Origin of the sequence: Roseobacter sp. MED193 (assembly GCF_000152965.1) — a bacterium.
Classification (GTDB): domain Bacteria; phylum Pseudomonadota; class Alphaproteobacteria; order Rhodobacterales; family Rhodobacteraceae; genus Pseudophaeobacter.
The window spans coordinates 1,381,386-1,496,728 of record NZ_CH902583.1 but is presented as its reverse complement, the minus strand read 5'-3'; the positions used below and the strand labels follow the sequence as shown (position 1 = coordinate 1,496,728).

The window sequence follows — 115,343 nt, the reverse complement described above, 5'->3', positions numbered from 1 at the left end:
GCGTGTTGCCAGTGCCTCTGATCGTAAGTTGAAGAAATCAAAAGATGGGCTGCCCGTTCTGGAGTTTGCCGAAAACCCGGATATTCTGAAAACGGTGTCCCGGATGACTGAGGGCCGCCCCCCCCTGGTGGTTGGATTTGCGGCTGAGACCAATGAGGTGGTGGAAAACGCCACGGCCAAACGTCTGCGCAAGGGCTGTGACTGGATCGTGGCAAACGATGTTTCGCCAGCGACGGGCATTATGGGCGGGCAGGAGAATGCCGTGATCTTGATTTCGGATCAAGGCGCAGAAGAATGGCCACGAATGGGCAAAGCAGAGGTTGCGACCCGGCTTGCGGCGCGCATTGCAACAGCTTTGAAGGGGGCGCACTGAGACTGAGGGGGGCGTTCTACCAGCCCCGTCCATGCCCAGAAGGCCCATGTAAGACTTCCCCAAAACTTCCAGACCAATGAATGAGGCACGAATGGTTGAGATCAAGATGATCCATGACGCAGGCGCGGATCCAAGCCTGCCCCTGCCAGCCTATGAAACTGCCGGAGCTGCCGGAGCAGACCTTCGCGCCAATCTGCCGGATCGGAGCAGTCTGACACTGGTGCCCGGTGCGCGTGCCCTGGTGCCGACGGGGCTGCGACTGGACATTCCCCAGGGCTATGAGGTGCAGATCCGTCCGCGTTCAGGGCTTGCATTGAAACACGGGATTACCCTGCCCAACAGTCCTGGCACCATCGACAGCGATTATCGCGGCCCGCTCGGGGTGATTGTGATGAATGCCGGAGAAGCTGATTTTACCATAAAACATGGCGATCGGATTGCCCAGATGGTGGTCGCTCCGGTGCTGCAGGCGCAATTCACCCTGGTTGGGGCGCTGTCGGAGACCGAGCGTGGCAGTGGCGGTTTTGGCTCCACTGGGGTTGGCTGATGTTCAGGATACTGTTTCTCGCAGCGCTGATCTGGTGGGGTGGTCGCTTCATCCATTTACCGCGGCCTCTGCGTTTGGTTCTGTTGGGGCTGTTGTTTCTGGCAGTCTTGATTTTGCAATTGATCCTGCCCGAGGGCCATGCTCTGCGCGAGGCCACCGGAGGATCACCCGCCCCTTGGCTGCTGCTTGGCGGTCTTGGTGCCTTGGCTGCGGGCTACGGCTGGATTATCTCCCAGCTTAAGCTGCGCGCGCAATTGAAAGGCAGTCCTCGTCCTATGTCACAGACCCCCTCCCTGTTTTCAGACACTGAGTTAAACCGCTATGCCCGTCATATCGTATTGCGAGAGCTGGGCGGGCCGGGCCAGAAGAAGTTGAAACAGGCTAAGGTGCTGGTGATCGGCGCCGGGGGGCTGGGAGCACCCGCCCTGCAGTATCTGGCTGCTGCCGGTGTCGGCACCATCGGTGTGATTGACGACGACGTGGTTGAAAACGCCAACCTGCAGCGGCAGGTGATCCACCGCGATCAGGACATTGGCATGCCCAAAGTGTTCTCTGCCGAGGCCGCCATGCGGGCGCAAAACCCCTATGTTGAGGTGCGCTCCTTCAACCGCCGCCTGACGGCGGAGATTGCCGAAGACCTGTTTGCCGATTTTGACCTGATCCTGGATGGAACCGATAATTTCGAGACCCGTTATCTGGTCAATGCTACCGCGGTGAAACTGGGCAAGCCACTGATCTCTGGTGCCTTGTCGCAGTGGGAAGGCCAGCTGAGCCTGTTTCACCCCAAATCCGGCAGCCCCTGCTATCAGTGTATCTTCCCTGAGGCTCCAGCGGCGGGGCTTGCGCCCTCCTGTTCCGAGGCCGGGGTTGTTGGCCCGCTGCCAGGAGTTGTTGGTGCAATGATGGCGGTTGAGGCGATTAAGGCGCTGACCGGCGCCGGCGCCACCCTGCAGGGGGAGATGCTAATCTATGACGCGCTTTATGGTGAAAGCCGCAAGATCCGGCTCACCCAACGTGCGGATTGCCCAGTCTGTGGCGCAGGCTGATCCCGGTTTCGTGCCTGCCTCTTCTCCAGCGCCTGAGTACACCACAACGGTGCGCCTGGGTGCTGGCGCCGCGCGCGCTCAGCGCGCGGCTGGGCCCAACAGTCAGGCGGCATCTTGGATGCAGCCGGTGCTGGCGGGAGCCCCACCTTTGGCTGCAGTTCTGCGCTGATTCTTGCCCTGAAATGTTGCCCGAGCCGCTGCTTGATTGCCCCTGCTGCGCATCATCGCTACCCTTTCCTCAAAGGAGAACGCTTCCATGACAAATCCCCTCTTGGCCCATTGGGACACCGCTTTTGAAATTGCCCCGTTTGACCAGATCAAGGACAGTGATTTTGCCCCTGCGCTGGATCAGGCACTGGCAGAGCATCAGGCAAGAATAGGCGAAATCGCAGAGAACCCGGCCCCGGCAACATTTGCCAATGTGATCGAGGCACTGGAGACACCAGTCCCGGCCTTGGAGCAGGTCTTGTCGGTGTTTTTCGCGGTGGCTGGCGCAGACAGCAATCCAGAAAGGGAGGCGCTGCAGCGGCAGTTCTCTCCAAAACTGGCAGCGCATTTTTCCAGCATTACAGCGAATAAGGCGCTTTATGCCCGGATTAAACAGGTTTGGGATCAGCGTGACAGGCTGGACCTCACGGCTGAGCAACAGCGGGTCTTGATGCTGACACATCGCGGCTTTCTGCGCGGGGGCGCGGCGCTGGAAGGTGAGGCTGACACCCGTATGCAGGAGATCAAGGGGCGGCTGGCCACACTGGGCACCGAATTCACCCAGAACCTTTTGGCAGATGAGCGGGACTGGTACATGGAGCTGAGCGAGGAGGACCTTGAGGGCTTGCCCGGTTTTGTGGTTGATGCCGCACAAGCCGCTGGGCAGGAGAAAGGTACTGCTGGCCCCGTTGTGACCCTGTCACGCTCGATCATTACGCCATTTCTGCAATTCTCCCCCCGCCGGGATCTGCGCCAAAAGGCATTTTCAGCCTTCACAGCCCGTGGCGCCAACGGAGGGGAGACGGACAATCGCGCCATCGCCGCGGAGATCCTTTCCCTGCGTGCCGAACGGGCGGCGCTCTTGGGCTATGACAGCTTTGCTGACTACAAGCTGGAAACCGAAATGGCCAAGACCCCCGCGGCTGTGCGGGGCCTGTTGATGGATGTTTGGCAGCCTGCCGTGGACCGGGCAAATGCCGATGCCGACATACTGGCGCAGATGATGCATGAGGACGGCATCAACGGCGATTTGGAGCCTTGGGATTGGCGCTACTATGCAGAAAAGCGCCGCAAGGTAGAACATGATCTCGATGAAGCAGAGCTGAAGCCCTATCTGCAGTTGGATCGCATGATCGAGGCCAGCTTTGCCTGCGCCAACCGTCTGTTCGGCTTGGACTTCACGCCCCTTGAAGTGCCACTTTATCATGAGGATTGCCGCGCCTGGGAGGTCACGCGAGAGGGCAAGCATCTGGCTGTCTTTATTGGTGACTATTTCGCCCGTGGCTCGAAACGGTCAGGTGCTTGGTGCTCGGCCATGCGGGCGCAGGCTAATTTCCCCAAACCAACCAGCCCCATTGTTATCAATGTCTGTAACTTTGCTAAAGGTGCACCTGCGCTGTTGTCCTGGGACGATGCCCGCACCCTGTTCCACGAGTTTGGCCATGCGTTGCACCAGATGTTGTCGAATGTGAGTTACGAGAGTATTTCCGGCACCTCGGTGGCGCGTGATTTTGTGGAACTGCCCAGCCAACTCTATGAACATTGGCTGGAAGTGCCCGAGATCCTGAGCGAATTTGCCACCCATGCCGAAACTGGCGCGCCGATGCCGCCGGAGTTGTTGCGCAAGGTGCTTGGGGCTTCGACCTTTGATATGGGGTTCCAGACCGTTGAATATGTGGCCTCGGCACTGGTTGATCTGGCTTTCCACGAGGGGGAGGCCCCTGAGGATGTAATGGCCAAACAGGCGGAGGTTCTAGCGCAGATCGGCATGCCCTCTGCCATCAAAATGCGCCATGCCACGCCGCAGTTTGCCCATGTCTTTTCTGGAGATGGCTATTCTTCGGGCTATTACAGCTACATGTGGTCAGAGGTTATGGATGCGGATGCTTTTGCCGCCTTTGAGGAGGCAGGTGGTGCCTTTGATCCTGAGCGCGCCGCTGCCTTGGAGCGTTACATCCTATCAACGGGCGGATCCGTGGATCCTGCAGAGCTCTATTGCGCGTTTCGGGGGCGGCTCCCTGGGGTGGAGGCCCTGCTGAAAGGGCGTGGATTGGCGGCTGAGTAAGGTTCTGTCTGTAAGCCGGGGCGGGGGCTCTGCCCCCGGTCTGCGACCTCCCCCGGAATATTTTTGGAAAGGTGATAACGAGGCTGGGGGCCCGGTTCTAGTATCCCAGATCCCGGTTGACTTGATTTAGCAAGGGCAAGCCCGTCTCGCTGCGTTGAATGTTTTTGGCGATCATTTGTGCGGCTGTCAGTGGGCGAGTTTCGGCGGCGATGTGAGGCGTAACCGTGACCTGCGGGTGGTCCCAAAACGGGTGTTCCTGCGGCAAGGGTTCCTGGCGAAAGACATCCAGGGTAGCATGAGCGATCTGTTGTGTGTTGAGGGCGTTTAACAGGGCTGTGTCGTCAATCAGGGGGCCGCGACCTGGATTTATGATGCGTGCGCCTTTGGGCATCATAGCCAGGGTTTCAGCATTTAGGGTGTTTTCTGTTGCTGGTGTGTCCGGCAGCAATAGGACCAGTATCTGGGCCTGTTGCAGGGCGTGCTGCAACCCATCACGGCCATGCGCGCAGGTGACTGTGGCAAGAGATTTGGCGGAGCGTGACCAGCCGGTGACTGGAAAGCCCAGCTGGGCCAGGGCTGTGGCACAGGCAGCACCGAGTGCACCGAGACCGAGCACGGTGACAGGTCGCTCCTGTGCCAGAGGCGGCACTACTGGATCCCAGCGGTCCTGGGTTGCAAGGCTGCGGTCGATGTCCAAATGATAGCGCAACACATGGCCTGTGACCCATTCCACCATACCCGCCGTCAGGCCCGGGTCCACCATCCGGCAGAGCGGTTGTGTAAGGGTCGTGTTTCCGGTGATTTTCTCAACCCCGGCCCAGAGGCTGAGGACAGCCTTGCAAGAGGTGTAGGGGGTGAAATCCTGTAGCTCAGAATTGGGGGCGTAGATCACATAGTCAACCTCTGCCGCCGGGTGGTCCTGGCGCAGATCTACCTGTATCCCTGCCTTTGCAAAGGCGGCTCTGAGCGGCGTCTGGTAGGTTTCCCAGCGTTCCGGGCGGGCGGCAAACTGAACCTTGATCATGTGGCGAATACTCCGGCCATGTCTTTGAAGCCTTTGATTTCAATCGGGTTACCGGCGGGGTCATGGAAGAACATGGTGCTTTGCTCACCGGGCTCATCGGCAAAACGTGTCACCGGTGCCAGGGTGAAGTCAAGCCCAGCAGCGGTGAGGCGATCCGCCAGCGTTTGCCAGTCGTCCTGCGGCAGGATGACGCCAAGATGGGGCATGGGGACCATATGGTCGCCGACCTTGCCGGTGTTGCTTGTGGCAAAGACCGGCCCCAAGTGCAGCGAAATCTGGTGACCAAAGAAGTTGAAATCGACCCAGGTCTCTGTGCTGCGCCCCTCGGTGCAGCCCAAGAGGCCGCCGTAAAAGGCGCGGGCCTTGTCGAGGTCATCTACATGGTAGGCGAGGTGAAAAATGCTCATGTCTGGGGCTCCTGATTGCGTTCGCCTTGATCTACGCGAAGATGAAAGAAAGCCCTAGCTTGCTTTACTGTGTTCAGACATAAGTTTTTCTCATGGATCTAAGATTTGTCTCTAGTTTGCTTTCGGTCATCGATGAGGGATCATTGGCGGCAGCAGCCCGGGTTGCTGGCATTACGCCTTCGGCTGTGGCACAGCGGATTGCGGCATTGGAGGCCCTGTTGGGAGTGCGGCTTTTGGTGCGCGCTGGGCGGGTGATGCAGCCAACGCCGGACTGTCGGACCCTGTTGCCTGGGTTGCGGCAGCTGTTATCCGATGAGGCGGCGCTAAGGGGGCTGTTGCAGGCGGATGGCTTGCAGGGGGAATTGCGGTTGGGGGCCATTTCCACTGTGATTGGCGATCACGCCAAGGATTTGGTCGCGGGGCTACGGCAGGCGGCGCCACAGGTAGAGCTGAAATTGATACCCGGGGCGTCAAGTGCATTATTCGCCGAGTTTGAAGCCGGGAACCTCGATGCGGCGATAATGGTGCAGCCTGGGTTTATGCTACCTAAGACCATGCAGTTTACGCCCGTTTTACGGCAGGAGATTGGGTGGCTATTGCCCAAAGCTGGGGCTGATGAGGGACTGCCGGTTATACTTTACAGTCGCGAGGCCTGGGGCGGCGCTGCCTGCTGGCAGGCCTTGGTAGCGCAGGAAAAAAGCCCAAGAATTATGGCGGAGATGGACGCGCTGGAGAGCATTGCGATGCTGGTGCAGGACGGTTTGGGCCGGTCAGTGCTGCCCAGGTGGAGCTCACTTGATCGCTATGCCCCAAATGCGCGCTTTGTGCCTATTGCCGGGCTTTACCGCGACCTTGGCCTGTTGAGCTGGAGCCGGGACCGGGGGCGGCCTGTTTTCAAATTGTTGCAGGAGATTTTGCAGGGGAGCCGCTTGCCCACCAGGGGCAAGGACTAGCGCGGACGGTGAATATTAGCGCTTTGCACCAGGCCAAAGGCCGCCAGCAGCACCAGCATTGCAGATCCCCCATAAGAGACCAATGGCAGCGGCACGCCGACCACCGGGGCCAGCCCCATAACCATCGACATATTCACGGCAAAGAACAAAAAGAAGGTAATGGCAACACCGAGGCTCACCAGGGAAGAAAAGCGATCCTTGGCGGCCAATGCCGTGGCGACGCAGAACACGATAATCAACACATAGAGCGTGAGCAGTGTGAGCCCGCCGATAAAACCAAACTCCTCGGCCAGAGTGGTGAAGATGAAGTCAGTGTGTTTTTCTGGCAGGAAATTCAGCCGTGATTGTGTGCCCTGCATATACCCGCGTCCCGACCAGCCGCCGGAGCCCAACGCAATTTTTGACTGGGTGATGTGATAACCCGCCCCAAGCGGGTCTTGAGAGGGGTCCAGAAAGGTATCAATACGGCGATACTGATAGTTCTCCAGCAACTGCCAGCTGTTGCCTCGGCTTTTAAAAACGGCAGCGACCAGCCCAAGCCCTGCTGCGATCACAGCGGCAAAATAGGCCCAGTGAACCCCCGCCAAAAACATCTCACCGCCGCCGGCCGCCATCAGCAGGATTGAGGTGCCGAGATCAGGATGGCGCAAGACCAGAACGGTTGGAACCAGGATCATCAGCACTGGGATCAAGACCCAGGTTGGGCGCGAGCTGCGTTCAGGCGGCAGCCAATCATAATAGGCAGCAAGTAACATCACTGAGGTGATCTTCATCAGCTCCGACGGCTGCAATCGCATAAAACCCAGATCGATCCATCGCTGTGCCCCCATACCAACGGTACCAAAGAACTCAACTGCCAAGAGCAAGACAACGGAGGTGAGATAGGCCAGAATCGATATGTTGCGCCAGAACCAAATTGGGATCAGCGCCACCACCAACATCACGCCCATACCCAGCAGGAAACGTTTGAACTGGGGCTCGGCCCAGGGGGAAAAGGATCCGCCCGCAACCGAGTAAAGCATCAAGAAGCCAACCCCTGCAACGGAGGCCAGCAATAGCGTCAGCGGCCAGTTGAGATAGAGAATTTTGCGCAGGCCTGTGGGGGTCGATTTTGCATTATACTCAAGATAGCTCATGCGCGGTCACTGTCCGGGTTTTCGGCGCGTTTGATCCGTTCGCGCTCGAGCCGTTCCTGTTGGGCCTTGATACGCTGGCGGTCACCCTTGGGGTAGGCCTCCAGCGGGGGCGTGCCATCATAGAGCGCCTGCAACATCACATCGCGGGCAATTGGAGCCGCTGCTGTCGAGCCGCCTCCGCCATGTTCGACGATCACAGAGACCGCGAATTTGGGGTCGTCATAAGGGGCAAAGCAGACGTAGAGCGCATGGTCACGGCGTTCCCATGGCAGGTCCTTGTTGCTGATCACCCCTGCGGCGCGTTCAGCGGCGGTGATGTTGCGCACCTGGCTGGTACCGCTCTTGCCCGCCATACGCATACCATCGGCGATAATGCGCGAGCGATAGCCCGTTCCGCGACGGTCATTGCTGACCGAATACATGCCCCGGCGCACCATGCGCAGGTGGTTTTCGTTCAGCCCCAGGCTGTCCCCTGCGCCAGAGGGTTGTTCTACCCCGTCAATCGACTTGATAAGCCGGGGGGAAAGCGCGCGTCCGGTGGCCAGTCTTGCCGTCATCACCGCCAATTGCAGCGGTGAGGCCAGCATAAAGCCCTGACCAATCGAAGCATTGACGGTATCGCCCACCAGCCAATCCTGGCCTTTGACCCGTGACTTCCATTCCCGGTTCGGCGCCAAGCCGCTGGCAACCGCAGACATTGGCAGGTCATGGCGTGTTCCCAGTCCCAGGCGTTTTGCCATGGCGGAAATCTTGTCGATTCCGACTTTGATGGCCAGATCGTAATAATAGACGTCGCAGGATTGTTTCAGCGCGGTGTTGAGATCGACATGGCCGTGGCCGCCGCGTTTCCAGCAGTGGAACTTGCGGCCAGAGACTTCCATGTGACCCGGGCAATATACGGTATCTTCCGGTCCGACCAAATCCTCTTCCAGCGCCGCCAGCGAAACCACCATTTTGAAGGTGGAACCGGGCGGATAGGTGCCCTGCACGGTTTTGTTGGCCAGCGGGCGATAGGGGTCGTCGGTCAGCATCCGGTAATCCGCCACCGAGATGCCGCGCACAAATTGGTTGGGGTCAAAACTCGGGGCTGAGGCAATGGCACGCAGATCGCCGTTTTCGCAGTCCATCACCACCACCGCGGCACTTTCTGAGCCCAGTCGTGCCTGTGCGTAGTTTTGCAAAGCAGCGTCGACGGTCAGCTGCATGTCAGCGCCGGCCTGGCCTTCCTTACGATCCAACTCGCGCATCACCCGACCGCCAGCATTGACCTCGATCCGTTTGGCCCCGGCGGTGCCACGCAGGATATCTTCGCGCTTGGCCTCGAACCCTACTTTACCGATCTGAAAGCGCGGAATGCGCAGGATCGGATCCGGCGCGTCCAGCTTGCTGAGATCATAGTCTGACACTGGGCCGACATAGCCCACCACATGGGCAAAATCGTCCAGCTGCGGATAGATCCGGGTCAGGCCAACTTCGGGTGTGATGCCGGGCAGGGCTGGGGCGTTCACCGCCACTTTGGAGATATCCTCCCAATTCAACTGATCTGCGAGGGTGATCGGTAGAAAAGGACGGCCACGACGTATTTCGGTGCGGGCACGTTCGATGTCTTCAGGCGGAAGGTCGATCAGCTCAGAGAGCTTGGCAATCACCTGTTCCACATCCCCCGCATCTTCTGGCACGATGATAATCCGGTAGGAGGGGGAGTTATGCGCCAAAGTACGCCCATTGCGGTCAAAGATCTCTCCTCGCTCTGGGGCCAGCAGGCGGATATTAATACGGTTCTCTTCGGCCAACAGACGGAACTGATCTGCTTGGTCAATCTGCAAATAGCGCATCCGAGCGGCCAATGCGCCGACAAAGCCCAGTTGCAATCCGCCTAGCAACAGCGCGCGGCGGCTCAGCTTGCGGTGGGCTGCTTCTTGATCTTTTGGAGAGCGTCTCATTTTCGGGCTTCCAGAATTTCAGCTTCGGCGGCAGAGAGTTTGCGCACGCCCAACAGGCCTTGGCTGAACAGGACCACCAAAGGATAGGTGGCAATTGTGGCAAACATTTCAATTCCAGACAAGCTCAACGGGGCCCGCGGAATGCCAAAGATGGAGAGCGTCAGGCGGTTCACTATCGTGATTGCAGTGATCACCAAGGTAACGGAGAGCCATTCCGCCGCAAAGGTCATTTCGTGCTGTGGTTGCGCGCGCGACCGCAGGAATTCGCAACCAAGGACCACCAGCAGTGTGAGCAAACCTGGGGGACGGTGAAATAACAGGTCTGCCATCAACATAACGAGGATGATAAGGGAGACCGGCACATAGTCAGGACGGCGCAGCGACCAGGCCATTGCCAGGCACATGATCAGATCTGGTGGCGCCCAACTGCGGGCTTGGGTATCCAGTGGCAGCAGATGAAAGAAGATGGTTGCAAAGGCCAGCGCCGCAAAACTTGCCCGCATGAGCTGAATCTTGCCGGGGGTGACCTCAGCCATTTCCAGCTCCATCGGCGCCTGTGTTCTGGGGGGAATTGTCCGGGCTGCCTAGTTCCAGGTTCCCAGGGCGCGATCTCGGGGTCGTGGCACCTGGGGCCGGGACGATAAGCCCGCCCGGGTCATGGATCGCCTGGGTGCCGTGGTGGCGCAGCACTCGCAGGAACTCCAGGCGCTCGTAATCGGCAGATAGGCGCACACGCATGCGGCCACTGCGGTCTTGGGTGGCTTGGCCCACCAGCAGCCCTGCAGGAAAGACATCGCCATCGCCAGAGGTAATGACCCGGTCGCCGGGGCGCACCAGATCCGCGTTCTCCAAAAATGTGAGCAGCGGCGCCGTGCTGTTGTCGCCGGTGACCAGCGCCGTCTGGCCTGAGGGTTGGATGGTCACGGGAACCGCACTGGCAGCATCTGTCAGCAACACCACCCGTGCCGTATTGCGGCCAGTGCCGGAAATCCGCCCAACCAGGCCGATGCCATCCATGGTGGCCCAGCCATCCTGAATACCGTCGCGGGCGCCGACGTTCAAAATCACCGACTGGCGAAACGGCGATCCGCTGTCAGCCATGACCACGCCGGTAATAAATGTGAGTTTTGGATCAAGCCGCACGTTGTTCAGGTCCAGCAACCGGGCGTTTTCCTGTTCCAGCTGCAGCGCAGCCTCTTTCCACGCGCGCATCTGGCGCAGCTCGGACCGCAGCTCGCGGTTTTGCTCGGCCAGGCGTTGGTAACTTTGGAAGTCGCGAAACAGGTTGACCACGCCAGTCACGGGCACCATGGCCCAGTCCATATTGGGAACCACCGCGTCGATCAATTGGGCGCGGAAGCGTTCCACCCGGGGGCTGTCGATCCGCCAGACCAGAAACAGCGCAGCCAAACAAATACAGGCCACGACCACCAGAAGGCGGCGCAGTGGCGTTGTATAGTCTTCGCGCTGGGAGCGGTCTTTGGCCAAGGGGCTCCTTTCCGACGCCAGTCAAAGCCGCCTTTGCAAAGGCTGGGCGGCCCTGCAGGCTTAGCTATCGTAATCGATGGCGTGGCGCAGCTGCTTTTCGAATTCCAGCGCCTTGCCGGTGCCAAGGGCCACACAGTTCAGGCATTCATCAGCAATCGAGACGGCCAGCCCGGTCTGTTCGCGCAGGGCAAGATCCAGATCCCCCAAAAGCGCGCCACCACCGGTGAGCATCACACCGCGATCCACGATGTCAGCTGCCAGATCCGGGGGCGTGGTTTCCAGCGCGGTCATCACCGCTTCGCAGATCTGCTGCACGGGCTCCGCCAGTGCCTCAGCCACCTGAGCCTGGCTGATTTCGATTTCTTTGGGGACACCGTTCAGAAGGTCGCGGCCACGGATCTGCATCGACTGGCCGCGGCCATCGTCGGGCATCCGGGCGGTGCCGATGGAGGTCTTGATACGTTCGGCGGTAGCCTCACCGATCAGCAGGTTCTGCTGGCGACGCAGGTAAGAAATGATCGCCTCATCCATACGGTCGCCACCAACACGCACTGAGCGGGCGTAAACGATGTCACCCAGTGACAGAACCGCCACCTCGGTGGTCCCACCGCCGATATCAACAACCATGTTGCCAGTGGGGTCGGTAATGGGCATGCCCGCGCCAATGGCGGCCGCGATGGGTTCCGCGATCAGACCGGCACGTCCGGCCCCTGCCGAAAGCACCGATGTGCGGATCGCGCGTTTTTCAACCGGAGTGGCGCCATGGGGCACACAGACGATGATCTTTGGTTTGCGCGAAAAAGGGGAGCGTTTGTGCACCTTGCGGATGAAATGCTTGATCATCTCTTCGGCGGTGTCAAAATCGGCAATCACCCCCTCGCGCATGGGGCGGATCGCCTGAATGCTGCCCGGCGTCCGGCCCAGCATCAACTTGGCATCTTCGCCAACAGCCAGCACTTTTTTCACACCGTCTTTGATGTGATAAGCGACCACAGAGGGTTCTGACAGGATCACGCCGCGGCCTTTGACATAGACCAGCGTATTTGCGGTGCCGAGGTCGATGGCCATGTCCGTGGTGAACAAGCCGCCAAGATTTCCGAATAGCGCCATGAAATATGTGATCCTATTGAACTGCAAAGAGGGGCGACTCCGCACGGGCCGCAGATCAAGGTCTTATACCAGCGCAGCCCTGCCGTGAAAGGGCGTTTTAAGGTCAACTAGCGCCTTTTCGCCGGCCCGGGCAATATTCTGTGCATCGGACTTGTACTTTGGTTGCAATGGCACCACCGCATAGGTGCGATCTGTGCAGATTCTTATGGGCTGCTTTGAGGTTCCGTATGGAGCAAATTCAGGCTAAAGCCGTGATATGCTTTCCTATCAACATATCTATCACGCCGGAAATCTGGCCGATGTGCAAAAACATGCGCTGCTTGCGGTGATTCTGTCCTATCTCACCCGTAAGGATAAGCCGATCAGCTATATCGAAACCCATGCCGGGCGGGGGCTTTATCATCTGGACGCTCCGGAGGCTGTGAAAACCGGTGAAGCCGCTGCAGGGATTGACCGCATTCTGGGCGAGGGCATGCTGCCCGAGCAGCACCCCCTCCGGCAGGCGCTCGTGGTCTGCCAGGCGACCCATGGGGATATGGCCTATCCCGGCTCGCCCTTGATTGCCTCGACACTGCTACGCCCCCAGGACAGTCTGCATTTTGCCGAACTGCATCCTGGCGAACATGCGGCCCTACGTCAGGCCCTGCCACGGGGACGGGCCAAGGTACATCTGCAGGACGGATTTGAACTGGCACTTTCTCTGGCCCCCCCAACGCCGCGGCGCGGGGTGTTGCTGATTGACCCGAGCTATGAAGTCAAAAGCGATTATGGCCGTATTCCCGGCATTATCGCTAATCTGCATCGCAAATGGAATGTCGGGGTGATTGCCCTGTGGTATCCAATCCTCAAGGATGGGGCGCATGGAGCGATGCTTCGGGCGCTGGAAAACCAGAACCTACCTGGCGCGCTGCGCCATGAGGTGCGGTTTCCGCCCGCCCGGGAAGGGCACCGGATGATCGGCTCCGGCATGTTTGTGGTCAATACCCCCTTTGGCACCGAGGCCGAATGCGCGCGGCTGGACAGGTTGTTTGCGGCCCTGTCCTAGGTAGGGTGCTGAACTGCGCGCACTAGATCGCGCGCGTCAGGCTCTGCCGCGCGCGATCTCTGAGGTCGGAACTTATGGTCTGGCCTCAGGTGACGTCTTTGTAGGAGATCTCACGCGTGTCAGCGCCTTCACCGACCCGGTCGCGCCGTACGATCACCCGGTTCAGCGCATTGATATAGGCCTTGGCCGAGGCCACAACCGTATCCGTATTGGCGCTTTCTCCAGTGGCAATGATACCGTCTTCCTCGAGCCGCACGGAAACCGTGGCCTGGGCATCGGTGCCTTCGGTCACAGCGTTCACCTGATAGAGTTGCAGCCGGGCGGTGTTTGGGTAGAGCTTGCGGATCGCCTTGAAGGTTGCATCAACCGGGCCATCTCCGCTTTCTACTGCCGTCAGATCCTGGCCGTCAATTTCCATCTCAACGGTGGCCTCAGCCGGACCGCCGGTGCCACAGATCACCTTCATCGAGACCAGCTGCAGGTGGTCGTTTTCTGCATCCTCCCCCGAGCGCATCAGCGCTACGATATCATCGTCAAAGACTTCCTTTTTACGGTCGGCCAGTTCTTTGAAACGGACAAACAGATCCTTGAGCTGGTTGTCACCCACGTCAAAGCCCAGGGTCGAGAGTTTGTCACGCAATGCAGCCCGGCCTGAGTGCTTGCCCAGCGGCAGCGAGGTGCCCGAGAGGCCCACGTCCTCCGGGCGCATGATTTCAAAGGTCTCTTTGTTCTTCAGCATGCCGTCCTGATGGATGCCGCTTTCATGGGCAAAGGCGTTCTTGCCGACGATGGCCTTGTTGGGCTGCACCGAGAAGCCGGAAACCGTCGAGACCCGACGCGAGATATGCATGATCTTTTGGGTGTCGATACCGGTTTTCCAAGGCATGATGTCATTGCGCACTTTCAGCGCCATAACCACTTCTTCCAGGGCTGTATTGCCGGCACGTTCGCCCAGACCGTTGATGGTGCATTCGATCTGACGCGCGCCGCCTGCAACCGCGGCCAGCGAGTTGGCCGTCGCCATGCCGAGGTCATTGTGGCAATGGGTGGCAAAGATCACCTCATCCGCGCCGGGTACGGTCTCGATCAAGCGCTTGATCAGATCGGCGCTCTCAACTGGGGCTGTATAGCCGACAGTATCGGGGATGTTGATCGTTGTGGCACCGGCCTTAATGGCGATTTCGATCACCCGGCACAGATAGTCCCATTCGGTGCGGGTGGCATCCATTGGCGACCACTGTACATTGTCCACCAGATTGCGGGCATGGCTGACGGTCTCGTGGATCTTGTCGGCCATTTCGTCCATGGTCAGATTTGGAATGGCGCGGTGCAGGGCGGAGGTGCCGATAAAGGTGTGAATGCGGGGTTTTGCCGATTTGCGCACAGCCTCGGCGCACCGGTCGATGTCTTTGAAATTGGCGCGGGCAAGGCCACAGATCACCGAGTTCTTTGACCGTTCCGCGATTTGGCTCACCGCTTTGAAATCGCCCTCAGACGCGATCGGGAAACCCGCCTCGATAATGTCGACGCCCATATCATCCAGCAACTCGGCAATCTCGAGCTTTTCGTCATGGGTCATCGTCGCGCCAGGGCTTTGCTCGCCATCACGCAGAGTGGTGTCGAAGATCAGTACGCGATCTTTGTCAATCGAATTGGTCATGTCTGTAGCTTTCTGAATTCTGTCCTAGGTCCATTATGTGGCGCGAATACCGATCTCCTCTGAGCGGACGCGCCGAATGGCACGCTCAGAGGCGGGCTAGGAGCAGTAGGGCACGCAGCGACGCACCGCGAAGGGCGGTGTCGATCATGGGGATATCTGCGCAAACTGTCATGGGGTGATTTATACAGGGCGAAATACGAATGGGAAGAGGGAATTTCACAGCTCGGGGCAATCGTGGCCTCCAATTGCCGCACAACATTTATGTCTTGCTGCGTCGCCCGGCGTTGCCACAATCCGCAGGGAGCTTTGCGCCCGAACAGGCGCCCTTTGTGGGGGTCAAACTGGGATGAGATCCCGACAGAAAGGCGCCTGAGGAAGAGCCAGAGGTTCAGTTGCTGTTTGTAGAGGCCTCGCCATCTTCGGCGGTTTCTTCGGAGGGGGCGGCGGCTGTCCCATCAGCGGCGGGCGGCGCGCCATTGGTCCATTCTCCGCTGACGGTTTGGCCGCCAGTATAGGTCATAGTGCCTGGGCCCTGTCGTTTGCCGTTGACAAAGCTACCCACATAAATGTCGCCATTGGCATAGGTTGCGGTGCCTTCCCCGGTGATCTTACCCTCGGTCCAATCCCCCTCGTAGCTGAAACCGCTGGTCATTTCGATCTTGCCCTTGCCGTGGCGCTGGCTGTTTACAAAGCTGCCGACGTAGATTGAGCCATCCGCATAGGTGACGCGGGCCTCGCCATGGCGCTGACCGTCCTGCCAGCCCCCTTCATAGCGATAGCCGCTGGCGTCACTCATGACCCCCTGGCCGTGGTTGCGCGCATTTTGAAAAGCCCCGGTATAGGTCACCCCATTGGGGTAGGTGGCCGTACCACTGCCTTCGATAACCCCTGCAATCCAGTCGCCCTCATAAGTGGAGCCATCCGGATAGGTGATCTTGCCAGTCCCGTGGGAGAGATCGTCCTGGAACTGTCCAACATAGACAGAGCCATCGGGATAGGTGACGCTGCCATTGCCCTCGATCTGGCCCGCCAGCCAGTCGCCAGTATAGGTATAGCCATCGGTCTTGGTAAAGGTGCCGGTGCCATGGCGCAGATCGTCTTGAAACATGCCCTCATAGGTGTCGCCATTGGCATGGACCTGGGTGCCAATGCCCTGGCGCCGCCCCTGATCCAGCGGACCCGTATAAATGTCACCGTTTGGCTGCGTCAGTTTGCCATTGCCGTGCATCTGGTTGTTGGCCCAATCGCCTTCATAGATGAGCCCATCGGGCATTTTGAGCGTGCCTTTGCCATGCAACAGACCATCGGCGATATCCCCCTGATAGAGAGCACCGTCAGGATAGGTGATGGTGGCGCTGCCTTCTTTGCGGCCCTCGATCCAATCGCCGTTGTATTCGTAGCCGCCAGGGTTTTGCATTACCCCTTTGCCCTGATGCTGCCCCTGGACGAAGCCACCTTCATAGCGCACGCCATTGGCATAGACTGCGACGCCCTGGCCGTTGATGATCCCAGCCATCCATTCGCCCTCATAGGTGCCGCCATCTGAAAGGGTGATTTTGCCCAGACCTTCGGGTTTACCCTTGGCAAATTCTCCCTCATAGACCGACCCATTGGGGAAGCGCGCGACGCCCTGACCGAGGATTTCCCCATCCACCCATTCGCCCGAATACTCATAGCCATTGGGCAGGCGATAGGTGCCGGTGCCATGTTGTAGCCCGCCCCGAAAAGTGCCCTCATAGACGCCGCCGATTTCATCCTCGCTGGTGATGACTGTGCCATCCTGCGCCAAGGCAGGGTTCCCGGCGGCGCTGGCCAGGGTCAAAAAAGAGAGTATCGCAAGCGTTCTGCTATAACCGGTCATAAAAACCTCTGTCTAACCCGTGGCTGGTTCGCGCCAGCTCGGGAATTGCTTTTGCCAATGGGTTACTTCTGGACGACTTGCTGGGAAACTAAGCGAGCAAACAGCTTGTCGCAATGTCTTTTGCGCTCGCCCCTTTTCCTTGGCTGCTGATCTGATAAACGACTAGCAACATGTTTTGCAAAGGGCTTGTGCAAGATGGCTGATCGTTTCCGGGTGACACTGGCGCAAATGAACCCCACTGTTGGGGATCTTGCGGGCAATGCTGCAAAGGCCCGCACGGCCTGGGCTGAAGGTCGCGCTGCCAGCGCGGATCTGGTGGCACTGCCAGAGATGTTCCTGACGGGATATAACACCCAGGATCTGGTGATGAAGCCGGTGTTCCAGCAGGCTGCCATGGCCGCGGCTGAGCAATTGGCGCTGGATTGTGCAGATGGTCCTGCCTTGGCAATCGGCTGTCCTTGGGCCGAAGGCGGCAAGCTCTACAATGCCTATCTGATCCTCAAGGATGGCAAGATCGCCTCGCGCTGCTTAAAGCACCACCTGCCCAATGAAACCGTCTTTGACGAGGTGCGTATCTTTGATGCGGGGCCCCTGGGCGGGCCCTATGCCGTTGGCGATACCCGCATTGGCTCGCCCATTTGTGAGGACGGCTGGCATGAGGATGTAGCAGAGACCCTGGAAGAGACCGGCGCTGAGTTCCTGCTGATTCCCAATGGCTCGCCCTATTATCGCAACAAGATGGAGGTGCGTCAGAATCACATGGTGGCCCGCGCGGTCGAGACCGGCCTGCCGGTAATCTACCTTAACCTGGTAGGGGGGCAGGACGATCAGGTCTTTGATGGCGGCACCTTTGTGTTGAACCCGAATGGTGCCTTGGCACTACAAATGCCGGTGTTTGACGAGGCGGTCACGCAATTGGACCTGCACCGCACCCCCGAAGGCTGGCGCGCTGTTGAGGGCGACAAGGCGCATCTGCCGGATGTATGGGAGCAGGACTACCGGACCATGGTCGAATCCTTGCGCGACTATATGGGTAAGACCGGGTTCAAGAAGGCGCTGCTTGGACTGTCTGGTGGGGTGGATTCCGCCATCGTTGCCGCCATCGCTGTGGATGCTATCGGGGCCGAGAATGTGCGCTGTGTCATGCTGCCTTCGGAATACACCAGCCGGGAATCGCTGGACGATGCAGAGGCCGTGGCCGAGGCGCTGGGCGTGCATTACGACTATGTGCCAATTGCCGAAGGCCGTGATGCCATCACCAATACCTTGGCACCGCTGTTTAACGGGCGCGAAGAGGACCTGACTGAGGAAAACATCCAGTCTCGTCTGCGCGGGTTGTTGTTGATGGCAATGTCGAACAAGTTTGGCGAGATGCTGCTGACCACAGGCAATAAATCCGAAGTGGCCGTTGGCTATGCCACCATCTATGGCGATATGAATGGCGGCTACAATCCAATCAAGGATCTGTACAAAACCCGGGTGTTTGAGACCTGCCGCTGGCGCAATGCCAACCATCGCCCCTGGATGATGGGCCCGGCGGGTGAGGTGATCCGCCCCAATGTCATCGACAAACCCCCCTCGGCGGAACTGCGCGACGACCAGAAAGACAGCGACAGCCTGCCAGATTACCCGGAACTGGACGCAATTCTGGAGATTTTAGTTGATCAGGAGGGCTCGGTTGCGGATTGCGTTGCCAAAGGTTTCGCACGCGAAACAGTCAAGCGGGTGGAGCATCTGATTTATATCAGCGAATACAAACGCTTTCAGTCCGCCCCCGGCGCACGGCTGTCTCCACGGGCATTCTGGCTTGATCGACGCTATCCTATTGTCAATCGTTTTCGTGATTCCTCTTAACTATTAAACTGAGACCAGGCTGCGCAACCTTGGCATTTTGCCGTCAGGATTTGCCTGATTTCAAACGATTTAGAAGAAAACAACAGTGCTGAGAGCCCAGACCATGCGTCCGAAAAATCACATTATGTTCCCTAGCCGAAGGGGGGCTGTTTTGTCCTCTGGACCCAAAGCCCTCAGCGCGGCATAGACCATCCTATGCCTGGACCAAAGCTGCCTCATTTCCAAGCCGATCTTGCCCTGCCCAAACGCGTCGACGCGGTTGTTATTGGCGGCGGGATTATTGGTGCCTCAACAGCCCTTGAACTCGCGGAACGCGGCCATTCCGTGCTGCTGTGTGAAAAGGGGCAGATTGCGGGCGAACAGAGCTCTCGTAACTGGGGCTGGGTGCGTATTTCGCAGCGCGACCCGCGTGAGTTGCCGCTGATGGCTGAGGCCATGAAAATCTGGGAGGGGCTGGAGGCGCGCACGGGCCATCCCACCGGGTATAAGCGCTCTGGCATTCTTTATACCGCGGAACGTGGCCGTGAAGAGGCCAAGCTGGAAACCTGGGCACCGCATCTGGCGGCGATGGATCTGCCCGGACAAATGCTGCGTGGCGACCTGCTAAAGCAGGTTATGCCGGGCTACCAGGGCAAGGTGATCTCAGGCTTCTATACCCCGCAGGACGGGCGGGCCGAGCCGCAACTGGCAACCCATGCCATTGCCCGGGCAGCCCAGGCAGCCGGAGCCAAGGTAATGACGGAATGCGCCGTGCGGGCGGTCGAGACCGAAGCGGGGCGTGTGAGCAGCGTGATCACCGAGCGTGGCCGCGTGGCCTGTTCCGCAGTTGTGGTCGCAGGCGGCGCCTGGTCACGGCTGTTTCTGGGCAACGCTGGCATCTCTTTGCCGCAGCTCAAGGTCTTGAATTCTGTTCTGCGGACATCGGCTGTTCAGGACGGGCCGGAAACCGCGATTTGGAGCAATGACTTCTCGCTGCGCAAGCGGCTGGATGGTGGCTATACCATTGCCAATGGAACGGAAAATATCGTCGATATTGTCCCCGACACTCTGCGTTTGGGACTGAAATTCCTTCCCAGTTATCTGCAGGAATGGCGCTCGCTTCAACTGCGATTGACTGGATCGGGGCGCTGGCGGGAAGAGGCGGCGCAGGATCGCCGTTGGGCCCCACAGCAGACCACCCCATTTGAAAACACCCGGTTGCTGGATCCGGCGCCCTCGCAAAAGGCGATCAAACAGGGCTGGGAGGCCGCGCAGAAAGCCTTTCCTGCGCTGCAGGGGGCTGATGTGGTGCAGAGCTGGGGTGGGATGATCGATGTCACCCCAGATGCGGTGCCAGTGATCTCACAGGTGAATGATCTGCCGGGGCTGTTTGTCTCGACAGGATATAGCGGACATGGGTTTGGGATTGGGCCAGCAGCGGGGCGTTTGACAGCAGATCTGGTCACTGGGGATGCACCCGTGGTCGATCCTTATGAATTCCGCTTGTCACGGTTTTGGAAAAAATAAACGAGGATCTGCCACGGCATTTGCGGGGCAGATCCATTCGTTTTTTGAGTTTTGTTTGGGTTCATCCCATCATCTGATAACTGACTGGGACAAAACGGAAACCGGAGCCGCGAGTCTCTACGTAGCCGGCGGCAGGGAAGGGCATATGGTAGCCAATCATCGGCGTGCGGGTGCTGGCCAACATATCAAGGACCTTTCGGCGCGAGGCCGTGGCGGCTGATTTGTCCATGTCAAATTTCACTTCCCAATCTGGATGGGCAAAGGACCAGACATAGTGATTGGCCAGATCCGCAGTCAGCATTAGTTGTTGCCCACCGCTGTCGAGCATATAGCCCATGTGGCCGGGAGTATGGCCAAAGCTGGCCACGGCGCTGATCCCGGAAGCAACCGAACCGCCATCTTCCAGAAATGAGAGCTTTTCAGCAAAGGGCGTCACTTTCTTGGCCATCAGATCGCCAATCCGGTTGCCTTCCCCCTGTGCAGCCCAGAAATCGAACTCCTGACGCCCGGTGAGATAGCGGGCATTGGAAAAGGTTTCAGCCCCCTCGGTGGTCATGCCGCCGATGTGGTCGGGGTGCATATGGGTCAGCACAACCACGTCGATATCCTGTGGCGTCATCCCAACCTCGGCCAAGGCCATTTGAATGCCGCCCTGACCAAGGCCAGTATCAAACAGGATTTTTTCCTGGCCGGTGTCAACAAGTGTTGGGGTGAAAAAGAACTGTGCCATATCGGCGGGAATGAAATTCTGCGCCGAGGTCGCGGCGAACTCAGCGTCACTGGCACCACCGCCAAAAATTGGCTTGGGGTTCTCAACGGGGCGGCTTCCGTCCAGCAGTGTTGTGACGGTGAAGTCACCAAGCTTGAAACTGCGGCTGTGGGAGGCAGGCGCCTTGGCCATTTCGGCGCTGGTGCTGGCACTGACGCTGCGTGCTGTCGCGGCAAGGGGCAGGGCAGCTGCGGCGGTTAGGGCGGTTCGGCGGGAGAATTTAACGGTCATGGGTCGTCCTCTCTGCAGGGGTGCGAAAATTTGGATTGCACCTGTTGCGGCGCTTTCCACAGGTTGCTTGGCAGGTCTGCGTCTTGATCGTCGGCTGTGAGACTAGCGCGGCAGAGCACAAATCAAAGAGGTTTGAAGTGCCGTTCACGCAACTGTGTGCCAAAGTCTGGTCTGTCCGATCAGGTGGCGGTCTGATCCCGGTTGTGTATCGAAAGAAGGCGCGGATTGCTCTTATTTTAGGCGCGGATTGCACCGGAGATATCGCGGGTGGAGGCGGCAAAAACTGGACAAAGCCAGCCCCATGTGAGATGGGCAAGGCAACAGGAGATATCTGATGACCACCACTCGTTTTGCCCCGTCGCCCACTGGATATATCCATGTCGGCAATCTGCGCACCGCGCTGATGAACTTTCTGATCGCCCGCAAAGCTGGCGGCGAGTTTATTCTGCGCATCGATGACACCGACCCTGAGCGCTCGAAAGAAGAATATGTCGATGCGATCAAACAGGATCTGGAATGGCTTGGCCTGACCTGGGACCGGGTTGAGCGTCAGTCCAGCCGGTTGGAGCGTTACGTGGCCGCCGCCGATGAACTGCGCAGCATTGACCGGTTTTATGAGGCCTTTGAAACCCCGACCGAGCTGGATCTGAAACGCAAGAAGCAACTCAATATGGGCAAGCCGCCGGTCTATGATCGCGCCGCCCTGGCCCTGTCGGAAGGTGAAAAATCCGCCCTGCGCGCGGAACGCGGCGATGGTGTCTGGCGCTTTAAGCTGGATCAAGAGCGCATCGAGTGGAACGACGGCGTGCTGGGCGATATCTCGATTGACGCGGCCTCGGTGTCTGACCCAGTACTGATCCGTGGCGATGGGCAGTTTCTTTATACGCTGGCCTCTGTGGTGGATGACACCGAGATGGGCGTCACCCATGTTGTGCGGGGCTCCGACCACGTGACCAATACCGCAACCCAGATCCAGATCATCAAGGCGCTGGGCGGTACTGTGCCGGAATTTGCTCATCACTCACTGCTCACGGGCCCGCAGGGCGAGGCGTTGTCGAAACGGCTTGGCACCCTGGCGCTGCGTGATCTGCGCGAGGCGGGCGTGCAGCCCATGGCGCTGCTGAGCCTGATGGCCCGGTTGGGGTCCTCCGACCCGGTGGAAATCCGGTCTGAAATGTCTGAGTTGATCGAGGGCTTTGACATCAACCGATTTGGCGCCGCGCCGACCAAATTTGACGTGGAAGATCTTTATCCGCTCACTGCCCGTTATCTGCAGTCGCTGACGTTGGAGCAGGTTAAATCGCATGTGGAGGCCCTGGGTGTACCGGCGCAGAAGCAAGAGGCCTTTTGGGCCATGGCCAAGGAAAACATCACCACGCTAAAAGATCTGCAGGGCTGGTGGGATCTGTGCCAGAACGGTGCTGCGCCGCTTATTGCGGATGAGGATGCGGAGTTCATTGCCGAGGCGATGAAACTGCTACCAGAAGGCCCCTATGATGATGACAGTTGGAAGAGCTGGACCGCCGCGGTGAAAGAGGCGACAGGTCGCAAGGGCAAGGGGCTATTCATGCCGCTGCGCAAGGCGGTTACGGGGCGCGAACGTGGACCAGACATGAGTGCGCTTTTGGCGCTGATGTCAGTTGTTCAGGCACGTGGCTAACGGGGTGACAGAGGCGAATGACCGGGAAGGCGGCCCCAATACGGGTCGCCTTTTTTGTCAAGACCCCGCCTGGTAAAGGAGGAGCTCCCGCCTGTTCGGCCCCATTCAAAGAATGGGACGACACAGTTGGGCCGGGCGCCGTGCGATGCCCGGCGCGGCGGGATCTGGCCTTGCAACTTTTCGGCGCTCAAACCGGGCGCTCGTGCATGATTTCTACGCTAAGTTGCCTCAGATGGTGGTCGACCAATTGGCTTTCCGTCCGGGAGAGCTGCTGGTGCCGAGGATAGCGCGGATCCTGTCTGTCGTTCAGAATTGGCGCCTGCCAGCCCTTGGTGCTGGCAAAGAAGTCCTCGACACCCGCCTCACCAAAAACCTGTAGATGGCCCTGCACCACCACATCCAGATAGCTCAGCAGGATGGGGTGACACTGGCTGCCCTGGTTTTGGGCTTCCGCCGGCACGGCGTAGAGCGAAATCTCGGGGCAGCCTGGAAGGGCGTGGCGGATCTGGTGGTCGGCTGGCAGGCGGTCGTAGGCGAACTCGCGCTTGTCCAGCGCGTCCCAGTCGCCATCGGGCACGGCTGCGATCAGCCCATCAATCTGCACTTCCGGTGCGGGTTCGACCGTCAAAAAGGCCACGTCCCGCAGGGCAGTATGACACCAACGGCGTTGCCATCCTCTGAGCCGAGCGGGCTGGGCGTCGAGGTAGTCATGGGTGGCGGTATTTACCAGGCTGCCATAGCCAAAGAAATAGGGCGGGAGGGGCGTCATTTGATCGTCATTCCATTTTTGCGGCCAGGCTAATTGATGTATGTCAAACCGCTTTTTGTGGGGCTGTGCAATAAGCTCTTAGCTGAAAGTAGCGGGAGCCAGAACTATGCGCATTACAAAAAGGACCAATATTGCCGTCCGTCTGCTGATGTATTGTGCGGCAAACGCGGATCGTTTGGTCACCAAATCTGAAATCGCCGAATGCTGCAATATTTCAGAGAATCATTTGGCGCAGGTGATCAACCAGTTGAGCCAGCTGGGCTATCTACACACTCAGCGCGGGCGCAATGGCGGCATGGCCCTGGGGCGTCGCCCGGAGGAGATCCAGATCGGCAACGTGTTTCGTGATGTGGAAGGCGCCCTGCCAATGGTGGAGTGTTTTGCCGATGCAGATAACACCTGCCCGCTTGCCAGCGCCTGCCGGTTGAAAGTGGCGCTGTCAGACGCTGCGCAGGCCTTCTATGCCTCGCTGGATGACATCACGCTGGAAGCATTGGTCTGCGACAACCACGACTTAATGCGGATCCTGCAGCCTGTGGCCTGCGCCGGGGCGGGCGCTGCAACGGCCGCCGCAGGCTGATTGCTGCGCCAAGAGTTTGCTGCGAATGCGTCGCGGGCTTAGACCTTTGCAAAAGCCCAGGCCCGTTCTGGGCTGGGGTTTACCATTTTCTAGGTTCACCAGCCGAACCGGATCACGGCATCAAACAGGGGCAGAGTCCCTATTCACGGGCGCGCAGAATACGGGCGGGCCGCGCGGCCAATGGGCGCCAGGCAAAGATCAACCCCGCCAGGAGTGTGGTCGCAATACCGCCAGCAACCACTGCTAACGCATTGGGCCAGATCACCACATAGGTGGTCTCAAAGACGTAGAGATTCACGGCCCAAGCTCCGGTAACACCGGCCAGCAGGGCAACACCCCCTGCGCCGGCCCCCAGAATGATCGACCGCAAGGCAAAGCTCAGCAGGATTTTGCGCCGTGAGGCTCCAAGGGTTTTGAGCAAGGCCGCCTCGTAACGGCGGGCGGGTTCTCCGGCGGCGGCAGTGCCCAGCAAGACCAGAAACCCGGTCATCAGGGTGGCTGCTGCGCCATAGCTGGTGGCAGCCGCCAACTGGCGCAAAATGTCCGAGACCCGGTCAATGGCATCGCGCACCCGGATGGCGGTTATATTGGGCATTGCCTGGGCCAAATCGCGAAGGATCTGCGCTTCTGAACTCGCTTCGGCGTAGACCGTGGCAATAAAGCTATGGGGCGCGCCGGCCAAAGCGGCCTCATTGAGGGTCAAGACAAAGCCCATGCCCGCCGTGGAAAAATCGACATTGCGAAAACTGGTGATCTCGGCCTGAATATCCCGGCCCAGCACGTTGAGCGTGATGGTGTCGCCCAGGGAAAGCCCCAGTTCCTCGGCCTCTTCGGCGGCAAAGCTGACCTGCGGTGGCCCGGTATAATCCTCGGGCCACCAGCTGCCCGCCACGACCTCGGTGCCCTTGGGCTGTGCGGCGGCATAGGTGACGCCGCGATCTCCGCGCACCACCCAGTGATCCCCTGCGACCTCCTGCGAAGGAATACCATTGATTTTGGTAATGACAGCGCGCAGCATTGGCGCACTTTCTACCTTGCTCACAGCCGGGTCGCCCTCGACGCGGGCCAGAAAGGTGGGCATCTGGTCGCGCTGGATGTCGACAAAGAAATAGGAGGGGGCAACATCGGGCAGATTGCCCGCGATGGCGCGGCGCATATTGCCGTCGATCTGACCAATGGCGGCCAGAACCGTGAGCCCCAGCCCCAGCGCCAGTACCGCAGGCACGGCCCCATCGCGCGAGGTGCCAATGGCGGCAAGCGCCCAGCGCAATGCAGGGCGACCGCGGGTGATATGGGATCCACGCCGTGCCAGCCAGCCAAGTCCAAGCGCGGCGATGAGCAACACCAAGAGCGCGCCCATCAACCCGCCAGCCGTCCAGAGCGTCAGCTCAGCCGCGCCGGAGAACCAGGCGGCAGAGCCCACAAGCAGGGCGAGCGCCAAGGCGGTGGCCAGAATGTAGCGCAGGGCTGGCAAGCGGCTTACCTCGCCCAAAGCGCCGCGAAACAGCGAGGCGGCGCGGATGCGCTCGGCCCGGGCCAGGGGCCACAGCGCAAAGATAAAGGCGGTGAGAAAACCATAAAGCGCGGCCTCGATGAGGGTGGCGGGGTAAATAGCAAAAAGGGCCGGGAAGGGCAGCTGTGCGGCAATCATCGGTCCCAAAAGGATCGGCCCAAGCCCGCCCAGGACCAGCCCGATGCTGACCCCCAGTAGGGTGAGCGCGCCAATCTGTAGGAAATAGGTGAGGAAGATCACCCGGCGCTCAGCCCCAAGTGTGCGCAGGGTGGCGATGGTTTCGGTCTTGGTGGCCAAATAGGCACGCACAGCGGCAGAGACACCTACGCCGCCCACCGCAAGGCCAGAGAGGCCAACCAGCACCAGGAAGCCGCCCAGACGTTCCACAAAGGTGGCTATGCCGGGGGCGCCATTGCGGGCATCACGCCATCGCATCCCATTGTCTTCAAACTGGGCGCGGGCCTCGGACTGAAGCGCGTCCAGATCGGTCTCTGGTGGCAGGATCAGGCGGTATTTGGTGGAAAAGAGCGACCCCGGTGCCAACAGGCCAGAGCCCTCCAGCGCGGGCAGGGCGACCAAGGTGCGCGGCCCCAGCGCAAAACCAGAGGCCGCTGCGTCAGGCTCGGTCTTGATGGTGGCCATGAGCACAAAATCGCGGGTGCCAAAGCGCACCTTATCGCCAGGCTCCAGCCCCAGTCGGTCGGCCAGAACAGGCATCATGGCGACGCCAGGTAGGCCGCCGTCGCCGGTGAGCGCCTGTTCCAGCGGGATGTCGGGCTGCAGGGTCAAGGTGCCCGCCAACGGATAGGCGGTGTCTACCGCCTTGACTTGCGTCAGGGCGCGTTCGTCACCCAGGGTTGCCATTGAACGGAACTCGACCACTTCTGAGACCGACACGGCCTTTTCAGCCATCCAAGCGCGTTCTTCGTCGTTGGCGAACCGGTAGGTGAAGGTGAGTTCAGCGTCACCGCCCAACAGGCTGGCGCCCTCCTGAGTCAGGCCGGCCTCGATTGAGGCCCGGATCGAGCCAATGGCCGCGATGACCGCCACGCCAAGGGCCAGGCAGGCGAGAAAAATGCGAAATCCTTTGACGCCGCTGCGCAATTCACGCAGGGCAAAACGCCAGGCAAGTCGGAGCGATGAGGCGGGGCCGCGGGACTGTCCCGTCATTCCGCCGCCTCGGTTGCGACTGCGGGATCTGCAAGTTGCCCATCGCGTAGGCGTATGACGCGATCACAGCGTTTCGCCAGTTCCGGGGCGTGGGTGACCATGATCAGGGTCGCGCCATAGCGATCGCGCAAACCAAAGAGCAAATCCATCACGGCGGCACCATTGGCCTCGTCCAGATTGCCGGTAGGCTCATCCGCCAACAGGATTGCCGGGCGGGGTGCCAGTGCACGGGCGAGGGCAACCCGCTGTTGCTCGCCGCCAGACAATTGTGCCGGGAAATGGCCAGATCGGTGGCCTAGCCCTACGGCCTCCAATTCAGCCTGCGCCACCTCAAAGGCGTCACTCCGACCGGACAGTTCCAGCGGGGTGGCGACATTTTCCAGGGCGGTCATGGTGGGGATCAGGTGGAAGCTTTGGAAGACGACGCCCATGTGATTGCGGCGAAACCGTGCCAGAGCGTCCTCATCCATGGCCGTCAGATCCTGCCCCAGCGCGGCAATATGCCCGCCCGTTGCCAGTTCCAACCCACCCATCAGCATCAACAGTGAGGATTTGCCAGACCCTGAGGGACCAATCAGGCCCAGGGTCTCCCCCTGAGAGACATCCAGTGAGATATCCTGCAAAATTCGTACCGGTCCGGTATTGCCATTCAGTGTCAAAGACGCATCTTTAAGATGAAGAACGGGTTTTTCTGTTTCTGTCATGAAGCTGCGCCTGTTTTAAATACTGTATCGGATATGGAGCATTTACCGCGATGCACAAGGTTTTGGCCCTGTTTGGGATGATTTTTTTCGTAACCTACGCCTCTGATACGCGCGCAGAAGATCTGCGGATCACTGCCTTTGGAGATAGTCTGGTGCAGGGGTACGGATTAACCCAGGGCGACGGGCTGGTCCCGCAATTGCAACGCTGGCTGGATGCTCAGGAGGTCGCTGTCACCCTGAGCAATGCGGGGGTTTCTGGTGATACCACCGCTGGCGGTGCTGCCCGGATAGACTGGACGCTGGCGGATCAGCCACAGGGGTTGATTGTGCTGTTGGGCGGCAATGATTTGCTACGTGGTCTGGCGCCAGACCAAGCCCGCGAGAATCTGCGTCAGATCCTGCTGGCGGCCCAGGCCGGCGATGTCGAAGTCTTGCTGATCGGCATGCGCGCCCCTGGCAATTTTGGCCCCGAGTACAAAGCGAGCTTTGACAGAATCTATTCCGATCTGGCGCAGGAGTTTGACGCGCTCTTACATCCAGATGCCTTTGCTGGAATTCGCGCTCTTGTCGGCAGCGATCCGGCGGCGGCGCAGGAGTATATGCAGGCGGATAACATTCACCCCAATGCCAAGGGCGTCGCGCTGAATGTCGCGGCTCTTGGACCGGTGGTGCAGGAGCTGGCGGCCCGGATCTCAGCAACGGATCGCGACAGCTAGGCGCCTGCATGCAAAAGCGGCCCCGTATTGGGGGCCGCCAGAATGGGTGATTTCGGGCAGCTTAAAGCAGCGCGAGATCGACAGCAGATTCTCGACCATCACGGCCGGGCTGCATTTCGTAGCTCACTTTTTGGTTATCTGCGAGGCCAGTCAGACCGGACCGCTCAACTGCAGAAATGTGAACAAATACATCGCTGCCGCCATTGTCAGGGGCAATAAAGCCGAAGCCTTTTGTGGTGTTGAACCATTTGACGGTGCCAGTTGCCATCGTCTCTTCTCCTAGTTTCTTCTCACGCGCTCTGCCCGCAACATGCGGCAGTATGGCTCGCTCATTCTGGGGTAATCCACCCATCAGGGACCAATAGCACCCCTTTTATGACCTCGCGATGACAGCATTGGACAGAAGAAGCCCCCAATCAAGAAAAATTCGCTCAGCCCGCGCTGTCCTGCTGGCAAGCGTTGCATCAGGCGCGCGAATTGCGCTCCCAAAGGGAGTATCGCCTGCCAGATAGCCTTTTACAGGGCACTTTGCCCCTCTCAGGCCTAGTAATGCGGAGCGCCATATCCCTGCTAGCCATATCCCTGCTAAAGGACTGTGACCTTGGTGCCGATAGGGACGCGCTCATAAAGGTCGGTCACATGCTCGTTCAACATGCGGATGCAGCCGTTGGAGGCAGAGGAGCCAATTGTTTCTGGCTGGGTGGTGCCATGGATGCGAAAATAGGTATCCACCCCGTTCTGATAGAGGTAAAGCGCCCGCGCACCCAGGGGATTATCCGGCCCGCCAGGCTGTACATAGCTATTGCCTGCAAAACGCCCATAGCTGCGTGGGCTGCGTTCAATCATTTCCTGGGTTGGCCGCCAGCTGGGCCATTCGCGTTTGCGCTGAATGATGGCGCTGCCGGTGAATTCTAGCCCTGCTTTGCCGACACCAACGCCATAGCGAATTGCCTTACGCTGTTCGGTCACAAAATAGAGGTAGTAGGACCGGGGCAGGATCAGGATTTCTCCAGGCAGAAACTGTTTCTTGATCCTTACAAACTGTGGTGTCGGGTCAAACACCGGAGCATCCTTGGCCAGGGCTGGGCTTGCAAGGGGGAGGTTAGAAAGCGACACTGCCGACAAAGCAGCCAGTGCAGAGGTGGAAAACGCGCGGCGAGAAACCATCTGAGCCTCACATGTTGGAACAGGTTTACGCCAGTCTGCGTGTCGCAACCGATAGGGTCAAGCCTTCTGTAGATCTGCGCACTTGTAGATACTCAGCTTGGGCTTATATCGCTTGTAAACAATGGTGTGGAGAGCTGTGGATGGCGCAACAGATGAATATGAAGACCTTGACCTGTCTTGCTTGCGCTCAGCTAAACCGGGTGCCAGAGGACAGGCTGATGTCGGGGGCGAAATGTGGCAGCTGCGGAGCGGCATTGGTACCCAAACAGCCCATGGATGTGGATCCAGCGGTCCTGCAAAAGGCGGCGCAGAATGATGATTTACCTTTGGTGGTGGATTTCTGGGCGCCCTGGTGCGGCCCCTGCAAGATGATGGGCCCTGAATATGCCAAGGCGTCTAAGAAACTGGCGGGGCAGGCGCGCCTGGTCAAACTGGACACCCAGCGCCATCAGTCCACGGGCGGGCGGTATCGCATCAAGGGGATCCCAACCCTCGTGGCTTTTGAGCGAGGCAAAGAGAAAAAGCGTCAAGCAGGGGCCCTGCGCGAAGGGCAGATCGTCGCCTGGGTCAAGGCCCGCTAGGCTCCGCCCTGCGCAAGCTTCGGCTGCCACTCTCGATCGAAGGCGCTACTTTTTGTAGGGTGTGGTCTCTGTCGTGCAGACTGCTGTAACCGAGGAGACAAGGGGATTTTGGAAATACTGATCATCTATTTCACGGCTTTCCTCATCTCGGGACCGAGGCAGGCCGCGCAGCAATAAAATCGCGAAGATCACAGCTGTGTAGAGGCCAGCAGCCAGCGGATAAATGAACAAAACCATCCAGATTGGAAGCGCGAGGAAGAGTATAGCTGCACTCGTGGAAATGAGAGCCAAAAAGGCCCCTGTGACGGCGCTTGCCCAAATCAATTCATATCCTCCTACCCCTGTGGTTAAAGGTTAGGCAAGAATGTTGAATTTAACTAGTTTTAATTGTGATAGGCCCACCTATCCCAGAGGATAGGTGGGCCTATACTAAAGGATAGGAGCGTTGAGGCTTGATCCGGTTAACGTGGTCAGGCGCTGGCCGTTGCCTGCTCTTCCAGAGAGGGCGATTTGGACGCCAGGCCACTGCGCAGCACCAGAACTGTGATCGACAGTGCGGCAAACAGTACCCCAGTTGTGGAATAGAGCAGCAAGCTCTGCCAGACATGCAGGTCAAACAGCGCAAAACCGGTAATGGCAGACAAGAGCCCAAAGACTGAGCCAAACACGATACTCACAAAAGCCATAATTGTTCTCCCTCGGCGAGGCCACTCCTAGAACTTAGCGCGGCATCGTCGTCCCAATACAGAGGCAAATGGTTAAGATTTTGTTTAAACCTTGTGCGTTTTGAGGCGAGGAGGGAGAGGCCCAGATTCAAGTCGCCGAAAAACAAGGGAAAAATAGTTGGCCCAATGGTGGCTGATTGGGATTATTTTGAAACCAGCGCCTGACCGTCGCGGGGCTTAGGCATCCTGCCACGGCCCTGTTGCAGCACATGGGCGAGCTCATGCACCAGCAGATTGTTGTCCTTGGCGCTGGCCGGGCGGGCCAGATAAAGGTCATTGCCGATGGTGAATGCCTTGGCCCGCAGCTCTTTGCACAGGTCCTTGGCATTGCCGCCGATATGCACCTTCACCTTGGAAAGCTTGCTGCCAAAATGCGCCTCCAGCCCCTTGCGCAGATCGCTGGGCAGTTTTTTGCCCTTGGTGCCCTCGGGTTCGCTGGTCAGTTTGCGGCGCTTGGCCTTTCTTCCCTTGGTCGCCTCGACCTTGGCGGCAATTTCTTCGGCGGAGATTGGCATTGGGGAGCCCTTTCAAACCAGAGGACAGGGAAACAAACAGATGATGGGTTATGCCAAGCCTAGCGCAGGTAGGGCAAAAGGCAAACTGCAAGGGTGCGTGGGGGGGAGAACGAGCGCCATGCGGCCTTGCCTCCGGCGGGAATATTTTTAGAAAGATGATAGGCTATCCCTTTGCGCTGCCGCTTACAGAGGTCAGGACGGGTGCAACCCTTCACATGTAGCGGCGGCTTTGGGAGGTGACAGGTGCGGGCTTGTCCCTGGGCCGTCGGGCCCGCGCCTGACCTTCCCCCCGTGGAGTTAACACTGGTTCCCGCAGGGACAAACAGTGTGGGGCACTGTTTGAAGTGTGGACGGGCGGAGCCCTTCGCTGGCGCAGGCTGCTTTGGAAGGTGACAGTTGCTGGCTTGCCCCTGGGCCGCCAGGCCCGCGCCTGACCTTCCCCACGGGAAGGCGCTTTGCACCTCCCCAAGGTCAGGCGCGGGCCTTGTATAGCGCAGCCTGCGTTGGCAAACATGGATGCACCCAAAACAGTCTAGAAAAGTTTTCAAGTGGCGGGTTCAAGCAGTTGTTTCAACCTGCTATGCAGAACTCTTCCGAATGGTTTTCAATGTACTTTGTCATTTGGAGTGCTAGCCTGGGCACAAAGGTTTCGGCCTCCAGACGTTGCCCAGCTTCCGAGCGCTGCATTGCTTCTTTCATCTCGATTTTGGCGCGCCTCATTGCTGAGCGAAAGGCGCTATTGCGCGCATCCCCCGGGACCGTATCCAGATGGCTCAGAATTGGGGCAATATCCTTAGTCACGCGCTCCACATCGTCAGCTAGTTCGTTTTGGTTGAGCTTCCTTAGGCCGGATACAACGTCAGCTGACATGAAACCTGCATTTCCCATGAATTGCAGGAAGCCTCCGTTCAAGATTTGGGCGCGAAAGTACTCCAAGCTGAAGAAGATCATCTGCCCTTCGGTCATAAGCCCTTTGGAAACCAGTTCTTCTAGGGTGCCCAGTTTGAAGGCTTCCAGCGCAGCCCAGACTTCTTCTGAGGCATATTCCCCAAGAAGCCTGTCGTAGTAATCTTCGATCTTCAGGTCAGGGTCAGTTTCGGGAGACAGAAAATCTGCCTCCCTGACTGTTGGTTTCGGCAGGATCAATCTATTGCCTGTCAATAGCCGGTTGAGCCATTTCACCGCACAAACTTCTTGTGCTTCAGGCGCTTGGGCTCCAGCGCGTCGGCACCGAGGCGGCGCTTCTTGTCTTCCTCGTAGTCCTCAAAGTTGCCCTCGAACCACTCCACATGGGCGTCGCCTTCAAAGGCCAGCATATGGGTACAGATCCGGTCGAGGAAGAAACGGTCGTGGGAGATCACCACGGCGCAGCCGGCAAAATCTACCAGCGCGTCTTCGAGGGCGCGCAGGGTTTCCACGTCCAGATCGTTGGTTGGTTCATCGAGCAAGAGCACATTGCCGCCCTCTTTCAGCAGACGCGCCATGTGGACACGGTTGCGTTCCCCACCGGACAAGAGATTCAGCGGTTTTTGCTGATCGCCACCTTTGAAGTTGAACGAGGAGCAATAGGCGCGGGAGTTCACCTGGGCGTCGCCCAGTTCGATGATTTCAGCGCCACCAGAGATGGCCTCCCAGACGGTTTCATTGTCTTTCAGGTCATCGCGCGACTGGTCCACATAGGAAAGCTTGACCGTGTCGCCATAGGAAACCGAGCCGCTGTCGGGCTGTTCCTGGCCGGTCAGCATGCGGAACAGGGTGGATTTACCCGCGCCGTTGGGGCCGATCACGCCGACAATGCCGCCGGGGGGAAGATCAAAGGACAGGTTCTCGACCAGTTGCTTGTCGCCGTAGTGTTTCGAGATGCCTTCGACCTCGATCACCTTGTTGCCCAGGCGCGGACCATTGGGGATGACAATCTGGGCGCGGGTGAGCTTTTCGCGTTCGGACTGTTCCGCGAGATCGTTATAAGCGTTGATCCGGGCCTTGGATTTGGCCTGACGGGCCTTGGCCCCCTGGCGCATCCAATCGAGTTCGCGCTGCAGGGTCTGCTGCTTGGACTTGTCCTCGCGAGCCTCTTGTTCCAGGCGCTTGGCTTTTTGTTCCAGCCAGGCAGAGTAGTTGCCCTCATAAGGAATGCCCTTGCCGCGGTCGAGTTCCAGGATCCAGCTGGTGATGTCATCCAGGAAGTAACGGTCGTGGGTGACGCAGAGGATGGTGCCTTCGTAATCAATGAGGTGCTGTTGCAGCCAGGCGATGGTTTCTGCATCCAGGTGGTTGGTCGGTTCATCGAGCAGCAGCATATCTGGCGCTTCGAGCAGCAGTTTGCACAGGGCGACCCGGCGTTTTTCACCGCCCGACAGATTGGCGATCTCGGCGTCATCGGGGGGGCAGCGCAGGGCCTCCATCGAGATGTCGATCTGGCTGTCCAGATCCCAGAGGTTTTCCGCATCGATGCTGTCTTGCAGCGCGGTCATCTCTTCCATTAGCTCGTCGGTATAGTTTTCGGCCATTTCCACCGCGATCTGATTGAAGCGGTCGACCTTGTCTTTCTTTTCCTTGACGCCGAGCATGACGTTTTCACGCACGGTGAGGCTCTCGTCCAGTTTTGGCTCCTGCGGTAGGTAACCAACCTTGGCACCTTCGGCGGCCCAGGCTTCGCCGGTGAAATCCTTGTCGAGACCGGCCATGATTTTCATCAGGGTCGATTTACCGGCACCGTTTACGCCGACAACACCGATTTTTACACCGGGCAGGAAGGACAGGTGAATGTTTTCAAAGCATTTCTTACCACCGGGGTAGGTCTTGGAGACACCCTGCATGTGGTAGACGTATTGATAGGCGGCCATGTGACTGCTCCATGATGGGGGAATGCGTGCTGGAGGGTGTGATAGCGGATGGGGCGACCCGGGGCAATCGCGGATGCAGATTTGCGGTTGTCATTTGTGTGCGGGAGCGCAGGTCTTGTTCAGCCCTCATAGATTGTCTAGAGGTTATGCTCTGTTGGGAATTTTCACCAGCATGTGTTTGGTCAAAGACTTTTTCTGGGGCCCTTTCTGTACTGAAATACAACAGAATTTGGATATTTGGGAGAAGAGAAAATGCGTTGGTTTGTTGCTCTAGTTTTGATTTACGCTGGCTCGGCGGCTGCGCAGAGTATCAACTATGAAACTGAGGGGAATTTGGCCCCAACCCACCGGGTGGGCTGCGTGCCTCTAGGCGAGGCGGAAAATGCATGGTCCCCTGCTGATTTGGCGCAGGGGGTACTTGCCTGTTTTAAATCTCGCCAAGACGATGCGGCGGTTGATCTGTTGATACTCATGAACGCGCGTGGAATATTCGATCAGGCCAGAGTGGCGGATCGTACTGCACATCAAGGCTTGCAGGTTTTGTCCTCGCAGATAGGGCAAGCCGCTGGACGCAAATGGGAACCCCGAATGCAAAGCGCGTTTCAACGGTTTGGTGGAGCGGGGTCTGAACGGCATAAGGCAATGTGTCGCTTTTTACGCAGCTCAGGTCCGCCAAGCCATTCGCCGCGATATATGATTCAGCACGGAATGAGAGCTGTCCTTGGCCAGCAGGGAGATGGATTGGTCGAGGGTTTCTCACCAGATGACGAATGGCGTAGTGTTCTCAGCGGCTATGCGAATTGCTCTGGGCAGTAAACAATGTTTGGGGGCGCCATTTGGATCAGGGTTCTAACTGCAATGGGTGCTCTTATTGGCTGCGGTACCGAAGCTTGGCTTCCACATGATTGCCTTCCTTCAGGAATAATTGCATCAAGCAACGAATGAGGCAGGGGTTTCCATATCTGCGCCCCGGTATGAGTGTGGGTTTGCTGGGCGGGTCGTTTGATCCGGCCCACCAAGGACATGTGCAGATAAGCCGGGCGGCCTTGCAGCGGTTCAACTTGGATTGCCTCTGGTGGCTGGTCTCACCGGGCAATCCACTGAAGAGCCGCGCGCCTGCCAGTATGGAACGACGCATTGCGACGGCGCAAAGGCTGATGGATCATCCAAAGGTGCAGATCAGCGATATCGAGGCACGTTTGGGCACCCGCTACACGGCCGAAACCCTGCGGGCATTGCGGCGCCTTTACCCTCAGGTGCGCTTCACCTGGCTGATGGGGGCGGATAATCTGGCGCATTTCCACCACTGGAAGGATTGGCAGCAGATTATCGAGACCGTGCCGATTGGCGTGCTCGCGCGCCCCGGCGACCGGATCTCTGCGCGCTTGTCGCCTGCGGCGCTAATCTATCGTGGCCAAATGCTCAAGGACAGCCAGAGCCAGGCTCTGGCCCGGTCTCAGGCCCCGGCCTGGTGTTTCGTCAATGTGCCGATGATCTCTGTCAGTTCCACCGCCATCCGTGCAACAGGGGGCTGGTCCGCAGCCACTGAGCCCGGCGTTGCCCTCCCGAAACAGCCTTGAGCTTTGAAGGGGTGCGGTGTTTGCATGGCGCTAAACCGCTCTTAAAAGCTGACCCATTATGAGCCAATTGCTGCCTTTTTACCGACCTTTTACTCTGCCAGACTAGGCTCACCCACAGCACCTTTTCCGATGGTGCGCGCCCCTTTGGGGAAGATTTTTGCAGTGATTTTGCCGCAGATGAGGTATGAGCTATGGCGTTACCATCAAATTTGGACTTCATTTGCCGTTTAGCAGCAATTTTATTAGATATTGACTGACATGTTATCGAGACGCTTTTTTCTTTCTTCCGCTGTGGCGGCCCTGGCTGCGCCGGCCGCCCTGGCCAATGCGCCTAAGACCTCCCTGCGCCCTCTGGGCCGTGGGGCCAGTGGGCTGAGAGCGCAGGGAGGGGCGGCACAGGTTAATCCCACGCGGAGCCTAAAGGCGCTGTTGGCGCGTTCCGGGCTTTCCGGTCAGGTGGCCTGTGCAGTGGCCGAGGTCAAAACCGGCCAGGAACTTGAATCCCATGGGGGCGAAGAGGCCCTACCACCTGCCAGCGTCGCAAAGGCGCTGACGGCGCTTTATGCGCTGGACAGCCTGGGGGCAAACTACAGATTCACCACGCGGGTTCTTGCGGCTGGAACGGTGTCAGGCGGGGTTCTGAAGGGGGATCTGATCCTCGCAGGTGGCGGCGATCCTATGTTGAACACCGATCATTTGGCCCAGCTGGCTGCGGCGCTGAAAAAGGCCGGGATCCGTGAGGTTCGGGGCGCCTTTAAGGTCTGGGATGGAGCGCTGCCACAGGTGCAGACAATCGATAAGGGACAACCCGATCATGTGGGCTATAGCCCGGCCGTGGCAGGGATTGCCCTGAATTTCAACCGGGTGCATTTTGAATGGAAGCGGGCTGGGAATAGCTGGAGCATCAACATGGATGCTCGCACCACGAAATACCGCCCCGAAGTCAGCATGGCACGGATGAAAGTCGCCAATCGCGCCCTGCCGGTCTATACCTATGCGGATCGCAATGGGGCCGACAGCTGGACTGTGGCCTCCCAGGCGCTGGGCAAGGGCGGATCGCGCTGGCTGCCGGTGCGTCGTCCAGCAGACTATGCTGGAGATGTGTTTCGCACCATGGCGCGGGCTCATGGGATCAAGCTTAAGGCGGCCAAGCGGATCTCTTCGCTACCTACCGCCACTGTGATCGCTCAACATCACAGCCCGCCCTTGGATATGATGCTCAAGGCGATGTTGAAGTTCTCCAACAATCTGATGGCGGAGATGATCGGGATGACAGCCACGGCAAAACGCGGCAAGCGCCCTAAGGGGCTCAAGGAGTCTGCTGCAGAAATGTCGCGCTGGGTTCGGGCCAAATATGGGGTCAATGCGGTCAAAATGGTCGATCACTCTGGCCTGGGAGAGGCCTCCCGCGTGGCCCCCCGCGCCATGCTCAAAGTTCTGGTGGCCGCCTATAAGGCAGGCAACCTCAAGTCCTTGCTCAAGAGTTTTCCGATGCGCGACGCCAATGGCCGGGTGCTGAAGAACCATCCCATCAAGGTGGCGGCCAAAACCGGCACCCTGAACTTTGTGTCTGGGCTTGGTGGCTTTCTCACCACCTCCAGCGGCACTGTTTTGGCCTTTACGATCTTTGCCGCGGATACCAAGGCCCGTGCGCGTATCAGCCGGGCAGAACGTGAACGCCCCCAGGGGGCACGCAGTTGGAACAAAAAGGCTAAGCGGTTGCAGCAGCAGCTGATTGAGCGCTGGGGACAAAGCTACGGCACCTAGCGCCCTGCCTCAGGATGAGTTTGAGACGGGGCGCGGCTGTTTCCGTGCCTATTGTGCGGGTTTCACATCGACAAATGTCTCGTGATAGCAGGCGCCATCTTCGATATCTGTCCGGATATCCGCAGGGATCAGCGCATTGACGGTGAAACCCGTCTGCGATGTGCCACGCCAGGTACCTTTGGGGGAATAGAGCACGCCGGGACGGGTTGCCGCGGTGATTTTCAGTTGCAAGGTGACCGCGCCACGTGCATTCCAGACCGAGACAATTGCACCATCCTGTAAGCCGCGCGCCTTTGCATCATCGGGGTGCATTTCCAGGATTTCCGGCCCCGTGGAGGCCGGGTCACTGCCAAAGGTGGCGTTGGTCCGTTTGGAGGAGCTGGGCGTGATCAGCGTCAGGGGAAGGTCCTGCGGTGCCGGATCATAGCGTGGTACGCCAAAGCCATAGCGGGCCTCATACTCCGCGCTGAACAGCTCGATCCGTCCCGAGGCTGTGGCAGGGCTGACGTTCTTGCACATCACGAGCGGTTCCCCATCCGGGGCCATCATCTCGATGGCGCGATCCAGAGGGATCTCGCTGGGAGGTTTGCCCTGTAGCTGCGGATGGCTAGCGTCAATGGCCTCATCCATCAGCTGGGTGTCACTGGCCTGAAAAATCGCATCCGTATAGCCGAAGCGTGCGGCAAGGCGACGGAAAATCTCGGTGTTGGGCAGGCTTTCACCAACACAGGGGATCACCGGAGCCGCCCGTTGCAGGTAGTTTTGACCGTAGGCGCCGTAGATGTCGTTGAATTCAAAATGCGAGGCTGCTGGCAGGATGACGTCGCAATAGGCCATGCTGTCGGTCATCACCACATCGCAGCCCGCAATGAACAGATCCTCTCGCATCAGCGCTCGCATCAGATTGGCCTGATCCGGGTGGGTCGCCACCGGATTGTGGTTGTAGATCATTGTAGCCTTGATCGGGATCTCCAGACTGTTGTCCTGCAGGACATTGCCCAGATCCACGATGTTGAATGTCCGGGTACCGGGCTTGATCAGGTGATCGCCATGCAGGCGCGCCTGAGTTTTGGGGGTGGCACTGCCGGATTTTGCCATCACACCAGCGCCCGGACGCCCGTGATGCCCCAGCAGAGCAGGTAGCGCCATGCCGGCCCGCAGCGCTGAGCCACCCGAGCGTCCACGCTCAATCCCGTTACCAAAGGCGCATGCCATGGTCTTGGCCGCCACCATCACATCGGCGAGGGCGTGAAAATCTGCGGCGCTTATGCTGCAAATCTCGACGACTTGAGCCGGTTCATACTGCCGGGCCTGCGCCATATAGGGATCAAAGCCCGCTACCCATTGCGCGATGAAGGCCTCCTCCAGAGCGCCACGGCGCTCCAGCTCAGCCGCTAGCCCCATCGCCAAAACAACATCGGTGCCGGGTTTGATCTGCAGATACATGTCGCACTGCTCGGCAATCTTGATCCGTTTGGGGTCAATCACCACCAATTTGCCCCCGCGCGTCCGCAGCTTTTTCAGCAGCGGTGCCAGATGCAGGTTTGAGACGGTGACATTGTTACCCCAGACCAGCACCAGATCGGAGTGTTCGATCTGCACCGGTGGCATGCCGGGGGCACTGCCAAACAGGCTGGCATAGGCGCCGCCACGCACCCCGCCGCAGAGCGGACCCCGATTGAGCATGCTGGCTCCCATCTGGTAAAAGAACCGTCGATCCATCGACCCCCCTGCCAGCTCCCCATGAGGCCCGGCATAGTTGAAGGGCAGTACGGATTGGGGGCCGTGGGCCTCAATCGCCTGGGTGAAACCTGCATGCACCATATCCAGCGCCGCGTCCCAGCTGATCTGTTCAAATTGGCCAGAGCCACGCGGGCCAACGCGTTTCAGGGGATGGGTTAGGCGGGCCTGCCCGTGTACAAACTCGGGGTAGTAGCGCGCCACCTTATTGCAGATCACATTGGCTGTGTAAGGATTGGCAGTGGATCCCTTCACCGATACAACTGCGTCGCCCTGCACCTGGACGGCGAGACTACAGGTGTCTGGACAGTCCAGTGGGCAGACGGAGGGCAGGGTTTGGATATCGAGTGGCTTGTTCATGGCTGGCTCCAAAGGCGGTGTCGGAGCCTGTCTAGGAGAAAGTGGTCCAGTTCAGAAGTGCCAAAGCTGAAGAATTTGACCAGACCAATTTTTCACGGTAAGATCGTCAAGCAGGCATCTAGTGGAAGTGTGAAACACACCTGAACTGGTCTGCCCACCCCCACCTCATGCCCTGAACCCCGAAATCTGAGACGAACGCAGGGCTTTTTAGATGTGAGATATTTCAATGAAGACTCCCAGACTGCCCTTGGAAGGTTCCTGCCTTTGTGGAATGGTTCGTGTCAGCCTTTCCGCATCGCCCCTTCTGACCCTGGCGTGCCATTGTCGCGGCTGCCAGAAACTATGCGCCAGCGATTATTCCCTGACCGCCATGTTCCCGGCAGACAGTTTTTCTATCACCGGAGACGTGGCGAGAGGCGGGCTGCGTAGCAAAGGCCGAGAACACTTCTATTGCCACTCTTGTCTGGGATTTGTCTATTCCCGTATCGCCGGAGCGGATGAGCGCATTAACCTGCGGATTTCCGTGCTCGATGATGCCGCCGCACTGCCACCCTTTGTTGAGGTGATGACAGATGAAAAGCAGGACTGGGCTGAAGTTTCTGTCGCCCATAGCTATTGTCGGTTTCCAGAGACTGCCGAGGACCTACAGCGGTTGATGGCGCAGTATTCCAAAGGCTGGCCGTAGCCTGTTTTGCCAATAGGCTAAATTGAGACAGGCTCCGGGAGAGGTCAGACCATGTGGCGTGCGCGGGCTCCGCGCTCAATAGCGGCGGCGTGCAGCCGGTCAATGTTGAGCTCATAGCGCACCTCAGCAAGGAACTCGAGCTCGGTTTCTGCCAATTTGCCATCGGCAGCCGCCACATCGCAGGCCAGAGCATAGGCCGTTTCATACAGGCGTTCTGGCAGGTCGTCGCGGATCAGGCCAAACAACGCCTCCAGCCCGTCTTCCTGTTCAAAAAGATCCAGAACCGTGTTTGAAATCCGCGTCATGCGGTCGATATCATAATCGGCAAAGACCGGCAGCATGTTGACGGCGGACTGGATCTTGATCAGCTCGGCCGTGCGGATGTTTTCGTCCGAGGCAGAGACCGCCACCATCAGAGCCACAAGGCAGTCCTGCTGAGACATGGATTGGGCGTTTTGCTCGGGCATGGGAGATCCTTTTTGCACGGTATTTCAAGCCCAAGGATAGGCCGGGCCAGAGACGGGTTCAACTCCCGCCTCTGGCCTAATGATGTGAAACGGATGTAAACTGGCGGGAAACGGCCTGATCTCGCGTGGATTTAGCCTCGTGCCTCGGTGGTTGCAGAAAATCGATAGGTGATCTGCTCGAAACTGGCCTCAGCAAAGCCATATGTGAACCGCAGCCCATCAGGGCCGGCCTGAGTGTCATGTTCCGCATTGGCGGGGACATAGATCGCGACGCCCGGACGGATTTCATGCGGGGTGCCATCAATGGTGACCACGCCCGAGCCTTCGAGGCCAAGATAGAATTCCGGCGGATCGTGGCGGTGGGGCAGCAGGCGACCATGGGGTTCGAACTCGGCAATGCCCAGCACCATTTCGCGCGACTTTTCCGAGCAGCTGTTGATCAGGGTGCGCCAGCGCACTTCGCCATAGGCGGCATCCGTGCCACCTGACAGCGGAACCTGCGCTGCATCCACCACCAGCAGAGTGTCCTGGGGGGCGTGCGGCAGGTTGGAAGCCTGATGAAACTGCTCTGTCTCGCCAAGATCAGTGGCAAGTGTTGTCATATCGGGTGCAAAATCCAGGGTTGTTTCCTGCTGCATGGTCTGGGCCTCCTTGAGGTCGGTGTGAGTGGATCGCGGGGCTGCGGCTCAATCTCAGATAAGGGGCTTTTTGTGTTTCGCTCAATGCGCTAAAACTGCATCATAATATACGATGAGGTTATGTTATATGGAGCGTCTTCCTAGCTTTTCGGGGCTCACAGCCTTCTATGCGGCGGCACGCCATGGTACACTGACGGCGGCCGCCGAAGAGCTGAATGTTTCGCAACCGGCAGTTTCGCGTCGGATCGCGACTCTGGAGGCAGATCTGGGCTGTAATTTGTTTGATCGCAGCCACAAGCCTGCCCGGATGACCCAAGCAGGTAAGGATCTATTGCAGGCTTTACACAGTGGCTTTGGCCAAATCGAAGACGCGGTGTCCCAAATCAGAAAAGCGGCGCGAACTCGGGTTGTGACGGTCACGGCGCCTGCTGGATTTGTTGGTTTCTGGCTGATTCCGCGCTTGGGGGAATTGGAGCAGGCCTTTCCCGAGGTGACGATTCGTATCATAAGCCAGGAGTATGGGGAAGCGGTACGTCCGGGGGACCTGACCGTTCGTTTCGGTATGCCTGGTACTGGTGGCGAGCCAGAGGCACGCCTTCTTAGCGATGAGGTCTATGCTGCGGCCAGTCCGCTTTATCTGTCGCGTCTTGCCATGACGGCACAGGACTATGATTTCTCCCGCATGACATTTCTGACCATGGAAGCGGCCCGCAGCCAGTGGCATGACTGGCCCAGCTGGTTCAAATCCGCAGGTCAGCTAATGCCGCGTGGGGCGCGGGTGTTGGACTTCAACTCATACGCTATGTTGGTGAATGCCGGCCTGGCCGGGCAGGGGGTTTTTCTTGCCTGGGGTGGGATTTTGGATAGTTTCACCGAGACTGGCGCCCTGTTGCGATTGCAGGCGCCAACCACCACATCGGCGCGCGGCTATTTTGCCGGGCTGCGGGATGGGGCTGCGGCGCGGCAGGATGTGCGGCAAATTCTGGATTGGATCGTCGAAAAGGCGCATTTTCCCGGTTGAAACCTGCCTGTGGTGGGGCTCTGTTCATTGACTCATACTGCATCTGCACCATAGACCGGGCCGACCCGCTGCATGGGGCAGCGGCACAGGACTATGCGGCCACAGGGGCCGCTGATGGAGAACAGCAATGTCTGATTTGCGCGACACCGCTCTCAAGAGCAAAGCTTGGCCGTTTGAAGAAGCCCGTCGGGTGCTCAAACGCTATGCCAAGGGCGCGCCAGAGAAGGGCTATGTCCTGTTTGAAACCGGCTATGGTCCCTCGGGCCTGCCGCATATCGGCACCTTTGGCGAAGTGGCCCGGACCACCATGATCAAAAACGCCTTTGAGGTGATCAGTGACATTCCAACCAAGCTCATCTGTTTTTCCGATGATCTGGACGGGATGCGCAAGGTGCCGGGCAATGTGCCCGATGCCGAGAGCCTGACGCCGCATCTGCAAAAGCCACTGACCTCGGTGCCGGATCCCTTTGGTACCCATGAGAGTTTTGGCCATCACAACAATGCCATGCTGCGCCGTTTCCTGGACACCTTTGGCTTTGAGTATGATTTTTACTCGGCCAAGGAATTCTATGAGAGCGGCCAGTTTGACGAAGTGCTGAAACGCGCCGTCGATAAATACGATGATGTCATGGCGATCATGCTGAAGTCTCTGCGCGAAGAGCGCCGCCAGACCTATTCGATCTTTCTGCCGATCCACCCGGAAACCGGCCGGGTGCTCTATGTGCCGATGAAAAAGGTCTGCGCCGAAACCTATACGGTGACTTTTGACGACGAAGACGGCAAGGAATGGACACTGCCCGTCACCGGCGGCAATGTGAAGCTGCAGTGGAAGCCGGACTTTGGGGCCCGTTGGGCGGCGCTGGGCGTCGATTTTGAGATGTACGGCAAGGATCACAGCACCAATACCCCGATCTATGATGGCATCTGCCGGGTGCTGGGCCAGCGGGCGCCAGAGCATTTCACCTATGAATTGTTCCTGGATGCCAATGGGCAGAAGATCTCCAAAACCTCTGGCAACGGCATTTCGATTGACGAGTGGCTGACCTATGCCAGCGCAGAGAGCCTGTCCTATTTCATGTATCAAAAGCCCAAGACCGCCAAGCGGATGCATTTTGATGTGATCCCCAAAGCGGTGGATGAATACCATCAGCAGTTGCGAGCCTATGCGACCCAGGACCAGAAGGCCCAGCTCAACAACCCGGTCTGGCATATCCATGCAGGCCAGGTGCCAGAGTCGGATATGGTGGTGCCGTTCTCGATGTTGTTGAACCTGGCCTCTGCCTCCAGCGCTGAGGACAAGGAAACCATGTGGGGCTTCATCAATAAATACGCCCCTGATGCCACGCCCGAAAGCAATCCAACCATGGATCAGGCCGCAGGTTTTGCGGTGGCCTATTTCAATGACAAGGTAAAACCAACCAAGGTCTTCCGTGCGCCCAGTGACCAAGAGCGTGTGGCCCTGCAGGATCTGGCGGATGCCTTGAAATCGGCAGAGGCTGCGCTGGCGGCGATTGCCAAGAAAAACGAAACTCTTGGTAAGGATGACCCCCTGCCAGTGGCCGATTTCGCGGATGAGGAATTCCTGCAATCGGTGGTCTTTGCCATCGGCAAGATCCACGGGTTTGAGCCGCTGCGCGATTGGTTTACCGCCATTTATGAGGTGCTGTTGGGCGCCTCGCAGGGTCCCCGTTTTGGTGGCTTTATCGCGCTCTACGGCGTCGACGAGACTGTGGCGCTGATCGAGCGCGCCCTCGCCGACTAAGGCCACATTTGATTACGGTTTCAAGAATTGGGAGCGCCCTCCGGGCGCTCTCTTTTTTGTTTAGGAGAGGTATTTCAGCTCAAGGTCCCACCCAAGCAAAGCTTTGAAGTCTGCCCCGCGCCTGATCTGAGGTCCTGGCAGGGAGCGCATCTGCTTCCCAAGCAAAATAGCCGTATCCCCGCCTTGGTGGCGGGGGCCCTCGGCGATTTGGCCCGGGGCAGCTGCCTATCCCTGCCGGGCGGTCCTCAGGCGAGGGACAGGCTCCGAAGCAAAGCCAAAATGGATGGGGGTACCGGGACGGCGCGCGCCTTGATTGCGTGGTTTTAAGTCCAGATCTCTAGCTCTTGGCGGCGCCGTGCATGGACGCTGTTGGAAAGGGTTTTGGGATGAACAAAGTGATTACTGCGGGTCTGGAATTGATGCCACCGGAGTTCGAGGCGGGGTTGGATGTCTGGTCAAGCGGCGATGGCACGCCTGGATCGGACACATATGACGGCGCGGCCAATGCGGCTATTGTGGTGGCCGATGCTGATTTTGCCGGCTGTCTTGAGTTGCAGAAACTGCAGGCCACTCAAAAGCTGCGCTATATGGGGAAAACGCCGCTGTTGCCGGGCTGTTACTTGCATGTAAAGGCGCGGATTAAGGCGGTAAGTGGTGCTTTGCCTACGGTGCGGATTGCGGGCTGGGCAGGCAATAGCAGTGAAGCCCATGTCGCAGGTGTGATCGAGGTGGGGAGCAGCACCACGCTGACCTCCTATGGGACGGTGGTTGAGGTCAGCGCCATTGTCGGCACCGGCAGTCGTACCGGCGTCGACATGCCCTGGGGGTTGGAGGCCACCTATGGTCACTTTGGACTGGATCTGATTGGCCCGAATGGCGGCGTGGTTCGTATTGACGGCATCGAGGTCACCGATCTGACCAGCGCCTTCCTGCGCGATATGGTAAGCGTGGTGGATGTCACGGATTTTGGCGCCATCGGGGACGATGTTACGGATAACACAGCAGCCTTTGAGGCCGCGGATGCGGCGGCTGCGGGACGGCAGATCCTTGTCCCTGCGGGTCAGTATTTTTTGGCGCAGACCGTGTCGTTGAATAATCCGGTGTTTTTCGAGGGCAGTTTGCGGATGCCGGTCGATAGGATGCTCTTGCTGCGCAAAAACTTTGATTTCCCCTCTTACGCGGCCGCCTTTGGCAATGAGGAGGAGGGGTTTAAGAAAGCCTTTCAGGCGCTGTTGAACTCATCAGATCATGATTCACTGGATCTGGCTGGGCGGATGGTGACGGTGACTGCGCCGATTGATATGCAGGCTGCGGTGCCCAACCGCAGCTCCTATTCGACCCGGCGTGTAATCCGAAATGGCCAACTTTCAGCCTCTGGTGGCGCGGCCTGGGATACGCAGGTATGGAGCGAGCAGGCCACCTATGATCCCAATGATCCGCGCAAGTTGAAGGCGGTCAGCAATATCGCCAATATCCCCGTTGGGGCCCTGGTCGAGGGCAGCGGCGTTGGCCGCGAGATCTATGTCCGCAGCAAGAATACCGGCGCGGGTGAGATCACCCTGAATGCGCCGCTCTATGATGCAGCAGGCACTCAGGTCTTTACCTTCAAGGATTTTAAATATCTGCTGGATTTCAGTGGCTTTAGCGCCCTGAGCAAGTTTGGCATGACCGAGGTGGAAATCCAGTGCAACTCCCACTGCTCAGCGCTGCGCCTGCCCTCGGCAGGGACGGTGTTTAGCCTGGATCACTGCTTTATCTCGCGGCCTAAGGACCGAGGGATTACCTCGATCGGTTCGGGCTGTCAGGGCATTTTGGTGGACAATTGCCAGTTCCTGTCCGCAGAGGAAGCTGAGACTGTGCCAAACCGCAGCAGCGTCGGAATTAACGTCAATGCCAATGACGCTAAGCTGCGCAACAACCGGGTGACCAAATTCCGCCATTTTGCCCTGCTGGCTGGGGCGAATAACACCATCACCGGCAACCATTTTTTCCAAGGTGACAGTATTGCAGGTGGCGTGCGCACGGCAGGGTTGATCATGGCTTCGACCTATTGCGCCAGCACCATTTCGGACAATTACGTGGACAATTGTTTTATCGAGTGGACCAACGAGCAAGATCCAACCCCGGATTTCTCGACTGGTTTTTCCTTTAGCGCGCTGTCGATCACTGACAATGTGTTCCTGTCCAGCGATGTGGCACCCTGGTTTAGCTATGTGGTGATCAAGCCATATGGGACAGGGCATTTCCTGAATGGAGTAAGCATTTCGGGCAACAAATTTCGCTCGATCAATGGCAATATCGACCGAGCCGATCGGGTTGATACCAGCTTTTCGGATCTGGACTTTAGCCGCAGTAAATCGGTGTTCTTTGAGGGGAATACCTTTCACGGTATTTCCACCGCGGTGGCCAGTCCGCTGCGGATTCGTCATGAGCAGGCCACGGTTGCCACAAGTTGGACGGTCGCTACCGATGGGGCAATGCCGTTTCAGGGGCGGGCGCGGGCGGTGGATGCGGTCGTCGCCATTGGGCCGATGCGAAACTCCAGCGGAACCTATCGCTACCCGCGTCCCTGGGTGCAGTTGGAACAGGGGAGCAACAAGAATGAGGTCCGCTTGAACTGGGGCGAAGCTCTGCGTGGTGAAGTGCAGGTGGTGGTTCGGGTCGATAAGTAGATCTGCGGTTAACTGGGCAGGGCGAGGTCGTTGGAGGTGAGGTTAAAGGCTTTGCCAAAGCCGCCGTTCAGATGGCTTTGGTGCACCGAAAACCGGACAAAAGAGAAATCCGCAAACCCGATGTAGAGTTTGGATTTTGGATGGCTGCGCAGATAATGCGCGGCCAGTTCTTTATGGGCCTCGCTTTGATTGTCGAGAAACTGCGCCCGGCCCACAAGGCTGAGCCTCGGATGGGTAAGCGGGTCCCCTTTGGGGCCTGGTTCCCCGACGAGCAAGGAGCAGGCTGGATTTGTCGCTAAATTCTGGCTGTGCTGGGCAAGACCAGACATCAGGCTGATCGGCTGACCTGCGGGGCAAAGCCCAAAGGCGATGCGGGTGACCAAGGGGGCGCCAGAGGGATCAATGGTCGCAAGGGCGGCAAAGCGGGCCTGCGCCAACAGGGTCCGCGCTAGGGCACGAGCATCGTCATCAGTGGGGCGAATGGGGTTTGTCATCAGGCTACTCTGGGTCAGAAATGTCGGGGGAAGATCTGGCGAGGGCGATGCATCAGAAGCGGTGCCACAGGGCTATCTTGACGCCAAAACTTTGGGTGTTTTCATGCCGATATTCAAGGCCAAAGATAAGATCACTGTTTTCCAGGATCGGCTTTCCTGCGCCGGACAGCTTTGAGAGATTGATGCGCAGGGAGGGGATAATCGCGTAGTTGAAATCCGTCTCGGGGCCAAAGGAGGTTTCAACCTGCAACAGTGGCGAGACCCGGCGGTTGCCGTTCAGCCCAAAGTTGGCGTTGAGTTTCCACAGTGGGTGGGGGGTGTCGCCACGTTTTTCGTAGACCAGATCTAGGTTACCCCAAAGAGTGCCGGGATTTGTCGCCTTGCTGTGTCCGATTGACAGGGTGAACCGGTACATCGGGTGCCATTGCAGGTTGGTGTGATTGCCACCAAGGGCGAGTTCAACAGCGATTTTACTAGTGTCTGCGCCCTGGCGCAGAGGCAGACGGGCAAAGACCATCACATGGCCCGATTGGCGGGTGGATTGGCTCTGTTGATGGTTTAGGTCGACTCCCAGATCAAAACGGGGTGAAATGCCAAAATCACGATAATAGCCAAATTCATTCACCAGCCCTTGATCGGTTTTGCGTAGGTTGAAGCTGGTGGAGGAAAACCCCGTGTCCACAGGATGTTTCCAGGCGCCGGCGCTGGCCGCCAATGGCAGTGTCGCAGCGCAAAGCGCCAGGGCGAGATGTCCTGGGTAAGACATGGGCTTATTGGTGCGGCGAAAGTGGCATGCGCTCTTTTTACGTGTGAAACCTGCCTCAGGAAACTCCGGCGATAAAAACGAGTGCGTTTTTTGTGGCAATCATCGTAGGCTCGTCACACTCAGCGAAATAGCCAGGGAGAAGCCAATGCCTAAAATCACCGAAGCTGCTGACATTCAGACGGTCATTACGACCTTTGAAATGACCCCAGGAACCTGCCAGGATCTATTGGATGCGCTCAAAGACGCCTATGGCGCCTATATCTCGAAACAACCCGGATTTATTTCGGCAGGGCTGCATGTGAATGATGCCCAAACCCGGATTGCCAATTATTCGCAATGGCGTCGGCGCGAAGATTTTCTGGCGATGTTACGCTATGCTGAAATGCGTGAGCGCAATCGCAAGATCAACGAACTGTGCCGCAGTTTCGAACCGGTGATGTATGAGGTCTCAGCAACCTTTGAGAGTATCTGACAGGACAACAGGCGCAAGACCACAAAACGGGACGTCCCTGATATGGATCAAGGTGGCCTGGATGATCTAGGTACATTCTGCCTCTAGGCGAACAGCCAAGGAGGCATCTCATGTATCACAATATTCTCGTGCCCATTTCGTTTGATCCAGATCGCGATGTATCGGCACCGCTCAAACTGGCCCAGCTTTTGGCGACGCCTGAAGCCAAGATTACTCTGCTGCACGTGGTCGAACAGGTTCCGGCCTATGCTATTTCCTACATGTCGGCTGACTATATGGCTGAGACCCGAAAGGCGCTGGAGACAGAACTGGCAGCCCTCGCTAAGACCCTGCCAAATGATGCCAGCAGTATCGTGATAGAGGGACATTCGGGGCGTTCTATCTTGGATTGGGCAGAGGCAAACAAGCCAGATCTGGTGATCATCTCTTCCCACCGTCCGGGTATGCAGGATCTTTTGTTGGGTTCGACCGCCAGTCAGGTGGTGCGCCATGCGGCCTGCGCGGTGCATGTCGTCCGGTGAGCGCAGGCCCAGCATGAGGGCCACCTGGGCGCTGTGCCGGGGGCCCTTGAAAGAATTCTTCCTTTGACTGACAGTCTCATTGCGCCAGAAACCACGGCGCAATGAGACTGTTCTTCGTGGTTCAGGCCTTTTGTAGAAATCCGGTGATCAGCGTTGCCGCAAAACGGATCACACCGCCAGGTAACAGGGCGGACCGCAACAAAACCTTGTTGGAGTTAATGGCCTGAGCGATGCGGGTATAGTGTTCTTGCTTGTTTGCGGGGGAGCGCAACAAAACGGTTTCCGCTTTGGCCATGGCCTGTACCGCCGCGCGGTTTACCTTTGGAATGGCGGCGGGTTTCACCGGGGTATAGGTCTCTAGGGCGCGGCGGCGTGTGGGCTGGGTGCTGTCGCGATTCTGTGCCACCACCGCTGCGAGGCTGCGTTCAACCTGTTCCAGCGCGCCTTTGGCTTCGGAATAGGCTCCATTTCCCTCCAGTTGGTTTGCCGCACGCTTATAGACCCAGCGGTAGCAATCGCAGCGGTAGGCGGCGGGTTGTCGGCTGCATCGGTCCCCCCCGCGTGACAATGTCTTTACGATGGATCGAGTGGTCGCGTTGCTTAACCCGTAAGAGGCCCCGGTGCTGCCACCGGCATCGCCGCCAGCAAAGGCAGGGCCGGGCGACTGTGCGAGGGAAAATAAGGCGACCAGGGGGGTCGTGACGGCAATTTGCTTAACAATGCTCATAAAAACTCTCCTCATTATGGGAGAAGGCTAACAGGAAAGCCGATTGAAGCAAGGGCTGCCAGCGTACCCTCATCCGTTCATTTCAGGGGGCTGACACGACAACATTGCCGACTTTGCGCCTGGTCTCCACATAGCGATGCGCGGCGATTAGATCCGCCAAGGTGTAGCTGCGATCCATGAGTGGTGTCAAAACCCTGCTGCGCGTGAGTATCAGGACCTGTGCCAACAGTTCTCGCAACTCACCCATGGGCTGCATACCTGCCGCAGAAAACTGCGCTTTGCCTCTGCTCAAGAGCCCGGTAGCCAGCGCAGCACAAAGCAATTTTCCACTCAGGACCGGACAGATATAGCGCCCAGTTGCCGACAGATTACGTCGCAACCGACCATAGGAGGATAGGCCCAGTGTGTCATAGATCACGTCATAGGTTTGGGCTGTGCCTGCGATATCTGTGCAGGTGTAGTCGATCACATGCTGGGCCCCCAAATTGGAGACTGCCGCTGTGCTGCGGGTGCGATTGCTGGTCGACTATCTGCACGCCGCTTTGCAGGAAAGACGCGCCGATTTCATCGGGCGCTGATCTGTGCCTAGGGTGGCAGGTCTGTTGCGGTTCCCAAACTGACGTGGGGTTCCCCCAATAGGGTGGCGTCTGGCCTTGACCCAAAGATGTGAATCATTGTTCATTACTTAAAATGAATTTGGATTCATACCTTGGCCTACAGAGAGACAAAAAAGACTCGTAAGCACAAAGAACGGGTTCACAATCAGATTCTAAGCGTGGCCCGTGTGGCTGTGGCTGAGGGTGGTTTTGCAGCTGTGCAGATGTCCTCGGTTGCAGCTGCAGCGGGGTTGGCGACCGGCACGCTGTATCGTCACTTTCCATCAAAAGCTGAACTGTTGGCCGAAGTCTTTCGCCGTGTCACCAAGCGTGAAGTTCAGGTGATGACAGCAATTGCAGACACTGACGGGGCCGCCCCGTCGCGACTGGGGGATGCGGTGGAGGTCTTTGCCCGGCGTGCCCTGCAATCGCCGGTCCTGGCCTATGCCTTGATCTTTGAGCCGGTTGATACCTTAGTTGATGCCGAGCGCTTGGCCTTCCGTAGATCCTATGCGGTTGTTTTGGGGCGCATCATTGATGACGGCATCAAGAGCGGTGCCTTTCCGGCGCAAAACACGGCGGTTGTCGCCAATTGCATTGTCGGAGCCCTGGCCGAAGCCTTGATTGGGCCCTTGGCAGATAGAACCCTAACCACCCGCAGCGAGACAGAGGTCGAGATAGAGGCGATTGTGACATTTTGTCTGAACGCCGTTTCAGGACAGCAAAAAGGAACAGCGCGATGACCATTCGTAACCCACTGGCGGCATTACCAACGCATGAGGTTATCAATACACCGCCCCATATGGGGGATCAGGATCTATGGAGCTCGGATCTGCCCCTGCGCGAAGCGATCCAACGTGAAGGCGCCGATTGGGCGGCGCCAAAGCTGGCGGATTTTGGCAAAAAGGCGGGGCGCGCAGAGGTTCTGGAGCAGGCGGATCAGGCCAATCGCTATAGCCCGGAAGTGAAACCCTTTGACCGCTACGGTATGCGGGTCAATCAGGTCAGCTTTCACCCTGCCTATCATGCACTTCAGGAGTTGGCGGTCGCGAACGGGTTATCGAATTTTGCCTGGAACAACCCCAAAGCGGGCGGTCATGTGACCCACGCGGCCATGAACTATATGATGAACCAGATTGAGGGGGGCGTGCTGTGTCCTATCGCCATGACCTATGCCGCTATTCCAACCCTCAAAGCCAGCCCCGCGTTAGCCCAGGAATGGCTGCCAAAACTGCTCTCTACTGAATATGACAAACGGGACATTCCGCTGAGCGAAAAAAACGGCGCTCAGATGGGGATGTTTATGACCGAAAAACAAGGCGGTTCTGACGTGCGCGCCAATAGCACGCGTGCGGTGCGCGATGGAGAAGGCTATCGCCTGACAGGCCACAAGTTTTTCTGCTCGGCGCCGATGTCGGATGCCTTTTTGACCCTTGCCTATACCGATGAAGGGCTGTCTTGCTTCTTGATGCCGCGGTTTACTCCCGACGGGCAGCGCAATGGTTTGTTTCTGCAGCGGCTCAAGGATAAGCTGGGCAACAAGTCAAATGCCTCCAGCGAGATGGAGCTTAACCAGACCTGGGGCCTGCGGGTTGGAGCGGAAGGAAAGGGCGTCAAAACCATCATTGAAATGGTTCAAGGCACCCGGTTTTATTGTGCCTTTGGCTCTGCGGCCTTGATGCGGCAGGGGCTGGTCCAGGCGCTTCATCATACCTCTCATCGTTCCGCTTTTCAGAAACTGCTGATAGATCAGCCGCTGATGCAGAATGTTCTGGCGGATTTGGCTTTGGAGTCTGAGGCGGCTACGGCACTGAGCCTGCGCCTTGGTCGGGCCATCGATGAGGGCGAAGCCGGCGATAAGGATGCTGCGGCCTTAGCACGGATTGGCACGGCGATCGGCAAATACTGGATTTGTAAACGTGCGCCCAATCATACCTATGAGGCGATGGAGTGCCATGGCGGACCCGGATATGTCGAAGAAAGCATCATGCCACGCCTCTACCGCGAAGCGCCGGTGAACTCGATCTGGGAAGGGTCGGGCAATGTGATCTGTCTGGATGTGCTGCGGGCCCTGCAGCGTGATCCTGAGGCCGGCGCAGCCTTCTTGAGCGAAGTGGAAACGGCAAAAGGGGGCAATGCCCTGTTCGACAAATCCCTGGATGCCTTGAAACAGGCCCTTGCAGATCCAAGTGATTTTCAACTGCGGGCGCGCCGATTGACAGAACATATGGCGCTCATCTGGCAGGCCGCACTGTTGGTGCGGTTTGCTCCGGCCTGTGTCTCTGACGCATTTTGCGCCACGCGCCTGGGGGCTGCTTGGTCTGGCAGCTATGGAACCCTGCCCAATGGCGTTGACTGCCGGGCCATCATTCAACGGGCCAGAGGCGCCAGATGACGCCGTTACCGGGTAAAGGGTGCCCCCTCCCAGTTTCGGCAGCAATTGGTCGCCATTTCACCTCTGTTCTGGCTGTGTTACGCTCTACCGGGCGAGGATAGAACCGGGAGAGAACAGAGAGTGAGCGGCGTTTTGGAACGGTTCCGGTGGCTGGCGATTTTGTTAGCGGTTCTCTGGCTGATTGAGGTCGCAAACCTGATCACAGGCTATGCGCTGAGCGACGGACTGGGCCTGCGTCCCCGCTCCTTCAGTGGCTTATGGGGTATCCTCTTTATGCCTCTTTTGCACGGCTCTGTCAGTCACGCCGTGGCCAATACCGCTCCCCTGGTCGTACTTGGTGCGCTTTTGGCGGTCACAGCGCAGCAGCTGGTGTTTAAGGCCTCAATCGGAATCGTGGTACTTGGTGGGGTGGGGGTGTGGTTGTTTGGAGCAACGGCGATTCATGTCGGCGCCTCTGGGCTGATCTTTGGCTGGTTCGGTTTTCTGGTGACACGGGGGGTGATGGAACGACAGCCCGTGCCCCTTTTGGTGGCCATTGGCGTGGTTCTCTTTTATGGCACGATGATCTGGGGGGTGTTGCCCGGGCAGCCCGGTGTCAGTTGGGAAGCGCATTTCTTTGGCTGTGGGGCAGGCGTTTTTGTCGCCTATGCCCTCAGCAACAGATCCCAGATCTGAGCCTTATCTTTTTTGCGTCTTTTGATTGTGCTGAAGTTAGGCCGATTTTGGCCGTGGCCAAGGCATAGCCCCATGCGATCTTCTAGATAGATTCAATCCATTCGAACTGAGCACGGGTCACTCCAGGACGCGGCAATAGACTGGGCATGGGGCTATGCGTGAGCAGTTTTCAGTTCCACTATATAAAATTTGGCATAGTATTTGATCGTCGTTTCTTGGAAATCGAAGAGTTTTTAACGGGTGTGCAAGTGATGTTGGCCTAACCAATGGGTGGTATGATATTTAGTCAGTGACTTGGAGCAGGTTATGCGAGGTATTTTTGAGCGGCTGCGGGGAGTGTTCAGTATATCTGACGACAACCCCGACCTAGCCATTGCTCAAATCGACAGATTTTCACGGCAAATTCCCCTCATGTACACTATGGTGGTCGTGAATACCCTGGCGCTGGCCTATGACTTTATGGATCAGGCCCCGGCCTGGCTCAGCATTTATATTCCTGTTTTTCTTGTCTCCATTTCGGTGCTCAGAACGCTTTCGTATTGGCGGGCTGGAAAGCAGGAGATTTCTGGCGAAGTCGCCAGAAAAAAGCTTCGACAAACAATTGTTCTGGCGGGTGTTTTAGGATCAATCTTTGCACTGTGGGCCCTGGCCCTGTTTGGATATGGCGACGTCTATTCACAGGGGCATGTTGCATTTTTTTCGGGTGTGACAAGCCTGGGCATTATGGTGTGTTTGATGCACCTGCGGATTGCAGCAATTGTTCTTGGAGTGACGGTCATTGGGCCTACATCACTCTTTCTCATCTACGCCGGGAGCCAGGAATTCCTTTCTGTCGGACTGAACCTTGTGATCGTTACAGTGGCCATTCTCTATGTTCTGTCCAATCATTCAGAGAGTTTTGTGGATCTGATTTCCAATCAAATTGCCCTGAAGAAGGCCGCATTTGAGGCCAACGAGCTGGGCAAGGAGAACGAAAGGCTCGCAAACCTGGATAGTCTGACTGACCTGCCCAATCGGCGCCGGTTTCTGGCAGAGTTGGAGGAAAGGATTGTCGGTGCCGCTGAGGGTAATAGAAGTTTTGCGGTTGGCACCTTGGATCTGGATGGTTTTAAGCCGATCAATGACATTTACGGGCATGTTGCGGGTGACAATCTGTTGGTAAAGGTCGGCGAGCGCCTGTCTCAAATTAGCAGTGATCTCTTTGTGGCGCGACTGGGCGGCGATGAGTTTGGTATTATCTTTGAAGGGGAGCTATCTGACAGCGAGCTTCGGGCGCTGGGGAACAGAATCTGTGAGACGGTAGAAGAACCATTTGAATTTGAGAACTTCATAGCGAATGTCGGGGGCACCTGCGGTATCGCCAAATACCCAGAGGCAGGAACAACGGCGAAGCTTCTTTTTGAGCATTCAGACTATGTTCTTTATGTTGCCAAGGAACGCCAAAAAGGAAAGGCAGTTCTGTTTTCCGAGCAACATCAAGATGAGATAAACGAGACGACCGGTATTATGAGAGAGCTGCAAAAAGCAAACCTCGATGAGGAGTTTTTTGTCGCGTACCAGTTTGTTGTGGATAGCGATACAGGTCTCCCGGTGGGCGCCGAAGCGCTGGCACGCTGGGCCAGCCCCGTTCTTGGCAATGTCCCGCCTACGGATTTCATCAAGAACGCGGAGAAAACTGGCGTCGTCAGCAAGTTGACAGAAACGCTGCTCCGCAAAACCCTATCCGAAGTCTCCAAATGGCCAGGCAACCTGTTTGTCTCGTTCAATCTATCGGCGCATGATATTGGCTCGCCACAGAATATTCTCCGACTCTCTGAAATAGTGCGCAGGTCTGGTTTCCCGCCGGAGAGGTTGACGTTTGAGATTACCGAAACGGCCTTGTTGCGGGACCTCGGCAGAGCAAATGAAACCCTTAAACTTCTGAAAAGTCTGGGGTCCAAAGTGGCTCTTGATGATTTTGGAACCGGCTACTCCAGTTTGAGCTACGTTCAGAACCTGCCAATTGATAAGCTGAAGATCGACCGCAGTTTTCTTGTCGATATGGAAGAGTGTTCCACGTCACAGGCTGTGATCAAGACCATACTGGATCTTTGCGATAACTTGGATCTTGATTGCATTGTGGAAGGCGTTGAGCGCCAGGGGCAGTTGGAGCTACTTCGGGGCATCGGAAACATGAAGGTTCAAGGCTATTTGTTCAGTAAGCCCCTGATGAGTGGCGACGCGCTGACCTATCTACAATTGCTTCCAAGCGCAGAAGGGGAAGGCCCAAGGCGTTCCGCTATGCGCTCATAGGGAATCAGAAAGCTGGTTGCCGTGGCTGAGCGCAAGTCAACTAGGGCGGCATGGTGGGTCAATCCTAATGCGGCCCAAAATGCGGGATCACTGCCGCGCAATCCCTTGGGTTGTAATTTTTGGCTGATGAAAGCACCGAAAATGTAATCCAAGCGGCATCAAACTGAGAAATGTACTCTTGAAACCGACGCAGAGCACGCGCATATTTTCTGTGCTTGTGTTTCTCTATGTCGACCTGCTGTCTCCTATTAACGGCGTTCAGTCTTCGATCCAGACTCAACAACGCCGGGCTGCCGCAATCCTGCGGGCAGCATATCAAAGGGAGAATACGGAAATGGCTACTGGCACCGTAAAATGGTTCAACTCTACCAAAGGTTTTGGTTTTATCGCGCCCGATGGCGGCACCAAGGATGTGTTCGTGCACATTTCTGCAGTTGAGCGTTCTGGCCTGACCGGCCTGGCCGACAACCAGAAAGTGACCTTCGACATCGAGCCTGGCCGCGATGGTCGTGAGGCAGCTGTCAATCTGGCACTGGTCTAAACCAGGCAGATCCCTGCGGGATTGAAAAGAAATTGCGACGCGGCCCCTGTTATAGGAGCCGCGTTTTTCACTTTTAGCGCAGACTGTTGATGTTCTGAATCAGTGATTCACGTGCTCCGGAAATATGAAGCCGCGTCAGCTCAGCTGCCTGTTTAGCATTGCCGGCAACGCAGGCCTCCCAAATAGCGATATGTTCCTCATTGGCGCGTTCCATACCGTTCGACATCACCAATTGCGCCCGCAGATAACGATCAATCCGGTCCATAGCATTGTCGATGACATCCAGATGATACTGCAACCCGCTGGCCTGATAGAGGGTTGAGTGGAAATCCCGATTGAGATCGCCCCAGCTCATGGGGTCAGAAGAGGCCGAAAAAGCCGCCCAAGAGGTGCGGGCGCTGTCCAGCGTTTCAGCTGACATCAAAGGCACCGCGCGGCGGATCACTTCTGGTTCAATCAAAGCGCGAAAATCAAAGATTTCCTCAGCCTCGGTGGCCGAGAGACCAGAGACAACAGCCCCCTTGTAGCGTTGGGTTTTGACCAGCCCCTGTTCTTCCAGCCGCGAGATTGCTTCGCGCACCGGGATTCGGCTGGTGTTAAACATCCGAGCGATTTCGTCCTGGCGCAGAGGCTCCCCCTCTTTGACGTCGCCTTCGATGATGGCTTTGCGCAGGGCCTCAAAAACGATCGAGGATGCCGATGCGGTTTTCGAAATATCGACGGAATTCAACTTCATAGGGCACTCCTTCTACCTTGTTATTAGCCGGATTTGCTGCCTGGGGGAAGTTGAGAGAGAAAATATATTGTAAATTGGATCCAATATGAAATAGAAGGAGGCAATCGCCGTCGCCATTGCGCAGTTCTTTCCCTTTTTTCCGGATGGTCGGAGCAGGGGGGGCGCGTCGCTTTGGAGCCCGTCAACCGCCAGCCACCTGGGTTGGCTCTGCAAGGAAAAGACCATGAGCAATCCAATCTTCTCCGGGTGCATCCCGGCTTTGATGACCCCCTGCACCCCGGATCGCCGCCCTGATTTTGATGCGCTGGTCCGCAAGGGTCAGGAACTGATCGCCGCGGGCATGTCGGCGGTAGTTTATTGCGGATCCATGGGGGATTGGCCGCTGCTTACGGATGCAGAACGTATGCAGGGGGTTGCACGGCTCGTTCAGGCGGGGGTGCCGACAATTGTAGGCACGGGGGCCGTAAACAGCAAAATCGCCGCTGCGCATGCCGCGCATGCCTCCGAGGTCGGGGCCCAGGGGCTGATGGTGATCCCACGCGTTCTGTCCCGTGGCACGTCCAGCGCCGCACAAAAGGCCCATTTCAAGGCGGTTCTCTCTGCCGCCCCGGACCTGCCTGCGGTGATCTACAACAGCCCCTACTACGGCTTTGCCACCCGCGCTGATCTGTTCTTTGCCCTGCGCGCAGACCATCCCAACCTGGTGGGTTTTAAAGAATTCGGCGGCGCCGACGATCTGCGCTATGCAGCTGAAAATATCACTGGGCAGGATGATAGCGTCACCCTAATGATAGGTGTCGATACAACGGTTTTTCACGGCTTTGTGAACTGTGGCGCGGCGGGGGCCATCACCGGGATTGGCAATGCACTCCCCCGCGAAGTATTGCATCTGGTTGCCCTGTGTGAGCGCGCCGCCGCAGGCGATGTCGGCGCCCGCCGCCGGGCCAAGGAGCTGGAAGAGGCGCTGGCGGTATTGTCTTCCTTTGATGAGGGCGCGGACTTGGTGCTGTACTACAAGCATCTGATGGTCCTGAATGGGGATCGCGAATATGCCCTGCATTTCAATGAAAGCGATGTCCTCACGGCAAGTCAGCGCAACTATGTCGAGGCGCAATATACGCTGTTCAAGCGCTGGTATACCAGCTGGTCGGCACGCGCTGATATTGCGGCTTGATCATGCGCGTGATCGACAGCCACACAGGCGGAGAGCCAACGCGGGTAATCCTGAGCGGCGGTCCGGACCTTGGGGCCGGATCACTGGCGGATCGGGCTGCGCGACTGCAAGCCGAGCACCGAGACTTCTGCGCCTCCGTCCTGCTCGAACCTCGGGGGCATGATGCCATGGTGGGGGCGCTGTTGCTGCCTCCAGACGATCCAAACTGTGCCGCTTCAGTGATCTACTTTAATCGGGTGGGCAATCTGGGCATGTGTGGCCATGCCACCATCGGCACCTTGGTGTCACTGTGCCATCTTGGACGCCTCGTTCCGGGGCGCCACCGTATTGAAACTCCTGTTGGGAAGGTTGAAGCGGATTTGATCTCTACCAATCGGGTGGCGGTAGAAAACGTCGCCAGTTATCGTCACGCCAAGGCGATTTGCCTAGAGGTTCCGGGCCTGGGGCAGATTACCGGAGATGTGGCCTGGGGCGGCAATTGGTTCTTTCTTACCCGTGACTGCCCCATTGCTCTGGATCGCTCAAACATTGCGAAACTGAGCGATGCGGCCCTTGCTCTGCGCGATGCCCTATGGGCCCAAGGGGTCACAGGGGCCGAAGGCGCCAGGATAGACCATGTGGAATTCAACGGCGCCCCTCTTTCACCACAGGCGCAGGGACGTAATTTTGTGCTTTGTCCGGGCGGGGCCTATGACCGCTCCCCCTGCGGGACCGGCAGTTCTGCCAAGCTGGCCTGCCTGGCAGAAGACGGCCTGTTGGCGCCAGACACGGTCTATATTGAAGAAAGCATCATCGGCAGCACCTATGCCCTCAGCTATCAGCGCAGCGCGCAGGGGCAGGTAATTCCCCGGATAGAGGGCGAGGCCTATGTCACGGCTGACGCAACATTGATTTTTGCACAAAGCGACCCCTACCGCACCGGCATTCAGGCCTGAAAACAGGCTAAAACCCCAAAGGACAATTCAACATGGATTACAGAAACCTAATCTCGGGCAACTGGGAAGTCACCAGGGAGGGCCTTCCCAATGTGAACCCTTCGGATGTGAGTGATGTGATCGGCATGGCTGCAGTGAGCGAGACCGCCGATATGGATCGCGCCATTGCCAGCGCCCGCGCGGCTGCGCCAGACTGGGCGCGGGCGACGCCGCAGATGCGTTTTGATGTGTTGGATGCGATCGGTAGTGAGATCCTGTCCCGCACAGAGGAGCTGGGCCAGGTTTTGTCGCGCGAAGAAGGCAAGACACTGCCCGAAGGGATCGGTGAGGCTGCCCGCGCTGGCCAGATCTTCAAGTTCTTTGCCGGGGAATGCCTGCGCCAAACCGGCGATCATCTGGCCTCAACCCGTCCGGGCGTCGAGGTGGATGTGACCCGCGCGCCGGTTGGCGTGGTTGGCTTGATCACCCCGTGGAATTTCCCGATTGCCATCCCCGCCTGGAAGATCGCGCCGGCCCTTGCCTATGGCAATGCCGTGGTGCTGAAACCCGCAGAACTCACACCGGGGAGCGCCTGGGCCCTGGCGGAGATCATTTCGCGCGCTGAACTGCCGGAAGGCGTTTTCAATATCGTCTTTGGTAAAGGCTCCGTGGTTGGGCAGCATCTGGTGGATCACCCAGGGGTCGATGCGGTGTCTTTCACCGGATCAGTGCCAACTGGGCGCGGCATTGCGGTTTCCTGTGCCAAGACCATGAAGAAGGTGCAGCTGGAAATGGGCGGCAAGAATCCCATGGTGGTGTTGGATGATGCAGATCTTGGCCTCGCGGTAGAGGCCTGCCTGAACGGGGCCTTCTATTCCACCGGACAGCGCTGCACCGCGTCTTCCCGTTTGATCGTCACCGAAGGCATACACGATCGATTTGTTGCCGCTTTGACACAGGCGATGCAGGGGCTGAAAGTGGGTAATGCGCTGGAGCCCGGCATCCAGATGGGGCCAGTGGTGGATGCGCGCCAGTTGGCGCAGAACCTGTCCTATCTAAAGATCGCAGCAGAGGAAGGTGGCACTGTTATTGGCGGCGAGCGCCTTACCCTGGCGCAGGAGGGGTTCTATATGGCGCCTGCCTTGGTCACAGAGACCCAGAATGACATGCGGATCAACCGCGAAGAGGTCTTTGGCCCGGTTGCCTCGGTCCTGCGGGCGCGCGACTATGATGAGGCGCTCGCGCTAGCCAATGACAGCGCCTTTGGGCTCAGCGCCGGGATCTGCACCACCTCCTTGAAACATGCCAGCCATTTCAAAGCCAGTTCAGAGGCGGGGATGGTGATGGTGAACCTGCCCACGGCGGGAGTGGACTATCACGTGCCCTTTGGCGGCACCAAGGGATCAAGTTATGGCCCGCGCGAGCAGGGGCGCTATGCAGCTGAATTCTACACACGGGTAAAGACGGCCTATACACTGCCCTGACATCGCGAGATAACCACACCAGAGGCAGGGCGATTTGTCTCTGGTGTTTTTCCAAGAAATAAGAGGCTCCGATGGGCAAAGCGGCAGTGACAAATGCGTCTTCTCAGGCTGGCATGACAATTGCGGTGATTGGAGCGGGGATTGTCGGGGTAAGCTGTGCCCTGCGTCTGCAAAGCCTTGGCCATCAGGTGACGATCTATGACCGCAAGGGCCTGGCGGCGGAGGCTTCGGCGGGCAATGCCGGGGCCTTTGCCTTTAGCGAGATCCTTCCGCTGGCTGCGCCCGGCATGATGCGCAAGGCGCCAAAATGGCTGTTAGACCCCATGGGGCCTTTGTCGATCCTGCCACGCTACGCCCTGCAATTGACGCCTTGGTTACTGCGCTTTTGGCGCGCCAGCTGGCGGGATCGCTATGCGACTTCAATGACTGCCCAGGCGGCCCTGATGGGATTGGCGCGGGCGGCCCTGGAGCGGCAGATCCGCGACACAGACGGCGAAGCCTTGCTGCAACGTGACGGCCAGCTACAACTGTTTGAAAGCGAAAAAGAATACCAGGCCAGCCTGCCGGCCTGGGAGATGCGCGGCGCCAATGGGACGCGCTTTGATCTGCTACAAAGCCCGGACGAGATCGCGGAAATACAACCCGGCTTGAGCCGCCAATTCACCCATGCCGGCTTTACACCGGACTGGATCAACACCGTTGATCCAAAGGGCTGGTGTGAATATCTGGCTGGGCAATTTTTGGCCCGTGGCGGTCGTCTCGAGGTGCAGGAGGTCAGAGCGCTCAGCGCTGACCGGGTTTCGGTTGCGCTGGATCTGGACAGCCACAGAGTGACCCCAGACCGGGTGGTGCTGGCCGCCGGCGCCTGGTCGCATCTCCTGGCCCGTGGGCTGGGCGACACACTACCGCTGGAGACCGAGCGCGGCTATAACACCACCCTGCCCGCCGGGGCCTTTGATCTAAAGACCCATGTGACCTTTGGCAGCCATGGCTTTGTCGCCAGTCGTATCAATGGAGGGGTACGCATCGGTGGCGCAGTTGAATTGGGGGGGCTGAACCTGCCGCCCAATTTCAAACGCTCAGAGGTGCTGTTGAAAAAGGCAGGCCGCTTTATGCCGGGGCTGGACAGCTCTGGCGGCTCTCAGTGGATGGGGTTCCGGCCATCGATGCCCGACACACTGCCAGTGATCGGGGCGTCGTCCGCATCAGATGCAGTGATCTATGCCTTTGGTCATGGGCATCTAGGGCTCACCCAATCGGCAGCAACAGCGGAACTGGTGGCGGATTTGGTGATGTCCCGCCCGCCTGAAATTTCCCTTGATGCGGTGTCGCCCACGCGGTTTTAACTGCTCGGAAAAAGACCCGACGGGATTTGTCACGGTGTGGACTACCTGAGCAGGCGCGTTTAGCGCTCGGCAGGCATAAAGCTGCCCTGCAAGATATCACTGGCCGAGGCCGATGCGCTGTCTGGGCTGGCAGTGCGGCTGGCCATGCGTTCCAGATTGACAATTGTGGACAGCATCAATCTGTCGTGGCTCCAGTCTCCGGGGCGCTGCATTAGCATCGCGGTCGCCAGAACCGACGTGACCATGAGGCCGGACACCATGACCCAGCCCACCCCTGTTTGGCCAGGAGGGGTCTGTGCGGTTACAGCGATGATACGCTGTTGCAGGGTGGAATCTCTGCGGGTTTCGCGCCGGTCCACCAGGGCGACAGCCGGGCTGCGGCGGGTGAAGAAAACCCGCTCCTGTGCGGCCTGGGCACAGGAGCGGATCAGGCATTCGCAATAGGCACGCAGATCCAGGCCGGGGCGGGCCATTAAGGCCTGATCACAGGCAAATTCACGCAGATGGCGCACTTCCCGCCGCCAGACATAAAAGGCCGGGTTCCAGAACAGCAAGGGCCGCAACAATTCCAACAGGAATTCGCATTCGATATCGCGCTGACGGAAATGCTGCAGTTCATGCGCCAAGGTAAGCTTGAGATCGTCGGGCTGGGTCAGCAGGGCCGAGGGCAGCACCACATAGCGGCTGACAAGCCCACGGGTGGAATAGGCAACCGGAGTTTCGTCAGAGACCAGGACCTGGGTGCGGCCGATGCGTTTCCAGACATAGCTATGGCGCAGAGCACGGCGCAGGCGATAGACCGAGGAGCCCAATTGGGCGGCACAGATCAAGCCGCCGAGAACAAGCGCAGAAGTGAGCAGGCGCGTCCAGAGCAACTGCTGCGTGGACAACACACGCACAGTGTCTTCGCGCAGTCCCAACAGGGTCTCGAAACTGGTTGCGCTCATGCTGACATTGCCTTGCAGAAACTGCGAGACCAGCAGGTCAGAAATATTGGGCGGATGGGCCATCACCAAACGGGTAAAGGCAAACATCATGATCGGAGAGAGCGCAAGCAGCAGAGTGAGGGCATTCATCAGGCGCAGCTGGGCCCCATAGGCATGGGCGAGCTTGGTCTGAGACAGGAGTTTTCGCGCAGAAAGCCAAAGCAAAGTGCCCGAAAGCACCAGGAGATTGAGATCCAAATAGCTATTGATCAGCGCGTCAGTTTCCATTGTCCCCCAACCTTTCGTTCAGCAGCGCCCGCATTTCAACGAGCATGTCGTCGGTAACTTCTTCATCGTCCACGAGGCGGGCGACCAGAGCGGCAGGCGCCCCGTTGAACAGCTTGCTCGAAAGGTTTTTCAGAGAGGTTTTTTGATACTCTGTTTTGGGAATGGCGGGGCGGTAGATCAGCGAGCGGTCTGCCCTCTCGCTGGTAAGAAAGCCCTTTTGTTCCATGATTTTAAGCACCGTGGCCACAGAGGTGTAAGCGCGTTCCTGTGCCTGATTCAGCACCGCAAGGATATCCCTGACGGTTCCGCCCCCAGTAGCCCAAACGACGGTCATGAATTCAAGCTCAACCTCGGTCAGCAGTGAATTGTCCTGTTTCTTACGCATGTCGTCTGATGTCCGGTCCATTTTGGTCTTTCAGCGATGCTAGTGCAACGAAGGGGGTTTGAAAACTATTTCTTTAGCAGAAGCCGCAGCTCAAGGGGGGAGCCTGGGCAGGATGGGCGCTTCCGCGCGCCGATTTCAGCCTGCCGCAAGGTGATAGACCATCCCGGGCCTGGGAGATCAGGCGAAGGCTGGTGAAATCTGCTGAGAGGGCCTGAAGGGGCAGGTGTGCCCTTCAGGCCCAAGGCAATTTTGTTAAGTTTGGCGCGTCAAGGGCAAGCCGCTTGCGCGGGGCCCTTGGCCCCCTTGACCCGCCGGAACTGCTCAGACCTTCCAGAAGGTGAAACAGCCCCAGACGAGGGAGAGCCCCAGGGGCCACCAGAGTGGCATTCCCACCAGTCCCAGCCAGGCCAGGAAGATATAGCTGGTGCCCAGAAGGGTGATGAACAAACGGTCGCCGCGGGTGGTGGTCAGCCCCAGAACGCCTTTGCGCGCGTCGCCGCCCGGAGTGCGAATTTCCAGCAGGACCAGCACGCCAATGGCAGAGAAGATCCCGATGAAGACCAAAGCTGTGGGCCAGGTCCAGGCCATCCAAGAAAGCATTATACCCTCCCCATCGCAAAACCTTTTGCGATATAGTTGCGGACGAACCAGATCACGATGGCCCCCGGAATGATTGTCAAGGTACCCGCAGCCGCCAGCAGGCCCAGCTCATAGCCCGCGCTGGAGGCGGTTTTTGTCATGGTGGCGGCGATGGGCTTTGCCGCCACGGCTGTCAGGGTTTTCGCCAGCAATAACTCCACCCAGGAGAACATGAAACAGAAGAAGGCAGCGACGCCGACCCCTGCTTTGATCGAGGGGATGAAGATCGTGCCAAAGAAACGCGGGAAGGAATACCCGTCCACATAAGCGGTCTCATCCAGCTCTTTGGGAATGCCGCCCATGAAACCCTCGAGGATCCAAACTGCAAGGGGGATGTTAAACAGGCAATGGGCCAGGGCCACCGCCAGATGGGTGTCAAAGATCCCCACCGCTGAATAGAGCTGGAAGAAGGGCAGGGCAAAGACAGCAGCGGGTGCCATGCGGTTGGTCAAAAGCCAAAAGAACAGCTGCTTGTCGCCCAGAAAGCGGTAGCGCGAGAAGGCATAGGCCGCAGGCAGGGCAACGGCGACCGAGATCACCGTGTTGATGCTCACGTAGATGATCGAATTGATATAGCCCCAATACCACGAGGGATCGGTGAAGATGGTGACGTAGTTCTCCAGTGTGAAGGTCTGCGGGAACAGCGAGAAGCCGGAAAGGATCTCGTTTGTGGTCTTAAAGCTCATCGCCACCAGCCAGTAGATCGGCAGCATCAGGAAGAGAATATAGACAATGGGGATGATAGATCGTTTTTGCATCTGTCAAACCCTCCTTAGTTCAGGTCGTCTTTGGTCATCAGCGTGTAGAACAGCCAAGAGACCAGAAGCGTGATTGCAAAGTAGATGAGCGACATGGCAGCAGCCGGGCCGAGGTCGAACTGACCCAGGGCGATCTTGACCAGGTCGATCGACAACAGGGTTGTGGAGTTACCGGGGCCTCCACCGGTGAGCACGAAAGGCTCGGTGTAGATGTTGAAACTGTCCATGAAGCGCAACAATATGGCGATGGTCAGAACCGTTTTCATCTTGGGCAACTGGATGAAGCGGAACACTGCCCAATTGGAGGCGCCATCGATTTTGGCTGCCTGATAATAGGCGTCTGGGATCGACACCAGGCCAGCGTAGGAGAGCAGTACCACCAGCGAGGTCCAGTGCCAGACATCCATGGTGACGATGGTGACCCAGGCCGCCAGCGGGTTTTGGGTCATGTCATAGGTAATGCCCAGAACATGGTTGAGGAAATAGCCCAAGAGGCCGATATCGGGCAGGGTGAAGATGTTCCACATTGCGCCTACCACGTTCCAGGGGATCAACATGGGCAGGGCCATAGTCACCAGACAGACAGGCACCCAGAACCCCTTACGTGGCATCGACAGGGCGATGATAATACCCAGCGGAACCTCGATGATCAGGATCAGGAAGGTAAAGAGAAACTGGCGACCAAGGGCGGCGTGAAACCGGTCTGAGCGCAGGATTTGTTCAAACCAATCAAGTCCTTGCCAAAAGAACACGTTGTCCCCAAAGGTTTCCTGCACCGAATAGTTCACCACCGTCATCATTGGGATGAGCGCGTTAAAAGCGACCAGCACCAGGACGGGCAGCACAAAGAACCACGCTTTTTGATTTTCAGTTTTCATCGCGCGGCCTCCGTTGAGGTTTGGGGATCGGTGGCCAGCCAGCCGTCCACATAAAGCCGGGTTTGGTCCCGGCGGAAATCAAGATGTACATCAGCGCCTTTTTCAGGTGTGTTGTGTTGGGCGGCGCCCTCAAGGACGGCGTTGATGCGGGTGCCATTGGCGTTGCATTCCACCACCGTGTGGCGTCCGACATCAGAAACCTTGGTGACGGTTGCGGGCAGGCCACTATCGGACAGTGAGACAAATTCCGGGCGGATGCCGATCTGGGTTTCACCAGTGGCTTCGCCACGGATCGGTCCCTCTAGGGCAATGGTGTGATCGCCAAAACGGGCGGTACCAGCCTGCAACTGGCAGGGCAGGATGTTCATACCTGGAGAGCCAATGAAATGGCCGACAAAGGTATGCGCGGGGCGTTCGAACAGCTCAACCGGGGTTCCAATCTGAACCACTTCGCCTTGCTGCATCACCACCACCTGGTCGGCAAAGGTGAGGGCTTCGGTCTGGTCATGAGTCACGTAGATCATCGTGGCTTTGACACGCTGGTGCAGCTCTTTCAGTTTCGAGCGCAGCTTCCATTTCAGATGCGGGTCAATCACCGTGAGCGGTTCGTCAAACATCACCACATTGACATCTTCGCGCACCAGACCGCGGCCCATCGAAATCTTTTGCTTGTTGTCTGGCGACAGGCCTGCAGCCTTTTGATCCAGCATTTCGGTGACTTCGAGCATCTCGGCGATGTCCATGACCCGGCGACGGACCGTGTCTTCATCACGGCCGCGGTTGCGCAGTGGAAAGGCGAGATTGTCGTAGACCGTCATCGTGTCGTAGATCACTGGGAACTGAAACACCTGCGCGATGTTGCGCTGATCGGGGGGGAGGGCGGTGACATCCTGACCATCAAATAGGATTTGACCCTCGGAGGGGACCAGCAGGCCAGAGATGATGTTGAGCAAGGTGGATTTGCCGCAGCCCGAGGGGCCGAGCAACGCATAGGCCCCGCCATCGCTCCAATCGAGATCCACTTCCTTCAGCGCATAGTCCGAAGGAGACTTGGGGTTGGGGTAGTAGCTGTGACGCAGCTTTGAGAGTGTAATTTTAGCCATATTAACCTCAGGCCACGCGGGATCCGTCGGGTGCAAAGAAGTAGCACGCCGAGGGGTCCATATAGAATTCATGCATTTCACCGACCTCGTAGGGGTGGACACCTGCCGAGAGCGAAACCCAATTGGCATGGGTAAGGCCCAGGCCCAGATCAAAATGCGCGGAGCTTTCAGAGCCGGAGAGCTCTGTCACCTGTACTTCGCCCGACAAGCGCACAGTGGCCTTGTCTCCCGCGACCGGCAATACGTGGTAGGGACGCACTGCCACGGTATAGGGCCCATCGACGAGATTGGCGGCATCGCCGCTGAGCTGCCAAGTAACATTGGGGCCCATGCGTATCTCGCTGCCCTGTTTGACCACTTCTGCAGTATTGATGGGAGGGTCGGAAAAGACCCGCGCAGCATCCAGGTTTTCCGGGTTGCGGTAGATATCAGCAGTGGGGCCAAACTGAGTGACGCGACCATCGCGCATCAAGGCTGTTTTGCCGCCCAGGAGCAGCGCTTCTTCGGGTTCCGAGGTGGCATAGATCACCACCGCGCCGCGACCGGCAAAGAGCTCTGGCAGCTGATCGCGCAGCTCTTCACGCAGTTTGTAGTCCAGGTTGGCCAGGGGCTCATCCAGGAAAACCGCACGGCTTTCCTTGGCGATGGCACGGGCCAGCGCACAGCGTTGCTGCTGGCCGCCAGACAATTCATGGGGGCGGCGATGCAGCATCGGTTCTAACTGAAGGATCTTCGCGGCCTCTGCCACGCGGTCTTCGATCTCGGATTTCGCCATCCCAGCCACTTTCAGCGGCGAGGCGATATTCTCATAGACCGTCATGTGCGGGTAGTTGATGAAAAACTGGTGCACCAGACTGATATTGCGTTTCTGAGTGCTGAGCCGCGAGACATCCTCGCCCTCCATAAACACTTGACCGCTGGCCATGGGATCCAGACCTGCCATCAGCTTGATAAGGGAGGTCTTGCCCGACCCGGTGGCGCCCAGCAGGACGTTAAAGTGACCGGGTTCAAGCAGCAGGGAAGTGTCCTTGATATGCTCAATCGCGCCGACGCGTTTGGTCACGTTTTTTAGTTCTAGTGCCATCGTTATTTAACTTTCCGGCAACCGGCCATGCAGCCAAGGCTGACTGGGGCCGTGTCTGTATTTCGCGGGGGGAGAAAGAGCCCCGAAGCATTGCAACAGCAGCGCTCCGAGGCAGGTGTCGGGCCAAAGCCAATGGGGATCAGGCCCGACGGGGAGGAGGGATTACTGCGAGGCCCAGCGGGCGACCAGCTCGTCGTAGTTGACGGTCTGACCTGCAGGTTTCTCGTTCTCCAGCGGTGGCTTGGCACCGCCATTGGCATACCACCACTCGGCGTCTTTTTCCTCGTTCAGACGCGGACCGCAGCCGCCGTAGATCTCAGCCTGCTCATCTGCACGCTGCATCCGGGCCATGGTGATGTCCATTTCTTCGGCCAGACGGTTCATGGCTTCCTGCGGGGTAAAGGCACCTGAGTTCACGTCACCAATCTGCTGCCACCAGATCTGGGCCAGCTTTGGATAGTCAGGGACGTTCACACCAGTTGGCGACCAGGCCACACGATCAGGTGAGCGGTAGAATTCTACCAGACCACCAAGGTTCGCGGCGCGCTCTGAGAAGCTCTCGTGGTTGACCGAGCTGTCACGAATGAAGGTCAGACCCACGTGGGACTTCTTCACGTCGACAGTTTTGGACACGACGAACTGAGCATAGAGCCAAGCCGCCTGCGAACGTTCCAGAGGCGTGGACTTGAGGAAAGTCCAGGAGCCAACGTCCTGATAGCCGACCTTCTGGCCTTCTTCCCAGTAAGGGCCGTGCGGGCTTGGGGCCATCCGCCACAGGGGCTTGCCAGCTTCGTCCACGGTGTTGTTACCTTCGGACTGTGGCTTTACCATGTCTGCAGTAAAGGCAGTGTACCAGAAGATCTGCTGGGCAACATTGCCCTGCGCCAAGGCAGGCAGCGACTGGTAAAAGTCATAAGACGCGGCACCGGGAGGTGCATATTTACGCAGCCATTCGTCCCATTTGCGGATCGCATAGACCGCAGCAGGACCGTTTGCAGCACCGCCACGGGAGACACTTGCGCCCGCTGGGTTACAGGAGCCGGCTTCCATGCGGATGCCCCACTCGTCGATTGGCACGCCGTTAGGCTCACCTTTGGAACCGGCACCGGCCATTGACAGCCAGGCATCGGTCATCCGCCAGCCAAGGTCAGGCGCACGTTTGCCGTAATCCATGTGGCCGTAGATTGCCGTACCGTCGATTTCCTTTACGTCTTCGCTAAAGAATTCGGCGATGTCCTCATAGGCCGACCAGTTGACCGGAACACCCAGGTCATAGCCGTATTTTGCCTTAAAGGCCTCCTGCAGATCAGCGCGGTCAAACCAGTCTTTGCGGAACCAGTAGAGGTTGGCAAACTGCTGGTCGGGCAGCTGATACAGATCACCATCGGGACCGGTGGTGAACTGGGTGCCCATGAAATCGTCAAGATCGAGACCAGGGTTGGTCTGATCCTTGAAATCACCCGCCATCATATCCGTGAGGTTATGGGCCAGCTGAAGGCGCGAATGGGTGCCGATCAGATCCGAGTCGTTGACATAGGCATCATAAAGATTGCGCTGTGTCTGCATCTGGGTCTGAACCGCCTGCACCACTTCGCCTTCGCCGAGGATCTGGTGATTAACCTTGATCCCGGTGATTTCTTCAAAGGCTTTGGTCAGAACTTCGGACTCGTAAGAATGCGTCGGGATCCCTTCGGAGAGCACGTTGATCTCCATACCTTTGAAGGGCTCCGCGGCGGTGATAAACCACTGCATCTCGCTCATCTGTTCGTCTTTGGTCAGGACTGAGGGCTGAAACTCCTCATCAATCCACTTACGTGCGGCTGCTTCATCGGCATAAACCGCTTGTCCCGCAGCCACGGCACATACCGCTGCTGCGGACAAAAGATACCTGCGCATCTTTTTCCTCCCTAAAAGTCTGTAAGGTCAGCTACGCTCTCTCGCATCTGACTGGCTTTTAGCTTTCATATCGATGCTGCCGTTGTCAAACTAAATATTTAGTTTTCATTTAACTATCAGAAAAGAATATACTATTTCTGGCCATTTTTTGAACCTTGCCTCGCTTGGCGACTCAAGCCCTGGTCTATTTCCCCTTTGGTCTTGGGGGGTGTTGCGGGGCGGCGGTGCTTCTGCTTTCCGCAGTACTGCTCTACGGAAGCTACTGTTTTTGCTCAAACGGAACAGGGATTTACGGACTTGGCACATGGGGCTGACCATGTAACAAGGTCGAGAACAGGCCGTTCGCAATGCTGGTAAACAGTGGCGGTAAGCACTGGTGGCCCAGTTCCGCTAAGCGCCCAATGAGAAGATACAAAATAGCCCCAATTTTCGTGGGGTTTGATAAGTGGAGCGCGCGGTTGGATCTGTATTTGCGTGCCAAGGGATAAGACGATGGATGTGTTGAAGCTAGTCGAAAAAGGGGCCAAAAAGCTGGTCCCCAAGTATATGCGAAAGTTTTTTCGGGCGTCGCGTTACGAGTTGAAAATGCAGCAGCTTTCCCCAGTTGATTTGATAATTCATGTGGGGGCGCATTGGGCTGAGGACGCTGAGATTTATGAACAATATGGCGCCAAAACGGTTTTGTGGATTGAGGCAGATCCCGACACCTATGACAAACTTTGTAATGTGGTTGCGGAGCGCAAAGGCGAAACACGTCATCTGACGGAATGTGCTCTGGTGTCCTCCTCTGATGGGCAGGAGTTGGAATTCCATCGATATAACAATGACGGTGCCTCTTCGTCGGTCTACTCAACGACCGATACATTTAAGGCCCGTTTTCCCAACAGTTTTGAAACCGGCGAAGTGATCGCGATGCAGACCCGGTCATTGCCTGACATTCTTGCGGCGCATGGGATCGATCTTGGCCAGGCAAACCGAGCCATGTTGGTATTGGATGTTCAGGGGCATGAATATTCAGTTTTGCAGGGGCTGGGTGACCTTTTGCAGCAGTTCCACCTGTGTAAATGTGAGGTCAGCCGTATCCCCGTCTATGATGGCGGCGCCCAGTTTCCTGAATTGGACGCGCATTTTCGCCAGCATGACTTTAAACTGATCTCGCACTGGTATGCCTTGGTGCCACGCCATGGGGATGTGTTGTATCAACACCGCTAGGCTCAGTTTGTACCTAGGGCGTAGGAAGTGACACGGATCAAGCATCAAGCGTCTGAGGTCTAAGCCGTTTTCCTGCTATCGTCGGCCCAGGGCCCAGCCCCGTTGTTTAGGAGGGGGCATGGGGGCGTCGCGTCGCTGTGTACCTGGGATCCTGGCAAAATAGCCCTCGCCGCAAGGTGTAAACCGAGGTAGGAGAGCTGGATGAGCGATATAGACAAATTTGAGATTTTCCTGACGGCAGCCCCTGGATTGGAAGCCGCGCTGCTGGCGGAGGTCCGCGAGGCCGGTTTTGCCGCTGCCAAATCTGTTCCCGGTGGTGTTACCGTGCAGGGGGACTGGCGCGAAGTCTGGCGCGCCAATCTGTGTCTGCGCGGCGCTGCGCGGGTGTTGGCACGCATTGGAGAATTCCGTGCATTTCATCTGGCCCAGCTGGACAAGCGCGCACGCAAGTTTCCCTGGGGGGAGGTTCTGCGCAAGGACGTGCCGGTCAAGGTAGAGGTCACCACCAACAAGAAGTCCAAAATCTACCATGCCGGCGCTGCCGCGCAACGGGTGGAAAAGGCACTGGTGGAGAGCTTTGGCGCCACGGTTTCAAAAGAGGCGGCCCTGACACTCAAGCTGCGCATCGACGACAATATGTGCCAGTTCAGCGTCGACACCTCCGGCGAGGGGCTGCATAAGCGCGGCCATAAGTCCGCCGTCGGAAAGGCGCCAATGCGCGAAAACCTGGCGGCCTTGTTCCTGCGGGACTGTGATTTCGATGGGGTTGAGCCGGTGGTGGACCCGATGTGCGGCTCTGGTACCTTTGTGATCGAAGCCGCCGAAATTGCCCTGGGGCTGGTGCCGGGGCGCAGTCGCAGCTTTGCCTTTGAGCAGATGGCTAGTTTTGACGCTGAAGCCTATGCGGCCCTAAAGGCAGAGTTCACTCCGCCGCAGACCGATATCACCGCGTTGCAGTTTTACGGCTCTGACCGCAACGCTGGCGCGGTTGAGATGGCCATGGCTAACGCAGAACGCGCGGGGGTGGCCGACTGTACAGCGTTCAATCATCACGCCGTCAGTGATCTGATGCCCCCGGAGGGGGCGAAGCCGGGCTTGGTGATCGTTAACCCGCCTTACGGGGCGCGGATTGGCAATAAGAAACTGCTGTTTGCCCTATATGGCGCGCTCGGAAAAACCCTGATGGAGCGTTTTTCAGGCTGGCGGGTTGGCATTGTCACCAGCGAAACCGGGCTGGCCAAGGCCACGGGATTGCCGCTGCTGCCACTGGGGGCGCCGGTGGCCCATGGTGGATTGAAAATCCGCCTGTTCAAAACCGCTCCTCTACGCTGACCGTGCGGTTTTTGCTCAAGGAACGCAACGGCTTCTGAAACTGTGACGTGGGGGTTTTCTTTACCCGCAGCCCTGGCACCGGGCAGATTGCCGGGTGCTGGGCCAGAGGACAGACTGCGCAGTACAGACCGAGTAACAGGGGGCAGGACAGCCATGACAACACAACCCACACAGGGGCATGACGGCCCTTACCCAACACCCATCGTGGTTACAGGCAGATCAGTTCTGCCAGAGTGGATCGACTACAATGGCCATATGAACGTGGCCTACTATGGTCTGGCCTTCGATAATGCGATTGATCAGATGTTTGATGACCACATAGGTAATGGCGAGGCCTATGTGCGCGCCGCTGCCCAGGGTATGTTTGTATTGCAGTCGAATATGCAGTTCCTGCAGGAACTGCGGCTGGGGCAGGTCTTCTCGGTTAGTTTTCAGCTCATTGATCACGATACAAAGCGGCTGCATTTTTGGTCAGAAATTCTGTTGGACGGTCAGGTCTGCGCTACCCAGGAGGTCCTGGCGATGCATGTTGACCTGACCACCAAACGTTCGGCTGTGTTTCCCGACTGGTTGCAGAGGCGTTTGGCGCGGTTGCAGGCGGATCACGCCACGCTCGCGCGTCCCGAACGGCTGGGGGCCAAGCTCGGCATTCGCCGGGGTCGAGCGCCCTCTTGATTTCGCAAAAAATGACAAAGGGGGCGCAGTGATGCGCCCCCTTTGTCAGGGATATGGTGCTGTTCGGCCCTAAACTAGGCAGTCGGCTTCCACAGCTTCATCCTCTTCACAGTCCTCAGGCAGGTCTTCGACTGGCTGGTTCATCAGCGCCATAATCTCTTCGGTGCCCAGGTTTTCATTCTCTCCACCAGCGTCAGATGTACCTGTTGGTGCGGTATTGGCCGCGTACCAGGCGTCCAGACCTGCGTCAGATACACCGCCATTGGCATAGCTGCTGCTGTCTGAGGCTGCTGCGGCTGGATCGTAACCGCCGTTCAGCACCTCTTGGCCGCCCTCTGGGTTGGTGACCACCAGGGACATTGAGCTGAGGTCGATGTCATCCAGCGTCAGGCCGTCATCGGACCAAAGGGTGAAATTGGCCGAGTTCACCTCGCCGTCTGTACTGTCGTTTACGCGCCCGAATTGCACCATGCCGTCAAAATTTTCGGGAACCGTTGTGCCTGTATCCAGCGCGTTGACAGAATTGGCCTCTGCAGCCTGTCCTGTCACTGGCAAACCATTCACGGATGGGTGGAAGTTCAGACCATCCACGGTGGCATCGTCGCTCATGTTGAAGAAAATACCGTCGATATCGGCCACTTCACCGTCATAAGAGGTTGGCTGCAGATTGATAAAGAGCTGGCCTTGCGGAGTTTGGGTCACTTCGACGGTGACACTTGGGTCGCCATTGCCGCCAATTTCAAAACTGAGGGTGGTTTTGCCATCGCCGCCAGCGTCGCCACCGCCGCCTGTGTCTCCTGTTCCACCAGCAGTACCACCCGATCCTGTACCACCTGTTCCTGTTCCGCCAGTGCCGCCTGTACCTGTGCCGCAAGTGCCGGATCCACCGGTTCCAGACCCACCTGTGCCAGACCCACCTGTGCCAGACCCGTTCTCGTCTTCGTCACGGTCCTGCCACCACTTCTTTTTGCCCCAGCGGCCATGACCGCCGCGACCGCCGTCGGATCCACAGCCGTCTTTTCCAGATCCCCCAGTGCCAGATCCCCCAGTGCCAGATCCCCCAGTGCCGGAGCCGTTGTTGTCGTCGTCGCGGTGGTTCCACCACTTGCCCTTGCCACCGTGGTCCCGCCCGCCGTGGCTTCCGCCGGTCCCGGAACCGCCTGTGCCCGACCCGTGGTCGTCTTCGTCCCGCTGCCAATGTTTGCGACCGCCATGGCCGCCGAAATGGTTTGAAAGCTTGTCGCTATACCAGCGATTAAAACCGCCGTCGCGCACGCCACCGTCATGGTAGCTCTTGCTTTGGCAAGCACCGTTGCCGCCCCATAGCGAGCGACCACCGCCCCAACCAGAAAAATGTCCCCAGCTCATAACTCACACCTCTAATAATCCCCTGTCGCCGCTGTGAGATCCAAGCGGCAACGCATTGGGGAAAATTAAAGTGGGGCGGGGTTTGAGCCAAATTTTTGCCGTATTTTTGTAAAAATTTGCCTTATTCGGCCGCGATTTCGGAAACAAATCCGTGATGGAGCGGCCGACTGTTCCCGGCTTCGCCACGGCAGACTGCCCCGACTCACCCTTTCGGCGGGGCCTCACGGGGGGCGTGATCTGGTCCCGCCATGACAGTCCCCCGAATGGGACGCCATATCTCCCGAAAAATGCCATCTTTTGTACCTAAAGCGTTACCAAAGATGCCACGAGCGCAGGTCGCTTTGGGCCAAGGAGAAGGTGACGCCGATGGCGGATGGAAGTTTTGATCAGCGCGCGGCTTATATTGTCGCAAAAGCACAAGAGACCCTGGGTAAAGTCCCTGACCAGATTACCACGCCTGGCGGTAAGTCCCGTTCTTCTATGCGATTGCATTTTGGTGAGGAGACGGCGATCGCCACCCTGCGGGAGAATTTCCGCCGGACCCATCTGGAGGCCTATGTGCTGGAAAAGCTCGGGCCTCATTGCGACGACATTCCTCGGGTTCTGGGGGTCAATGACGATGTCTTGTTCCAGTCCGATACCGGAGAAACCCGGTTGAGCCGAGAAATCTTGGAGCACGAGGTTGGCGATCAGGTGGAGCTGGCGGCCGAGGCATGCGCAGCTATTTTTCGCATTCATGCTGCGGCGCGCCAGACCGATCTGGCGGAGATGTTGCCGCATCTGGGTTCCAACCGGGACTGGATCATCAATCTGGTCGGATCGGTGGAGGCTTTGCAGGCCTATTCCATGGGGATTCCAAAGGAGTTTGATTTTGTTGCGGTCGCCGAGCGCATGGACCAGCCGGGGCGGCAGTTCCTGAAGTGGGATTGCCGGGCAGGCAACGCGGCGATCGGGAACGATGGTTTTGTGCGCTGGTTTGATTTTGAATATGCCGGGCTGCGTCACGGGGGCGAGGATTTTGCCTGGCTCATTGCTGATGAGACCTGGCCGATTGCTCCGGACAAGATGGCCGATGTGATGATCGATACCTTTGATCACGGGGCTGGTTATGACATTGCCGACTACCTTGATTATCTGTCAGTCTACGTGACGCTCCATGCGGTTCAACGGCTGAAGCTTATTCAGAAAGAGGTTAAAAAACGCGGCTGGCTTAGCAAGACGCGGGTGATCAAATATGATGACGCCGGGGTGCACCCTGACTATGCGAGGCAGCTCTGTCGCGTGGGGGCCTATTATGCGGGGCAATCAAAACTGACTGCGCCTCTGGCACGCAACTTTGAAGCCGCCGGGCGCGCCTTTCGGGCCATCGCAGAAGGTTAATCGTTGCCAGGAGGTCATAGCCCCATCTGGCGCACGGCCAGATCCCGCATGATCTCTTCGGACCCGCCGCCAATGGCCATAACCTTGACCTCTCGGTATATGCGCTCCACCCGGTTGCCGCGCAGATAGCCCGCGCCGCCCAGGATTTGCATGGCCTCTGAGGCGCAGAATTCGCAGGCCTTGGTGGCAAAAAACTTGGCCTTGCTCAGTTCTGCCACTGGCATGTCACCCTGGTTCACCTGCCAGCAGATCATCCGCAGCGTCGCCTCTACCGCGTCGATACGGGCGGACATATCGGCGATCTTATGACGGATCACCTGATGGCGGATCAGCTTCTTGCCAAAGGTCTCGCGCTCCTGCGCCCAGGCGATACTGTCCTCAAGGCAGGTCTTCATCATGCCCAGAACCCCGGCAATCAGGTTGATCCGCTCCATGTTGAAATTGTTCATGATGGCCAGAAACCCGGTGCCTTCGTCGCCCATCATGTTGCTGGCAGGGACGCGAACCTCGTCCAGAAACAGCGTTGCCTGATCCGAACACCACCAGCCCATCTTGCGGGTTAGGGCAGACCGCGAGAAGCCAGCGGTATCCGCCTCTACAAAGAACAGGGAGATCCCGTCCAGCCCCTGGCCACCAGTACGGGCCGGGATGACAAAGTAATCCGAGGTCATCCCGCCAGTGATAAAGGTCTTGGAGCCATTGAGCACCCAGTGATTGCCATCGCGCCGCGCCGTGGTCTTGAGGTTGGCGACATCCGAACCGCCCCCCGGTTCGGTTACCCCGAGGGAGGAACCTTTACGCCCAGATAGGATTTCCGGCAGCACCCGTTCGCGGATGTCGTCGCAGGCCAGCCGCGCGATGGGCTCAACAGAAATGGTGCGTCCAGCCAGGGCTGCGGTGACACCGCCAGCACCACAGCGGCACAGCTCTTCGCTATAGGCCGCCCGCAGGAAACAGTCGTCGAACCCAAGGCCCCCGTATTTCTCATCAATGCCAAAACCCCAGACACCAAACTCACCGATTTTCTGGTGCAGCTCCCAAGGCACCGCGCCCGCCTCGTCCCAGTCGTCGCAATAGGGCTGGATTTCTTTTTCTACAAAGCTGCGAATACTGTCGCGAAAGGCGCGATGTTCTGGTGTTTCAAATGGGTTCTTCATCGGTCTTTCCCCTAGGACTGCGCGCAGACATATGTGGCGCCATGATGCGGCCAAACAGTTCGACCATCTTGGTGATAATTTTGGGATCCCGTTCAAAGGGGACCTGGGTGTGCAGCCCCCGCATGAAACTGCGGCAGATCGACCAAAGCAGCGCCAGCTCATCCTCATGGCCCTCGGTCGCCTGGTAGAGATTGGCAATGTTGCGGTTAAATTCGTCGTTATAGCTCCAGAGCGCCGGGGTAATGCGGTCATGCAGCGCCTGATCTGTACGGGCCGCAACAAGGATCTCCATCAGGGCGCGCCCTTCGCGGGTATTGATGACCTGTCTCCATAACGCGTGCAGCTGGTCCTGCAGGCAGGCACTGCTCTCAGAAGGGCGCAGCATATTGGCCTCTTGGTCGCCGGGGATTGAGGTGCCGCGCACTGGTTCCAGCAGATGTTCGAGGGTTTTCACCATCATCTCTTCTTTGGATGGGAAGTGATGGGTGAGCGCACCGCGTGAGACTCCCGCCTGGGTCTGCACCCGGTTTATGGAACATTCTGAATACCCAACCTCGTCCAGCGAGGAGATCACCGCATCAAGGATTTTGCCTCGGGTGCGGGCCACCCGCAGCGGATTACCGCGCTGGGTTTGGGTCGCGCTAGTGGTGACGTTCGGTTGGTCTTCGGTTCCTGTGCGCATCGGCATATCCTTTTGACGAATCGTAAAACAGAACATCTGGTCTGTTCAATCACATGAATTCCGGTCAAACGCAGCGGCATTTGGCCAGCCAAGGGAGCCAAACATGCAACAAGCCGAAGATTTTCGCGCCGAGAGCCGGGCGCTTGCGGATCTGTTACAGGATCTAACAGAGGCGGATTGGCATCGTCCCACTCAGTTTAAGGACTGGACCATTGATCACGTGTTGGGACATTTGCATTTGTTCAACGTTGCGGCTGAGACCTCGTTGCAGGGAGAAGTCGCCTTTGGGCAGTTCATTGGGCCGATTGTGAAAGATATGCAATCGGGCAAGTCAATTCTGGACTGTCAGTTTCCCTGGCTCGATGGCCTGTCTGGCCGGGCTTTGTTTGAGGCTTGGCGAGTAGGAGCCGAGCGCTGCGCCGATGCCTTTGCCAAGGCAAACCCAAAAGCGCGGGTCAAATGGGTGGGCCCGGATATGAGCGCGCTCAGCTCGATCACGGCGCGGCAGATGGAGACTTGGGCTCATGGACAGGAGGTCTTTGATCTATTGGGCGTAGAGCGGCAGGAGCAAGACAGGATCCGCAATATCGCGCATCTGGGGGTGTCGACCTATGGCTGGACCTTCAAAAATCGCAAAGAGCCCATTCCAGAGCCTGCCCCATTTGTGGAACTTATAGGCCCCTCTGGGGCGGTCTGGACCTGGAATGATCCGCAAGAGGACAATGTGGTGCGGGGGACTGCGGTGGAATTTTCTCGAGTGGTCACGCAGGTGCGCAATATCGCGGATACTGATCTTGAAACCCGTGGCGCCACGGCGGCACGGTGGATGGAGGTGGCACAGTGTTTTGCAGGTCCCGCTGAAACGCCCCCTGCACAGGGCGCGCGTCATAAGATCTAGGCAGGGCAATTGCATCAACCTCTGCGCCCTTTGCCCTTTGGATGCAGGACGTCGACTAAAGTGAAAACCGGGGGTCTCCCGCGCAGATTTATCTCCCCTGGGAGATTTCATCCCCCTGGGCCGGCGCCGCCGCTCTTTGCAGAGCAACGACGCTGGCGCGCAAAATGGCAAAGGCTGCTCCTTGCTGCGGGTCCCGGCCGGGGATCTCGATACAGAGGCGGGGAGAGGGGGGATTAAGGGCGGTGGACAGCAATATGGGGGGAGCGGGAAGAGGGGCAGTACCTGGGAGAAGGCCTGAAGGGCGCGAGATCCAGAAACTTCCAACGGCTGGCGTGGCCTTAAAGAATCAGGCATTTTGACGCCGAAAGCATGAACTCGCTTTGGTGACTAATGGGATTTCGCGGCTAGTTTATAGCCTAGAGGGTAGATTGTTTCCCCTTTTGCGCCTTTGGGACCCTTTTTTGCCCCAATCGCTAACCTTTGGTTATAATTCCCTACAATTTGATTAGATATATTCTGGTCACGGAATGCTGTAGCTTGAAAGAGCAACAGGGGTATCCAGCCCGAGCATTCAGCAGGGGCGAACCATGTGGGGGCATGGTTCGGTAAAACCCAAAAAGTGATGACATCGCCCGCTTCGCTGCTGTTGCGGGTTTTGGCAAATGAAGGAGCTTTGAGCGCCGGGATTTTCCCGGAGCAATAGCTGCGAGCGCATGGGGTGACGATGAAAGATTTCGTATCAAACGCAACCGAGCAGGCTTTTGCTGCACCTGGTTTGACCGTGCCCGGTATCACCGTGGCAAGGAGATCTTCTTTGGTTTGCGCAGCGAACCCGGTGATGAACCCGGTCAGCCCAGTGTCAGCTGCACCCTACTCGGCTGGGGCCAGCATCAGCCAGGCATTGGCGACGGCGCGCGGCAAAAACTCAGGCTACGCTTTGGCGGGAAAGCGGGTATTGGACCTGTTTCTGGTTTTGTTGGCACTGCCTGTTGCCTTGCCGATTATTGTGCTGTCCGCCTTGGTGCTTTTGCTCGAAAGCGGTCTGCCGTTTTATAGCCAGGAACGCTTGGGGCAACAGGGGAAGCGCTTTCGCATTTTCAAGCTGCGTACCATGGTTCGCGATGCGGATGCACGGTTGCAAGCCTGTCTGGACAGCGATCCAGAGCTGCGCCACGAATGGGAAACCACTCAAAAGCTCAAATCTGACCCTCGGATTACCCGTGTGGGGCGCTTCTTGCGTATGACCTCCCTGGACGAGCTTCCTCAGCTTTGGAATGTGGCCACCGGAGAGATGAGCTTGGTCGGCCCGCGCCCGATGCTGCCAGAACAGCTGCCTCTGTACGGCGATCCCAGCGCATATTTTGCTGTAAAACCTGGCATCACAGGGATCTGGCAGGTCTCTACCCGCAACGAAAGCAGTTTTGCCTCGCGGGCCAAGGCAGATGTGGATTACCTGGGTGATATGGGGTTGAAGCAAGATTTGAGCCTTCTGTGCCGTACGGTTGGCGTCGTTGCCAAAGGCACTGGATATTAATCTCTTTGCCTTTGACTGCGATACAGATTTGAAAAGGCCCAAGCTGTCGCAAAACGGCTAAGGGCAAGGGCGAGAAATATGCTGGGCACAGAGGGGGTAGGACAGCCTCTGATGTCAAGTTGTAGATGTTGGAATTGTCAGGAGATGACGCATGAAGCATTTTGCTGTATCTGCCTCTGATGGCATCCCACCCCGTCCACAGGACGGTGAAACTGACCTGGGTAACACAGAGACCGCCTTTGGAACGGCTGGTGAGGACCGCATGACGCAAAAGGGTTTCAAAACATTTCGCCGCCGCAGCGCTCAGGCGCGCCAAAAGGCGGATCAGATGCAGGGCCAGCGGGTTGGCGTGGAAGCTGCTGCGCCTGTGGGAACAGATTCCTCACAACCGGTTCCCACCTCCGCAGAAGTCAAACAGCCAAATGCCAAGCCAAAGTTAGAAAAACTACAACCACAGTCTACCCGCCCTGCGCGGGCCACGACCCGGTTGGAACTGGACCCGCAATCGCGGGTTGAGATTGCACAAGAACCGCCAGCGGGTTTGCCAACGCGCTTTGATCCCTGGTTGCAGATGCCTGAGATTCCATTTGATTTTCTGGGGCAAAAACCCTCGCGCCTGCCATTGGTGAGCGCCTTTCGCGCCTCGCCAACGGCGCGGGCCTTCGATCTGTTGCGCACCCGGCTTCTCCACAGCCTCAAGGCGCATGGCTGGAAACGTGTTGCGATTACCAGCCCCGCTGCAGGGGGGGGGACGACATTTAGCGCGGTCAATCTGGCGCTGAGCCTTGCTCGGGTACCCCAGAGCCGCACTGTGCTGATGGATATGAATTTCCGCCATCCCGGCATCGCATCGGCCTTGGGCATCCCGCCCCATGGCAATATGGCAGCCTTCCTCGCGGGTGAGGTTCCGCTGGGCCAGCACCTGCAACGATTGTCGGATACCTTGGCGGTGGGCTGCAATTGCCACCCTGAACTCAATGCTTCGGATATCCTGCATGACCGGCGGGCAGCCGAGGTGATCTCTTCTATGATCGAGGAGACAGGGGCTGATACCGTCCTGTTCGATCTGCCGCCTGTGTTAGAGCATGATGACGTCACGGCCTTCTTGCCGCAGGTGGACGGTGTGTTGCTGATCTCTGATGGGGATCGGACCACTGCTGCCGAACTTGCCGCTTGCGAAAAGATGCTCGCAGGCCATGCACCACTGCTTGGGGTGGTGCTGAACCGGGCCCAACAGTCCGATAAGTCGCAGGTCACACCCTAAATCCATCGTCTTTCGCCAAAGCACCCGGTCAAAGCCACAGTTTTGCCCGGTTGCAGTGCTGTAAGAACTGGTGAATGTATCCGCTTGTGCGCTGGTCTGCGGCAGCAAACACAGGCAGGATGTGAGAGATGATGACAAGGTGAGCTGACCCATGGGGCCGATTTTTTCGCTGGCAGATTTTCTGGACATGCTGCGTCGCCGTGCGGCGGTTATTTTATATGTCGTGGTCGCAGGCAGCATACTTTCGGTTTGGGTGGCACTCAATCAACAGCATATGTACCACAGCGCCGAGGTGATTCAGGTCACCCGGCCTACAATTGCGGATGATCTTGCTAAATCCACCGTCGAGGGCTCCTCGGCGCGGCGGATGCAACTGATCGAACAGCGGCTGATGGCCCGCGGCACCTTGCTCGATATCATCGAAAAATTCTCGCTTTATGCAGATATTCCCGCGCTGACGCCGACGGAAAAGGTGGTGATGCTGCGCAACGCCGTGAGTATTACCGGCGTCGCCGCCGTGCGTGAAGGGTTTGCGGATGACGGCACCATTTCGGTATTGACCATTACCGCCATGATGCCGACAGCGGAACAGGCGCAGCAGGTTGCCAGCGAATTTGGCAGTCGCACCATCGAATTAAGTGTCAGCAGCCGGATTGCCCAGGCCCGTGAAACCCTGAGCTTCTTTGCCGAAAAAGAAGCCGCTTTGGCAAGTCAGATCACCACGCTGGAAGATGAAATTTCGGCCTTTCATGCGGCCAATGATGTGGCGCTGCCTGGCACGGCTGAATTCCGTCGCAACGAAGTTGCTGCAATCAATCAGAGCTTGCTGGATATAGAACGAGAAAAGATCCAGATCCGCAGATCCGCAGATCAGGCTAGCGCGAATGAGCGCCCAGCGACTGCGCGTCGTATGTTGGCTGAGGCCCAGGAACAGCTGGCAACTCTGGACGCGCAGCTCGATCTGTTGACCCAGCGCAAGAAGGAGTTGGAGACGGCGCTGCAAACCACGCCAGAGGTTCAACGCCAATTGGGGGTCTACGCCCGGCAGATGCAATCGCTGCAGGGCGAACTGGAGGTTGTATCCACGCGGCGCAATGAGGCCGAAGTGGGGTTCCGTCTGGAGACCTCGCGTCAAGGCGAGCGGCTGACCGTACTGGAGCCTGCAGGGCTTGCGGACTATCCTTCGACTTCGGCGCGTAAGAACAAAGCGCTGCTGGGGGGGATGGCCAGTCTTCTGGCTGGGCTTGCCTTTGCCTTTGTGTTGGAGCTACGCGCCCCGGTGCTGCGCTCTGCGGCCCAGATGGAGCGCGAAACAGGCCTAGCGCCTGTGGCCTCGATTCCGGTTCTGGACACCAGACCACCTGGTCGGGGCTGGGGCAGTTTCTGGAGCAGCTGGCGGCGCCTCTTGCCACAGAAAATGGCCCGCCGTTGACGAGATGATCAGGAGGCAGACCCGCTGAATAGCCCTGCTGACAGCCCGGCTCGCGCATTTGGGGCGGTCTATTTAGCTAGCCTGACAGGGGGGTGATCATGGTGATGATCCGGTCCAGATGCCAGTAGACTGCTCCGGCGCCGACCAGCGCAGCGACTATGGCAAAGGCCAGATCATGCAGTGGATCCCAGGCCTGGTGCTTTACCGCCAACCAGATCAGGATCGGATAGGCGGCCAGCATTGACAGTCCCATGGCGATAATACCGCCAGGCAGGCCGAACCACATAGTGGCTAGCAAAAACAAGCTTGTCTGCAACAGGGCCCGACAGGCGGTAAAGACAAAGAATGATCGGCTGTCACCCGCGGCCAAAGCAGCCTGATCATAGGTCATGGTGATCACCGCAGGCACCAGCGCCAGGGAGATCATCACGATCATCGCGCCAGCCTGCACATATCGTACATCATAGAGAAGATCGACAAGCCAAGGGCCTATCCAGGCCATCAACAGCAGCATCGACAGGACCGCAGTGGTAAGTCCGAACCGCAGCAACTGTTGCTTGCGCCGATTGGCCGGATTCGCAGCGACGGGTGTGTCTCGATAGACCGGAATCATCAAACGTTGATTGACCGCATGGCCCAGGAGCATTGGAAAACTGGCGAGGAAAAAGCCGATGTTGTAGATGCCCAATACCTCGAGCGAGACAAATTTTCCCAAAATGGCGCGATCGCCCTGTGAGGTCAAAAACCAAAAGGCGGTGGATAGAAAGATCCACTTGCCAAACCGCACCAGCTCTTTCACCGAAGATTGCTGCCAGCGGAATTGGTTGCGCAGGCCGGGCAGGCCAAAATGGGTCAGCATCAGTTTGGCGGCGGCCTGAATGACCCCCCCCAGAACCAGCGCAATCACAGAGCCGCTGAGCCAGGCCAATAGGACCATGGAGCCCACGCCAATCAGCTGCGCGGCCAGATCCAGTAGGGTCACGCGCCCCACCAGCAGATGGCGGTGGGCGGTCTCAATCCGGGTGGGGTTGAAGCCGGCAATGGCTAGGCCAATCCCTGCGATGGGAAGGTAATAAAGCAATTCCGGTGCGGCATAGAACCAAGCCATTGGCCAGGCCAAGACGAGGGTAAAGGCCCAAAGACCGAACCCACGCAGCACCTGAATGCTCCAGGCGGTATTGAGAAAATCCGGGTCATCGCCGCGGCTGTTTTGCGCAATGGAGGGGCCGATGCCAACGTCTGAAAACAGCGATAGCCCTACGGTGACGACGGTGACCAGCGCCATCAGGCCAAAGGCTTCGGGAAAGAGCAGTCGGGCCAAGACCAGATTGGCCGCGAGCCGCAGGGCCTGGCTGCCGCCATAGCCGATCATCATCCAGGAGGCCGAGCGTAAAACCCGGGCCATCAATCCCTGGCCAGCAAAATGACGGGTCAGCTGTTTCATGTGATCTCCGGTTGCTGTTTTGCTGTTTTGGCCCGCAAATCAGCAGTGTGTTGGCCTAGGCTAGGCAGCGGTTGCAGGGGCGTCAATTGTCTGCACCCCTGTGGGGCGCTGCGGGGGCGGTTTGCCGGGCCTGGTGCAGACAATCTGCGGGGAACTGGACCATTGAGAAGGTTTTGAAAACATGCGGCTTCGCCCCCTAGGCAAGTCGGGGCAGAGGCGATACCCTTGGCGCATAAACGCGGGCTGACAGGAGTTTAGGCCTTTGAAAATTGCTTACGTCCTGAACAGTTACCCGCAACCCTCGCATAGTTTTATCCGCCGTGAGATCCAGGCACTGGAGCGTCAGGGGATCATCGTATTGCGGCTGGCAATGCGGCCTGGCTCTGCGCCTTTGGTGGATCCCGGGGATCAAGCCGAGGCGGCCAAGACACACTATGTTTTGCAGGCCGGAATGATGTCCTTGCTTTTGTCGCTGCTGCGGCAGGTCTTGGTGGGGCCGGGGGTTTTTTTACGCGCCTTGAGGCTGGCCATTCGGCTGGGGCGGCTTTCGCAGGCTGGGGTGGCACGGCATCTTATCTATCTGGCGGAGGCCTGTTATGTCGGGGCACGCTGCCAGGCCGAGGGCGTAGACCATATGCACGCGCATTTTGGCACCAATGCCACGGCCGTGGCGCTCTTGGCGCAGGCGCTGGGCGGGCCGGGGTACAGTTTCACCACCCATGGCCCGGAAGAGTTTGATGCTCCGGTGGCACTCTCTTTGGGAGAAAAGATCAACCAGGCGCGTTTTGCCGTGGCCATCAGTAGCTTTGGAAAAAGTCAATTGAGCCGCTGGGCTGACTTTGGGGTCTGGGACCGGCTGCAAGTGGTGCATTGTGGCATTGAACCGGCAAAGTTTGAAAACCCGGCGCCTTTGCCAGATGGGCCGTTGCGACTGGCGGCGATTGGTCGCTTTGTGGAGCAAAAGGGCCAGATGGTCTTGGTGCGTGCTATGGCCAAGGTAATGCATTCCCATCCGCAGGTGCATCTGGTTTTGATCGGAGATGGCGAGATGCGCGCGGATCTGGAGGCGGCCATTGCCACCGCTGGCTTGCAGGACAATATTACCCTCACAGGATGGTTGTCAGAGGCCGAGGTGCGGGCAGAACTGGCTGGCGTCCATGCATTGGTGATGCCTTCCTTTGCCGAGGGCCTGCCCATGGTGGTGATGGAGGCTATGGCCGCAGCGCGCCCGGTTCTGGCGACCTATATTGCCGGCACGCCAGAACTGGTTCTGCCCGGGGAGACCGGTTGGCTGGTGCCTGCTGGCGAGCCAGACATTTTGGCGCAGGCCATTGGCGATTTGGCGCAGGTTTCACCGGATCGTTTGACGCAGATGGGCCTGGCCGCGCGGCAACGGGTGCTTCAGCGTCACGACAGTGATATTGAGGCGCGGAAGCTAGCAGATCTGTTTCGGGCAGCCTGCAAGGGTGAAAACCAAACAGACTAGATTTCCCGACGGGCAGGCCCCTCTGGATCGCCTTGGTGAGATGGTGGTTTTTAGGGAAGGGGCGGCTCCCGCGCGCTTTGGGTGTTTCTGGCGAAACCACCAAATCCCTTGGGCCCGGCGCCACGCTGGCGCGCGGCGGGGTGCGCTTGCCCAGGGTTGGGGGTATTTTGGAGCGGTTAGGCGCGGAAAGCGGGTTTAGCGACCGCGCGTCCAGCGCTGTTGGCTGCGAAATAGGGGTGATTTCACAGCGGCAGATACTAGCGCATAGGCCGCAAAACCCACCGGATCTGAGCACAGCAGACGCAAGAGGTGCCTAAGGGGCAGCTTTTGCTTGTCATCATTGGCCATAAGCGCGGGGTAGGTCTCGCTCAGCTCTGCCACACCTGCATTCTGACGTCGCCTCACGCGCGTGAGATTGCGAAATCCCTCGACCATGGGCCAATGGTAATGGCTGGGCAGTTTGATCCGTTCATTCGGCGCGAATGAGAGCCGGGCAAAGGTATCGTCTGCAATGATATCAGGCCAGTGCTGCCAGCGGGCCCGTCCTGCGCGGTTCATTGCGAAGAGGCCAAAACCGGGCGTGCCATTCTGGACAAAGGGGAGCCGCATCCAAAACCGGCCATAGGCGCGGGTCAATGCGCTTTGCGCTGGCGTCAGTTGTGGTGTGCCGCTGGCGTAGCGGGGGGGCGCATTGAAAAGCGTCTCGGTGATCTGGCCGATCAACGCAGGCTCCACCGTGACATCAGCGTCCAGATAGATCAGCACATTGCCGCGGGCCACGGCGTCCCCTGCGGTTAGGGCTTTGAGCTTGTTGCCCTCGGGCAGGTCCAGGACTTTTAGCTGCCACGGCGGCCTCGGCTTTTGGGCGGCAGCGATATAGGCCGTCGCATCCGTGCAGCCATTGGCCAGGACAATGACTTCTCCCTGCAGACCATCGGGCAGGGTGCAGGCAAACAGGGAGGCGAGGCAGGCCGCGATGTAGTCGGCTTCGTTATGGGCCGGGATCAAAACGCTGACCTGTGGCGCGGTCTGATCGGGGCTCTGTTCAGAGGGGGTCATTTCACAGCTTCCAAAGCGGCCCAGCGGGGGTTGTCATCGCTGAGGTGGCGCAGGGCGCCCCAACTGCCCCATTTGCCAGGAACCGCCACATCCGCATAGGCACCAAACAGGCTACCGCCCATGTCTTGCCAGCCGCGGAGTAACATTGCGTAGAGTGCGCCCATCTCGGGCGTATAATTGAAATGGGTGAAGAAGCCTGTGAGCAGGGGATCTTCGACCATGGGGCCAATACCCACCACATGGCTGCCGCCCTCATACATGATCAGATCCAGCCCATGCTGATCTGCCACTCCGCTGTGATAGGGTAAAACCCGGCCCAGTAGATCGCTGAGCGTATCCGTGCTGTCGCCAGTGACCAGCCCATCGGTGAGCTCGGCTGCCGCTTGCACACTGGCGACATCATACTGATGTTCTGCAACAAAGCGCGCGGCCTCGGCGCCGCTCAGCCCCTGGGCGGTGGCTGCATCTCTGGCGTGTTGCTGACTGTCTGCGATCCAGGCCCGCAAAATGGGAGCGCGCTCCTGAAGGCCAAGGATGCCGCCAAAATAACCCGTGACAGCATAGGCATCAAAATAGCTGGCGGGAGCTTCGCGGTCAGGGGCCTCCGCGACCCAGAGCGGCGCAGCCAGGATCTGTTCTTCTAGTCCCAACCATCCCGTCTGGGTGGACAGCACCCGCACCAAGCGGGAGCTGGATGCCGCGCCGAAGACGTCGCTCCAGATCTGCGAGACCTCAGCGGCGCGGCCACCGTAATACTGCATCCATAAATCCTGCCCGCCCCAGCGGGCCTGGGCCTGGGCATCGGCCCAGGCCGCTTGTTCAAACTGCCAGTTCCAGACCTCGTTGGAGTATTCCACATAGGTCTTCAGATCAAAATCCAGACCCGCCTTAACGGCGCGGGCAAAGTTGCGGATATAGCTGTCATCCGCGCGATGGGGCATGTTGAACCAGGCATCGCTCCCCAGTTCATTCACCAGGGCCAGCATTATCTCCAACGGCACGCCATTACGGGCCCAGCTGTAATCGCGCACCTGTGGCCGATCTTCCCAGCCAATGAGCGGCGAGTCATTGGTGCTCATCCAATCCATGAACCGCAGCACCTCAAAGCCGTCCAGAACCTCAAGCCAATCGGGGTTAAAAATCTCTCCCTTGGCAAACCGGGCCAGATGCGCCTCTTTCACGACTGTGATATTGCGCGGGTAATCCCCTGCCTTGCCAAAACGCTGCAACCGGATTTCCACCGGTCCGGGGCCGGGGGTGAAATCAAACGAGACCTCGCCATCCCCATAGCGCTGATTGTGGGCGCGTCCGGACACTTCGATAATGCCCTGACCCTCAAAGCGTAGCACGTAGCGGCCAGCCAGGCTAAGGGCGCTTTCTGGCAGATCTGTCAGGATGACGGTCCCGATAGAGCCAAGCTCAGGCGGTAAAGCGGTGGGCCAGCCGGCCTCATCTAGGTAGCCCGCCTGCGCCAGATCGGCCTCGCTGGCACCGCCCCACTGACCGGGCAGATGTCCAATCCAGGGGCGCGCAGTTTTGAAATGATCCAAAAAGGGGGCCTGCGGGCTCCAGTCGGCGACGGGCATCAGGTTCATTGCGATGGGCTGTTGGCTGGGCGACTTCCGCCCCAGATCCTGGGGAGGCAAATCTTCGGGCATCGGCCCATTGAGCCTGGCCAGTTCGGGCTCAATCGGCAGCGGGGCGGGGTCGTCGGGGAGAGCGGCAAATGCGGTTTCCACCCCGCCAGCCGCCGCCCATGCGAGATGTTGAAGTTGCTGCGCCAGGGCCTGCGAAGGGGCTTGATAGGACTGGCCCCAAGGGTCCTGAAGCTGTGCGGGCAGCCCCCGTGGATCCTGCCCGGTCAAAACCGCATATTGCACGAGGCTGAGGTAATAAAACCCCAGCGCATTTGGGTGGATATCGTCGGAAAAGACCTGCGAGATCGACTGCAGTCCCGGCAGGGTGCCCGCCCGGATCGCATCATCCAGCCGCGCCATGGCCTGGCCAGCAGGCAAGAGCTGCACCGAGCCACCTGTGGCCGCGTTGACCCCGTCTACCAAGGCCTGCCAACGGGGCAGATCCTGTTCCAACCGGTCACGCCAAGGGGTCGCGGCCCCCTCGTCAAAGGGCACCTCGGCACCGGTACCACTGTTGAGACTGTGCCAGGTTTCTTGCAGGTAGAACGTCACATCCGGGTTGGCGGCACGGGCCAGCTCATAAAACTGGGTCACGGCCTCCTCGCTGTTGCTCCATTTCAGGTGATTGGCCAGGGGGATTGCCTCGGTCACAATCACCGCATCCACCGGCGTGGTGAGCCGCTGACGGGCATTGATTCCCTCGGCGCTATCGGCATGTTGCCAGTTGTAGCTCAGCGGAGCGCCATTGATGATCTGGGCCTGAACCTGCGCTGGTACCGGCGCTGTGGCTGTTGGCTGTTGTGCGAGAAGCTGCTGGAGCATCTGCGGATTATCCGGCCCAAACAGCGAATGCCCTACCATCACCACAGAGGTGACCAGGGTCTCGAGATTCATGTGGGCTCTCCTGCGGATGCGGCTTCAGCAAGCCCGGTGCGGGGCTGGGCCAGAACGGTGTCCCAGACGATCTGTTGCACCCGCTGCGCTGCGTTAGGGAGCAGGCTGTTCGCAGCGCTGCCATCCGCGAGGTTGAGCCGGTGCGGCAATCCGACCGGGGAGCGCTGATACAGAACTGCATAGTGCGTCAGGGCGACAATGTAGGCGCCAAAATCATTGAAGTGTATCGTGTCCTGCGTTCCCTCAGGGGTCTGGGCAAACAGATCCTCGCGCGCCATCAATCCCTCGATTTCACCAGCTTCTGCGGCCCGGGCAACTGCGGCCATAACCTGTCCCACCGGGATCAGATAGGCTGGGCGCTCTGGGGCGGCTCGGCTGTCTTGACCGCTAAGCCCCTCCAGCCAGAGGGTATCGAGATCCTCGGCGATACGGGTTTCCCAACCTGCCGGGTCATCAAGGGGATGCCAGGTTTCATAGAGATAGACACGGGTTGTCGGCGCGCCATCTCGGGCCAGCTGGGCCCACCGGTGGAAATACGCGGCACCGTCAAAATAGCGGATGGCATCGCGCAGCTCGACCATTTCTGTTAGGACCACGGCATTATAATCGCCAGAACCGATGGCTTCACGCGCGTCGCGGTAGGCAGGTGGGTGATTGGTGGTCTCAAAATCCAGGATCGCCAGGTCAGGTTCCCAATGCTGCTTCAGATTGGTGCCGGATCCCAACTGGCTGTTGAAACGATGCCCCTGTGGGGCCAGCTGCGCCAGCATATGCGGCATATCTGGCCCAACCAGGGAATGGCCCAGGTGAAACACACGCAGGGCGTGCTGTGGCGGTGTTAACACCGGCACTGCGGGCAGGGGGCTGGGATGCCACCAGCGGGCCAGTGGCCAGAGGGCAAGCAGCGCAGGTAAGGCAAAAAGGGCGCGACGTGACATCATGGATTAGCTCCGCAATTCAGCTGTGGCGACGATCAGGCCAGCACCTATGGCAAAGCGCCCAGAGATCTGATCGCCACAATTGAAGGGGGGCTGATCGGTGCAAAATCGGGCTGAATACCGGCGGGCCTCAAGGTCGATTGTTAATTCCATCCCATCAAACCCATAGTATCTTTTGCTGACTGTGAACTGGCATTTGTAGGCCGCCTCCTTGGCACAAAACACCAGTTTGGCCAGCTGCCCCGGATTGCTCTGCTGACGCAGCCAAGCCTGCTCCTGTGCCGAACAAATCGCGGGCCAAAGGTCGTCTGCCAGGGGTTTGTCCTCTTCGACGTCAATGCCTAGGCCCTGTATATCGCCCTTCCGGGCAACCGCAGCCATGGCGCAGCTGCGGGTATGGGTGATTGACCCCACCAGGTGGTTGGGCCAGACCGGAGCGCGGTTTTTGGCCACAGGAATGGCGACAGGATCCAGTCCCAAGAGCTCCATTGCCTGATGGGCCGCAGCGCGGCCCGCCGCAAATTCACGGCGGCGCTTTTCAACGGCACTCGGCGACAGGCAGGCGCTCTCCGTGGCAAAGGGCGCTGGCGGATCTGCCAAAGGGTTGACCAACGCGAGGGCGATGTCATCTGCAAAGAGCGGCCGTGCCAGAGCCAGCCGCTCCATTTCATGTGTTGAACTCTGTGCTGTCATCCTGCCCGTGCTTTGCGGTTGGCCCGCATCGCCCGCCGTTTCGACATGGTGTCGGATTTGGCGGCCTGCGCGGCGTCATCTTCTGCGGGATCATCGGGCTTTGTGCTGCCACCCGCAAGGGTCTCAATATGGGAGGCGAGCCCTGCGAGGGTGGGGAAGCGGAAGATGTCGGTGATCGAGAGTTTGGGGGTGTCCAACGCGGCGCGAATGTCGCGATGCGACTGCACCGCCAAGAGTGAATGACCGCCCAAGGCAAAGAAATTGTCCTGCGCGCCGATGCCTTCTACCCCCAAGATGCGCGACCAGACCTTAGCGATTTCCGCCTGCACCCCAGCGCTGAGCGGCACAATGGCAGCGGCAACTGCCTGGGTCGTTTGGGGCGCTGCCGGTTTCGGCGCAGGGAGAGCCTTGCGGTCGATTTTCTTATTTGGCGTCAGCGGGAAACTCTCGATCGCCACAAGATGACTTGGCACCATGACAGCGGCAAGATGGCGCGCAAGATCACCCTTGATCGCCTCCAGATCTGCCGGGTGGGCTGGGTCCTGGGTGACATATCCCACCAGTTGGCTGTCATCGCCAAGCCGCCGTTCCACAACCACTGCGCCTGTGACATTGGGTTGGCTGGTCAGGGCGGTTTCAATTTCGCCCAGTTCTATCCGCTGGCCGCGGATTTTGACCTGATGATCGGTGCGCCCCAGGAACGCCAGCTGGCCTTCCGATGTCCAGCGCACCAGATCGCCGGTGCGATAAAGCGGGGCCTCGGCTAAGGGGAGATGTACAAAACGGTCTGACGTCAACTCGGCCCGTTGCCAATAGCCCGAGGTGACACCGGTGCCACCGATATAGAGCTCTCCTGCTGCGCCCATCGGGACAGGGTGTTGGGCCTCGTCCAGCACATAGACCTGGGTGTTGGCCAGGGGTGTGCCAATATTGGCTACGCCCACCACAGGGTCTTTCAGGCTGGTTGATGTCGACCAGATTGTGGTCTCAGTAGGGCCATACATGTTGTGAATTTGCGCAGGCGTCGCTTCGCGCAGGGCGCCGACCAGATCTCCGGGTAGGGCTTCGCCGCCAACCAGCAGATGCTTTAGCCGCCCCATAACCATGCGGGCCTCGTCATCCTGAACCAGCATGCGCGCCATAGAGGGCGTACATTGCATATGGCTTACCCCATGGCGCATCATCTGTGCGCTCAGCGAAAAGTCATCCGCAGCCAGATCTTGTGGAGTATTCGCTCGCTTCAGCACCTCGGCAAGGGGTTTCAACCCTTCCAGCACCACATCTGGTGCGATACCATAGTCGATGAGACAGGCGATTTCGTCCACGCCAATGCGTTTCAGCTCCTCAGTGCGGGCGAGGGCGTCGTCCACAGTGCCAAACAGCCCAGAGTCCTCAAAATAGCGTTCAAAAGCAAACTCGAGGATGGCTTCCAGCTCTTCGGGGCTAAGCGCATCAAGCTGCATGTCAAAAGCATTGTTGACACCCTTTGGCCGTTTGAAGGCGGGGAAGGCCCAGGCATATTGTTTGATCAGCCCGGCAGCGGAGCGCAGGTAGTCCTTCATCGGCTCGCGGGCAATACGGCGGGATTCCTCTCGGGTTTCGGCCAGATAGCTGTGCAGCATCAGGGTGACCTTGAAATCCGCCGGATCATGACCGGCGGCGCGCAGGGCATCGTGATAAATGCGGATCTTGCCGCCAACTTCATCAATGCTTTGCCCCAACAGATGGGTCAGCACATTGGCGCCGATCTCGCCTGCTTCGCGCCAGGTCTCGGGGTTGCCTGCGGTGGTGACCCAGACAGGTAGCTCCTGTGACACCGGGCGGGGCTGGGTGACAACCGCATGCATTGAGCCATCCTTGCGAGGGAAGTCCACCTCATCGCCGCGCCAGAGCCTGCGCAGGGTGTCGATCGAGTCGAACATTGCGGGTTTGTTGGCTGGCGGTGTGTTTTCGGGACGCAGCACAAAATCATCTGGCTGCCAACCTGCGGCAATGCCGATCCCGGCGCGTCCATTGGTGAGGTTGTCAATGACCGACCATTCCTCCGCGATCCGGGCGGGATGGTGAAGCGGTGCAACGCAGGAGCCTGCTCGGACGCTCAAATTGCTGGTCACGGCAGCAACAGCTGCGCCAGTTACTGAGGGGTTGGGGTAGGGACCGCCAAACGCGTGGAAGTGGCGCTCGGGCGTCCAGACCGCGTTAAAGCCATTGGCATCGGCGAATTTTGCGCCTTCCAGCAGCAGGTGATATTTACGGGGGCCAGGGCCATCGTCATTGCCCCAGTAAAACAGATTGAAATCCATCCGCCTGTCGGAAATCGCGATGGGGCCATTGGACAGCTCAAGCCGGCTTTCGTCGCTGGAGAGCACCAGTTTGAAGCCCCGTGACAGGGTCCAGAACAGCTCCAGCACTGAAATATCAAAGGAGAGCGAGGTCACCGCCAGCCAGGCATCGCCTGCCTTATGGGGGATGCGTGCATCCATGGCGGCAAAGAAATTGGCCACATTGTCTTGCCGAACCATGACCCCCTTGGGGGTGCCGGTAGAGCCAGAGGTATAGATCAGATAGGCCAGATCGGCGCCACTGGCCGCGCTGGTGACGTTCTCTGTAAGAGCTTCTGCCACGGCAGGGCTCTCTACGGTAACGATCTGTGCTTCGGTTGCGGGCAGATCAGCGCGCAACGCCTCTTGGGTGACGACAACGCTGGCCTGGCTGTCTGACAGGTAGTGGGCGATACGGTCTTTTGGGTAGGCGGGGTCCAGAGGCACATAGGCCCCCCCGGCTTTGAGCACCGCCAAGGCGCCCACCATCAAATCGGCTGAGCGCTTGATATAGACGCCGACATGGGTGCCGGGCTTGACGCCGGTGGCTTGCAGCTGGCGGGCCAGAGCATTGGCGCGGGCGTTTAGCCCCTCGTAGCTGTAGCTTTCGCCTTCAAATACCAGGGCCGTTGCTTTTGGCGTGCGGGCGACTTGGGCCTCAAAGGCCGCCTGGATGGTGGTCTCTGCGGGCAGGTCTGTTTGGGTTTGGTTCCAGTCTTCCAGGAGCAGTTTGCGTTCTGCTTCGGGGAGGATCGACAGTTCTGCCAGCGGGCAATCACTGTCAGAGGTCAGATGAGATGCGATGACACCCAGCGTATGTTCGAGCCGCGCGGCGAGCAGCTCCGCGGCACGCACATCCAACCGGGTGTCATCCACATGCAGCGCCAAGGCGCCCTCAGTCAGCGAAACCGTCATAATGCAACCTGGCAGAGCCGCATCCCGATCCGCTGTAAACCCGATACCCGGCATGTCTTGCGCTGAAAGTTCTGGGGCACGGGCCACCAGATCCAGGGCAAAACCGCCAAACCTGCGGGCTTTATCCATATCTATCTTTATCTGAGTCGCTAAAGTGTTAACAGTTGAATCACGCGTCCCCGGCAAGGGAATCCAATCTGAAACCAGATGTGCTGCGGTCCCCGCTGCCGTGGGCCATGCGGCATAGGCGATGTCAGCCTGTTGCTCACCTGTGCTGAGCAGAGCCCAGGCAAGCGTCGCAGTGACGATCTGCTCCTGTGACAAAGCTGCGGGCAGGGAAATTTCCTTGCGGCTGATGCCAGCCGGGCTGTTGGTTGCGGTGGCCAGGGGCACAGTGACGGGCTGCATTGCGGCCAGGGTACGGCGCCAGTGTGATTCTCCGCCCTGGCTCTGGATCAGGGCTGTCTCAATTGCTTTCGCCTCAAATGGGGTCAAAACCGGGAGCTGCTGGCCAACCTCAAAGAGAGCAGGCAGATCCTGCTTTTTGCCCGCCAGGCTGGTCAAATCTTCCAGCGCAACAGCGCCATCGGCGGTGGCGATGGTGACCACTGCGCCCGTGACCGACAAAACTGTGCCAATTGGACCGCTGCCCTCCGCAGGTCCGGCCCTGCCGACGCGCAAAACCTGCGCTGCCAGTACGATTTTGGCACAGCCGAGGGGGTTCCAATAGGAACCATAATCCAGCCCCCGCACCAGGCGGGTCAGGTTTTGGCTGGTCTTAGAAAAGTCCAGAATGCCCCCCGCGGCAGGGCGATGATCCTTGGCAAAATAGCTGCGTTGGGACAGGTCCTGGGGCTGGCGTTGCAGGGCGTTCGCGCTCAACTGGTCCAGCACCTCGCCAAAGCTGTCCATGGCTGCGGCATAGCATTTTGAATTGAGGCTAAAGGCGGTGTCATCCTCGGCAATATCAAAAAGGCGCTGGGCGAGGATATCGCCCTCGTCAATGCCGCCCTCCATCATATGCCAGGTGATGCCATGTTGGGCTTCGCCAGCTATCAGCGCCCAGTTGGGCGTGTTCAATCCGGCATAGCGCGGCAGGGGGCCGTCATGGAAATTGACAGCGCCTTTGCGGGCCAGGGAGAGAATGGACTCTGGGATCACCCGCAGGTTGGCGATGGACAAGAGCCAATCAAAGTCATGGGTGATTTCATCCGGATTTGTCAGCAAGGGCAGGTCTTTGCCCTTGGCCCAGGCGCGGATGTCTGCGTCGGTGGAGACCACCGCCGAGATCTGATGTCCCTGGGCCAGCAGGGCTTCGCCGCAGCCGACCAACAGGGATTCATTGCCGATGACAACACAGGAAAATTGGCTCATTTTAGATCCTCCGAAACCGGGGAGTGAAGGCGCGTTTCACGAATGGATGAGGGGCTGCACGACGCTGGCGCAGGCGTCAGAGCATGAAAGATCAGATCTCTCAGGAAATGATTGGGATCGGCCTGGGGTTTGCCCTGGACGAGGCGGCGTAGTCCGTAAATGCAACTGCCGGTGATGCGGGCGAAGGTCGCAAGCGCCGCATAGGCGCGACCATGGGATTTGGCGAAGTAATGGCTGCGCGATTTAAACCAATAGGCAGGCGTTCGGGCCCAGTCCTTCATGCCGGTTGAGGCAGAGCCGAGGTGTTCGATCTTACTGTCGGGCACATAATGAGTACGCCAGCCCGCGCGAGCGGCGCGGCGACAGAGATCTGTTTCTTCGAAATACAAAAAGAATGTCTCGTCAAAGCCACCGATTTCTTCGATCACGGGGCGGCGGATCATCAGGCTGGCGCCTGCGGTCCAATCCACTTGGGTCTGTGCCTGCGGCATCTCCATCGCCACCACCCAGGGGGCCAACAGGCGGGTAAAGACACCAGTGCGCGCGGCCATTTCAAATTCGCCTGCGATTGACGGAAAGCGAAAGGCGGTGCGGTGAGGGCTACCATCGGTGCCGTATACATAGGACCCTGCCAGCCCAGCCCCCGGATGATCGGCCAGAAAATCGCGCAGGGTGCCTATGGTTTCGCCCTGCACAAAGGCATCAGAGTTCAACAGGTAATAATAGTCAGGTGCAGTGCCATCCGACAGCCCGGTGGCAAAGCCAATGTTCATGCCAGCTCCAAAGCCGCCATTGACCATGGATTGCAGCAGGCGGATCTTTTTGTTGGTTTTCCAGCCGCGCTGGGCCGCACCGGCCTGCAGGGCCTCCCAGGATCCATCCGCCGAGCCATTGTCGATCACCAGAACCTCACCCGGGAGATCTTGCATCTCCGTCAGTGCCGCCTCAGCCGCTCTGAGGGTCATCTCAGGGGTACGGTAGTTCAGGATTATGGTGAGAATACTGCCTGTGCTCATGACTGTTACTCCGCGGCTCGGGCGTAGGGCGACTGCGCCCCGGCCTGCTGTGGTGCGGACTCCGAGGAGGTCGGGGTCGGTGCAGCAGCCAGCCTTGGCTTCAGCGCCGCCGCCAGAGTAGAGACATTGGGCACCAAGACCATGCTGTCATGATCGCCGGGCACTTCGATAACCTCCAGACCGTGAGCCCAGCCTGTCCAATCATTGTCGGCAAAGACATACTCTCGCTCGGAACTCACCCAGTTGCCACCAGAGACCTTCCAATGGCGATCCAGTGGCGGGCGCAGCAGGGTCAGCGGGCCCTTCCAGGGCTGCACTGCGTAGCTCCCGACGGCTTGGCGGAAGGCCAGCTCGATCTTGCGGTTGTTGAAGGCGGGGGCCTGGCCTGTTTCCGCCGGGGGCTGACGCCGTTTGGTGATCTCCCAGAGGATGCGGTTCTTGGCCCATTCCAGCAGATAGCCGGGCCCCTTGCGGCGCAGTTCCTGCAGTTTGATCAGAACCTTGTCGATTGACTTGAGTGCCGGGCGCACCGGCAATGGGGTGTCGAGCAGAACCAATGCGGCGGTCTCTTCGCCCGCGCGGTGCAATTGTTGGGCCATCTCGTAGGCAGTGATACCACCGCCCGAAAAGCCCCCCAGCAGATAGGGGCCATGGGGTTGGACCTGTTTGATTTCTAACAGATAGTCCGTAGCGGCCTGGGCAATACTGATATGGGGGTCATCACCGCCAATCAGACCCCGCGCCTGGAGCCCATAGACTGGGCGCTCCCCGCCGAGTTCCTGGGCGAGATGGCGCAGGTTCAAAACATTGCCAAACATACCGGCGACCACAAAGACAGGCGCGGCATCGGTTCCGGGGCCGGGGTGCAGCATCACCAGATGCGTAAAGGTCGGCGGGGCAGCTTGGTCGGATTGGGATGCAGTATCTGCACTGGCGTCTTGGCTGCCCGCCCCGCGCTGGATCAGTAACCGGGCCAAAGCGGCAACGCTGGGGGCCTCAAACAGGGTCGCCAGCGGCAGATCCAGGTCATAGTGGCGTTTGATCTGCGCAAAGAGGCGCACCGCAATCAGCGAATGACCGCCCAGATCAAAGAAGCTGTCCTCCACACCGACCTGCGAAACCCCCAGCAGACTTTGGAACAGTAGGGCCAGCTGCTCTTCCACCGGATTGGAGGGCGCGACATAGTCCGTATCGAGCTGTGGCCGTTCAAAGCTCTGGCTTTCCTCCACAGCTGCGCCTGCACTGGCCTGCGCCGTCTGATCAATCAACATCGGCAGATCCAGCGAGGAGACCACGATCTGCGCGCGCCCAGTGCTAATCGCTCGGACCAGCGCCTCTGGTCCCTCAGTCGCGCGAATGCCATTGGCAATATTAAGCTGCAGGCGGCGTTCGTCTTCGGACAGCGGTTGCGGCGCAGCACTGGCCGCAAGCCCCAGCGCTTCGCTGCTGTGATCCGCAGGGTTTTGATCTGGCGTGGCTTCAAACCCAGCCGCCAGCCGGGTCATCTGGAAGCCTTTGATCTCAACCAGCACCCGACCTGTCGTGTCAGTGAGGGTGACATCAAAACTGGCGCTTTGCGCCGTGGCACCTGGGCAGAGCCGCATATGGCTGTAAATCTCTGCGGTTAAAGGTGCCAGCACCAGGATACTGTCATATCCCAGCGGGACCCAGAGGTCAGTGCCGGTATAGCCCGGCGCAAGCGAGATGGCCCAGCCAGTCGCCAAATCCATCAGACCCGGATGCAGCAGGCAACCATCGCCCTGAGCGGCCTCGGGGAGGCGCAGTTGCGCCAGGCCTTCATGGGTACCCAATGCCATTTGGTGCAGAACCTGCCAGCGGGGGCCAAAGTTAAGATGAACCTCTTGGGGCGACTGCAGGCTGTGATCGTCTGTGGCGCTTTTCACCTGCGGGCAGCGAGACGTGATAGTGGTCAGATCCAGCGCTGGTGGCGCCTTCGCACTGGGCAGCAGTGCGATGTTTGCTTCAGCGTTAAGAGCATATCCTCCGGTGTTGAGGCTGCTATGGGTGGAAAATGAGTAACCCGCATCCTGCGCAACCAGCCGCAACAGGACCTCACGCGGGGCAGATGGATCCACCACAAGGGGGCGCAGAAAGTAGAGATCTTTGATTTCAAAGGGCGCTTTGAGATCCTGCGCGGCAAGGCTCTCGGCAATCCATTCGATATAGCCCGTGCCGGGAACCAACGAGGTGCCGTCCTTGGTGCGATGCTCCTTTACCAGCCAGGACTGTTCGGTATCCAGCGCGCTGGCGAAAATCGGATTGCCAAAGGCATCAAACCCGGTCTCATCCAAAAGAGGCTGAGGGCAGCTTTGACGGGGGCTCGGCGTGGCACTGCCCTGCCGCGCGGCCATGGCTTCGGCGGCCATGCCGGTATCGGCCCAGACGCCCCAGTCAATCGCGACGACATGGGTTTGATCGCCCAGGCGGTGGGCAGCATAGGCGTTCAGATATTCATTGGCGGCGACATAGTCAATTTGCCCCGCAGGCCGTGTCACTGTCGAAGAGGAGGAAAACAACACCATCAAATCCAGGCTACCGTCTGGGAACAGATCATGCAGGACCCGCAGCCCGGTGACCTTGGGGGCCAGAACCTGCGCGATCTGGGCTTCGGATTTGGCAAGGATTGGTCCGTCGTCAATGACACCGGCTCCGTGAATCACCCCGTTGACGGCTCCAAACTCGGCTTCGGCCTGGTTTAGGGCTGCGCGCATCTCGGTGCTGTTGCAGATATCAGCGGCAAGAGGCAGCACCGCGCCAGTGCCTATCTCGTCCAATTCCTGCATGGCGCGGATCCGCTGGGCGGTGCGATTGGCAGGGCTATGCGTGGCCAGATAGCGCGACCAGTCTGTGCGCGGGGGAAGGCCCTGACGTGACACCAGGCTCACCTTGGCATCGTAGTGGCGCATCAGATGCGCTGCCGTGGCGAGGCCAATGCCGCCAAAACCACCCGTTATCAGATAGTGGCCGCCAGGTCTGAACGCGGGAAGATCCGTTACCGGCTGATTTGGGACCGTTTCTTTCGCCTGCTCCGGTAGGGAGAGGCTGCGCCAGCTCTGTTCCAGCCGCCTGTCACCCCGCCAGGCCACAACAGTATTCGCAGGTTCGGCCATGAGCTCTTCCAGCAGCTGCGATGTCAGATCGCTGGGCGCGGCACCGCGCAAAGAGGCGATAAACCCGGGTTGTTGGGGCAATTCGATATCCACCGTGGCGCAGGTGAACAGGGGGAATTCACGCGGGATGACCCCGGCCGGTCCGGCAATCATCGCTTTCTCCGGATCGGGGAGGGCTTCTGAGGCGACCTGTGTCGCACCGGTGGTGAAGACCGTCAGATGGATAGCATGATCCAGGTCCAGACTTCCCAGCTCTTGGGCCAAGCACGTCAGGGAAGCAAAGCCCATTTCTAGATTGCGGTCAAAGAAGGAGGAGCCGGGGCGGAAGGTCTCTTGCGGGCCGGTGACAAGCCAGAAATGCCCAATGCGATGGGGCAGGGCTTCGGCTTCTGCCAGATCGGCGAGCAGAGCCCCATAGCCAAACCGTCCCTGTTCAGGAGGCAGGACATAGTCGTCCTGAGAAAGTTTAGCGTAGGTATCCCCAGGGTGAACCAGGCTGACCCGATGGCCTGCTGCGCGCAGCCGGGTGGCACAGCCGATAGCCTGCCCGCAGGCGTCAGCAAAGATGAGCCAGTTCTGCGGGGCCTCCGCCAGTTCCGCCTCAACATCCAGGGGGCAATCGGCTAGGCGAGGGCGCCAGGCGGGGCGATATCCCCAGTCGTCCAGGCTGTCATGGCGCCGGGGCAGCGGTGCGTTTTCCTGGTGCTGTTGCGTACCCGGCGCGATGAAATAGCGGCTCCTTTGGAACTGGTAGCCGGGCAGGGGCAGGCGATGGCGCTTGGCCTCGCCCCAGATCTGATCCCAGTCTGCCTCGACGCCACAAGACCAAAGCCGGCCAATGACGCCAAAGAAATAGGCGTCGTCCATGATATCTTGATCTGGGTGGCGTAGGGCACTGAGCACCTGATTGGGCTCTACCGCTGGGGACATTTGCGTCAGCGCGCTAAGCGCTTTGCCGGGGCCAACCTCTAAGAACACCCGACCTGGGGTGGCAGCGAGGGTTGTGATGCAATCGGCGAACATCACTGTATTGCGCAGCTGGCCCACCCAGTAGTCCGGATCGGTAGCCTGCTCTGCAGTCAGGGGCTGGCCGGTCCGGTTGGAAATCACTGATAGCTGTGGCGCCGCCAGGTTCAGCCCGGCGAGGAAGGCGCGATACTCTGCAAGTATACCATCCAGCATGCGCGAATGCGCCGCGATATCAATCTGGATACGCTGGAAATCCACCTCTCGCGCGGCGAGCTGTGTGGCCAGAGCGTCCAGCGCGGCTTGCGGTCCAGAAACGGCTGTAAGGCTGGGGGCATTGACGCTGGCAATGTCCAGTTCTTCCCCAATCAGCGCCTGAACCTCGGCCAGTGGCAGGGCGATCGACAACATTCCGCCAGCGGGCACCTGATCAAACAGGCGTCCGCGCAGCAGCACCAGATCAATGCAGTCCTCAAAGGAAATAACCCCAGCCAAACAGGCCGCAGTGTTTTCCCCCATGGAGTGGCCCACAAGCGCCGAGGGGCGAATGCCCCAGCTGATCCAGAGCTGCGCCAGTGCATATTCAACCATCATGATCAACGGCAACTGCGCCGAGGGGCGTTGCAGCTGGGCATTGGCCGTGGCCTCCTCACCGTCCTCGGGTAGCCACAGCGCGCGGATGTCAAAGTCCAGCTGCGGTTGCAGATGCTCCAGCCCCCGGTCCATCCAATCGGCAAAGACGGGTTCGGTCTCGTAGAGATCGCGCGCCATGCCCGCATATTGCGCACCACCCCCAGGGAAGGAGAACACCACTTCTGGCGCATCGCCCAAGCACTCATGGTCAAAGACCTGGCGTGGATCCCCGGCGCGCAGCAATGCGGCAGCCTCGGCTGCGGTTTCTGCCACCAGCACCCGGCGTTTAGCAAAGCCACGGCGGCCCTGTTTCAGGGTAAAGGCGACATCTGCCAGATCCACATCTGGGTTGGCGTCCAGATAGTCCGCCAGGGCTGCACCATTGGCGTTGAGAGCGGATCTCGACTGCCCAGACAGGCACAGCACATGAAAGGGGAAATCGCTTTCTTCGGAAGGGCCGCGTTCAGGGGCCTCTTCCAGAATGGCATGGGCATTGGTGCCCCCTACCCCCAGCGCGTTGATCCCGGCGCGGCGTGGACCGCTGTGTGAGGTCCAGGGGGCGAGCTGGTCATTCACCTTGAAGGGGGAGCTGTCAAAATCGATGGCAGGATTGGGGGCCTCATAGCCCAGCGAAGGCGGGATTTCGCGATGCTTCAGCCCCAGCGAAGTTTTGACCAGACCGGCAATGCCTGCAGCTGTATCCAAATGGCCGATGTTGGTTTTCACCGAGCCGATGCGACAATAGCCGGTCTCCTCGGTGCTGTCGCGATAGGCTTCTGTCAGGGCGGAGACCTCAATCGGGTCGCCCAGATAGGTGCCGGTCCCATGGCATTCAACGTAGTCAATTGTGTCGGCAGAAATATCGGCCTCTGTCAGCGCGCTGCGAATAGCCGCAGCCTGACCGCCGACCGAAGGCGCCAGATAGCCGGCCTTGTCAGCGCCATCATTGTTGATGGCAGAGCCCTTGATTACGGCCCAGATGTGATCGCCATCGGCTTGCGCATCCTCGAGCCGACGCAGGGCAACAGCACCAGCGCCTGAGCCAAAAACAGTGCCCTGAGCGCGATGGTCAAAGGCGTGACAATGGCCATCCGGGCTAAGAATCTCGTTTTCTTTGTAAAGATACCCGCGGCCCTGCGGCATATCGATGGTCACACCACCGGCCAGGGCCATACCACATTCGCCGCTGCGCAGCGCTTTGCAGGCATAGTGTACTGCCACCAGGGAGGTGGAGCAGGCGGTTTGAATATTGACTGAGGGCCCTTTGAGATCAAAGACATGGCTGACGCGTGTGGTGAGAAAGTCCTTGTCGTTTCCGGTATGACGCAGCAGGAACATACCCACCTCATCCACCAGACCGGGATTGGAACAGATATTGAAGTAAAAATAGCTGCCCATGCCGCAGCCGGCATAGACCCCGATGGGTTCTTTCAAACTTTCAGGCGGATGGGCAGCGTTTTCCATCGCTCCCCAGGCCACTTCTAGGAACTTGCGGTGTTGCGGGTCCAGAATGGCAGCTTCTTTGGGGCTGAAGCCAAAGAACTCGGCGTCAAAATCGGCAAAGCCGTCGAGCAGGGCGGCATGGGGGACATAGTTGGGATCAGCCAGGGTGGCAGCAGAAACGCCGGCCTCGAGCAGGGCCTCGCGCTCGAGCGGCACGATGGATTCAATGCCCGCACGCAGGTTGTTCCAATAGGTCTCGACCCCTTCGGCACCCGGCACATTGACCGACATGCCAACAATGGCGATATCCCCGCTGTAATGGGGAGAGACGGAACGCTGATCTGCTGTCTTTGCCACGAAAAACACCGACCTTTACTCTCGGCAAACCTAAGATGTCTCCCCTGCCGGACTGCTCCACTGTGCCGAAAAAGCGGAGCCCGGTGCCCCAGGAGAGGCGATTGTTTATTGGGTGGTCAGGGGCGCAATCTCTGGCGGATCTGCTGGCCTTTGCCAGTTGTTCTGCCGGGCGGTTACGAATCCTTCTTACCCAAGGCGAAAATGGTTCTTCACTGCGGCAATGCTGTGAAGGCTTGATGTTGAAAACGGGTATAAAAGCGGAAACAATAAGGCATGGTTATCATATATGACGGGGTGGTTTCAGGGACAGGGGTTGCGGCATCAGGACTTGCCTGCCTTCAAACAGGGGGCGGCGTGCCTCAAACAGGCCGGGATATCGCAGCCGTTCAGCATAGCCCAGAACCGACCCAACGCAGAGCCAGGTCATCGGCACCAGGGTATCATTGAGCATCATATCCACCATGGTCGCGGCCAGGATCAGCGCGATGGGCGTTGCATAGGGGGAGATCTCCTTGGTGCCGCGGCGGTGGATCTCGATGCCCAGCAGGAAGATCGACAGCGACAACAGCCCCATCTCCGCCAGATAGCCCAGCCAGCCCAGGGTGCCAAAGACCAGGATCCAATGTCCATCCGGGATCGAGAGAATGGCGCCAGTTTCCAGCTCGCGCACCAGATTGCGACCCCAGCCGCCCCAGCCAAACCAGGGTTTTTCCGCGGCGCGGCCCAACATCATGGCTTCGTTGTCAAAACGATACCCGAGGGATTGGGCCCGCTCGGCACTGATCGCCTCGGCCTGGGCCAGGATAGCCTCGGTGGGAAACAAGTCCAGATTGCGCAGCATCGGGTAGGTGATTGCGATCGAGGCCAAAACGATGGCGACCCGAATTTGCCAGCGCGGTGAGGCTAGGGCCACCAGCGGCACAAAGCTCAAGCCATAGGCCAGCGAAGCAAAGCTTTTGCACAGCACCAGTACAACAAAGAGATAGGCCGCCGCCAAAGCGAGGTTCAGACGCCTCTTTTCCTGGGCCGCTCGTGCCAGCGCGGTGGTGGCCAGCAGGGCCGAGAACATAAACACGGCGAGCCAGAGCGAATGGGGCATAAAGACAATGGGGCGAAAGCCACCCTGGCGCATGGTCTGCGAGAAATCATGCTGGAAGAAGCCATAGATGGTGGTGTTGATCTGGGGGCTGAACCGGATCTCAAACAACGAGGGGATCGAATAAGCAAGCCCGGCAATGCAGAAGGCCAGCAGCAGTTCTTTTTGCCCCTCAGGCGAGGAAAGGTAGCGTCTCGCCAACAAGAAAGGCATCAGAATGATCACCTGATTGATCATCACCGAGCCAAGGTCGCGCCACCTGAGCCCAGGCAGCATATCGGTGATAAAGACGATCGGATCGGCATCCGCCAGAACCTCAAAAATCACTGGGTCGCCATTTGTCATTACCGTTGGAATAACCGCTAGGACAAAAAGCAGCGTTAGAACCTTAGCCAGTGGGTGGCGCGGTAAGAGTGGGACTTTTTTTCTCAACAGACCTACGCAAAGTACAAAGGCCATGATGGAAGGAATGGTGAATTTATCCATGTCCGGCACCAGTGGGAGGTCGAACTCAGCCACCGGAGGCAGGATCATATAGCCTGCCAAAATACACCACAATATGGCCCGTTCCAGCGGGAGACGCCGGAACAGCACCAGGCTGACCAGAGGCCAGAGCAGCAGCATCAAAGAGGCAAGTGCGTTAGGCATGAAATCGAAATAGTCTCCAATTGCGGCAGGGCGATGGGCATTTGATGACGGGCTGATGGCCAAGAGGGGCTTGAGCCTGCGGATTAGGCCCAAGATAAAACAGCAACCTGTGATTGTCGCGGTGGATTTCGCGCTGATCATATCCAAAAGGATAGGACGGGAAGAGCGAAAGGCCATATTCAGCCAGTTCTGCTAGAGTGACTTGAGCCAAAGCCTTTTGCGCGGTATTTGCGCAGCGCTGCTTGGAAAATGGCCGCTCGCGGTTTTGGGCTCAGCGCAGGAGTGAACAGGTGTTTTTTGAATTTCAAGGCCAGCGGATCACAGTGAACGTACCGACGCGCGCCGCGTTGGAGAGCGAGGTTCTGCGCCGGTTCGCTGAGGGGGAAGGCTTCTCATTGGCGACGGTGAACCTGGATCACCTGGTCAAACTGGCCCAGTCAGCTGATTTCCTGGATGCCTACCTGGGGCAGGATTTGGTGGTGGCGGATGGGCGGCCAATTGTCTGGCTTTCGCAACTGGCAAACCGACCGGTTGAGCTGATGCCAGGCTCCGATATGGTGCTGCCGCTCTGCCGTCTGGCCGCGGCCGCCGGGGTGCCCGTGGCCTTGGTGGGCAGCACCGACGTGGCCCTCAAGGATGCCAAGGCTCATCTGGAAGCTCAGGTGCCAGCTCTGGATCTGGCCTGGTGCTATGCGCCCTCCGGGGTGTTTGACCCGCAGGGAGACGAAGCGGGGGAGATCCTTGGTACTTTGAACAGCAAAGGCATCCGGCTTTGCTTTCTAGCCCTGGGCGCACCCAAGCAAGAGAGCCTGGCCCATCGTGGTCGCAGTGCAGCGCCGCTGGTTGGCTTTGCTTCGGTCGGCGCGGGGCTGGATTTCCTGGGCGGCCATCAGACCCGCGCGCCCCACTGGGTGCGTCAGATCGCTATGGAATGGCTCTGGCGCGCCTTGAGCAGCCCGGCACGAATGGTGCCGCGCTATGCCAAGTGCTTTGCCATTCTTCCTGGCCAGATATGGAAAGCGCTGCGCAACCGGTCCTGAGACCTGCCCCTGGCGGCTCTAGCCACCGGCGCCGGCACTGAAGCGCCATATTCCACGGCTTGTATAGAAAGCAGACCGAAAGAACGCGCCGCAAACGGCCTATTTATACTCAATAATTTTGCGATTTCTGCCGCGTAGTTGGTTCCAGCCGAACTCCAGAACGCCCGTGCATTCGGCAAATTTCCCAAGCAAGGAAAACCAGGCAGGGCGCAGCCCCATGCGTGCTGTCAGGCGCAACAACTGTAGGGGGTAAATCGCTGCTGCCAGCCCCATCCAGGGCGTGATCACCAGCATTGAAAGCAGCACAAATAGTGGCAAAACCCCGCCCCAAATCAGCGCACGCCGGGTTTCGGACACCCAATGGCGTTCAGGTGGGGCCCCGTGCAGGGCTGCGCCCTGGGCAAAGGCATAGCCAGCGCGGCGGCTACGTTTCCACCATTGGCCAAAACGGGTCATTTGGGCGTCATGCAGGGTCATCTCCGCCTCAATCCGCCAGATTTTCCAACCTTTTTGGCGCAGACGCAGGCACATTTCAGGCTCTTCGCCTGCGATCAGGTCAGCCCGATAGCCCTTTACCGCACGCAAAGCCTCCAGTCGCATCAGCGCGTCCCCGCCGCAGGCCTTGGCCTCGCCGATGGGCGTGTCCCATTCCGTATCACAGAGCTGATTATAGAGGGAGGCCGCGGGGAAGCGCTCGCGGCGACGTCCGCAGACCACGGCCACCTTTGGGTGCTGTTGCAGGAACTGCGCGGCCAGGGGAATCCAGCCCGCGTCAACTTCGCAATCGCCATCAACAAATTGCACAAACCCGTCTTCCTGATGCAGGCGTTGCAACCCCGCATTGCGGGCGCGGGCGGCAGTGAACGGCCGCGTCATATCAAGATCTACCAGCTCAACCCCCAGGGCCCGCGCCGCTTCTGGTGATCCATCGGTTGAGCCACTGTCCACATAGATAAGGCGCGAGACCTGAGGGGCCAGAGAGGCCAGGCAGGTAAGCAGGCGGGGGCCTTCATTGCGGCCAATCACCACGGCATTTATCCTTGGGGCGCTTTGCTTAGTCATTTCGCCTCCTTGCTGTGATCCGCCAGATAGGAGCTATAGGCGGGATCGCTCAGCAGGAAACCCTGCTGCTGCAGCGCCCTTATCCCAGGGAAATGCTGTGCCTGTGGGGACCACAGGCTTAGGTCCGGGGTCTGGGCCAGAATCGACAGGCGCTGGCGGTCTTCGCCATGGGCAATTGAGGCCGCCGCCACCGAAGCCTGATCCCGCGCCAGGGCATCATTGGCAAATTTGTAATGCTTGATCAGTGCGGACATGGGCGCCAGATTTAGTCCAGTCGAGGCATGGGGATGGTTGGCAGGTACCACTCCGGAACCGACAAAGATCAAAGGGTGTTTGCTGAGGCAGCAGTTCTCGCCGAAGACCTTGCCGCGAATTCCCCCGAACAGCACCTGTGGACTGGGCTGCGTTGTCGTGTTTTGCCGCAGGAAATAACCCAGCCCAGAGCCGGGACTGGTGTAATCATGGGCCGTTACAGAACTTATGTCGCACTGGTCGAACTGTTCCAGTGCCTGGCTATAGGGCAGCGCAGCAGTGTCACGCAAAGGAGCCTTTGGGAACATCTCCAGCATCTGAGCCATCAACCCAGTATAGCCACGCGTCCCAAGGTAACGGGTCAACCCTTCGAGGCCTATCTGCGCACTGCCTTCAAAATCAAAAATCTCATCCATATCCGCGATGAGACACCAGCGATCTGCCGCATAGCGGTTGGCGGCATAGCTGCGAAAATCGTTTTCATAATCCCCCCAGGGCAGAGTCGATTGTAGGATGCTGACGCCCGGTTGCTGGCGTAACCTGTCCAGGGTGTCATCGTGTGAACCATTGTCGAGAAAGACAAAATGCGCGACACCGAGGCGGCGATAATGGTCAAAAAAACAATCCAGATAGTAGCCACCATCACGCACCAGAGCGACCAGGACCACCTCATCTGGGCTGGCTATGCGGTGTTTGGGTCCGTGGAGATGACGCAGCGAAGCGTGAAACCGGGCGCGGTGCAGCACGGAGGTGAGGCGTTTCTTGATCTGGGCAGTCAGGCGCTGCTGCTGCGGGTGGTCATTCATACGGTCTGTCCAGCTTTCGAGTCTACCGCTTAGGGTAAGCGGCTGCTGCGGATAGGAAAAGCATTTGCTGAATTAGCCAGGACATGTGTCGAAATTACGCCGCAGAGGCGGAGAGCTGGGGGCGCAGAGCTAGCGGGGAGGGAAAATCAGTAGTCGCGTTTGAAAAACAGACCAAAGCCGCTTTCGCCCTGGCTGTCGACTGTTCCGGTCACGGTCACGGAATCAGTGAGGTCGACATTGATGCTCAGCTCGCTCTCGCCTTTGGTATTTACGTTGAAATCCGTATAGGCCTTCTCTCCGATGTAGCCCCCAAGCCCCAATAGCCCCGAGCCAAGACTGTCGAGGCCCACCTCTGCGTTATCGGCGCCGGTTGCATTGCGCAGGCGGCTTTGATCGCCCAGGCCCCGCCCACTAAGATCCAGCGCGGACTTGGCCAGGCGGGCTAAGGCCAGCGGGGAGAGGTCGTCGATATTGTCACCAAACAGGAGCAGGGCCAGAGCCTCTTCACTGGGGCGTGGAGGGTCAGAGCTGACCTTGATCTGTGGGGCATCTACGTTACCTTCGATTTCAAGGGTGGCCGTCCCGGTTGCGGTAGCGGCAGAAGAGCGGAACTCAAGATAGGGTTTCAGATCGCCCAGCAGGGTGATGCGGCCCTCGTCCAGTTCCAGTCGCCGTCCCAGGATGTCAAATGTACCCCGTTTGAGGCTGATTTGCCCGGAAGGCGCCAGTGCCGCAGTGCTGCCGCGCAGATGGATGCGGCCGCCCAGTTCGGCATTCAGCCCACGGCCGCGCGCAAAGATACGGTCTGGGGCGTCGATCAACAGATCCAAGCCGATCTTGGAGCTGGAGCCGCCGCTGGCCACAGTCTGGGTCAGACCGGCACGGCTGCGGGTTTGCCGCACGGGGCCCGACTCGCCAATGTGGAGGATCGGCGGGATCGGCGCGGCAGAAATCGCCCCACCTGCAGTGTTGAGGTTGATGTTGCTCTCGCCCACATCAATCCGTCCGCTGAGGCGACTATTACCGGCCAGCGGACCGGTAAAGCTGAGATCGCCGTTTAACAGGGTTTCATAGCTTAGGTGGTCGGTGACGGTGATATCCTTGATGCCTATTTTGAGCGCCCCATCAAAAGGGGCACTGAGCGCAACCGGGCCGGAGAGGCGCAGCTGGCCGCCGTCGCGCGGGCGCGCAGTAAGCTCAATCTGTGCGCGGGCCTCCTGTAAGGTGGCGGTGGCGGAGATATCCTCGATCCGCTGGGCGGCTGCGGGCAGCGCCAGAGCTGCACCGTTGGTGGTGATGCTGCCATTGATCGCCTGCAAGGAGGGGGCGCCTTTGAGGGCAAGATCAAAGCGGGCAGTGCCTTTCAGCAGGTTTGGCGTGATAAAGGGATTGGCGCCTTCTAAGCGCAGCTGACCCTTGGCGGTCATATCCGCCAGACCGCTGGTCTCGTCAAAACTGCCAGCAAGTCTCGCTTCCGCACCTGAGGGGGCTTTGGCATCACTGCTGATCTGCCAGCGCCCATTTCGGCGCTGTGCTGTACCCAGTGCAGTCAATTTCCCTGGCAACTCGGGCACAAAGCGCTGCACTTCAGCCAATGTGGCCTCAAAGGTGAGATCTGCGGCACCACCCAATTGGGCGCTGCCAGCGACCTGAGCAAAGGAGGCATGTGGGCCTTTGAGCTGTAGCTGCCCTGTCACCTTGTCGCCTGCGCGCGAGATATCGCCTTCCAGCGTCAAAGCGCCAGACACCTGTGGAACCAACAGGTTGAGCTCTTTCAGGTTCGCCCGCAGACTCAACTGTCCGGCGCGGCTGTTCAAGGTGCCGCTGGCCTCGGCAGAAATTTGGCCGCCGCGCAGTTCAAATTTCTCGATGTTCACCCCATTGGCCCCACGTGCCCCTTTGAAGGTCAGCGCGAGAGTGCCCTCGGTCAACTCATCAACGATGGAGATCCCAGCAGAAACACCTTGCCCCTGAAGTGCGAGCTCTGCGTCAAAAGCGCCTGAAAGCGGTGTGATCGACCCGGTGAGTTGGCTTTGGGCTGCCCCGGATAGGGGCTGGCCGCTCAGGGCGGAGAACCGCTGCAAATTCCCGGCGCCGATGCGCAGATCTGCTGTGACCTTTAGCCCGCTGTCGAGTCCCTCAAACCCTAGATCGCCGCTGGCCTGATAGTCTTCCCCCTGCAGCAGCAGGTTTTGCAAGGAGAAGGCTGATGCTTCCCCTTGGGTGGTGAGATCGCTGCTTAGGGAAATCTCGCTACCAACCGCCTCTGCAAGGTCAGGATTGCGCAGTTTCACACCTTGAAGTTTGGCGGTAAAGGCTCCGTCCAACCATTGTGCCCCAGTGTTGTCGGGCCCCAGTAGGCCCTCGGCTGTGATGACACCGGTTTCAATCAGCGCCTCAGGATGGCTGAGCTGGCGTAGGTCAGCGTGCACGGTCCAAGGGCCATCACTGGTTTTTTGCGCCGAAATTTCAGTGCCAGCCAATGTGGTATCTGCGCCAGGTAAGGGCAGGATTACTGCAGCTTGACCTTCTGGGGGGGTGATGGCAGCACGGATATTGGCGGTGTCCAGTTGACCCGCGGGGGTTAAAGCCAGCGCTCCGGTTAGGCGCAGGGCCTGGCTGCGCAGGGCAAAACTGTCCAGCACGAACCCGGCCTCAGCCGTAGTACTGCCCCGCAGGGTCATTTTGAGGTCAGGCCCAAAGAAGGGGCGGTAGTCCGGCAGCAGTAATGCGTCGATATCGCCGCCAAGGTCTGCGCTGAACCCAATGCCCGTGTCTGCGTCCACAGGTGTTTGGCCTTGAGGAGGGGCGCTCTGTACGGGGGCAGAAAGCGCAGTCAGTTCAACCCGGCCTGACAGCCTTTGATCGCCGTTGGAGGCAAGGGCCATCTGGGCGGTAAAATCCTCTACCGGGCCGGTGCCCGCGACTGTCAGCTCGAGGCTGGGGGCGGCAGGCAGGGCCAGCGCGGTGGAGATCAGACCACCGGCTGCCTCTTGGAGGGCCAGATCCAGGGTGATCTGGCGGTTTTCATTGGCGTATCCGGCCGTCAGCTCCAGGCGATCACCGGGCCTGTCCAGCCGGTCCACTTTGAGTTGGGTTGCCAGGCTGCCCTCCGCCAGTTTCAGATCCCCTTGCAGGTTTAATGTGGCGGCAAAGCCCAAAAGCGACTCATCCAGATGGATACGGGCAACGCTGATCTCGCCCAGCGCCACCGAGACCGGCAACTCCGGCAATTGAAATGGCGTGGCCTCGGGGAGGGGCAGGCTGGGATCCGCAGGCAAGGGCTCGGGCTGTCGCAACAGAGTGATTTCGGCAGCCTTCAGGTGATTGATCGACAAATTGCCGCGCAGTAGCGCCAACCGGTTCCAGTCCAGTTCAGCGCCGCGCAGCTGTAGCCAGACGCCACTTGCATCAGCCACAGTGATCTGGTCGATCTGGGCCTGGGAAGAGAAGGCACCAGAAAGGCCCGTTACCGTGATGAACTGGTTCTCTGCCGAGAGTGTCTCTTCAAGGAAACTTTCGAGGTAACTCGGTTCCTGAACATCTTCCTGTGCAAGCACTGGAAGCCCGGAACAGGCCAGCACAGTGGCCAGGACAGCAGATCGAGACTTCATCAAAACGCCTGTCCTATGCCGATGTAAAACTGCAATCCATCCTCAGTACCACCATCCACCGGATAGGCAAAATCCACCCGCAGCGGCCCAATCCCGGCGACGTCATAGCGCAGACCAAACCCAGCACCTGAATGGCTCTGGGATCGGCTGGAGACAAAGGCATCGCTATCCACATATCCGATGTCGAAAAAGCCAACCAAAGAGAGCTTATCTGTAATCTTGCCGCGCAGCTCTCCTGAGAGCGCCAGATAGCCGCGCCCGCCAGCGGAGTTGCTGCCCACTGGAATGCCCAGGGATTGGTATTCATGTCCTCGCACAGATCCAGCACCCCCAGAGAAAAACAGCATCGTAGGGGCCGTGTTGCTGAGAGAGGGACCGATGACCGATCCCAATTGGGCCCGGCCGGCAAGAACCAGGCGATCACTGCCGCCTAAACCATGATAAATCCGTCCGTCCAGTTTGACTTGTAGCCCGTCATCGGTGTTGTCCAACCCCAGAAAGGGAGACACACGGGCGTTGAGGAAATAGCCTTGGGTGGCATCGACCCGGCTGTTGCGTTTGTCGTATTCGGCCCGCAAGACACCTGCGATATATTTGAAACGCCGTTTGCCAAAGGCGTCCGTTGCCAGGATTGAGTTAAAGCCGATGCCCGCTTCTGCAAACAGATGTTCAGAATAGACCCGCCGCACACCGATACCACCCAGCCCCTGAGTAGCGGTGTAGTGTTCTTCGTCCAGCCGTTCGGCCTCAACCATGTAAAACAGATTGTCGTCGGGCCCCAGGGTCGCGGGTTGATCCAGGCGCAACGCGATGCGGCCGTCAAGGTCATTGCTGCTGCCCAGCCCGCTGAGCCGGGTTTCAAAGCGCAGTTTTTCGGCGCCACCAAACAGATTGCGATGCATCCAGGTGGCGGTAAGCTCCACCCCGTCAGACGAACTGAGTTCGGCGCCAAAGGTCAAACGTCGCGGCGGCATATCTTCGACTCTGACAATGTAATCCAGAGTTCCGTCCGGATTGGACTGCTCCTTGGCGCCTAGCGTGACCGTGGAAAAAGCCCCAGTGCGGCGCAGGCGGGTGGCGGATTTGGACAACAGATCAGGGTGGTAGATCTCACCCGTTGGTAGGCCTGCGATGCGTTGCACCGCCTCGGCGCGTACGGCACTGGGAGTTTCCAGTTGAAGAGTGCCAAAGCGCAGCTGTGCCCCAGGGGCCATGGTCAGCCGGGCATCCAGCGTATTGTTGCGATGGTTGGCGGTGATGGCCTGCCCTGCCAGCCGGGCCTTAGGGTAGCCCGCGCGCCGCCAGGCCAGCAGCCCGGCCGCCCCGGCATCGCGCAGCACCCCGGTTGTGGCTGGTTGCCCCGCGACAAAGCCCTCGGGGCGTTCAACGTCGCTATGGGGCGGCCAGGGCGTAACTTCGGCACGGGTAAAGCGGAAGCTGGGGCCAGGAACAACGGTGATCCGCACCTGATTTATCTGGCGCGGTGCATTGAGCGGCTGAATACTCGCCGCCTCTTGCCCATCGAGACGAATATTCACCTGCGGCGCAAAATGCCCTGCATCATAGAGAACCTGCACCAATGTTCTGTAATCCGACAGAGCGGCAGCCAGCAATTCCTGCGCGTCAACTTGTTGTCCTGCCGCCAGCACACTGGAGGCACCGCGCAGGCGCTCGGACAAGCTCTCGGGACCACCGGGAACGAACAGTGCGGTCTCTGCGGAATGGCCAGAACCAGGCAGCATTGCCCCGGTTAAACTCAGGCAAAACACCACTGCACGCAGGGGGGATCTGAAAAACATGGGCACTCCGGGCAGCGTGCAGAAATCGGGCGCAGATTGGCTGTCCCGATCACATGGCTGCAGGCAGAACAGCCTCTTGGGACGTCGCTGTGACCCTAGCACAGAGCGGCGCGAGGTAAAGTGGCCTCAAGGAGGATTTGAGCGCAGTTGTCCCGATCGGGCAGGAAGCCGCGCAGCCAGGCTACATCTGAGCGTTTTTGAACCAGCGGCGGATTGCGGCGCGATCCTCGGGCTCCATAAAGGTGACATTTGCAGGGGGCATGGCATCCGTCAGGCCTGCATGCAGGAACACTGCTTCGGCCTGACGGGCCAGATCGCTTTCGGTTTCCAGCAACACAGCCTTGGGGGCTGTGCGGATGCCATCCCAGAAGGGCTCTCGGGCATGGCACATGCTGCAGCGCCCCAGAACGATTTCATGTACCTCTTCGAAACCCTCGGCCTGGGCCATGATCAAGGCCGTGCCGGTGAGTGCGGCACTGTCCTCATCAGCCTCGCCATCCTGTTCCAGACCCAGGGTCGAGAGAGAAATCACGCCAAGGAACAACAACGCGGTGGCCAGCCAGGTCCAGGTTGGATTACCGGTGCCCGCATGTTTGGTATTGAAATAATGCCGGATGGTGACGCCCATCAGAAACACCAGTGCAGCGATCAACCAGTTGTATTCAGAGGCAAAGGCCAGCGGGTAGTGGTTCGACAGCATCAAAAAGATCACCGGCAGAGTGAGGTAGTTGTTATGGGTCGAGCGGAGCTTGGCGATCTTGCCGTATTTTGCGTCCGGGGTCCGCCCGGCTTGCAGATCCGCCACCACGATGCGCTGGTTCGGCATGATGATGAAAAACACGTTTGCGGTCATGATAGTTGCGGTAAATGCGCCCAGGTGCAGCATCATGGCGCGGCCGGTAAAGACCTGGTTTAGCCCATATCCCATGGCGACCAGCAGGCAAAACAACAACACCATCAACAGGGTGGGCCGCGCCGCCAGGCCGGATTTGCATAGGCGATCATAGATCAACCAGCCGATAGAGAGGGAGGCGGCGGAAATGGCGATGCCTTGCCAAAGGGTGAGCTCGGCCTTGGTCTGGTCTATCAGGTACAGTTCCCCACCGACCCAATAGACCACCATCAACAGGGCAAAGCCCGAGAGCCAAGTGGTGTAGCTTTCCCATTTGAACCAGATCAGATGTTCGGGCATCTCGGCTGGGGCCACCAAATATTTGCGGATGTGATAAAAGCCGCCGCCGTGCACCTGCCACTCTTCCCCATGGGCGCCAAGAGGCAGGTTCGGGGCTTTGCGCAGCCCCAGATCCAGAGCGATGAAATAGAAGGAGGAGCCAATCCAAGCCATGGCGGTGATCACATGCAGCCAGCGAATGGCAAAGCCGAGCCAATCCCACATCATTAGAATCTCATACATGCCGTGCCCTCATATCGTCTGTGTGGTGTCGTCGTGGTATTGTGCTGCGATTTGGACGGGTTTGCCCAGGAGTTCCTGACAGTTTCCCCCGTGGCCACCCTAGGCAAACGCTTCTTTATTCGGTATTCCAGTAAACTTCCAAACTGTATCAAAAAAACAAGAAGAATGCTGCGAGGCGACCCAGGGGGGGCTGATGTCTTATCTCGACAATATCCGAACATTTGTTCGGGTTTATGAATTGGGCTCTATGTCGGCGGCGGGGCGGGATCTTCGGGTCTCTCCGGCGGTGACCTCGGCACGGATTTCGCAGCTGGAGGATTACCTCGGGGTGCGCCTGTTCCAGCGCACCACCCGCAACCTGACCGCAACTGAGCAGGGGCAGGCGTTTTATTCTGGCGCGGTTTCGGTGCTGGAGGCG

General features: G+C 58.7%; 92 protein-coding genes (2 of these 92 cut by a window edge). 40 read left to right on the top strand and 52 right to left on the bottom strand.

Annotated features, from left to right (window positions below):
* The 4 genes from coaBC to MED193_RS09520 form a co-directional block, all read left to right on the top strand.
* Window positions 1-373: the 3' portion of a bifunctional phosphopantothenoylcysteine decarboxylase/phosphopantothenate--cysteine ligase CoaBC gene (gene coaBC / locus MED193_RS09535; RefSeq protein WP_009809498.1), read on the top strand. Its footprint begins 842 nt before the window's first position; the window shows 373 of its 1,215 coding nt (coding positions 843-1,215); its start codon lies off the left edge, out of view; the stop codon is at window positions 371-373.
* 91 nt (window positions 374-464) lie between these two features.
* On the top strand, window positions 465-920 hold the full coding sequence (gene dut, locus MED193_RS09530) for a dUTP diphosphatase (RefSeq protein ID WP_039966076.1): 456 nt from the start codon (window positions 465-467) through the stop codon (window positions 918-920).
* Window positions 920-1,966 carry a HesA/MoeB/ThiF family protein gene (locus MED193_RS09525; RefSeq protein WP_009809496.1) on the top strand — a complete coding sequence of 349 codons (1,047 nt, stop codon included), beginning with the start codon at window positions 920-922 and terminating at the stop codon, window positions 1,964-1,966. Before dut ends, MED193_RS09525 begins: the two co-directional genes overlap by 1 nt.
* Before the next feature lie 256 nt (window positions 1,967-2,222).
* Complete coding sequence (locus MED193_RS09520; RefSeq protein ID WP_009809494.1) at window positions 2,223-4,238, top strand: M3 family metallopeptidase; 2,016 nt, start codon at window positions 2,223-2,225, stop codon at window positions 4,236-4,238.
* Window positions 4,239-4,335: 97 nt separating this feature from the next.
* Here MED193_RS09520 and MED193_RS09515 read toward each other — a convergent pair whose 3' ends face one another.
* On the bottom strand, window positions 4,336-5,262 hold the full coding sequence (locus MED193_RS09515; RefSeq protein WP_009809493.1) for a glyoxylate/hydroxypyruvate reductase A: 927 nt from the start codon (window positions 5,260-5,262) through the stop codon (window positions 4,336-4,338).
* The gene (locus MED193_RS09510) at window positions 5,259-5,669 is read right to left on the bottom strand and encodes a VOC family protein (protein WP_009809492.1); all 411 of its coding nucleotides are present in this window, start codon (window positions 5,667-5,669) and stop codon (window positions 5,259-5,261) included. Before MED193_RS09510 ends, MED193_RS09515 begins: the two co-directional genes overlap by 4 nt.
* Before the next feature lie 92 nt (window positions 5,670-5,761).
* On the opposite strand from MED193_RS09510, the gene MED193_RS09505 reads away from it, so the two are divergent.
* The gene (locus tag MED193_RS09505; RefSeq protein ID WP_009809491.1) at window positions 5,762-6,622 is read left to right on the top strand and encodes a LysR family transcriptional regulator; all 861 of its coding nucleotides are present in this window, start codon (window positions 5,762-5,764) and stop codon (window positions 6,620-6,622) included.
* On the opposite strand, the gene rodA is transcribed toward MED193_RS09505, so the two are convergent.
* Genes rodA through MED193_RS09480 form a run of 5 tightly spaced genes read right to left on the bottom strand, consistent with a single transcriptional unit; the run spans window position 6,619 to window position 12,299 of the window.
* A complete protein-coding gene (gene rodA / locus MED193_RS09500) occupies window positions 6,619-7,758 on the bottom strand; it encodes a rod shape-determining protein RodA (RefSeq protein ID WP_009809490.1) in 1,140 nt (379 codons plus the stop codon). The two genes, MED193_RS09505 and rodA, sit on opposite strands and share 4 nt — an antisense overlap.
* On the bottom strand, window positions 7,755-9,701 hold the full coding sequence (mrdA, locus tag MED193_RS09495; protein WP_009809489.1) for a penicillin-binding protein 2: 1,947 nt from the start codon (window positions 9,699-9,701) through the stop codon (window positions 7,755-7,757). Before mrdA ends, rodA begins: the two co-directional genes overlap by 4 nt.
* Window positions 9,698-10,237 carry a hypothetical protein gene (locus MED193_RS09490; protein WP_039966074.1) on the bottom strand — a complete coding sequence of 180 codons (540 nt, stop codon included), beginning with the start codon at window positions 10,235-10,237 and terminating at the stop codon, window positions 9,698-9,700. Before MED193_RS09490 ends, mrdA begins: the two co-directional genes overlap by 4 nt.
* On the bottom strand, window positions 10,230-11,189 hold the full coding sequence (mreC, locus tag MED193_RS09485; protein ID WP_009809487.1) for a rod shape-determining protein MreC: 960 nt from the start codon (window positions 11,187-11,189) through the stop codon (window positions 10,230-10,232). Before mreC ends, MED193_RS09490 begins: the two co-directional genes overlap by 8 nt.
* Before the next feature lie 60 nt (window positions 11,190-11,249).
* Window positions 11,250-12,299 (bottom strand): rod shape-determining protein, encoded by a 1,050-nt coding sequence (locus tag MED193_RS09480; protein WP_009809486.1) that lies wholly within the window; start codon window positions 12,297-12,299, stop codon window positions 11,250-11,252.
* Between the two features lie 256 nt (window positions 12,300-12,555).
* Here MED193_RS09480 and MED193_RS09475 point away from each other — a divergent pair, with 256 nt between their 5' ends.
* A complete protein-coding gene (locus MED193_RS09475) occupies window positions 12,556-13,344 on the top strand; it encodes a 23S rRNA (adenine(2030)-N(6))-methyltransferase RlmJ (RefSeq protein ID WP_009809485.1) in 789 nt (262 codons plus the stop codon).
* Window positions 13,345-13,429: 85 nt separating this feature from the next.
* Here the strand turns inward: MED193_RS09475 and MED193_RS09470 are convergent, their stop codons facing one another.
* Both MED193_RS09470 and MED193_RS09465 read right to left on the bottom strand, forming a co-directional pair.
* Window positions 13,430-15,004, bottom strand: coding sequence for a 2-isopropylmalate synthase (locus tag MED193_RS09470; protein WP_009809484.1), 1,575 nt, complete (start codon window positions 15,002-15,004; stop codon window positions 13,430-13,432).
* Window positions 15,005-15,392: 388 nt separating this feature from the next.
* A complete protein-coding gene (locus MED193_RS09465) occupies window positions 15,393-16,865 on the bottom strand; it encodes an MORN repeat-containing protein (protein ID WP_009809483.1) in 1,473 nt (490 codons plus the stop codon).
* Between the two features lie 195 nt (window positions 16,866-17,060).
* Here MED193_RS09465 and MED193_RS09460 point away from each other — a divergent pair, with 195 nt between their 5' ends.
* Both MED193_RS09460 and MED193_RS09455 read left to right on the top strand, forming a co-directional pair.
* Window positions 17,061-18,719, top strand: a complete 1,659-nt coding sequence (locus MED193_RS09460; protein ID WP_009809482.1) for an NAD+ synthase — start codon at window positions 17,061-17,063, stop codon at window positions 18,717-18,719.
* Between the two features lie 195 nt (window positions 18,720-18,914).
* Entirely contained in the window at window positions 18,915-20,225 is a 1,311-nt protein-coding gene (locus MED193_RS09455; protein ID WP_009809481.1) for an FAD-binding oxidoreductase, read from the top strand.
* A gap of 61 nt (window positions 20,226-20,286) precedes the next feature.
* Here the strand turns inward: MED193_RS09455 and MED193_RS09450 are convergent, their stop codons facing one another.
* Window positions 20,287-21,225: an MBL fold metallo-hydrolase gene (locus MED193_RS09450; protein WP_009809480.1), complete on the bottom strand. Its 939-nt coding sequence runs from the start codon at window positions 21,223-21,225 to the stop codon at window positions 20,287-20,289.
* A gap of 334 nt (window positions 21,226-21,559) precedes the next feature.
* Between MED193_RS09450 and gltX the strand changes: the two genes are divergently transcribed.
* Window positions 21,560-22,885 (top strand): glutamate--tRNA ligase, encoded by a 1,326-nt coding sequence (gene gltX, locus MED193_RS09440; protein WP_009809478.1) that lies wholly within the window; start codon window positions 21,560-21,562, stop codon window positions 22,883-22,885.
* Window positions 22,886-23,072: 187 nt separating this feature from the next.
* Here the strand turns inward: gltX and MED193_RS09435 are convergent, their stop codons facing one another.
* Window positions 23,073-23,654, bottom strand: coding sequence for a gamma-glutamylcyclotransferase family protein (locus MED193_RS09435; protein ID WP_009809477.1), 582 nt, complete (start codon window positions 23,652-23,654; stop codon window positions 23,073-23,075).
* A 106-nt stretch (window positions 23,655-23,760) separates the two neighbouring features.
* Here MED193_RS09435 and MED193_RS09430 point away from each other — a divergent pair, with 106 nt between their 5' ends.
* The gene (locus MED193_RS09430; protein WP_009809476.1) at window positions 23,761-24,234 is read left to right on the top strand and encodes an Rrf2 family transcriptional regulator; all 474 of its coding nucleotides are present in this window, start codon (window positions 23,761-23,763) and stop codon (window positions 24,232-24,234) included.
* Between the two features lie 139 nt (window positions 24,235-24,373).
* On the opposite strand, the gene MED193_RS09425 is transcribed toward MED193_RS09430, so the two are convergent.
* Both MED193_RS09425 and MED193_RS09420 read right to left on the bottom strand, forming a co-directional pair.
* Window positions 24,374-26,917, bottom strand: a complete 2,544-nt coding sequence (locus MED193_RS09425; protein WP_009809475.1) for an ABC transporter permease — start codon at window positions 26,915-26,917, stop codon at window positions 24,374-24,376.
* Window positions 26,914-27,621 carry an ABC transporter ATP-binding protein gene (locus MED193_RS09420; protein WP_009809474.1) on the bottom strand — a complete coding sequence of 236 codons (708 nt, stop codon included), beginning with the start codon at window positions 27,619-27,621 and terminating at the stop codon, window positions 26,914-26,916. The genes MED193_RS09425 and MED193_RS09420 overlap by 4 nt, the downstream gene beginning before the upstream one ends.
* Window positions 27,622-27,698: 77 nt before the next feature.
* On the opposite strand from MED193_RS09420, the gene MED193_RS09415 reads away from it, so the two are divergent.
* Entirely contained in the window at window positions 27,699-28,337 is a 639-nt protein-coding gene (locus MED193_RS09415; protein WP_254655444.1) for an arylesterase, read from the top strand.
* 61 nt (window positions 28,338-28,398) lie between these two features.
* Here the strand turns inward: MED193_RS09415 and MED193_RS09410 are convergent, their stop codons facing one another.
* Entirely contained in the window at window positions 28,399-28,605 is a 207-nt protein-coding gene (locus tag MED193_RS09410) for a cold-shock protein (RefSeq protein WP_009809472.1), read from the bottom strand.
* Window positions 28,606-28,922: 317 nt separating this feature from the next.
* Window positions 28,923-29,504: a L,D-transpeptidase gene (locus tag MED193_RS09405; RefSeq protein ID WP_009809471.1), complete on the bottom strand. Its 582-nt coding sequence runs from the start codon at window positions 29,502-29,504 to the stop codon at window positions 28,923-28,925.
* Window positions 29,505-29,656: 152 nt separating this feature from the next.
* On the opposite strand from MED193_RS09405, the gene MED193_RS09400 reads away from it, so the two are divergent.
* Window positions 29,657-30,085, top strand: coding sequence for a co-chaperone YbbN (locus MED193_RS09400; RefSeq protein WP_039966802.1), 429 nt, complete (start codon window positions 29,657-29,659; stop codon window positions 30,083-30,085).
* A gap of 470 nt (window positions 30,086-30,555) precedes the next feature.
* On the opposite strand, the gene MED193_RS09390 is transcribed toward MED193_RS09400, so the two are convergent.
* The 4 genes from MED193_RS09390 to ettA all read right to left on the bottom strand — a co-directional run bounded on the left by MED193_RS09390 (window position 30,556) and on the right by ettA (window position 34,171).
* A complete protein-coding gene (locus MED193_RS09390; protein WP_009809468.1) occupies window positions 30,556-30,771 on the bottom strand; it encodes a hypothetical protein in 216 nt (71 codons plus the stop codon).
* A 182-nt stretch (window positions 30,772-30,953) separates the two neighbouring features.
* Window positions 30,954-31,325: a DUF4157 domain-containing protein gene (locus tag MED193_RS09385; RefSeq protein ID WP_009809467.1), complete on the bottom strand. Its 372-nt coding sequence runs from the start codon at window positions 31,323-31,325 to the stop codon at window positions 30,954-30,956.
* A 570-nt stretch (window positions 31,326-31,895) separates the two neighbouring features.
* Window positions 31,896-32,507: a hypothetical protein gene (locus MED193_RS09380; RefSeq protein ID WP_009809466.1), complete on the bottom strand. Its 612-nt coding sequence runs from the start codon at window positions 32,505-32,507 to the stop codon at window positions 31,896-31,898.
* Window positions 32,504-34,171, bottom strand: a complete 1,668-nt coding sequence (ettA, locus tag MED193_RS09375; RefSeq protein ID WP_009809465.1) for an energy-dependent translational throttle protein EttA — start codon at window positions 34,169-34,171, stop codon at window positions 32,504-32,506. The genes MED193_RS09380 and ettA overlap by 4 nt, the downstream gene beginning before the upstream one ends.
* A gap of 941 nt (window positions 34,172-35,112) precedes the next feature.
* On the opposite strand from ettA, the gene MED193_RS09365 reads away from it, so the two are divergent.
* Both MED193_RS09365 and dacB read left to right on the top strand, forming a co-directional pair.
* On the top strand, window positions 35,113-35,751 hold the full coding sequence (locus MED193_RS09365) for a nicotinate-nucleotide adenylyltransferase (protein WP_009809463.1): 639 nt from the start codon (window positions 35,113-35,115) through the stop codon (window positions 35,749-35,751).
* Window positions 35,752-36,009: 258 nt separating this feature from the next.
* Window positions 36,010-37,518 (top strand): D-alanyl-D-alanine carboxypeptidase/D-alanyl-D-alanine-endopeptidase, encoded by a 1,509-nt coding sequence (dacB, locus tag MED193_RS09360; protein WP_009809462.1) that lies wholly within the window; start codon window positions 36,010-36,012, stop codon window positions 37,516-37,518.
* A gap of 48 nt (window positions 37,519-37,566) precedes the next feature.
* On the opposite strand, the gene MED193_RS09355 is transcribed toward dacB, so the two are convergent.
* Window positions 37,567-39,618 (bottom strand): molybdopterin-dependent oxidoreductase, encoded by a 2,052-nt coding sequence (locus MED193_RS09355; RefSeq protein ID WP_009809461.1) that lies wholly within the window; start codon window positions 39,616-39,618, stop codon window positions 37,567-37,569.
* A gap of 226 nt (window positions 39,619-39,844) precedes the next feature.
* Between MED193_RS09355 and MED193_RS09350 the strand changes: the two genes are divergently transcribed.
* Complete coding sequence (locus tag MED193_RS09350) at window positions 39,845-40,303, top strand: GFA family protein (protein ID WP_039966072.1); 459 nt, start codon at window positions 39,845-39,847, stop codon at window positions 40,301-40,303.
* Window positions 40,304-40,347: 44 nt separating this feature from the next.
* On the opposite strand, the gene MED193_RS09345 is transcribed toward MED193_RS09350, so the two are convergent.
* Both MED193_RS09345 and MED193_RS09340 read right to left on the bottom strand, forming a co-directional pair.
* Window positions 40,348-40,770, bottom strand: a complete 423-nt coding sequence (locus MED193_RS09345) for a tellurite resistance TerB family protein (RefSeq protein WP_009809459.1) — start codon at window positions 40,768-40,770, stop codon at window positions 40,348-40,350.
* Window positions 40,771-40,901: 131 nt separating this feature from the next.
* Window positions 40,902-41,408: a cupin domain-containing protein gene (locus MED193_RS09340; protein WP_009809458.1), complete on the bottom strand. Its 507-nt coding sequence runs from the start codon at window positions 41,406-41,408 to the stop codon at window positions 40,902-40,904.
* 127 nt (window positions 41,409-41,535) lie between these two features.
* Here MED193_RS09340 and MED193_RS09335 point away from each other — a divergent pair, with 127 nt between their 5' ends.
* The 3 genes from MED193_RS09335 to MED193_RS09325 all read left to right on the top strand — a co-directional run bounded on the left by MED193_RS09335 (window position 41,536) and on the right by MED193_RS09325 (window position 46,863).
* Entirely contained in the window at window positions 41,536-42,429 is an 894-nt protein-coding gene (locus tag MED193_RS09335; protein ID WP_009809457.1) for a LysR family transcriptional regulator, read from the top strand.
* Window positions 42,430-42,556: 127 nt separating this feature from the next.
* Window positions 42,557-44,191, top strand: a complete 1,635-nt coding sequence (locus tag MED193_RS09330) for a lysine--tRNA ligase (protein WP_009809456.1) — start codon at window positions 42,557-42,559, stop codon at window positions 44,189-44,191.
* A 386-nt stretch (window positions 44,192-44,577) separates the two neighbouring features.
* Window positions 44,578-46,863 carry a glycosyl hydrolase family 28-related protein gene (locus MED193_RS09325; RefSeq protein ID WP_009809455.1) on the top strand — a complete coding sequence of 762 codons (2,286 nt, stop codon included), beginning with the start codon at window positions 44,578-44,580 and terminating at the stop codon, window positions 46,861-46,863.
* 8 nt (window positions 46,864-46,871) lie between these two features.
* Here MED193_RS09325 and MED193_RS09320 read toward each other — a convergent pair whose 3' ends face one another.
* Both MED193_RS09320 and MED193_RS09315 read right to left on the bottom strand, forming a co-directional pair.
* Entirely contained in the window at window positions 46,872-47,357 is a 486-nt protein-coding gene (locus MED193_RS09320; RefSeq protein WP_009809454.1) for a HugZ family protein, read from the bottom strand.
* 52 nt (window positions 47,358-47,409) lie between these two features.
* Complete coding sequence (locus MED193_RS09315; RefSeq protein WP_009809453.1) at window positions 47,410-48,123, bottom strand: hypothetical protein; 714 nt, start codon at window positions 48,121-48,123, stop codon at window positions 47,410-47,412.
* A 145-nt stretch (window positions 48,124-48,268) separates the two neighbouring features.
* On the opposite strand from MED193_RS09315, the gene MED193_RS09310 reads away from it, so the two are divergent.
* Window positions 48,269-48,595, top strand: coding sequence for an antibiotic biosynthesis monooxygenase (locus MED193_RS09310; RefSeq protein ID WP_009809452.1), 327 nt, complete (start codon window positions 48,269-48,271; stop codon window positions 48,593-48,595).
* Window positions 48,596-48,705: 110 nt separating this feature from the next.
* Window positions 48,706-49,116, top strand: coding sequence for a universal stress protein (locus MED193_RS09305; protein WP_009809451.1), 411 nt, complete (start codon window positions 48,706-48,708; stop codon window positions 49,114-49,116).
* Between the two features lie 121 nt (window positions 49,117-49,237).
* Here MED193_RS09305 and MED193_RS09300 read toward each other — a convergent pair whose 3' ends face one another.
* Both MED193_RS09300 and MED193_RS09295 read right to left on the bottom strand, forming a co-directional pair.
* Window positions 49,238-49,843: a hypothetical protein gene (locus tag MED193_RS09300; protein WP_009809450.1), complete on the bottom strand. Its 606-nt coding sequence runs from the start codon at window positions 49,841-49,843 to the stop codon at window positions 49,238-49,240.
* An 82-nt stretch (window positions 49,844-49,925) separates the two neighbouring features.
* A complete protein-coding gene (locus MED193_RS09295; RefSeq protein ID WP_009809449.1) occupies window positions 49,926-50,327 on the bottom strand; it encodes a zinc-binding dehydrogenase in 402 nt (133 codons plus the stop codon).
* 291 nt (window positions 50,328-50,618) lie between these two features.
* Here MED193_RS09295 and MED193_RS09290 point away from each other — a divergent pair, with 291 nt between their 5' ends.
* From MED193_RS09290 to MED193_RS09270, 5 genes are all read left to right on the top strand, one after another.
* On the top strand, window positions 50,619-51,182 hold the full coding sequence (locus MED193_RS09290; RefSeq protein WP_009809448.1) for a TetR/AcrR family transcriptional regulator: 564 nt from the start codon (window positions 50,619-50,621) through the stop codon (window positions 51,180-51,182).
* Window positions 51,179-52,834: an acyl-CoA dehydrogenase family protein gene (locus MED193_RS09285; protein ID WP_009809447.1), complete on the top strand. Its 1,656-nt coding sequence runs from the start codon at window positions 51,179-51,181 to the stop codon at window positions 52,832-52,834. Before MED193_RS09290 ends, MED193_RS09285 begins: the two co-directional genes overlap by 4 nt.
* Window positions 52,835-52,954: 120 nt before the next feature.
* Window positions 52,955-53,509, top strand: a complete 555-nt coding sequence (locus MED193_RS09280; protein ID WP_009809446.1) for a rhomboid family intramembrane serine protease — start codon at window positions 52,955-52,957, stop codon at window positions 53,507-53,509.
* Between the two features lie 306 nt (window positions 53,510-53,815).
* The gene (locus MED193_RS09275) at window positions 53,816-55,801 is read left to right on the top strand and encodes a bifunctional diguanylate cyclase/phosphodiesterase (protein WP_050757583.1); all 1,986 of its coding nucleotides are present in this window, start codon (window positions 53,816-53,818) and stop codon (window positions 55,799-55,801) included.
* 334 nt (window positions 55,802-56,135) lie between these two features.
* Window positions 56,136-56,342, top strand: coding sequence for a cold-shock protein (locus MED193_RS09270; RefSeq protein ID WP_039966795.1), 207 nt, complete (start codon window positions 56,136-56,138; stop codon window positions 56,340-56,342).
* A gap of 73 nt (window positions 56,343-56,415) precedes the next feature.
* Here the strand turns inward: MED193_RS09270 and MED193_RS09265 are convergent, their stop codons facing one another.
* Window positions 56,416-57,078: a GntR family transcriptional regulator gene (locus tag MED193_RS09265; RefSeq protein ID WP_009809443.1), complete on the bottom strand. Its 663-nt coding sequence runs from the start codon at window positions 57,076-57,078 to the stop codon at window positions 56,416-56,418.
* A 223-nt stretch (window positions 57,079-57,301) separates the two neighbouring features.
* Between MED193_RS09265 and MED193_RS09255 the strand changes: the two genes are divergently transcribed.
* From MED193_RS09255 to MED193_RS09240, 4 genes are all read left to right on the top strand, one after another.
* Entirely contained in the window at window positions 57,302-58,252 is a 951-nt protein-coding gene (locus MED193_RS09255; RefSeq protein WP_009809441.1) for a dihydrodipicolinate synthase family protein, read from the top strand.
* A gap of 2 nt (window positions 58,253-58,254) precedes the next feature.
* Window positions 58,255-59,187 carry a proline racemase family protein gene (locus MED193_RS09250; protein WP_009809440.1) on the top strand — a complete coding sequence of 311 codons (933 nt, stop codon included), beginning with the start codon at window positions 58,255-58,257 and terminating at the stop codon, window positions 59,185-59,187.
* A gap of 32 nt (window positions 59,188-59,219) precedes the next feature.
* Window positions 59,220-60,650, top strand: a complete 1,431-nt coding sequence (locus MED193_RS09245) for an aldehyde dehydrogenase family protein (protein ID WP_009809439.1) — start codon at window positions 59,220-59,222, stop codon at window positions 60,648-60,650.
* 71 nt (window positions 60,651-60,721) lie between these two features.
* Complete coding sequence (locus tag MED193_RS09240; protein WP_009809438.1) at window positions 60,722-61,996, top strand: FAD-binding oxidoreductase; 1,275 nt, start codon at window positions 60,722-60,724, stop codon at window positions 61,994-61,996.
* 59 nt (window positions 61,997-62,055) lie between these two features.
* Here MED193_RS09240 and MED193_RS09235 read toward each other — a convergent pair whose 3' ends face one another.
* From MED193_RS09235 to MED193_RS09200, 8 genes are all read right to left on the bottom strand, one after another.
* The gene (locus tag MED193_RS09235; RefSeq protein WP_009809437.1) at window positions 62,056-63,210 is read right to left on the bottom strand and encodes a M56 family metallopeptidase; all 1,155 of its coding nucleotides are present in this window, start codon (window positions 63,208-63,210) and stop codon (window positions 62,056-62,058) included.
* Window positions 63,200-63,595, bottom strand: coding sequence for a BlaI/MecI/CopY family transcriptional regulator (locus MED193_RS09230; RefSeq protein ID WP_039966793.1), 396 nt, complete (start codon window positions 63,593-63,595; stop codon window positions 63,200-63,202). Before MED193_RS09230 ends, MED193_RS09235 begins: the two co-directional genes overlap by 11 nt.
* Window positions 63,596-63,916: 321 nt before the next feature.
* Window positions 63,917-64,195, bottom strand: coding sequence for a DUF2160 domain-containing protein (locus MED193_RS09225; RefSeq protein ID WP_009809435.1), 279 nt, complete (start codon window positions 64,193-64,195; stop codon window positions 63,917-63,919).
* Window positions 64,195-64,992 carry a carbohydrate ABC transporter permease gene (locus MED193_RS09220; protein WP_009809434.1) on the bottom strand — a complete coding sequence of 266 codons (798 nt, stop codon included), beginning with the start codon at window positions 64,990-64,992 and terminating at the stop codon, window positions 64,195-64,197. Before MED193_RS09220 ends, MED193_RS09225 begins: the two co-directional genes overlap by 1 nt.
* 14 nt (window positions 64,993-65,006) lie before the next feature.
* A complete protein-coding gene (locus MED193_RS09215) occupies window positions 65,007-65,870 on the bottom strand; it encodes a carbohydrate ABC transporter permease (RefSeq protein WP_009809433.1) in 864 nt (287 codons plus the stop codon).
* Window positions 65,867-66,973, bottom strand: a complete 1,107-nt coding sequence (locus tag MED193_RS09210; protein ID WP_009809432.1) for an ABC transporter ATP-binding protein — start codon at window positions 66,971-66,973, stop codon at window positions 65,867-65,869. The genes MED193_RS09215 and MED193_RS09210 overlap by 4 nt, the downstream gene beginning before the upstream one ends.
* A gap of 7 nt (window positions 66,974-66,980) precedes the next feature.
* Window positions 66,981-68,057 (bottom strand): ABC transporter ATP-binding protein, encoded by a 1,077-nt coding sequence (locus MED193_RS09205; RefSeq protein WP_009809431.1) that lies wholly within the window; start codon window positions 68,055-68,057, stop codon window positions 66,981-66,983.
* Between the two features lie 162 nt (window positions 68,058-68,219).
* The gene (locus MED193_RS09200) at window positions 68,220-69,953 is read right to left on the bottom strand and encodes an ABC transporter substrate-binding protein (RefSeq protein WP_009809430.1); all 1,734 of its coding nucleotides are present in this window, start codon (window positions 69,951-69,953) and stop codon (window positions 68,220-68,222) included.
* Window positions 69,954-70,538: 585 nt separating this feature from the next.
* Between MED193_RS09200 and MED193_RS09195 the strand changes: the two genes are divergently transcribed.
* From MED193_RS09195 to MED193_RS09185, 3 genes are all read left to right on the top strand, one after another.
* On the top strand, window positions 70,539-71,165 hold the full coding sequence (locus tag MED193_RS09195; RefSeq protein ID WP_198133861.1) for an FkbM family methyltransferase: 627 nt from the start codon (window positions 70,539-70,541) through the stop codon (window positions 71,163-71,165).
* A gap of 201 nt (window positions 71,166-71,366) precedes the next feature.
* Window positions 71,367-72,497 (top strand): class I SAM-dependent RNA methyltransferase, encoded by a 1,131-nt coding sequence (locus tag MED193_RS09190; RefSeq protein ID WP_009809428.1) that lies wholly within the window; start codon window positions 71,367-71,369, stop codon window positions 72,495-72,497.
* Between the two features lie 153 nt (window positions 72,498-72,650).
* Window positions 72,651-73,172 carry a thioesterase family protein gene (locus tag MED193_RS09185; protein ID WP_009809427.1) on the top strand — a complete coding sequence of 174 codons (522 nt, stop codon included), beginning with the start codon at window positions 72,651-72,653 and terminating at the stop codon, window positions 73,170-73,172.
* A 69-nt stretch (window positions 73,173-73,241) separates the two neighbouring features.
* Here the strand turns inward: MED193_RS09185 and MED193_RS22920 are convergent, their stop codons facing one another.
* Window positions 73,242-74,540, bottom strand: coding sequence for a hypothetical protein (locus MED193_RS22920; protein ID WP_157041321.1), 1,299 nt, complete (start codon window positions 74,538-74,540; stop codon window positions 73,242-73,244).
* 366 nt (window positions 74,541-74,906) lie between these two features.
* On the opposite strand from MED193_RS22920, the gene MED193_RS09175 reads away from it, so the two are divergent.
* Window positions 74,907-75,920 carry a hypothetical protein gene (locus MED193_RS09175; protein ID WP_009809424.1) on the top strand — a complete coding sequence of 338 codons (1,014 nt, stop codon included), beginning with the start codon at window positions 74,907-74,909 and terminating at the stop codon, window positions 75,918-75,920.
* A 14-nt stretch (window positions 75,921-75,934) separates the two neighbouring features.
* On the opposite strand, the gene MED193_RS09170 is transcribed toward MED193_RS09175, so the two are convergent.
* Both MED193_RS09170 and MED193_RS09165 read right to left on the bottom strand, forming a co-directional pair.
* Window positions 75,935-77,077: an acyl-CoA dehydrogenase family protein gene (locus MED193_RS09170; RefSeq protein WP_009809423.1), complete on the bottom strand. Its 1,143-nt coding sequence runs from the start codon at window positions 77,075-77,077 to the stop codon at window positions 75,935-75,937.
* Window positions 77,061-77,759: a TetR/AcrR family transcriptional regulator gene (locus tag MED193_RS09165; protein WP_198133860.1), complete on the bottom strand. Its 699-nt coding sequence runs from the start codon at window positions 77,757-77,759 to the stop codon at window positions 77,061-77,063. Before MED193_RS09165 ends, MED193_RS09170 begins: the two co-directional genes overlap by 17 nt.
* Window positions 77,760-77,862: 103 nt before the next feature.
* Between MED193_RS09165 and MED193_RS09160 the strand changes: the two genes are divergently transcribed.
* From MED193_RS09160 to MED193_RS09145, 4 genes are all read left to right on the top strand, one after another.
* Window positions 77,863-78,657, top strand: coding sequence for a TIGR03084 family metal-binding protein (locus MED193_RS09160; RefSeq protein WP_009809421.1), 795 nt, complete (start codon window positions 77,863-77,865; stop codon window positions 78,655-78,657).
* Between the two features lie 838 nt (window positions 78,658-79,495).
* Window positions 79,496-80,191, top strand: coding sequence for a sugar transferase (locus tag MED193_RS09155; protein ID WP_039966789.1), 696 nt, complete (start codon window positions 79,496-79,498; stop codon window positions 80,189-80,191).
* A 151-nt stretch (window positions 80,192-80,342) separates the two neighbouring features.
* The gene (locus tag MED193_RS22290) at window positions 80,343-81,455 is read left to right on the top strand and encodes a CpsD/CapB family tyrosine-protein kinase (RefSeq protein WP_009809419.1); all 1,113 of its coding nucleotides are present in this window, start codon (window positions 80,343-80,345) and stop codon (window positions 81,453-81,455) included.
* A gap of 151 nt (window positions 81,456-81,606) precedes the next feature.
* Window positions 81,607-82,887, top strand: a complete 1,281-nt coding sequence (locus MED193_RS09145) for a chain-length determining protein (RefSeq protein ID WP_009809418.1) — start codon at window positions 81,607-81,609, stop codon at window positions 82,885-82,887.
* 76 nt (window positions 82,888-82,963) lie between these two features.
* Here MED193_RS09145 and MED193_RS09140 read toward each other — a convergent pair whose 3' ends face one another.
* Entirely contained in the window at window positions 82,964-84,331 is a 1,368-nt protein-coding gene (locus MED193_RS09140; protein WP_009809417.1) for an oligosaccharide flippase family protein, read from the bottom strand.
* Window positions 84,332-84,593: 262 nt separating this feature from the next.
* Here MED193_RS09140 and MED193_RS09135 point away from each other — a divergent pair, with 262 nt between their 5' ends.
* Window positions 84,594-85,817, top strand: a complete 1,224-nt coding sequence (locus tag MED193_RS09135) for a glycosyltransferase (protein WP_009809416.1) — start codon at window positions 84,594-84,596, stop codon at window positions 85,815-85,817.
* Window positions 85,818-86,012: 195 nt separating this feature from the next.
* Here MED193_RS09135 and MED193_RS09130 read toward each other — a convergent pair whose 3' ends face one another.
* The 8 genes from MED193_RS09130 to MED193_RS09095 form a co-directional block, all read right to left on the bottom strand.
* Window positions 86,013-86,876 (bottom strand): glycosyltransferase, encoded by an 864-nt coding sequence (locus MED193_RS09130; protein WP_009809415.1) that lies wholly within the window; start codon window positions 86,874-86,876, stop codon window positions 86,013-86,015.
* Window positions 86,873-89,407: a hypothetical protein gene (locus MED193_RS09125; protein ID WP_009809414.1), complete on the bottom strand. Its 2,535-nt coding sequence runs from the start codon at window positions 89,405-89,407 to the stop codon at window positions 86,873-86,875. The genes MED193_RS09130 and MED193_RS09125 overlap by 4 nt, the downstream gene beginning before the upstream one ends.
* Complete coding sequence (locus tag MED193_RS09120) at window positions 89,404-90,348, bottom strand: hypothetical protein (protein WP_009809413.1); 945 nt, start codon at window positions 90,346-90,348, stop codon at window positions 89,404-89,406. The genes MED193_RS09125 and MED193_RS09120 overlap by 4 nt, the downstream gene beginning before the upstream one ends.
* A 3-nt stretch (window positions 90,349-90,351) precedes the next feature.
* The gene (locus MED193_RS09115) at window positions 90,352-91,038 is read right to left on the bottom strand and encodes a 4'-phosphopantetheinyl transferase (RefSeq protein WP_009809412.1); all 687 of its coding nucleotides are present in this window, start codon (window positions 91,036-91,038) and stop codon (window positions 90,352-90,354) included.
* Entirely contained in the window at window positions 91,035-95,648 is a 4,614-nt protein-coding gene (locus tag MED193_RS09110; protein ID WP_009809411.1) for a MupA/Atu3671 family FMN-dependent luciferase-like monooxygenase, read from the bottom strand. Before MED193_RS09110 ends, MED193_RS09115 begins: the two co-directional genes overlap by 4 nt.
* Window positions 95,645-96,664: a glycosyltransferase family 2 protein gene (locus MED193_RS09105; protein WP_009809410.1), complete on the bottom strand. Its 1,020-nt coding sequence runs from the start codon at window positions 96,662-96,664 to the stop codon at window positions 95,645-95,647. The genes MED193_RS09110 and MED193_RS09105 overlap by 4 nt, the downstream gene beginning before the upstream one ends.
* A 5-nt stretch (window positions 96,665-96,669) precedes the next feature.
* The gene (locus MED193_RS09100) at window positions 96,670-103,194 is read right to left on the bottom strand and encodes a type I polyketide synthase (protein ID WP_302621668.1); all 6,525 of its coding nucleotides are present in this window, start codon (window positions 103,192-103,194) and stop codon (window positions 96,670-96,672) included.
* A 280-nt stretch (window positions 103,195-103,474) separates the two neighbouring features.
* Complete coding sequence (locus MED193_RS09095) at window positions 103,475-104,938, bottom strand: membrane protein (RefSeq protein WP_039966787.1); 1,464 nt, start codon at window positions 104,936-104,938, stop codon at window positions 103,475-103,477.
* Between the two features lie 290 nt (window positions 104,939-105,228).
* On the opposite strand from MED193_RS09095, the gene MED193_RS09090 reads away from it, so the two are divergent.
* Window positions 105,229-105,978: a WecB/TagA/CpsF family glycosyltransferase gene (locus tag MED193_RS09090; protein WP_039966070.1), complete on the top strand. Its 750-nt coding sequence runs from the start codon at window positions 105,229-105,231 to the stop codon at window positions 105,976-105,978.
* A gap of 99 nt (window positions 105,979-106,077) precedes the next feature.
* Here MED193_RS09090 and MED193_RS09085 read toward each other — a convergent pair whose 3' ends face one another.
* The 5 genes from MED193_RS09085 to MED193_RS09065 all read right to left on the bottom strand — a co-directional run bounded on the left by MED193_RS09085 (window position 106,078) and on the right by MED193_RS09065 (window position 114,925).
* Complete coding sequence (locus MED193_RS09085; RefSeq protein WP_009809406.1) at window positions 106,078-107,040, bottom strand: glycosyltransferase family 2 protein; 963 nt, start codon at window positions 107,038-107,040, stop codon at window positions 106,078-106,080.
* Window positions 107,037-108,098, bottom strand: a complete 1,062-nt coding sequence (locus MED193_RS09080; RefSeq protein ID WP_009809405.1) for a glycosyltransferase family 2 protein — start codon at window positions 108,096-108,098, stop codon at window positions 107,037-107,039. Before MED193_RS09080 ends, MED193_RS09085 begins: the two co-directional genes overlap by 4 nt.
* A gap of 146 nt (window positions 108,099-108,244) precedes the next feature.
* Complete coding sequence (locus MED193_RS09075; protein WP_009809404.1) at window positions 108,245-111,712, bottom strand: translocation/assembly module TamB domain-containing protein; 3,468 nt, start codon at window positions 111,710-111,712, stop codon at window positions 108,245-108,247.
* Complete coding sequence (locus tag MED193_RS09070; protein ID WP_009809403.1) at window positions 111,712-113,511, bottom strand: autotransporter assembly complex family protein; 1,800 nt, start codon at window positions 113,509-113,511, stop codon at window positions 111,712-111,714. Before MED193_RS09070 ends, MED193_RS09075 begins: the two co-directional genes overlap by 1 nt.
* A gap of 181 nt (window positions 113,512-113,692) precedes the next feature.
* Complete coding sequence (locus tag MED193_RS09065) at window positions 113,693-114,925, bottom strand: urate hydroxylase PuuD (protein WP_009809402.1); 1,233 nt, start codon at window positions 114,923-114,925, stop codon at window positions 113,693-113,695.
* Window positions 114,926-115,118: 193 nt separating this feature from the next.
* Between MED193_RS09065 and MED193_RS09060 the strand changes: the two genes are divergently transcribed.
* On the top strand, window positions 115,119-115,343 hold the beginning of the coding sequence (locus tag MED193_RS09060; RefSeq protein WP_009809401.1) for a LysR family transcriptional regulator. It continues 720 nt past the right edge of the window; only the first 225 of its 945 coding nucleotides appear in the window; its start codon is at window positions 115,119-115,121; its stop codon lies beyond the right edge, outside the window.

Coding starts and splice junctions, on each gene's coding strand:
- MED193_RS09435 (WP_009809477.1), bottom strand. CDS start 23,654: ATGACGCCCCTCCCGCCCTATTTCTTTGGCTATGGCAGCCTGGTAAAT.
- MED193_RS09340 (WP_009809458.1), bottom strand. CDS start 41,408: ATGCAGCAGGAAACAACCCTGGATTTTGCACCCGATATGACAACACTT.
- MED193_RS09460 (WP_009809482.1), top strand. CDS start 17,061: ATGGCTGATCGTTTCCGGGTGACACTGGCGCAAATGAACCCCACTGTT.
- MED193_RS09305 (WP_009809451.1), top strand. CDS start 48,706: ATGTATCACAATATTCTCGTGCCCATTTCGTTTGATCCAGATCGCGAT.
- MED193_RS09130 (WP_009809415.1), bottom strand. CDS start 86,876: ATGACCCCCTCTGAACAGAGCCCCGATCAGACCGCGCCACAGGTCAGC.
- MED193_RS09250 (WP_009809440.1), top strand. CDS start 58,255: ATGCGCGTGATCGACAGCCACACAGGCGGAGAGCCAACGCGGGTAATC.
- MED193_RS09400 (WP_039966802.1), top strand. CDS start 29,657: ATGAATATGAAGACCTTGACCTGTCTTGCTTGCGCTCAGCTAAACCGG.
- rodA (WP_009809490.1), bottom strand. CDS start 7,758: ATGAGCTATCTTGAGTATAATGCAAAATCGACCCCCACAGGCCTGCGC.
- MED193_RS09525 (WP_009809496.1), top strand. CDS start 920: ATGTTCAGGATACTGTTTCTCGCAGCGCTGATCTGGTGGGGTGGTCGC.
- dacB (WP_009809462.1), top strand. CDS start 36,010: ATGTTATCGAGACGCTTTTTTCTTTCTTCCGCTGTGGCGGCCCTGGCT.
- MED193_RS09430 (WP_009809476.1), top strand. CDS start 23,761: ATGCGCATTACAAAAAGGACCAATATTGCCGTCCGTCTGCTGATGTAT.
- MED193_RS09335 (WP_009809457.1), top strand. CDS start 41,536: ATGGAGCGTCTTCCTAGCTTTTCGGGGCTCACAGCCTTCTATGCGGCG.
- MED193_RS09515 (WP_009809493.1), bottom strand. CDS start 5,262: ATGATCAAGGTTCAGTTTGCCGCCCGCCCGGAACGCTGGGAAACCTAC.
- MED193_RS09175 (WP_009809424.1), top strand. CDS start 74,907: ATGGCGGATGGAAGTTTTGATCAGCGCGCGGCTTATATTGTCGCAAAA.
- MED193_RS09065 (WP_009809402.1), bottom strand. CDS start 114,925: ATGTATGAGATTCTAATGATGTGGGATTGGCTCGGCTTTGCCATTCGC.
- MED193_RS09200 (WP_009809430.1), bottom strand. CDS start 69,953: ATGCGCAGGTATCTTTTGTCCGCAGCAGCGGTATGTGCCGTGGCTGCG.
- gltX (WP_009809478.1), top strand. CDS start 21,560: ATGACCACCACTCGTTTTGCCCCGTCGCCCACTGGATATATCCATGTC.
- MED193_RS09345 (WP_009809459.1), bottom strand. CDS start 40,770: ATGCCCGAGCAAAACGCCCAATCCATGTCTCAGCAGGACTGCCTTGTG.
- MED193_RS09490 (WP_039966074.1), bottom strand. CDS start 10,237: ATGGCTGAGGTCACCCCCGGCAAGATTCAGCTCATGCGGGCAAGTTTT.
- MED193_RS09225 (WP_009809435.1), bottom strand. CDS start 64,195: ATGCTTTCTTGGATGGCCTGGACCTGGCCCACAGCTTTGGTCTTCATC.
- MED193_RS22290 (WP_009809419.1), top strand. CDS start 80,343: ATGAAGCATTTTGCTGTATCTGCCTCTGATGGCATCCCACCCCGTCCA.
- MED193_RS09210 (WP_009809432.1), bottom strand. CDS start 66,973: ATGGCTAAAATTACACTCTCAAAGCTGCGTCACAGCTACTACCCCAAC.
- MED193_RS09405 (WP_009809471.1), bottom strand. CDS start 29,504: ATGGTTTCTCGCCGCGCGTTTTCCACCTCTGCACTGGCTGCTTTGTCG.
- MED193_RS09170 (WP_009809423.1), bottom strand. CDS start 77,077: ATGAAGAACCCATTTGAAACACCAGAACATCGCGCCTTTCGCGACAGT.
- MED193_RS09415 (WP_254655444.1), top strand. CDS start 27,699: ATGATTTTTTTCGTAACCTACGCCTCTGATACGCGCGCAGAAGATCTG.
- MED193_RS09235 (WP_009809437.1), bottom strand. CDS start 63,210: ATGGAAACTGACGCGCTGATCAATAGCTATTTGGATCTCAATCTCCTG.
- MED193_RS09465 (WP_009809483.1), bottom strand. CDS start 16,865: ATGACCGGTTATAGCAGAACGCTTGCGATACTCTCTTTTTTGACCCTG.
- MED193_RS09075 (WP_009809404.1), bottom strand. CDS start 111,712: ATGAAGTCTCGATCTGCTGTCCTGGCCACTGTGCTGGCCTGTTCCGGG.
- MED193_RS09145 (WP_009809418.1), top strand. CDS start 81,607: ATGGGGCCGATTTTTTCGCTGGCAGATTTTCTGGACATGCTGCGTCGC.
- MED193_RS09505 (WP_009809491.1), top strand. CDS start 5,762: ATGGATCTAAGATTTGTCTCTAGTTTGCTTTCGGTCATCGATGAGGGA.
- MED193_RS09080 (WP_009809405.1), bottom strand. CDS start 108,098: ATGAATGACCACCCGCAGCAGCAGCGCCTGACTGCCCAGATCAAGAAA.
- mrdA (WP_009809489.1), bottom strand. CDS start 9,701: ATGAGACGCTCTCCAAAAGATCAAGAAGCAGCCCACCGCAAGCTGAGC.
- MED193_RS09240 (WP_009809438.1), top strand. CDS start 60,722: ATGGGCAAAGCGGCAGTGACAAATGCGTCTTCTCAGGCTGGCATGACA.
- dut (WP_039966076.1), top strand. CDS start 465: ATGGTTGAGATCAAGATGATCCATGACGCAGGCGCGGATCCAAGCCTG.
- MED193_RS09110 (WP_009809411.1), bottom strand. CDS start 95,648: ATGAGCCAATTTTCCTGTGTTGTCATCGGCAATGAATCCCTGTTGGTC.
- MED193_RS09425 (WP_009809475.1), bottom strand. CDS start 26,917: ATGACGGGACAGTCCCGCGGCCCCGCCTCATCGCTCCGACTTGCCTGG.
- MED193_RS09420 (WP_009809474.1), bottom strand. CDS start 27,621: ATGACAGAAACAGAAAAACCCGTTCTTCATCTTAAAGATGCGTCTTTG.
- MED193_RS09160 (WP_009809421.1), top strand. CDS start 77,863: ATGCAACAAGCCGAAGATTTTCGCGCCGAGAGCCGGGCGCTTGCGGAT.
- MED193_RS09470 (WP_009809484.1), bottom strand. CDS start 15,004: ATGACCAATTCGATTGACAAAGATCGCGTACTGATCTTCGACACCACT.
- MED193_RS09330 (WP_009809456.1), top strand. CDS start 42,557: ATGTCTGATTTGCGCGACACCGCTCTCAAGAGCAAAGCTTGGCCGTTT.
- MED193_RS09270 (WP_039966795.1), top strand. CDS start 56,136: ATGGCTACTGGCACCGTAAAATGGTTCAACTCTACCAAAGGTTTTGGT.
- MED193_RS09120 (WP_009809413.1), bottom strand. CDS start 90,348: ATGATGTCACGTCGCGCCCTTTTTGCCTTACCTGCGCTGCTTGCCCTC.
- MED193_RS09510 (WP_009809492.1), bottom strand. CDS start 5,669: ATGAGCATTTTTCACCTCGCCTACCATGTAGATGACCTCGACAAGGCC.
- MED193_RS09230 (WP_039966793.1), bottom strand. CDS start 63,595: ATGCGTAAGAAACAGGACAATTCACTGCTGACCGAGGTTGAGCTTGAA.
- MED193_RS09365 (WP_009809463.1), top strand. CDS start 35,113: ATGAGGCAGGGGTTTCCATATCTGCGCCCCGGTATGAGTGTGGGTTTG.
- MED193_RS09480 (WP_009809486.1), bottom strand. CDS start 12,299: ATGGCGCTATTCGGAAATCTTGGCGGCTTGTTCACCACGGACATGGCC.
- MED193_RS09455 (WP_009809481.1), top strand. CDS start 18,915: ATGCCTGGACCAAAGCTGCCTCATTTCCAAGCCGATCTTGCCCTGCCC.
- MED193_RS09310 (WP_009809452.1), top strand. CDS start 48,269: ATGCCTAAAATCACCGAAGCTGCTGACATTCAGACGGTCATTACGACC.
- MED193_RS09195 (WP_198133861.1), top strand. CDS start 70,539: ATGCAGCAGCTTTCCCCAGTTGATTTGATAATTCATGTGGGGGCGCAT.
- MED193_RS09095 (WP_039966787.1), bottom strand. CDS start 104,938: ATGCCTAACGCACTTGCCTCTTTGATGCTGCTGCTCTGGCCTCTGGTC.
- MED193_RS09190 (WP_009809428.1), top strand. CDS start 71,367: ATGAGCGATATAGACAAATTTGAGATTTTCCTGACGGCAGCCCCTGGA.
- MED193_RS09285 (WP_009809447.1), top strand. CDS start 51,179: ATGACCATTCGTAACCCACTGGCGGCATTACCAACGCATGAGGTTATC.
- MED193_RS09450 (WP_009809480.1), bottom strand. CDS start 21,225: ATGACCGTTAAATTCTCCCGCCGAACCGCCCTAACCGCCGCAGCTGCC.
- MED193_RS09255 (WP_009809441.1), top strand. CDS start 57,302: ATGAGCAATCCAATCTTCTCCGGGTGCATCCCGGCTTTGATGACCCCC.
- MED193_RS09410 (WP_009809472.1), bottom strand. CDS start 28,605: ATGGCAACTGGCACCGTCAAATGGTTCAACACCACAAAAGGCTTCGGC.
- MED193_RS09320 (WP_009809454.1), bottom strand. CDS start 47,357: ATGACAAACCCCATTCGCCCCACTGATGACGATGCTCGTGCCCTAGCG.
- MED193_RS09205 (WP_009809431.1), bottom strand. CDS start 68,057: ATGGCACTAGAACTAAAAAACGTGACCAAACGCGTCGGCGCGATTGAG.
- MED193_RS09115 (WP_009809412.1), bottom strand. CDS start 91,038: ATGACAGCACAGAGTTCAACACATGAAATGGAGCGGCTGGCTCTGGCA.
- MED193_RS09475 (WP_009809485.1), top strand. CDS start 12,556: ATGCTTTCCTATCAACATATCTATCACGCCGGAAATCTGGCCGATGTG.
- MED193_RS09325 (WP_009809455.1), top strand. CDS start 44,578: ATGAACAAAGTGATTACTGCGGGTCTGGAATTGATGCCACCGGAGTTC.
- MED193_RS22920 (WP_157041321.1), bottom strand. CDS start 74,540: ATGAGCTGGGGACATTTTTCTGGTTGGGGCGGTGGTCGCTCGCTATGG.
- MED193_RS09155 (WP_039966789.1), top strand. CDS start 79,496: ATGAACCCGGTCAGCCCAGTGTCAGCTGCACCCTACTCGGCTGGGGCC.
- MED193_RS09105 (WP_009809410.1), bottom strand. CDS start 96,664: ATGAGCACAGGCAGTATTCTCACCATAATCCTGAACTACCGTACCCCT.
- MED193_RS09085 (WP_009809406.1), bottom strand. CDS start 107,040: ATGACTAAGCAAAGCGCCCCAAGGATAAATGCCGTGGTGATTGGCCGC.
- MED193_RS09300 (WP_009809450.1), bottom strand. CDS start 49,843: ATGAGCATTGTTAAGCAAATTGCCGTCACGACCCCCCTGGTCGCCTTA.
- MED193_RS09385 (WP_009809467.1), bottom strand. CDS start 31,325: ATGCCAATCTCCGCCGAAGAAATTGCCGCCAAGGTCGAGGCGACCAAG.
- ettA (WP_009809465.1), bottom strand. CDS start 34,171: ATGGCCGCCTATCAATACGTCTACCACATGCAGGGTGTCTCCAAGACC.
- MED193_RS09140 (WP_009809417.1), bottom strand. CDS start 84,331: ATGAAACAGCTGACCCGTCATTTTGCTGGCCAGGGATTGATGGCCCGG.
- MED193_RS09185 (WP_009809427.1), top strand. CDS start 72,651: ATGACAACACAACCCACACAGGGGCATGACGGCCCTTACCCAACACCC.
- MED193_RS09215 (WP_009809433.1), bottom strand. CDS start 65,870: ATGAAAACTGAAAATCAAAAAGCGTGGTTCTTTGTGCTGCCCGTCCTG.
- MED193_RS09350 (WP_039966072.1), top strand. CDS start 39,845: ATGAAGACTCCCAGACTGCCCTTGGAAGGTTCCTGCCTTTGTGGAATG.
- MED193_RS09390 (WP_009809468.1), bottom strand. CDS start 30,771: ATGGCTTTTGTGAGTATCGTGTTTGGCTCAGTCTTTGGGCTCTTGTCT.
- MED193_RS09355 (WP_009809461.1), bottom strand. CDS start 39,618: ATGAACAAGCCACTCGATATCCAAACCCTGCCCTCCGTCTGCCCACTG.
- MED193_RS09265 (WP_009809443.1), bottom strand. CDS start 57,078: ATGAAGTTGAATTCCGTCGATATTTCGAAAACCGCATCGGCATCCTCG.
- MED193_RS09245 (WP_009809439.1), top strand. CDS start 59,220: ATGGATTACAGAAACCTAATCTCGGGCAACTGGGAAGTCACCAGGGAG.
- MED193_RS09520 (WP_009809494.1), top strand. CDS start 2,223: ATGACAAATCCCCTCTTGGCCCATTGGGACACCGCTTTTGAAATTGCC.
- MED193_RS09070 (WP_009809403.1), bottom strand. CDS start 113,511: ATGTTTTTCAGATCCCCCCTGCGTGCAGTGGTGTTTTGCCTGAGTTTA.
- MED193_RS09220 (WP_009809434.1), bottom strand. CDS start 64,992: ATGCAAAAACGATCTATCATCCCCATTGTCTATATTCTCTTCCTGATG.
- MED193_RS09165 (WP_198133860.1), bottom strand. CDS start 77,759: ATGCGCACAGGAACCGAAGACCAACCGAACGTCACCACTAGCGCGACC.
- MED193_RS09275 (WP_050757583.1), top strand. CDS start 53,816: ATGCGAGGTATTTTTGAGCGGCTGCGGGGAGTGTTCAGTATATCTGAC.
- MED193_RS09125 (WP_009809414.1), bottom strand. CDS start 89,407: ATGAATCTCGAGACCCTGGTCACCTCTGTGGTGATGGTAGGGCATTCG.
- MED193_RS09315 (WP_009809453.1), bottom strand. CDS start 48,123: ATGTCTTACCCAGGACATCTCGCCCTGGCGCTTTGCGCTGCGACACTG.